Origin of the sequence: Lactobacillus kitasatonis DSM 16761 = JCM 1039, from assembly GCF_000615285.1 — a bacterium.
Lineage (GTDB): Bacteria > Bacillota > Bacilli > Lactobacillales > Lactobacillaceae > Lactobacillus > Lactobacillus kitasatonis.
In genome coordinates this window covers 115,343-228,445 of sequence record NZ_BALU01000001.1, presented here as the reverse complement: position 1 = coordinate 228,445, position 113,103 = coordinate 115,343, and the positions used below count along the sequence as shown (strand labels likewise).

93 protein-coding genes, 3 tRNA genes, 14 pseudogenes, 1 riboswitch and 3 other annotated features (1 of these 114 running past the window's edge) are annotated in these 113,103 nt (G+C 38.1%); of the genes and pseudogenes, 55 read left to right on the top strand and 55 right to left on the bottom strand.

What is annotated here, in order from left to right; translation table 11 throughout:
• A pseudogene (locus JCM1039_RS10185) lies at positions 1-536 on the top strand (transposase family protein); the annotation flags it as partial.
• A gap of 227 nt (positions 537-763) precedes the next feature.
• Here JCM1039_RS10185 and JCM1039_RS01210 read toward each other — a convergent pair.
• The 3 genes from JCM1039_RS01210 to JCM1039_RS01200 all read right to left on the bottom strand — a co-directional run bounded on the left by JCM1039_RS01210 (position 764) and on the right by JCM1039_RS01200 (position 2,131).
• Positions 764-1,117: an ArsR/SmtB family transcription factor gene (locus JCM1039_RS01210; RefSeq protein WP_025014313.1), complete on the bottom strand. Its 354-nt coding sequence runs from the start codon at positions 1,115-1,117 to the stop codon at positions 764-766.
• 16 nt (positions 1,118-1,133) lie between these two features.
• Entirely contained in the window at positions 1,134-1,751 is a 618-nt protein-coding gene (locus JCM1039_RS01205) for a CadD family cadmium resistance transporter (protein ID WP_008471408.1), read from the bottom strand.
• A 307-nt stretch (positions 1,752-2,058) separates the two neighbouring features.
• A tRNA-Thr gene (locus tag JCM1039_RS01200) sits at positions 2,059-2,131 on the bottom strand.
• A 181-nt stretch (positions 2,132-2,312) separates the two neighbouring features.
• On the opposite strand from JCM1039_RS01200, the pseudogene JCM1039_RS10180 reads away from it, so the two are divergent.
• Both JCM1039_RS10180 and JCM1039_RS01190 read left to right on the top strand, forming a co-directional pair.
• A pseudogene (locus JCM1039_RS10180) lies at positions 2,313-2,883 on the top strand (MgtC/SapB family protein).
• 60 nt (positions 2,884-2,943) lie between these two features.
• Positions 2,944-4,176, top strand: a complete 1,233-nt coding sequence (locus tag JCM1039_RS01190) for a DUF2974 domain-containing protein (protein WP_025014312.1) — start codon at positions 2,944-2,946, stop codon at positions 4,174-4,176.
• Between the two features lie 45 nt (positions 4,177-4,221).
• On the opposite strand, the gene JCM1039_RS01185 is transcribed toward JCM1039_RS01190, so the two are convergent.
• The 17 genes and pseudogenes from JCM1039_RS01185 to dnaA all read right to left on the bottom strand — a co-directional run bounded on the left by JCM1039_RS01185 (position 4,222) and on the right by dnaA (position 22,194).
• The gene (locus JCM1039_RS01185; protein WP_025014311.1) at positions 4,222-4,482 is read right to left on the bottom strand and encodes a GlsB/YeaQ/YmgE family stress response membrane protein; all 261 of its coding nucleotides are present in this window, start codon (positions 4,480-4,482) and stop codon (positions 4,222-4,224) included.
• Positions 4,483-4,530: 48 nt separating this feature from the next.
• Complete coding sequence (locus JCM1039_RS01180; protein WP_025014310.1) at positions 4,531-4,722, bottom strand: CsbD family protein; 192 nt, start codon at positions 4,720-4,722, stop codon at positions 4,531-4,533.
• Positions 4,723-4,868: 146 nt separating this feature from the next.
• A complete protein-coding gene (locus tag JCM1039_RS01175; protein ID WP_025014309.1) occupies positions 4,869-5,747 on the bottom strand; it encodes an ROK family protein in 879 nt (292 codons plus the stop codon).
• A gap of 118 nt (positions 5,748-5,865) precedes the next feature.
• A complete protein-coding gene (locus tag JCM1039_RS01170; protein WP_025014308.1) occupies positions 5,866-6,795 on the bottom strand; it encodes a DegV family protein in 930 nt (309 codons plus the stop codon).
• Between the two features lie 104 nt (positions 6,796-6,899).
• Positions 6,900-7,847, bottom strand: coding sequence for a phosphate/phosphite/phosphonate ABC transporter substrate-binding protein (locus tag JCM1039_RS01165; RefSeq protein WP_025014307.1), 948 nt, complete (start codon positions 7,845-7,847; stop codon positions 6,900-6,902).
• A gap of 225 nt (positions 7,848-8,072) precedes the next feature.
• Positions 8,073-9,467 (bottom strand): replicative DNA helicase, encoded by a 1,395-nt coding sequence (gene dnaB, locus JCM1039_RS01160; protein WP_025014306.1) that lies wholly within the window; start codon positions 9,465-9,467, stop codon positions 8,073-8,075.
• Between the two features lie 28 nt (positions 9,468-9,495).
• Positions 9,496-9,951: a 50S ribosomal protein L9 gene (gene rplI, locus JCM1039_RS01155; RefSeq protein WP_013436849.1), complete on the bottom strand. Its 456-nt coding sequence runs from the start codon at positions 9,949-9,951 to the stop codon at positions 9,496-9,498.
• Positions 9,952-9,965: 14 nt separating this feature from the next.
• Complete coding sequence (locus tag JCM1039_RS01150) at positions 9,966-11,987, bottom strand: DHH family phosphoesterase (protein WP_025014305.1); 2,022 nt, start codon at positions 11,985-11,987, stop codon at positions 9,966-9,968.
• Positions 11,988-12,155: 168 nt separating this feature from the next.
• Positions 12,156-12,392 carry a 30S ribosomal protein S18 gene (gene rpsR / locus JCM1039_RS01145; protein WP_003549366.1) on the bottom strand — a complete coding sequence of 79 codons (237 nt, stop codon included), beginning with the start codon at positions 12,390-12,392 and terminating at the stop codon, positions 12,156-12,158.
• Between the two features lie 28 nt (positions 12,393-12,420).
• A complete protein-coding gene (gene ssb, locus JCM1039_RS10175) occupies positions 12,421-12,942 on the bottom strand; it encodes a single-stranded DNA-binding protein (RefSeq protein ID WP_034532853.1) in 522 nt (173 codons plus the stop codon).
• A gap of 45 nt (positions 12,943-12,987) precedes the next feature.
• Positions 12,988-13,284 (bottom strand): 30S ribosomal protein S6, encoded by a 297-nt coding sequence (gene rpsF, locus JCM1039_RS01130; RefSeq protein WP_025014304.1) that lies wholly within the window; start codon positions 13,282-13,284, stop codon positions 12,988-12,990.
• A 215-nt stretch (positions 13,285-13,499) separates the two neighbouring features.
• Positions 13,500-15,968, bottom strand: coding sequence for a DNA gyrase subunit A (gene gyrA, locus JCM1039_RS01125; protein WP_025014303.1), 2,469 nt, complete (start codon positions 15,966-15,968; stop codon positions 13,500-13,502).
• Positions 15,969-15,978: 10 nt separating this feature from the next.
• A pseudogene (gyrB, locus tag JCM1039_RS10170) lies at positions 15,979-17,942 on the bottom strand (DNA topoisomerase (ATP-hydrolyzing) subunit B).
• A complete protein-coding gene (recF, locus tag JCM1039_RS01115; protein ID WP_025014302.1) occupies positions 17,943-19,070 on the bottom strand; it encodes a DNA replication/repair protein RecF in 1,128 nt (375 codons plus the stop codon). It lies immediately after the preceding pseudogene.
• A complete protein-coding gene (gene yaaA / locus JCM1039_RS01110) occupies positions 19,070-19,294 on the bottom strand; it encodes a S4 domain-containing protein YaaA (RefSeq protein ID WP_025014301.1) in 225 nt (74 codons plus the stop codon). Before yaaA ends, recF begins: the two co-directional genes overlap by 1 nt.
• Positions 19,295-19,519: 225 nt before the next feature.
• Complete coding sequence (gene dnaN / locus JCM1039_RS01105; protein WP_025014300.1) at positions 19,520-20,650, bottom strand: DNA polymerase III subunit beta; 1,131 nt, start codon at positions 20,648-20,650, stop codon at positions 19,520-19,522.
• Between the two features lie 176 nt (positions 20,651-20,826).
• Positions 20,827-22,194, bottom strand: a complete 1,368-nt coding sequence (dnaA, locus tag JCM1039_RS01100; protein WP_025014299.1) for a chromosomal replication initiator protein DnaA — start codon at positions 22,192-22,194, stop codon at positions 20,827-20,829.
• Between the two features lie 478 nt (positions 22,195-22,672).
• Between dnaA and rpmH the strand changes: the two genes are divergently transcribed.
• The 12 genes and pseudogenes from rpmH to JCM1039_RS01040 all read left to right on the top strand — a co-directional run bounded on the left by rpmH (position 22,673) and on the right by JCM1039_RS01040 (position 35,956).
• On the top strand, positions 22,673-22,813 hold the full coding sequence (rpmH, locus tag JCM1039_RS01095) for a 50S ribosomal protein L34 (RefSeq protein ID WP_003549412.1): 141 nt from the start codon (positions 22,673-22,675) through the stop codon (positions 22,811-22,813).
• A 51-nt stretch (positions 22,814-22,864) separates the two neighbouring features.
• The gene (rnpA, locus tag JCM1039_RS01090) at positions 22,865-23,233 is read left to right on the top strand and encodes a ribonuclease P protein component (RefSeq protein WP_025014298.1); all 369 of its coding nucleotides are present in this window, start codon (positions 22,865-22,867) and stop codon (positions 23,231-23,233) included.
• A complete protein-coding gene (locus JCM1039_RS01085) occupies positions 23,214-24,110 on the top strand; it encodes a YidC/Oxa1 family membrane protein insertase (protein WP_034532852.1) in 897 nt (298 codons plus the stop codon). Before rnpA ends, JCM1039_RS01085 begins: the two co-directional genes overlap by 20 nt.
• A gap of 112 nt (positions 24,111-24,222) precedes the next feature.
• Complete coding sequence (gene mnmE / locus JCM1039_RS01080) at positions 24,223-25,599, top strand: tRNA uridine-5-carboxymethylaminomethyl(34) synthesis GTPase MnmE (protein WP_025014296.1); 1,377 nt, start codon at positions 24,223-24,225, stop codon at positions 25,597-25,599.
• Between the two features lie 8 nt (positions 25,600-25,607).
• A complete protein-coding gene (gene mnmG / locus JCM1039_RS01075) occupies positions 25,608-27,506 on the top strand; it encodes a tRNA uridine-5-carboxymethylaminomethyl(34) synthesis enzyme MnmG (protein ID WP_025014295.1) in 1,899 nt (632 codons plus the stop codon).
• 376 nt (positions 27,507-27,882) lie between these two features.
• A pseudogene (gene spxB / locus JCM1039_RS10165) lies at positions 27,883-29,689 on the top strand (pyruvate oxidase).
• Positions 29,690-29,893: 204 nt separating this feature from the next.
• Positions 29,894-30,607 (top strand): hypothetical protein, encoded by a 714-nt coding sequence (locus tag JCM1039_RS01065; RefSeq protein ID WP_025014294.1) that lies wholly within the window; start codon positions 29,894-29,896, stop codon positions 30,605-30,607.
• Between the two features lie 171 nt (positions 30,608-30,778).
• A complete protein-coding gene (gene gnd, locus JCM1039_RS01060; RefSeq protein ID WP_025014293.1) occupies positions 30,779-32,182 on the top strand; it encodes an NADP-dependent phosphogluconate dehydrogenase in 1,404 nt (467 codons plus the stop codon).
• 104 nt (positions 32,183-32,286) lie between these two features.
• On the top strand, positions 32,287-33,846 hold the full coding sequence (locus JCM1039_RS01055; RefSeq protein ID WP_025014292.1) for a ClC family H(+)/Cl(-) exchange transporter: 1,560 nt from the start codon (positions 32,287-32,289) through the stop codon (positions 33,844-33,846).
• An 88-nt stretch (positions 33,847-33,934) separates the two neighbouring features.
• Positions 33,935-35,038, top strand: coding sequence for a hypothetical protein (locus tag JCM1039_RS01050; protein WP_025014291.1), 1,104 nt, complete (start codon positions 33,935-33,937; stop codon positions 35,036-35,038).
• Positions 35,039-35,098: 60 nt separating this feature from the next.
• Positions 35,099-35,251, top strand: coding sequence for an SPJ_0845 family protein (locus tag JCM1039_RS12360; RefSeq protein WP_013438808.1), 153 nt, complete (start codon positions 35,099-35,101; stop codon positions 35,249-35,251).
• A 51-nt stretch (positions 35,252-35,302) separates the two neighbouring features.
• Positions 35,303-35,956, top strand: a complete 654-nt coding sequence (locus JCM1039_RS01040; RefSeq protein WP_025014290.1) for a Crp/Fnr family transcriptional regulator — start codon at positions 35,303-35,305, stop codon at positions 35,954-35,956.
• On the opposite strand, the pseudogene JCM1039_RS10160 reads toward JCM1039_RS01040, so the two are convergent.
• The 8 genes and pseudogenes from JCM1039_RS10160 to JCM1039_RS01000 all read right to left on the bottom strand — a co-directional run bounded on the left by JCM1039_RS10160 (position 35,953) and on the right by JCM1039_RS01000 (position 45,080).
• Positions 35,953-36,862 (bottom strand): annotated as a pseudogene (locus JCM1039_RS10160) (YdcF family protein). The gene JCM1039_RS01040 and the pseudogene JCM1039_RS10160 sit on opposite strands and share 4 nt — an antisense overlap.
• Positions 36,863-36,970: 108 nt before the next feature.
• Positions 36,971-38,899 (bottom strand): copper-translocating P-type ATPase, encoded by a 1,929-nt coding sequence (locus tag JCM1039_RS01030; protein WP_025014289.1) that lies wholly within the window; start codon positions 38,897-38,899, stop codon positions 36,971-36,973.
• Positions 38,899-39,186, bottom strand: coding sequence for a cupredoxin domain-containing protein (locus JCM1039_RS01025; protein WP_025014288.1), 288 nt, complete (start codon positions 39,184-39,186; stop codon positions 38,899-38,901). The genes JCM1039_RS01030 and JCM1039_RS01025 overlap by 1 nt, the downstream gene beginning before the upstream one ends.
• Positions 39,186-39,563, bottom strand: coding sequence for a cupredoxin domain-containing protein (locus tag JCM1039_RS01020; RefSeq protein WP_025014287.1), 378 nt, complete (start codon positions 39,561-39,563; stop codon positions 39,186-39,188). Before JCM1039_RS01020 ends, JCM1039_RS01025 begins: the two co-directional genes overlap by 1 nt.
• A gap of 11 nt (positions 39,564-39,574) precedes the next feature.
• A complete protein-coding gene (locus tag JCM1039_RS01015) occupies positions 39,575-40,015 on the bottom strand; it encodes a CopY/TcrY family copper transport repressor (protein WP_025014286.1) in 441 nt (146 codons plus the stop codon).
• A 106-nt stretch (positions 40,016-40,121) separates the two neighbouring features.
• Positions 40,122-41,750, bottom strand: coding sequence for a peptide ABC transporter substrate-binding protein (locus JCM1039_RS01010; RefSeq protein ID WP_025014285.1), 1,629 nt, complete (start codon positions 41,748-41,750; stop codon positions 40,122-40,124).
• Positions 41,751-41,823: 73 nt separating this feature from the next.
• Positions 41,824-42,059 (bottom strand) — a binding site (T-box leader).
• A gap of 101 nt (positions 42,060-42,160) precedes the next feature.
• Positions 42,161-43,471 (bottom strand): NCS2 family permease, encoded by a 1,311-nt coding sequence (locus tag JCM1039_RS01005; protein ID WP_025014284.1) that lies wholly within the window; start codon positions 43,469-43,471, stop codon positions 42,161-42,163.
• Positions 43,472-43,543: 72 nt separating this feature from the next.
• Positions 43,544-43,641: riboswitch (purine riboswitch) on the bottom strand.
• A gap of 131 nt (positions 43,642-43,772) precedes the next feature.
• Positions 43,773-45,080, bottom strand: a complete 1,308-nt coding sequence (locus JCM1039_RS01000; protein WP_025014283.1) for an NCS2 family permease — start codon at positions 45,078-45,080, stop codon at positions 43,773-43,775.
• A 180-nt stretch (positions 45,081-45,260) separates the two neighbouring features.
• Between JCM1039_RS01000 and JCM1039_RS00995 the strand changes: the two genes are divergently transcribed.
• From JCM1039_RS00995 to JCM1039_RS00970, 6 genes are all read left to right on the top strand, one after another.
• Positions 45,261-45,989 (top strand): MerR family transcriptional regulator, encoded by a 729-nt coding sequence (locus tag JCM1039_RS00995; RefSeq protein WP_025014282.1) that lies wholly within the window; start codon positions 45,261-45,263, stop codon positions 45,987-45,989.
• 140 nt (positions 45,990-46,129) lie between these two features.
• A complete protein-coding gene (locus JCM1039_RS00990) occupies positions 46,130-46,621 on the top strand; it encodes a hypothetical protein (RefSeq protein WP_025014281.1) in 492 nt (163 codons plus the stop codon).
• A complete protein-coding gene (locus tag JCM1039_RS00985) occupies positions 46,618-46,812 on the top strand; it encodes a helix-turn-helix transcriptional regulator (protein WP_025014280.1) in 195 nt (64 codons plus the stop codon). The genes JCM1039_RS00990 and JCM1039_RS00985 overlap by 4 nt, the downstream gene beginning before the upstream one ends.
• A 153-nt stretch (positions 46,813-46,965) precedes the next feature.
• Complete coding sequence (locus JCM1039_RS00980; protein ID WP_025014279.1) at positions 46,966-48,561, top strand: ATP-binding cassette domain-containing protein; 1,596 nt, start codon at positions 46,966-46,968, stop codon at positions 48,559-48,561.
• The gene (locus JCM1039_RS00975) at positions 48,558-50,141 is read left to right on the top strand and encodes an ATP-binding cassette domain-containing protein (protein ID WP_025014278.1); all 1,584 of its coding nucleotides are present in this window, start codon (positions 48,558-48,560) and stop codon (positions 50,139-50,141) included. The genes JCM1039_RS00980 and JCM1039_RS00975 overlap by 4 nt, the downstream gene beginning before the upstream one ends.
• A 95-nt stretch (positions 50,142-50,236) precedes the next feature.
• Entirely contained in the window at positions 50,237-51,436 is a 1,200-nt protein-coding gene (locus JCM1039_RS00970; RefSeq protein ID WP_025014277.1) for an ATP-binding protein, read from the top strand.
• A gap of 71 nt (positions 51,437-51,507) precedes the next feature.
• On the opposite strand, the gene JCM1039_RS00965 is transcribed toward JCM1039_RS00970, so the two are convergent.
• The gene (locus JCM1039_RS00965) at positions 51,508-52,815 is read right to left on the bottom strand and encodes an NCS2 family permease (protein WP_025014276.1); all 1,308 of its coding nucleotides are present in this window, start codon (positions 52,813-52,815) and stop codon (positions 51,508-51,510) included.
• 222 nt (positions 52,816-53,037) lie between these two features.
• On the opposite strand from JCM1039_RS00965, the gene JCM1039_RS00960 reads away from it, so the two are divergent.
• Positions 53,038-53,838: a Cof-type HAD-IIB family hydrolase gene (locus JCM1039_RS00960; RefSeq protein ID WP_025014275.1), complete on the top strand. Its 801-nt coding sequence runs from the start codon at positions 53,038-53,040 to the stop codon at positions 53,836-53,838.
• A gap of 70 nt (positions 53,839-53,908) precedes the next feature.
• Here JCM1039_RS00960 and JCM1039_RS00955 read toward each other — a convergent pair whose 3' ends face one another.
• The 3 genes from JCM1039_RS00955 to nagB form a co-directional block, all read right to left on the bottom strand.
• The gene (locus tag JCM1039_RS00955) at positions 53,909-54,595 is read right to left on the bottom strand and encodes a deoxynucleoside kinase (RefSeq protein ID WP_025014274.1); all 687 of its coding nucleotides are present in this window, start codon (positions 54,593-54,595) and stop codon (positions 53,909-53,911) included.
• Positions 54,596-54,629: 34 nt separating this feature from the next.
• Positions 54,630-55,277: a deoxynucleoside kinase gene (locus JCM1039_RS00950; RefSeq protein WP_025014273.1), complete on the bottom strand. Its 648-nt coding sequence runs from the start codon at positions 55,275-55,277 to the stop codon at positions 54,630-54,632.
• A gap of 184 nt (positions 55,278-55,461) precedes the next feature.
• Positions 55,462-56,181 (bottom strand): glucosamine-6-phosphate deaminase, encoded by a 720-nt coding sequence (nagB, locus tag JCM1039_RS00945; protein ID WP_025014272.1) that lies wholly within the window; start codon positions 56,179-56,181, stop codon positions 55,462-55,464.
• A 120-nt stretch (positions 56,182-56,301) separates the two neighbouring features.
• Between nagB and JCM1039_RS00940 the strand changes: the two genes are divergently transcribed.
• Positions 56,302-57,129, top strand: coding sequence for an aldo/keto reductase (locus tag JCM1039_RS00940; protein ID WP_025014271.1), 828 nt, complete (start codon positions 56,302-56,304; stop codon positions 57,127-57,129).
• Between the two features lie 104 nt (positions 57,130-57,233).
• Here the strand turns inward: JCM1039_RS00940 and JCM1039_RS00935 are convergent, their stop codons facing one another.
• The 5 genes from JCM1039_RS00935 to JCM1039_RS00915 all read right to left on the bottom strand — a co-directional run bounded on the left by JCM1039_RS00935 (position 57,234) and on the right by JCM1039_RS00915 (position 63,260).
• A complete protein-coding gene (locus JCM1039_RS00935; protein ID WP_025014270.1) occupies positions 57,234-58,190 on the bottom strand; it encodes an ABC transporter permease in 957 nt (318 codons plus the stop codon).
• Positions 58,190-59,341 (bottom strand): ABC transporter permease, encoded by a 1,152-nt coding sequence (locus JCM1039_RS00930; RefSeq protein ID WP_025014269.1) that lies wholly within the window; start codon positions 59,339-59,341, stop codon positions 58,190-58,192. Before JCM1039_RS00930 ends, JCM1039_RS00935 begins: the two co-directional genes overlap by 1 nt.
• A complete protein-coding gene (locus JCM1039_RS00925) occupies positions 59,334-60,872 on the bottom strand; it encodes an ABC transporter ATP-binding protein (RefSeq protein WP_025014268.1) in 1,539 nt (512 codons plus the stop codon). Before JCM1039_RS00925 ends, JCM1039_RS00930 begins: the two co-directional genes overlap by 8 nt.
• A gap of 65 nt (positions 60,873-60,937) precedes the next feature.
• Complete coding sequence (locus tag JCM1039_RS00920) at positions 60,938-62,023, bottom strand: BMP family lipoprotein (RefSeq protein WP_025014267.1); 1,086 nt, start codon at positions 62,021-62,023, stop codon at positions 60,938-60,940.
• 214 nt (positions 62,024-62,237) lie between these two features.
• A complete protein-coding gene (locus JCM1039_RS00915; RefSeq protein WP_034532847.1) occupies positions 62,238-63,260 on the bottom strand; it encodes a BMP family lipoprotein in 1,023 nt (340 codons plus the stop codon).
• A gap of 129 nt (positions 63,261-63,389) precedes the next feature.
• Here JCM1039_RS00915 and JCM1039_RS10155 point away from each other — a divergent pair.
• Positions 63,390-63,994: pseudogene (locus JCM1039_RS10155) on the top strand (ECF transporter S component).
• A gap of 291 nt (positions 63,995-64,285) precedes the next feature.
• On the opposite strand, the pseudogene JCM1039_RS10150 reads toward JCM1039_RS10155, so the two are convergent.
• Positions 64,286-66,622, bottom strand: a pseudogene (locus JCM1039_RS10150) (ABC transporter ATP-binding protein/permease).
• Positions 66,623-66,645: 23 nt separating this feature from the next.
• Complete coding sequence (locus JCM1039_RS00895) at positions 66,646-67,749, bottom strand: YdcF family protein (RefSeq protein WP_025014264.1); 1,104 nt, start codon at positions 67,747-67,749, stop codon at positions 66,646-66,648.
• Positions 67,750-67,838: 89 nt separating this feature from the next.
• Here JCM1039_RS00895 and JCM1039_RS00890 point away from each other — a divergent pair, with 89 nt between their 5' ends.
• A complete protein-coding gene (locus JCM1039_RS00890) occupies positions 67,839-68,498 on the top strand; it encodes a CPBP family intramembrane glutamic endopeptidase (RefSeq protein ID WP_025014263.1) in 660 nt (219 codons plus the stop codon).
• 46 nt (positions 68,499-68,544) lie between these two features.
• Here the strand turns inward: JCM1039_RS00890 and JCM1039_RS00885 are convergent, their stop codons facing one another.
• The 3 genes from JCM1039_RS00885 to JCM1039_RS00875 all read right to left on the bottom strand — a co-directional run bounded on the left by JCM1039_RS00885 (position 68,545) and on the right by JCM1039_RS00875 (position 70,564).
• Complete coding sequence (locus JCM1039_RS00885) at positions 68,545-68,946, bottom strand: helix-turn-helix domain-containing protein (protein ID WP_025014262.1); 402 nt, start codon at positions 68,944-68,946, stop codon at positions 68,545-68,547.
• Between the two features lie 103 nt (positions 68,947-69,049).
• Positions 69,050-69,562: a CHAP domain-containing protein gene (locus JCM1039_RS00880; RefSeq protein WP_025014261.1), complete on the bottom strand. Its 513-nt coding sequence runs from the start codon at positions 69,560-69,562 to the stop codon at positions 69,050-69,052.
• A gap of 153 nt (positions 69,563-69,715) precedes the next feature.
• Positions 69,716-70,564: a helix-turn-helix domain-containing protein gene (locus JCM1039_RS00875; RefSeq protein WP_025014260.1), complete on the bottom strand. Its 849-nt coding sequence runs from the start codon at positions 70,562-70,564 to the stop codon at positions 69,716-69,718.
• 104 nt (positions 70,565-70,668) lie between these two features.
• Between JCM1039_RS00875 and JCM1039_RS00870 the strand changes: the two genes are divergently transcribed.
• Both JCM1039_RS00870 and JCM1039_RS00865 read left to right on the top strand, forming a co-directional pair.
• Complete coding sequence (locus JCM1039_RS00870) at positions 70,669-72,243, top strand: ATP-binding cassette domain-containing protein (protein ID WP_025014259.1); 1,575 nt, start codon at positions 70,669-70,671, stop codon at positions 72,241-72,243.
• Between the two features lie 59 nt (positions 72,244-72,302).
• Positions 72,303-72,896 carry a DUF4097 family beta strand repeat-containing protein gene (locus tag JCM1039_RS00865; RefSeq protein WP_244438029.1) on the top strand — a complete coding sequence of 198 codons (594 nt, stop codon included), beginning with the start codon at positions 72,303-72,305 and terminating at the stop codon, positions 72,894-72,896.
• A gap of 115 nt (positions 72,897-73,011) precedes the next feature.
• On the opposite strand, the gene JCM1039_RS12940 is transcribed toward JCM1039_RS00865, so the two are convergent.
• The 4 genes from JCM1039_RS12940 to cbpB all read right to left on the bottom strand — a co-directional run bounded on the left by JCM1039_RS12940 (position 73,012) and on the right by cbpB (position 77,119).
• On the bottom strand, positions 73,012-73,155 hold the full coding sequence (locus JCM1039_RS12940) for a putative holin-like toxin (RefSeq protein WP_081775126.1): 144 nt from the start codon (positions 73,153-73,155) through the stop codon (positions 73,012-73,014).
• A 169-nt stretch (positions 73,156-73,324) separates the two neighbouring features.
• A complete protein-coding gene (locus JCM1039_RS00860) occupies positions 73,325-74,494 on the bottom strand; it encodes a cation:proton antiporter (protein ID WP_025014257.1) in 1,170 nt (389 codons plus the stop codon).
• A 41-nt stretch (positions 74,495-74,535) separates the two neighbouring features.
• Positions 74,536-74,593: a sequence feature (sodium ion sensor (DUF1646 type); this cis-regulatory element may regulate processes involved in with the transportation of sodium ions), on the bottom strand.
• Between the two features lie 56 nt (positions 74,594-74,649).
• The gene (locus JCM1039_RS00855) at positions 74,650-76,506 is read right to left on the bottom strand and encodes a heavy metal translocating P-type ATPase (RefSeq protein WP_025014256.1); all 1,857 of its coding nucleotides are present in this window, start codon (positions 76,504-76,506) and stop codon (positions 74,650-74,652) included.
• Positions 76,507-76,648: 142 nt separating this feature from the next.
• The gene (gene cbpB, locus JCM1039_RS00850; RefSeq protein ID WP_025014255.1) at positions 76,649-77,119 is read right to left on the bottom strand and encodes a cyclic-di-AMP-binding protein CbpB; all 471 of its coding nucleotides are present in this window, start codon (positions 77,117-77,119) and stop codon (positions 76,649-76,651) included.
• A gap of 587 nt (positions 77,120-77,706) precedes the next feature.
• Here cbpB and JCM1039_RS00845 point away from each other — a divergent pair.
• The 10 genes from JCM1039_RS00845 (at position 77,707) to JCM1039_RS00800 (ending at position 86,159) form a co-directional block, all read left to right on the top strand.
• Positions 77,707-78,843: a YncE family protein gene (locus tag JCM1039_RS00845; protein ID WP_025014254.1), complete on the top strand. Its 1,137-nt coding sequence runs from the start codon at positions 77,707-77,709 to the stop codon at positions 78,841-78,843.
• An 18-nt stretch (positions 78,844-78,861) separates the two neighbouring features.
• Positions 78,862-79,158, top strand: coding sequence for a hypothetical protein (locus JCM1039_RS11815; protein ID WP_025014253.1), 297 nt, complete (start codon positions 78,862-78,864; stop codon positions 79,156-79,158).
• 151 nt (positions 79,159-79,309) lie between these two features.
• Positions 79,310-79,462: a teichoic acid D-Ala incorporation-associated protein DltX gene (locus JCM1039_RS00835; RefSeq protein WP_025014252.1), complete on the top strand. Its 153-nt coding sequence runs from the start codon at positions 79,310-79,312 to the stop codon at positions 79,460-79,462.
• Positions 79,463-79,477: 15 nt separating this feature from the next.
• Positions 79,478-80,992 (top strand): D-alanine--poly(phosphoribitol) ligase subunit DltA, encoded by a 1,515-nt coding sequence (gene dltA / locus JCM1039_RS00830; RefSeq protein WP_025014251.1) that lies wholly within the window; start codon positions 79,478-79,480, stop codon positions 80,990-80,992.
• On the top strand, positions 80,992-82,230 hold the full coding sequence (dltB, locus tag JCM1039_RS00825) for a D-alanyl-lipoteichoic acid biosynthesis protein DltB (RefSeq protein WP_025014250.1): 1,239 nt from the start codon (positions 80,992-80,994) through the stop codon (positions 82,228-82,230). The genes dltA and dltB overlap by 1 nt, the downstream gene beginning before the upstream one ends.
• A gap of 33 nt (positions 82,231-82,263) precedes the next feature.
• Positions 82,264-82,503, top strand: coding sequence for a D-alanine--poly(phosphoribitol) ligase subunit DltC (dltC, locus tag JCM1039_RS00820; protein WP_025014249.1), 240 nt, complete (start codon positions 82,264-82,266; stop codon positions 82,501-82,503).
• Positions 82,496-83,782 (top strand): D-alanyl-lipoteichoic acid biosynthesis protein DltD, encoded by a 1,287-nt coding sequence (gene dltD / locus JCM1039_RS00815; protein ID WP_025014248.1) that lies wholly within the window; start codon positions 82,496-82,498, stop codon positions 83,780-83,782. Before dltC ends, dltD begins: the two co-directional genes overlap by 8 nt.
• A complete protein-coding gene (locus JCM1039_RS00810; protein WP_025014247.1) occupies positions 83,782-84,723 on the top strand; it encodes a serine hydrolase domain-containing protein in 942 nt (313 codons plus the stop codon). Before dltD ends, JCM1039_RS00810 begins: the two co-directional genes overlap by 1 nt.
• Positions 84,724-84,816: 93 nt before the next feature.
• On the top strand, positions 84,817-85,215 hold the full coding sequence (locus JCM1039_RS00805) for a hypothetical protein (RefSeq protein WP_025014246.1): 399 nt from the start codon (positions 84,817-84,819) through the stop codon (positions 85,213-85,215).
• A 263-nt stretch (positions 85,216-85,478) separates the two neighbouring features.
• Positions 85,479-86,159, top strand: a complete 681-nt coding sequence (locus JCM1039_RS00800; RefSeq protein ID WP_025014245.1) for a DUF975 family protein — start codon at positions 85,479-85,481, stop codon at positions 86,157-86,159.
• A gap of 72 nt (positions 86,160-86,231) precedes the next feature.
• Here JCM1039_RS00800 and JCM1039_RS00795 read toward each other — a convergent pair whose 3' ends face one another.
• Positions 86,232-87,203, bottom strand: a complete 972-nt coding sequence (locus JCM1039_RS00795) for a GH25 family lysozyme (RefSeq protein ID WP_025014244.1) — start codon at positions 87,201-87,203, stop codon at positions 86,232-86,234.
• 290 nt (positions 87,204-87,493) lie between these two features.
• Here JCM1039_RS00795 and JCM1039_RS10145 point away from each other — a divergent pair.
• A pseudogene (locus JCM1039_RS10145) lies at positions 87,494-89,109 on the top strand (putative polysaccharide biosynthesis protein).
• Between the two features lie 62 nt (positions 89,110-89,171).
• On the opposite strand, the gene JCM1039_RS00785 reads toward JCM1039_RS10145, so the two are convergent.
• The 3 genes and pseudogenes from JCM1039_RS00785 to JCM1039_RS00765 all read right to left on the bottom strand — a co-directional run.
• Entirely contained in the window at positions 89,172-89,408 is a 237-nt protein-coding gene (locus tag JCM1039_RS00785) for a hypothetical protein (protein ID WP_025014243.1), read from the bottom strand.
• Positions 89,409-89,456: 48 nt separating this feature from the next.
• A pseudogene (locus JCM1039_RS12910) lies at positions 89,457-91,231 on the bottom strand (ABC transporter permease); the annotation flags it as partial.
• Positions 91,207-91,422, bottom strand: a pseudogene (locus tag JCM1039_RS00765) (ATP-binding cassette domain-containing protein); the annotation flags it as partial. The pseudogenes JCM1039_RS12910 and JCM1039_RS00765, both read right to left, overlap by 25 nt.
• Positions 91,423-91,507: 85 nt before the next feature.
• On the opposite strand from JCM1039_RS00765, the pseudogene JCM1039_RS10135 reads away from it, so the two are divergent.
• From JCM1039_RS10135 to JCM1039_RS00720, 9 genes and pseudogenes are all read left to right on the top strand, one after another.
• Positions 91,508-92,814: pseudogene (locus JCM1039_RS10135) on the top strand (PTS transporter subunit EIIC).
• On the top strand, positions 92,807-93,679 hold the full coding sequence (locus tag JCM1039_RS00755) for an alpha/beta hydrolase (RefSeq protein WP_034532844.1): 873 nt from the start codon (positions 92,807-92,809) through the stop codon (positions 93,677-93,679). Before JCM1039_RS10135 ends, JCM1039_RS00755 begins: the two are co-directional and overlap by 8 nt.
• A gap of 317 nt (positions 93,680-93,996) precedes the next feature.
• Positions 93,997-96,113, top strand: a pseudogene (locus JCM1039_RS10130) (ATP-dependent Clp protease ATP-binding subunit).
• A gap of 118 nt (positions 96,114-96,231) precedes the next feature.
• The gene (lepB, locus tag JCM1039_RS00745; RefSeq protein WP_025014237.1) at positions 96,232-96,864 is read left to right on the top strand and encodes a signal peptidase I; all 633 of its coding nucleotides are present in this window, start codon (positions 96,232-96,234) and stop codon (positions 96,862-96,864) included.
• Positions 96,865-96,940: 76 nt separating this feature from the next.
• A complete protein-coding gene (locus JCM1039_RS00740) occupies positions 96,941-97,687 on the top strand; it encodes a hypothetical protein (RefSeq protein ID WP_025014236.1) in 747 nt (248 codons plus the stop codon).
• Between the two features lie 200 nt (positions 97,688-97,887).
• A pseudogene (locus JCM1039_RS10125) lies at positions 97,888-98,709 on the top strand (amino acid permease).
• 36 nt (positions 98,710-98,745) lie between these two features.
• On the top strand, positions 98,746-100,122 hold the full coding sequence (locus tag JCM1039_RS00730) for an amino acid permease (protein WP_025014235.1): 1,377 nt from the start codon (positions 98,746-98,748) through the stop codon (positions 100,120-100,122).
• A 119-nt stretch (positions 100,123-100,241) separates the two neighbouring features.
• Complete coding sequence (locus tag JCM1039_RS00725; protein WP_025014234.1) at positions 100,242-100,970, top strand: gamma-glutamyl-gamma-aminobutyrate hydrolase family protein; 729 nt, start codon at positions 100,242-100,244, stop codon at positions 100,968-100,970.
• Between the two features lie 16 nt (positions 100,971-100,986).
• A complete protein-coding gene (locus JCM1039_RS00720) occupies positions 100,987-102,378 on the top strand; it encodes an APC family permease (protein WP_025014233.1) in 1,392 nt (463 codons plus the stop codon).
• A 52-nt stretch (positions 102,379-102,430) separates the two neighbouring features.
• Here JCM1039_RS00720 and asnA read toward each other — a convergent pair whose 3' ends face one another.
• The gene (gene asnA, locus JCM1039_RS00715) at positions 102,431-103,444 is read right to left on the bottom strand and encodes an aspartate--ammonia ligase (RefSeq protein ID WP_025014232.1); all 1,014 of its coding nucleotides are present in this window, start codon (positions 103,442-103,444) and stop codon (positions 102,431-102,433) included.
• A 71-nt stretch (positions 103,445-103,515) separates the two neighbouring features.
• Positions 103,516-103,760, bottom strand: a binding site (T-box leader).
• Positions 103,761-103,881: 121 nt separating this feature from the next.
• Between asnA and JCM1039_RS10120 the strand changes: the two are divergent.
• Positions 103,882-104,939 (top strand): annotated as a pseudogene (locus JCM1039_RS10120) (DUF871 domain-containing protein).
• Between the two features lie 58 nt (positions 104,940-104,997).
• On the opposite strand, the gene JCM1039_RS00705 reads toward JCM1039_RS10120, so the two are convergent.
• The 3 genes from JCM1039_RS00705 to JCM1039_RS00695 form a co-directional block, all read right to left on the bottom strand.
• A tRNA-Pro gene (locus JCM1039_RS00705) sits at positions 104,998-105,071 on the bottom strand.
• 8 nt (positions 105,072-105,079) lie between these two features.
• Positions 105,080-105,153: transfer RNA gene (locus JCM1039_RS00700), tRNA-Arg, on the bottom strand.
• 206 nt (positions 105,154-105,359) lie between these two features.
• Entirely contained in the window at positions 105,360-106,352 is a 993-nt protein-coding gene (locus tag JCM1039_RS00695) for a GMP reductase (protein ID WP_025014231.1), read from the bottom strand.
• Between the two features lie 201 nt (positions 106,353-106,553).
• On the opposite strand from JCM1039_RS00695, the gene JCM1039_RS00690 reads away from it, so the two are divergent.
• The 7 genes from JCM1039_RS00690 to JCM1039_RS00660 all read left to right on the top strand — a co-directional run bounded on the left by JCM1039_RS00690 (position 106,554) and on the right by JCM1039_RS00660 (position 113,002).
• Complete coding sequence (locus JCM1039_RS00690; protein WP_025014230.1) at positions 106,554-107,843, top strand: adenylosuccinate synthase; 1,290 nt, start codon at positions 106,554-106,556, stop codon at positions 107,841-107,843.
• Between the two features lie 6 nt (positions 107,844-107,849).
• On the top strand, positions 107,850-109,145 hold the full coding sequence (gene purB, locus JCM1039_RS00685) for an adenylosuccinate lyase (protein WP_025014229.1): 1,296 nt from the start codon (positions 107,850-107,852) through the stop codon (positions 109,143-109,145).
• A gap of 86 nt (positions 109,146-109,231) precedes the next feature.
• Complete coding sequence (locus tag JCM1039_RS00680; protein WP_025014228.1) at positions 109,232-109,591, top strand: hypothetical protein; 360 nt, start codon at positions 109,232-109,234, stop codon at positions 109,589-109,591.
• Positions 109,592-109,675: 84 nt separating this feature from the next.
• Positions 109,676-110,167, top strand: coding sequence for a hypothetical protein (locus JCM1039_RS00675; RefSeq protein ID WP_025014227.1), 492 nt, complete (start codon positions 109,676-109,678; stop codon positions 110,165-110,167).
• Between the two features lie 261 nt (positions 110,168-110,428).
• Positions 110,429-111,070, top strand: a complete 642-nt coding sequence (locus JCM1039_RS00670; RefSeq protein WP_025014226.1) for a hypothetical protein — start codon at positions 110,429-110,431, stop codon at positions 111,068-111,070.
• 98 nt (positions 111,071-111,168) lie between these two features.
• A complete protein-coding gene (locus JCM1039_RS00665; RefSeq protein WP_025014225.1) occupies positions 111,169-112,089 on the top strand; it encodes a DMT family transporter in 921 nt (306 codons plus the stop codon).
• Positions 112,082-113,002, top strand: a complete 921-nt coding sequence (locus tag JCM1039_RS00660; protein WP_025014224.1) for an EamA family transporter — start codon at positions 112,082-112,084, stop codon at positions 113,000-113,002. Before JCM1039_RS00665 ends, JCM1039_RS00660 begins: the two co-directional genes overlap by 8 nt.
• A 12-nt stretch (positions 113,003-113,014) precedes the next feature.
• Here JCM1039_RS00660 and JCM1039_RS12415 read toward each other — a convergent pair whose 3' ends face one another.
• Positions 113,015-113,103, bottom strand: partial view of a hypothetical protein gene (locus tag JCM1039_RS12415; protein ID WP_034532841.1) — the 3' portion only. The gene runs 268 nt beyond the window's last position; 89 of the gene's 357 nt are visible here — the last part of the coding sequence; its start codon lies off the right edge, out of view — the gene reads right to left on this strand; it ends in the stop codon at positions 113,015-113,017.

Sequence of the window (113,103 nt, the reverse complement as noted above, 5' to 3'; positions counted from 1 at the left end):
ATACAAACTTTATGTCCCAGATGCATTAAAGCAAAGACGGAATATCAATCGATGTAAAATATCTGACAGTTCTATTCTGGCCTTACTTATTTGGCAGGCTTCATTGGGCATTGAATCTCAAAGAAGATTTTGTGAAAAGCTTGTTAATTTATCTCACTCTCGCTTCAATCGCAGAGCACACATGCCTTTGCCATTGATCTATTTAATTCGACATGGCCTTAATGAGGAAGTAGATCTGTCAGGCGACATTTTGATTATTGATAGCTTTCCTGTGCCAGTCTGTCAGCCAATTCGCAATTGTCGAGCAAATGAGCTATATGCTTTGGACACCATATCGTAAAAATATGAAGAATGCTCAAAAGCACAATAAGCACTATTTAATAACACTCAGAAGGACCATCGAGAGTGATTTTTCGCTTTTGTCTTACTACAACGCTGAAAATAATCGAGCTAGAAGTTTAGCAGGTTTTCAAGAGAGACTCGGAGTTGCCATTTTAGCTTATAATATGGCATATTGTCTAGAACGATTTAACTAGCACCACGCGTAACCAAGTTGAAAATCAACTTGTTTTTTTGGCTTAATTATTAAGATTTTCTAGAGCTACTTATGAATTAATAGCTAAATTTACCAGCATACTGGTAAATGCTACATACAATGTAGTTCTATTACTAACCTCTTTAGTAAAGTTTATTAATATAAAATACGTTCTATCTCGATTTTTCGAACAAAACAACCCATTTTGTAAAAATATTAATTACAATCTTATTTATTAAGTTGAGCAAATAATTCTTTCAAATCATCATCCTTAATAAAGTAGTACGCCATTTTCCCTCTTTTTTCACGACCTAAAATATTCTCGTCGTAAAGCTTTCTTAAATGGTGTGAAGCAGTAGCAATACTACAATCCAAAATATATGCAATATCACAAACACAGAGTGATTCTTGTGCAATCAATGAAAAAACGATTTTTAATTTCTTTTCATCAGAAATCTTAGATAATGCATAAAAGTATTTCTTTATATTTGGTTTGCCAAGAAAGTCTGAAACTTTTATCACTTTATCTGTTTCTACTAATGTTTGGTCACAAGTGATATCAGCTTTATCTAAAACGCCCATAAGTTTACCTCACTCATTATTTGAATAAATTAATTATAAATTGAATTGATCCATTTTCAATTAAAACAGAACCGCCAATAAAAATATAGACGAATCCTATGAACCAACGACTATATTTTTCAAGAACCGCACCTATAGTAGGAACATTAGCCATCTTTTGAGCAACAAAAACTAACAAGAAAATCATTATCAAAAATACAATCAAGGTTATCACTAAATTCAATGGTGTCAAACTAATGAAGTAAGGTACAAATAGTCCAATATTATCAGCCCCACAACTTACGATAGTAATGAACATAAGAGTTCTTATTAAATTCATTTTATTATTACTATTCAGTTCCTTATTGGCCATCTTTTCACCATCGGAGTCACCAAAAATTAAAGCCTTTAATCCTAAAAATATAGGGATTATTCCAAGTAGTCCTAATAACCGCTTATCAGGAACATAGTGCAATATAAAAGCAAAGAATAAACTAACTAATATTAGAACATCAGATCCAAGGAATTGTCCTATATAAATGTCTCTAATACCTTTTTTGTCTTTAATTTTGGCAAAGAAGAGCATCAAAATTATTAATAAATCTATAGCGGTACTACTATATGTGATTGCACTGGTAATAATAGTTTTTAACATTTTATTTCGATTTCCTCCAAATAACATTCAAATCTACATTTGAATGTTATTTTGTAATATTTGAATCTAACTGTCAATACATCTTTATTTTTTTCTTTAAAAAGTAAAAAGATCATGGTCTACATGACCATGATCTTTATCATTACATTATTCCGCTCTTAACACCGTGTGCAAAAATTGCACTTTAAAAATTTAACTGCGTGCACTTAGTGTGCATCATTTTTCTTTACGCAAAAAAATTAACCTCAACTTACCTTCGTAAAACGTTGATAAATCAAGGTTAATCAATCTAAATGAATCTTTATAATGCTGACTAGAGGATTCGAACCTCCGACCTCATCATTACTAGTGACGTGCTCTGCCAACTGAGCTAAGTCAGCAACTCATTTGTTATCTCATCGACAACAGTATTTATTAAACCATATAGATGGGAGTTGTGCAACCCTTTTTTGAAAAAAATTCAAAAAAATCTTCAAAACTATCAAATAAGGCTATTTACGTTTGAATGGAACTAAAAGTGTTGGTCATTCAAGAGGTGATTTTATGTAGACATTCGCTTCCATTACAACTGAACTAGATTGGCTGCTCAGGATTCTCGTCGCCACCTTTTGTGGTGCCCTAATCGGCTATGAACGAGCTATCCAAAGAAAAAACTGCAGGTGTCAGAACGCACATTGTAGTTGCTATTGCTTCCGCCTTGTTCATAATCGTATCTAAATTCGGCTTCACCGATCTGCTCAACATGCACGATCTTTCACTCGACCCTTCAGGAATTGCCGCCCAAATTGTCACCGGTATTTCCTTCATCGGCATCTTATCAACAGCCCTGCTTTTCATCATTCAACTATTCTTTCATGATGACGAAATCGTTGATAAACTTACACCACACATTCGCTTCGACATTTTGATAGATGCTATCAATAAACCAGATGTTTTGCCACAAATAAAGCAAGAGCCAGAAAATAATAAAGTTGAAAATATTTCAATCAAGATTCTCGATGTCAGCGATAAAAAGATCGTTCTTTATGTCGATGGCGTTATCAACAATAAAATTGACGAAAATCAAATCATCATGACTTTACGCAAATATCCTGATATTCGAAAAATCAGTTACACACGCGGTGGCTTATAACATTTATTTTTAGAGTAATAATTAGTAAAATGTCATTATTAACCATGAAAGGATGACTTTATGGCAGGAACTCTTGACTATTTACGTTGGCGAGGAGATTTATCATTTAAAGAGAAGCCATTCAACAGTGTAGATGCATCACTCTTCGCCTCATTTATCTATCTCCCTGTAGATAAATCAGCTAAAGGACACACTCTAAGCGAAGTAGCGGAAAAATTTCGCGTTCTTCCTTCTTTTCAAGTACAAATGCATGATGAAACTGGCGCTCAAGTATTACTTCTTCCAAAAAGTCCACGTTTAGGTAATATTAAAATATTGAATTGGACTAATAGGCTGGAAAAAGACCCATATCCACTTCAATTTACCGCTGCAACTTTTCGGTTAGATGCAACAACTATTTTAATTGTCTATCGCGGCACCGACAGTTCAATTATCGGCTGGAATGAAGATATGAATATGAACTACATGCCTAAGGTTTATGGTCAAGATGTGGCGGCAAATTATCTTAAAGAAATTGCGGCCAAATATCCTGACGACAAGATCTACTTAGCTGGACACTCAAAAGGCGGCAATTACGCAGAATATGCTTTAAGTGTGGCAGAACCTTCCTTGCAAAAACGCATTATCAAAGCACTCAGTTTTGACGGCCCAGGATTTTTCCATCAAGTATGGCGTTCACCCGGCTTTGTTAGAGCACTTCCTAAGATGAAGACTTATCTACCAGAATCTTCAATTATTGGCACTATGTTAGACCACCCAGAACGAGTATTAATTGTTAAAAGTACTGCACCAATGATCCAACAACACGATCCTCGTCGCTGGAGTGTTGGACGAGATAGTTTTGTTTTAGCTGAAGGTCTTACATCAGGTGCAAGATCGCTGCGACATTCCCTTATTGATTTTAATCACACTATTCCCAATGAACAACGTGGTGAATTATGGGACGCATTGTTTCAAGCATTCGACGAATTAAATATTACCGATATGTTCCAAATTACTGCTAACAAATTGCTGGGAACTGTAAGATTCAGCCGCGTAATTATGGCCTTAACCCCAGAAACACGTAAATATGTTTTACACATGGTCGGAGAAATTCTTAATGCGATTCGCGGTAATATCAGCTTGCCATTCAACGAAACTGATTTTGCTTTATATCCTAAGAGTAACGACTCGAACAAGGCTCCTATCTTCTTTGAATTTTACGATAAAACTGTGCCAAGCATCTTACCAGAAGAAATTAAACAGCGCTTCAAAGATGATAAAGAACGTGAACAAAAGAATGAGAATAAATAGTTTCACATGAAACAAAAGCATGCTTACGCATGCTTTTATTATTTCTTATACATTTTTTCGATTGAAGAATCCCAAAACAAATGAGACCACTAATACCAAGATAACTGCCCCTAGTACCGATGGCACTATTGCCATCCCCGCCATTTGCGGTCCCCAGGCGCCAAAGAGTGCTTGACCTAGCGTTGAGCCAACAAGTCCTGCTAAGATATTTGCAAGAAAGCCCATTGAACCACCCCTACCGGTTATGACACCGGCAAGCAGTCCTATTATAGCTCCGACGATTAAAACCCCAAGCCAATATATCATAGGATCACCATGTTTCTAACTAAATTAATTTCTTCAAGGATAATCCTATTAGCAGTCTTCATCGATTTGGTGGTCTGCCTCTATATCATCTTTTACCTGTTTGGCCTTAGCCTTCACTTTACCTTTTGTCTTTTGCGCCTTGCCTTCTACTTCACGCGACTTGTCTCCGGTTAATTTACCTTCAACTTCTTTAGCCTTGCCAATTATTTTGTCTTTTAAGCCACTATCCATATTACTCATAAGCGGCTCCTTTCGTTAATAACGTGATACGTTCTATAGTTAATACTACGCTGATTTACCCCTAATTACGTCAAAAAAGACCCAGCTTACGTCTTTCTTAACGTGCTGAGTCTTTTTCATTGCTTTATTGATCAAAGCGTGTATTTTTATTTGAGTAAATTCTTAGCTAATTCAAAGTCACCAAGAGTTGCGGAACCGTTGTTGGCAACGGCTGGACGAACGATTAACTTGTCCAAATCTGGAGTTGCGATATAGTTGTTGTTAAATTCATTGAAGAACTTTCTAACCTTAACAAGGTCATCTTCATTTAATACAGAACCACCAACAACCATTACATCTGGACGAGCAGTCATGTAAACATTGAAGAGCATTTGTGCGATGTAGTATGCAGAATAAGTGAAGACCTTGTTATCACGTGAAAGCTTTTCACCAGGGATACCGGTTCTGCCTTCAAGACTTGGACCAGCTGCCATACCTTCAACACAGGCGTCGTTGTGAAATGGGCAGTGACCCTTGTAGTCATCACCAGGATAACGACGAACGAGCATGTGACCCATTTCTGGGTGGTTGTTCAAACCAAGAAGCTTACCTGCTTGAACAATACCTGCACCAACACCAGTACCAACAGTTGCGTAGAAGTAACTCTTTGAATCATCCCGGCCACGGGCAACGTACTCACCGTAACAAGATGCGTTAACGTCAGTCGTCATTGCAACTGGAATGCCAAGTTCTTTTTCAAAGAAGCCCTTAACGTTAGTGCCTGACCAGCCTGGCTTAGGAGTGTCCAAAATGTAACCATAAGTGCGTGACTTAGGGTTGATGTCGATTGGACCAAAAGTACCGATACCCAATGCATCAACTGGGTGCTTCTTAAAGAAATCAGCTGTCTTTTGTAAAGTTTCTTTATTAGTTGTAGTAGGAATTCTGTCGCGAGCAACTTCCTTGCCTGTTTCAACGTCTTGAACTGCTACGATAAATTTTGTACCACCGGCTTCGATACTGCCGACATATTTCTTTTCTGCCATTTTCTCATCCTTTTCTTGTATATTTTTATCTCCGAATAGTTTTTGTGCTGATAATATTATAAAGAAAAAAGCCTTTATGTGTAAAGGCTTTCATATGTATGTAATTAATTTTATTTACTTACGCTTTATCTACAACTTCTTCAGAATTGATTTCTTCAATTGGCTTACCATTTTTATCAAAGTAGTCATCAAGATCACGACACCAAATCATTGCCATTGTTCCCTGTCCTACATGGACACCAACTACCGGCCCAATAATACTTTCATCGAACTTATATCTAGGGAACTTAGCACGATAATCTTCAATCCATTCTTCTTTCTTATCAGGATCAAGTGAATCAAAAATTGTGCATTGAATATTGTATGGCATGTTCTTAGTTAGATTGTCAAAATCATTTTGCACATGCTTATATGCACGTTTAGTTTGTCTTTCCTTAGCAATTGCAGAGATCTTACCTTCATCTTGCACATCCATTGAAAGAATTGGCTTAATTTTGAACAATGTTCCCACAAAGCTGGCAGCGTTAGAAAGTCGACCTGTTCTCTTCAAATGGCTCAAATCGTCCACCATAAAGCGCACATCCATCGTTTTCTGCAAGTCAGATAAATCATGCATGATTAGATCTATGTCCGCTCCAGCCTCGACAAGGCGTCCTGCGAGCATCGCATAATCGGCCTCACCAGCACAGGTGATTTTGCTATCAAATGGATGAATCTTGATTCTATCTTCGTCTTTAGCAATACTTTGCACTGTAGAGTAATAACTGGAAATACCACTAGACAAGGTAATTACAATCACATCAGTGTAGCCTTGCTCTACATATTCATCTATTCTTCTTTGCAAGTCACCTGGGGAAGGCTGTGAAGTTGTAGGCAATTCTTTTTCATTAGCTAATTTTTGATAAAACTCTTCAAAGCCGATATCAACCATATCACGGTAAGTCTTATCACCCCAGATAATTGGAATAGGCAAAACATCGATATGATACTTTTCTTGTTGCTCTTTAGTTAAGTAAGCTGAGCTATCGGTTAAAACAGCAATTTTCATAATCTTTCTCCTTTGATTGTTACTTATATTTTAACCGATTTCAGATGGCTTTTAGCAAAAAAATAACCTGCTTTTAAAAAAGCAGGTCTTTTTAATAATCAACTTTAGTTATTATTACTACTGCCGCCAGTAGCTTTGTTAACAATCTTTTGGTATTGACGCAAGCCATCGAAGTCTGAGTCTTTGGCACTTACATAGCCATAATGGTTGTAAATACTTTCAATGATTTGCTTACCCTTCTTAGACTTTGCAATATTCTTGAATGCCTTAGAAAGTTTAGCTCTAAACTTCTTAGGCATGTCTTTTCTAACTGCGATGATGTCGTTAGGAATCCACTTAGTGAAGTAGATTGGCACAACGTCAGTCATGGCCTTCTTATCGTCTTGAGCTGCGATGTTACGTGCATCTGAGAAGACAAATGCGGCATCGACGTCGCCGTTCAATACTGAAAGAACTTCTTGGTCGTCACCCTTGATGTTAACAAGCTTACATTCCTTGGTAACGTTTAAGCCCTTCTTGTAAAGTTCTGCAACTGGGTAAACGTAACCGGATGAAGAACTTGGATCACCGATAGCAATCTTTTTACCTTTAAGGTCCTTCCATGACTTGATTTTAGAACCCTTCTTAACCACGATCATACCGCGGTATTTGTGCATCAAAGTGTGGTTCATCTTACCAGATGGTTCATCATAGCCGTAACGTTCAGCTTGTAAAAGTACGTCCGCAATTCCACGTTTATGAGCAAGAATGTAAGAATATGGTGGCATAAAACCAACGTCAACTTTCTTAGATGACATAGCTTCAACCAAACCACTGTAGTCTGTAGAAACTGTTACGTGAACTGGAATATGCAATTGCTTTTGTAAAAGCGTTCCAAGTGGCTTGGCCTTAGCTTCCATCTTGTTAGCTTGAGTACTTGGTACGAATTCGACATTCAATTCTTTTGGTTCATTTGATGAAGACGAACTACTCTTTTTATTGTTCGAACATGCCGCAAGTGAAACAGTAGCTAAAACTGCTAAAGCTCCAACTAATACTTTTTTAAACTTCATAAACCTGAAATTCCTCCAAAAAATTAATTAATAGGTTTCATCACATAAATAGGTATAACAGAATAAATGCTAGATTTCAATATAAAATGCGAATTATATTATTTATATTTATGACTATTGTTCTGATATTTATTTTATATTTACTGTAATATCAACGTTCATCACTTAATATTCGGATTTTGAATGCTCTTAATAAATAAAAAAGCACATGCTTTTAACATGTGCTTAATTGCCATCAGGATCATCATGAGCATAATCAAGGTTTGAGAAGCGGTTATATGGCTTCGAGAACATTAATTTAACAGTCCCACGACTACCTGAACGGTTCTTTTCAATAATTACTTCAACTTCACCATTATCGTCTTCTGCTCCGACTTCACTACTGCTACCGCTATTTTCACCATCTTCGGGTTCATCACGATAGTAGTCGTCACGATAAAGGAACGAAACAATATCGGCATCCTGTTCAATTGACCCAGATTCACGAATATCGGACAATACAGGTCGTTTATCTTGACGCTGCTCAACTGACCGTGACAACTGTGAAAGGGCAATGACAGGTACGTGAAGCTCCTTAGCAAGCTTCTTAAGTTGTCTAGAAATTGCGGAAACTTCTTGTTGCCGTGATTCACTACGTGGACCTTCAATCAGCTGCAAGTAGTCGACAACAACTAAACCTAAATTGCCTTTTTCTTTAGCCAGTCGCCGTGACTTGGCACGAATTTCACTCATTTTGATACCTGGCGTATCGTCAATGAAAATTTCGGTGCCAGCTAGTGATCCAGCCGCCATAACCAAATTGTGCCATTCTTCCTGATCTAATTGACCAGTTCTAAGATGCTGTGAATCAATCAGCCCTTCAGAAGCTAACATTCTTTGTACAAGCTGTTCACCACTCATTTCTAGTGAGAACATCGCCACAGATTTATCAGTGTGTAAACCGACATATTGAGCCACATTTAATGCAAAAGAAGTTTTACCAACACCAGGACGAGCGGCAATAATGATCAATTCGTCATCGTGAAAACCAGTAGTCATTTTATCTAGCTCATAGAAACCGGTTGGCAAACCCGTAACCATATTATTATCTTCAGGCAAGTTGTTAATATCATTAATCGTTGAGTTAACAACTTCCTTAATTGATCTAAAGCCACCGGTGTTGTTCTCAGACGAGACATTCATGATCTCGCTTTCCGCGTCATCAAGAATATCCGTTACATCGTCTGAACCATTGATGGCATTAGTAATAATATTTTGACTGGCTGAAATCAGTCTTCTGAGCAAGGCCTTTCTGTGCACAATTTGTGCATAAAAGTTAACGTGTGCCGCAGTTGGCGTGGACATTGCTAATTCTGAAACATAGCCAATGCCACCTATATCATCAAGCTGATTACGTTTATTCAGCTCATCCTGAAGAGTCAGTGGATCAATTGCATCCCCACGATCAGACAAGTCCAGCAATGCCTGGAAAATAATCTGATTTGCGCGTTCATAAAAATCTTCAGGCTGAACGACCGCACTAGCATCCGCAATCGCTTCTGGATCAATGAAAATCGCACCTAGAACGGCTTTTTCAGCGTCGGAGTCATGCGGAATTTGTTGAGAAACAATATTATCCATCAATCACAACCACTTTTTATAAAAATAATTAGTCTTGTTCAGTAACGTGAACGCGAATAGTTCCTTCAACGCCCTTGAATAACTTAACGTGAACGTTAGTGTAACCCAAAGTCTTGATTGGTTCTGGAAGGTTCAACTTACGCTTGTCAATCTTGATACCGTATTGCTTTTCAAGGCCTTCAACAATCTTCTTGCTTGAGATTGAACCGAACAAACGAGAATCGTTACCAGCCTTTGACTTGAAGTTAACAATAGTGCTGTCTTTTTCAAGTTCTGCCTTAATCTTTTCGGCTTCAGCCTTTTCTGCTTCATAAGCAGCCTTTTCGTTAGCTTCAACACGCTTCAAAGTGTTCATGTTACCCTTAGTAGCTGCCTTGGCAAGACCACGCTTGATTAAATAGTTTTGTGCATAGCCATCTGGAACTTCCTTAACTTGTCCACGCTTGCCTCGACCTCTAACGTCTTGTGTAAAAATAACTTTCATTCTTGAGTCCCCCTTTAATCATTTTCTTCTTCATATTCATCAATTGCTTTAAGCAATTTTTGTTTTGCCTCTTCAATAGTAACACCCTTGATCTGAGTTGCCGCATTTGAAAGGTGTCCACCACCGCCGAGTTTTTCCATAATAATTTGAACATTGATCTTGCCCATTGAACGAGCAGAAATACCAATCGTATCTGAGCTACGTCTAGTAATGGCAAAGCTTGCACCTACATTTTCCAAATCAAGCGCAGTATCGGCCGCTTGAGCGGTGATGATCGGATCAATAATCTTATCATCAGGACCACAAAGTACGGCCATATGTGGCTTAACCATCTTGAGCGTTGCGACCAAGTGAGTTCGTTCAAGGAAGCTATCAATGTCTTCTTTTAACAACATGCTTACTACGGCTGAATCGGCACCGATTGAACGCAAATAACTTGCGGCATCGAAGGTTCTCGTACCAGTTCTAAGTGAGAATTCCTTTGAGTCAACAACGATACCAGCAAGCATAGCTGTTGCTTCAAGATCAGTCAATACTCGCTTGCCATTAGCTGGCTGTTGATATTCAATCATTTCAGTAACCAATTCACAGGCAGACGATGCATATGGTTCAACATACGTAAGCATTGGATTCTCTGGGAATTCCTCGCCACGTCTGTGGTGGTCAATTACGATAATTCTGTTTTTCAACCGGTCATATAACGGTTGTGAATAAGTAATTGAATACTTAGAATGGTCCACCATTACCAACATTGACTTGTCAGTAACCTCGGACAAAGCCTCTTCAGGACTGATAAAGATATCTTTATCCTGATTCTTTTGTTGCATCCGAGTAACCAAACGACCAACGTCATAATTGGTCTTATTGGTATCAAGGACGAAATTGGCTTTAACGCCGTGAAGACGAGCCAATTTTACTACACCAATACCACTACCGACAGAGTCCATATCAGGACGTTGATGTCCTACTACGAAGACACGATCTGCATCTTTGAACAATTCACTAATTGCTTGAGAAACCATTCTCGCTCTAACACGAGTACGTTTCTCCATTGGGTTGGATTTACCACCGTAGAAACGGGCATCCTTACCTGGCTGACGCAAAACAACCTGATCCCCGCCTCGGCCCAGTGCTAAGTCTAGGTTGGATTGAGCCTGGTTAGCAATTTCGGATAATGAATCACTGCCAAAGGCAATCCCCATCGATAAGGTCAATGGAGTATTGTTACGGCTAGTTTCTTGGCGCACCTTATCCAAAACGGAGAACTTGTCCTTTTCCATTTCTGCCAAATCCTGCATATGAACCAGCAACAGGAAATGATCTTCATCAATCCGTTTTAAATAGGCCTTAAACTTCTTAGCATAATTGCTCAATGTGTTTTGCACATAGGAACTCATGCTGGTCAATTCCTGATCATGCATGGTTTCGCTCAATTCATCGTAGTTATCGATGAAGATTTGACCAATAGCTAGACGCTCAGCCTTATACTTATCTTCAATTTTTGCATAGCGCGTAATATCCAATAGATAAATTACGCCCAAGTTATCTTGAACCACCATCTCAAAGCGATGTCCATCCCAATCGACGATATGATTCTCTGAGGTTTTAGCTTCAATTGCTTCATTAAGCAGCCTATTTAAGTCCGGATCAACAGCCTCAATAGTATGTCCTACCAAATCCGTATCCTTCAAATACAATTGCAAGTATGGATTGACCCATTGAATTTGGTGATCAGAATCATACAGCAAAATACCCAAAGGCATCTTGATCATTGCTTCTTGCTCACTACGCTTTATGCGGTAAGACAAGTTGACTGCGAAGTTATTCGCATTGCCTGCCAAAATATAGGTTCCATAAATTGCAAAAGCAACGGTAAGGATAAAAATCAATACCATTGCCAACCCGAATAACGGATTCATAATCATTGCAATTACGCTTCCCAGTAAGGAAAGTGACAAAATGATTATCATGGAAGCTGTTAGTCTTGAATCCTTAATAAACTCAGGCAATTCAAGCTTATGTAAAAAATCTTTCATGAAGATCCTTCCTATAAGAGTAAACTATATCAGTGTCAATTATACCTTATTAAGTACCTGTATTGAAAAGGTTGAAACTAAAAAATCAAATCCAAGTATTCACTCAGATTTGATATGAAAAAAGGCTAGGAGAATATCTCCTAACCTCTGGTTTTTATTCGATCTAAATTAGTCTTCAGCAACGAATGGCAATAAGCCCATGATACGAGCTCTCTTAATTGCATTAGCTACTTTACGTTGGTTCTTAGCACTAGTGCCAGTAACACGACGTGGTAAAATCTTACCTCTTTCTGAGATAAAACGTTTCAACAGATCGACATCTTTGTAGTCAACGTAATCGATGTGGTTAGCTGCGATGTAGTCAACCTTACGACGACGACGGCCACCTCTTCTTTGTTGAGCCATGTTCTAGAATCCTTTCCTAAATTTATTTTTAGAATGGAAGATCATCATCAGAAATATCAATCGTATCACCTGATCCAGCGAATGGATCTTGTGCATTATTTTGATTGTTATTATTCTGTGGATTATTGTTTTGTGATCCGCCATTATTTTGGAAATCGTTAGTACTTGGTGTACTATTATTTCCATTATTTGGTGTATAACCACCATTTTGACCGCGGGCTTCACGATCCTTGCGTGATTCGAGTAATGCGAAGTTATCAACAACAACTTCAGTTACATATACTCTTTGCCCGTCTTTATTATCATAACTTCTGGTTTGAATTCGGCCATCTACACCAACTAATGAACCTTTAGAGGTAAAGTTGCAGAAGTTTTCTGCTGACTTTCTCCAGATTACACAGCTAATGAAGTCTGCGCCTCTCTCACCTTGACTATTCGTAAATTGACGGTCAACAGCAAGAGTAAACGTAGCAACCGAGATTCCGCTCCCAGTAGTACGCAATTCAGGATCACGTGTTAAACGGCCAACAAGTACAACTCTATTAATCATACTTATGTCCTTCCTTTCCTAAATCACATCGATAATAAATTAAAATTATTTGTCTAACTTAACGGTCATTGAACGTAAGATAGCGCTGTCAATCTTTGACAAACGGCTAAATTCGTTAACTGCGTCAGCGTTGTCAGCAGTGAAAGTCATAATGTGGTAAGTACCTTCACGATACTTATCAATTTCATATGCGAAACGACGCTTGCCCCAGTCTTTGGATTCTACCATAGTACCACCGTTATCAGCGATAACCTTGTCGTAGTTTTCTACGAGAGCCTTCTTGCTGTCTTCGTCAACATCTGGCTTAATGATGTAAGTTACTTCGTACTTTGTAGTTGCCATGACTATTGCACCTCCTTTTGGACTATATGGTTCTTGCTAAAATCAAGAACAAGGAGTAATTGGAATATTACTCGCAGTTTCTAATTCTAGCATATAAACAAAAAATTACCAAACAGTTTTTCACGTGATCCTTGCAGTTTTTACTGCTCACTATTTATTACGCAAAAAAGTTTGATAATTTTTTTAAAAGTTGAATTTTTTGTATTTTTAATTATTTATTCATCGTCGGCATCAGTTCGATTTTGGTCAGCTTCAGTTGAAACAATGGTCAAACTTGCTACCTTACTGTCGTCGTTAACCTTAATCAAACGAACACCCATTGTGCTACGTCCAGTTTGAGAAACGTCCTTAGTCTTGAAACGAATCATAATACCGTTCGTAGTAATTACCATGATGTCCTTGCCTTTATCCACAACAATTACACCGGCAAGAGGACCATTCTTTTCGGTAATGTTGGCAGTTTTAATACCTTTACCGCCACGGCCCTTAACTGGGTAATCAGCAGCAGGGGTACGTTTACCATAACCCTTTTCTGAAATTACTAAGACTTGATCATCCTTGCCCAAAACGCCGGAACCGACAACGTAATCATGGTCACGTAAGTTAATACCACGAACACCGGCAGCGGTTCTACCCATAGCACGAACGTCGCTTTCATTGAAGGTAACGGCGTAGCCCAAGTGAGTACCAATCAAAATATTTTGATTGCCATCAGTGGTCAAAACGTTGCTTAATTCATCCCCATCGCGAAGAGTAAGTGCAATCAAACCACTGTTTCTGATGTTAGAAAATTCGCTGACGTGTGTACGTTTTACGGTTCCCATCTTGGTGATAAAGAACAAGTAATTATCATCGGCATTTTCAGGAATGTTGATAACAGTTTGAACCTTCTCGCCCTTTTCTAGTTGAAGCAAGTTAACTATTGGCAACCCCTTGGCCATTCTACCGTATTCAGGAATTTCGTAGGCCTTCTTTGAGTAAACCTTACCTGCATTGGTAAAGAACAAAAGTATGTCATGCGTACTTGAGTAAATCAAGTGTTCAATAAAGTCGCCATCTTGAACACCCATACCTTTAATACCCTTACCACCACGGTTTTGGGTCTTAAATTCTTGGATAGGCATTCTCTTGATGTAGCCGTTATGCGTTACAGTCAAAAGAATATTTTGCTTTTCAATCAAATCTTCGTCTTCGATTGAAACGACTTCGCTAGCACCAATTTCAGTTCTACGCTTATCACCAAAACGCTTTTGAATATCGAGCAATTCATCGTAAATAATCTTGTCGATTCTTTCTGGCTTAGCAAGAATATCCTTGTAATCAGCGATCTTTGCTTGCAAGTCCTTATATTCAGCTTCAACCTTATCACGTTCCAAGCCGGTCAAACGAACCAAACGCATGTCCAAAATAGCTTGCGATTGCTTGTCATCAAGACCGAAACGGCTGATTAAAGTTGCTTTAGCGATATCACTTGAATGACTGCTACGGATAATGTGGACAATTTCATCGATATTATCTAGAGCAATCTTTAAACCTTCGAGGATGTGTGCTCTTGCTTCAGCTTTAGCTAATTCAAACTTAGTTCTACGAGTTACAACATCTTCTTGGTGATCCAAGTAGTATTGCAACATTTGCTTCAAAGTAAGGTAATGTGGAGCACCGTCAACGATGGCAACCATGTTCATACCAAAGTTAGCTTGCATTTGAGTTTGCTTGAACAAATTGTTCAAAACAACGCTGGCACTTGCATCCCTACGGATATCAATGGTGATCCGCATACCAGTCTGGTCAGATTCATCACGAACACCGGTAATTCCATCGATGATCTTTTCACGAGCCAAATCAGCAATCTTTTTAACCAATTCAGCCTTGTTAACCATAAATGGAATTTCGCTGACGATAATTCTTTCACGACCACTCTTTTCGGTTTCAATGTTGGTCTTAGCACGAACAACAATGTTACCTTTGCCGCTTTCGTAAGCACGGTAGATACCGCCACGGCCCATGATAATTCCGCCTGTTGGGAAGTCTGGACCTGGAATAGCCTTCATCAAGTCCTTAGTAGTTGCATCAGGATTCTTCATCAACATGTGCAAACCACTGATAACTTCACTCAAGTTATGAGGTGGAATGTTAGTAGTCATACCAACGGCGATACCGTTAGCACCGTTAACGAGCAAGTTAGGAATTCTAGCTGGCAAAACTACTGGTTCATTTTCGGTATCATCATAGTTTCTTTGCCAGTCAATTGTGTTCTTGTTGATATCGCGAAGCATTTCCACAGCAATCTTGCTCATTCTTGCTTCGGTATAACGCATTGCGGCTGGTTCATCACCGTCAACAGAACCAAAGTTACCGTGTCCATCAACCAACATGTAACGGTATGAGAAGTCTTGTGCCATGTGAGCCATAGCCAAGTAAATTGATGAGTCACCGTGTGGGTGGAACTTACCCATAACTTCACCAACAATTCTGGCACTCTTCTTGTAAGGCTTGTCAGGCGTTACACCCAATTCACTCATTCCGTAAAGAATACGACGCTGTACTGGTTTTAAACCATCACGAACATCAGGTAAAGCACGTGCCACAATAACTGACATAGCATAGTCCAAGAAGGAACTACGCATCATGCTAGTCAGATCAACATTTCTAATTCTATGATCTTGAGTTTGATTCTCGTCCATTTAAAACCTCCTACGCATCCAAGTTTTCTACGTACTTAGCGTTCTTTTCAATGAAGTTACGTCTAGGTGCAACTTCATTACCCATCAAAAGTTCAAAAACTGCATCAGCATCTCTAGCGTATTCAGGGCTTACACGATCTAATCGTCTGTTTTCAGGATTCATGGTAGTTTCCCAAAGTTGTTCTGGGTCCATTTCACCTAACCCCTTGTAACGTTGAACTACTGGCTTTGGACTTGGTTGCAAACTACCTAAGTAATCATGCAGTTCTTCGTCAGTATCAAGATATTTAACTACCTTACCTTGACGAACTTGGTACAGAGGTGGACGAGCGATATAAACATATCCCTTGTCGATCATTGGACGCATGTAGTTGTAGAACAAAGTCAAAAGAAGTGTTCTAATGTGGGCACCATCGACATCGGCATCAGTCATGATGATCAACTTGTGATAACGTGCCTTTGAAACATCAAAATCTGCACCGAAGCCTGTGCCTAAAGCTGTGAATAAAGATCTAATTTCTTGGTTAGCCAAGATTCGATCCATTGAAGCTTTTTCCACATTCAAAATCTTACCTCTGATTGGTAAGATGGCTTGTGTCAAACGTGATCTACCTTGCTTTGCTGAACCACCGGCTGAGTTACCCTCAACGATAAACAATTCTGAAATGTTAGGGTCATTACTTGTGTTGTCGGCAAGCTTACCTGGCAAGTTAGCAATTTCCAAACCAGATTTCTTACGTGTTACTTCACGAGCACGCTTAGCAGCAGTTCTAGCACGTTCTGCTAATTGACCTTTTTCCACAATCTTACGCCCAACCGATGGGTTTTCCATCAAGAAGCGGCTAAAGGTTTCGGAGAATGACTTATCGACAGCTGTTCTAGCATCTGAGTTACCAAGCTTAGTCTTAGTCTGACCTTCAAATTGTGGATTAGGGTGCTTAACTGAAACAACAGCAGTCATACCTTCACGAATATCTTCACCAGAAAGATTATCGTCCTTATCCTTTAAGATCTTTGCCTTGTGTGCATAATCGTTAACAACACGTGTTAAAGCAGTCTTAAATCCGGCTTCGTGCATCCCACCTTCATAAGTGTGAATGTTGTTAGCAAAGGTCATTAAGGTTGTTTTATAGCCATTTGTATATTGCAAAGCTACTTCAACATCAATACCGTTATAAGTACTTTCCACATAGATAGGTTCATCAAACAATACTTCTTGACCCTCGTTCAAAAAGGCAACGTATTCCTTGATACCGCCTCATACTTATACACATCAGTTTCCGCAGTATCTTTACGCTTATCAGTAAAAGTAAGAGTTAAGCCCTTGTTCAAAAAGGCTAATTCACGAATTCTGTTCTTTAAAATCTTGTCGTCAAAAACAGTAGTTTCAGTAAAGATGTCAGGATCTGGATAGAAATGAACAATAGTGCCGTGTTCGCTAAGTGGAACTGTACCGATTTGTTTCATTTCATCCTTTACGCGGCCGTGATCGAAATCAATGAAGTACTTCTTGCCATCACGCATAACAGTAACATCAAGCTTTGTGGATAAGGCGTTAACAACTGAAGCACCTACACCGTGCAAACCACCTGAAACCTTGTATCCGCCACCGCCGAATTTACCGCCCGCGTGAAGAACAGTGAATACTGTTTCAAGGGCTGGGCGACCAGTTTTTTCTTGGATATCCACAGGAATACCACGACCATCATCTTGAACAGTAACGCTGCCATCTTCGTTGATAGTAACTTCGATTTTGGTAGCAAAACCAGCAAGTCGTTCGTCAATACTGTTATCAATAATTTCCCACACTAAATGGTGCAATCCTTGAGAACTAGTCGAACCGATATACATACCAGGACGCTTGCGGACAGCCTCAAGACCACCTAAGACTTGGATTTGACTGGCATTATACTTGTCGGCCTCTTTTTCATACTTTTTGACCTTATCAAGATTTTCTTTTGATTTATCAGCCATTTAATTCTCCTTCTCCAAATTAATTTTGCCTGATTGAATGTGGTACACGCGTGGCTTCTTGATTATTTCCCAAGAAATCCCCTCTAGATCCGTTGTGGTAATAAATGTTTGGGTCTTTCCATGAATGTAATTAAGAAGTGCACTCTGACGACCATGATCCAATTCGCTCATGACATCATCTAACAGCAATAACGGATATTCATCGGTTAACTGGTGAACCAGCTGAATTTCCGCTAGTTTTACGCTAAGAGCAATGGAGCGCTGCTGCCCTTGCGAAGCATATAAATGAGCATTTTTACCATCAAGCTTAAACTCAATATCATCACGATGCGGACCAGATGTAGTAGTACCCTTGCGTATCTCTGTAGCTTTGTTGCGCTCAAAGCTTGCTAGAATCTTTTGATAGATTGTTTCGGTACTATCATCCGCTTTGATATCTGAAACAGACGGATGATATGCAATAGCTAGTTTTTCACCGCCTAAGCTAATATGTGCATAAGCGTCGCTAGCATAATGACTCAAATATCTAAGAAATTTAAAGCGGCGAGAAATTACTTCTGCCGCAATACCAGCCAACTGATCTGACAAGACATCTAAAAATACTTGATCTTTTGCCTTGCCCTTAGATAGCTGCTTTAAATAATTATTCTTTTGAATCAGCACCTGGCGATACTTGCTGGCAAAATATAAATATTCCGGATTAATTTGACCAAATTCTTGATCCATAAATCTACGTCGCAAAGCTGGTGCACCCTTTATCAACTCCAAATCCTCTGGTGAAAATAAAATTGCATTCAGTTGACCAACGTATTTGGATAACTTGCTTTGTTCAACCCGGTTTATCCACACTTTTTTACCTTTTTTTGTAATTAACACTCGCAAAGTCAGATCAACTTGACTCTTTTGCACATGACCTAATAAATTTGTGTATTCTCCACCAAAACCAATTAATTCTTTATCACTATTCGTTCTATGCGAACGAGTCAATGCCAAAAAATAAATTGCCTCTAGTAAATTGGTTTTACCTTGTGCATTTTTGCCAATAAAAATATTGACGTTAGGATCAAAATCCACATCCAACTTTTTTAAATTGCGAAAGTTTTGCACAGTAAAATGATCAAGATACATTAATTGTCCTGCCGAAACTCGTACTCTTGCCCATTAACGAGCAAACGATCATTTGCAAATATTTTTTTACCGCGTCGTTGTTCGAGTTCTCCATTTAAAGTTACAGGATTATCTTGAAGATAAAACTTTGCCTGTCCCCCGGATGAAATAAAGCTTTCCTCCTTTAGGAATTGTCCTAAAGTGATGTACTCACCTGTAATTGTAAAATACTTGATAATACTCACCTTCAATGCCCTTTATACCTATATAATTATATTAGTTTTCAGCAAAAATAACAAACTTAAAACGCTATTTAACGCGATATTAGCGGTTTTTTAGAAAATAAACTAATCACACTAGGCCGAATAAAAAATTATAGAGGCCGATTTTTGACGCTTTAAACAAAAAATACAAAAATAAAAGCCACCGCAAAGGGTGGCTTTTTAAGAAGCTTAATATTGTGTACTTGATTAATAAGTTCTTACTGGGGTAATCAATTGAACAAAATCCACATCTTCTTTATCAGGATTGATGATAAATGGACGAAGTGGTTTGGTAAAGTTCATAATTACTGAATCAGTAACAGAAGCTCTAAGTGCGTCGCGCATATAATCTGGGTTAAATGAAATTTCCAAATTATTGCCTTCAAGATTTCTGAAGCTAACATCTTCTTCAACATTACCAATTTCAGCTGATTTACCTGATAATTTAGCAGTTTGGTTTTCCACATCCAAAGTCAAGGTTACAACGTTGTTGCGTCCAGCGTGTGTTAACAAACTTGCACGTTCAAGCGCACTTGATAATTCAGGAATGTCGAACTCGATGCTGGTAGTCTTTTCAGTTGGGATCAAACGATCAGTGTCAGGATAATTACCGTCAAGCAAGCGTGAGTAGAATGCAAGGTTACCAATAATAAAGAGTGTTTGGTTATCCCCTGGGCAAACTTTTACTTCTGGATCTGTTTCAGCAATAATTCTTGCCAATTCTTGCAAACTCTTCCCTGGAATAATTAAGTCGGTTTCTGATTGAGGTCCGTTTTCTAAAGCAATAGTTCTTTGTGAAAGACGGTGTGAATCAGTAGCAACAGCTTTAATACTATCAGGATTAAAGAAGAAACGTACACCAGTTAAGATTGCTCTTGTTTGGTCATTTGAAGTAGCAAATTGTGTTTCATTGATAATTTCTCTGAAAGTCTTACCAGAAATTGTAAATGATGCAGCATCTGAAATTTCTGGTAAACGAGGATAATTATTAGCATCCAAACCGTTAATTGTAAATTCACTATTTTCAGATACGATTTGAGTTTGGAAACTTTCTTTTACTTCAAAAGAGAAATCCTTACCTGGCAACTTTTTAACAATTTCACTGAAAAATCTAGCAGGTAAAACAATTGAACCTGTTGATTCTACATTCAAGTCCTCATTTACAGGAATCTTGATTTCAATAGAAATGTCTGTATCGCTACCTGTTAAAGTCAATTCATCATCAGTCAAATCCAATTTAATCCCACTAAGAATTGGAATGGTAGCTCTTGATGAAATGGCACGCATAACATTGTTTAAGTTCTCGATAAACAGGTTGCGATTGATCGTAAATTTCATTTTAATCCTCCTAAACGAAAGTGACTTTTCTTTTTTATTTAATTATATAGTTAATTAGTAGTAGTAGGGCCTGTGAATTCTGTTGAAAACTCTTAAGAAGCCTGAAAATAACGGAATTGTAACGGTTAAAAAAGATGTGTAAAACTTGACGAGTTGTCCACAGTGGATAACTTTGATTAATGCTCAAGCATTTGCTTCAAATCGAAAACAGCCGTTTTGATGTCTGCATCAGTTTTCATTTGCTTATCGATTTTATCATAAGCGTGCATAACTGTCGTGTGATCTTTTCCGCCAAATTCTTGTCCTATCTTAGGTAAGCTTGCGTCAGTTAGTTCGCGAGAAAGATACATCGCAATTTGACGTGGTACTACAATCTGCCGTACACGCTTTTTACCTTTTAGTTCGGCAGTCGAAGTTTGGAAGTAGTTTGCGACGACTTCCTGTATTTTCGAAATTTGTAAACCACGATTCTTTTGTACAAGTTTGAGATCAACCAAGGCTTCTTTAGCTAAGTTCACATCAATGTCAGCCTTTTCGATAGTAGCATATGCCTGTACTTTTACTAAAGCACCTTCGAGTTCTCTAATATTAGTATCTACTTGAGAAGCAATGTAATCGAGTGTGTTGTCATCAATAGTTAGTCCTTCAGATTCAGCTTTGCTTCTCAAAATTGCAATTCGAGTTTCCAAATCTGGAGGAGTAATTTCAACTTGTAAGCCCCATGTAAATCGAGAAACTAAACGTTCTGACAAATCTGGAATTTCTGTCGGTAAACGATCACTTGTCATTACAATTTGCTTTTGGTCATTATAAAGGGTCTCAAAAGTATGGAAGAATTCTTCTTGAATTCCCTCTTTTTTAGCAAAGAATTGAATATCGTCAACTAGTAATAAGTCACAGGTTCGGTATTTTTCGCGAAATTGGTCCTGTGTTTTATTTTTTATTGAATTAATAAAGTCATTGACGAAGGTTTCACTCTGTATATAAACTACTTTAGCGTTGGGTCTTTCAAGCAGCATTTGATGACCAATTGCTTGCATCAAGTGCGTTTTTCCAAGGCCGACTCCCCCGAAGATAAATAAAGGATTATAAAAACTACCGGGACTGTCTGCGACAGCCAATGCGGCACCGGCAGCTAATTTGTTTCCTTCACCTTGAACGAAATTATCAAACGTATATTTTTCGTTTAATTTTAAATCCTTAGTAAATTCTTGTTGTTCCCTATTTCTAGTTTGAACTCGAATATCATGTTGCGGTTCAGGCGTAACAATTCTTTCAGGAGTATCACTGTCTTCAGATATCTTAAATACAGGTAGAATTTCAATTCCAGCATAACCATATGCGGACTGAATTAATTGTGATGAAAGATTTTTTTCCCAATAACCTTTTGCAACAGGATTTTGAACTAAGATTTTTAGTTCATGAATTTTTTTATCATAAGAAATAGGTTTAGTATTTTTAAACCATGCATTATAGGCAACTTCATTAAAACGAGCACGCATTTCATCGTTAAAATGTTGCCAAAATTTCTCAATGTCGAACAATTTGCATTCCTCCATGTTGATAAAAAGCACATTTATTTTAGCATGTTAATAAAAAGTTTTCCACAAATGAAATAAATATCAACAGTATAAACATCCTGTGGATATTTTATAATTCAATATGCACAATTTGACATGATAGAAGAGAAACAATTACTTTATGCACAGTCACAGTGTGGATAGCAAAAGCTATTGTACCAATAGTTTAGCTTAAAATCCATATGCGTTATCCACATGGTGTGAATTAAGTTTTTAACACGATGTGAGTTGTGGAAAAACATAGGGATTAATTTGTGAATTTTACTTTGTGGAAAAATAAAAATATTTTTTATCCACACAAAAATAGTCAAAAAAGTTAAAAATGTGGAGTAAAGAACGCAGTATTATTTTCAATAAATACTTGGTTTTTATTGCTATTCGTGCTATCCTTAATAATAAATTGTGCAGTTGGCACAAAGAATTTATGGAGGTGCAGTTTATAATGACAACTAAAAGAACTTACCAACCTAAGAAGCGTCACCGTTCACGTGTTCACGGTTTTATGAAGCGCATGAGCACATCAAATGGCCGTAAGGTTTTAGCAAGACGCCGTGCAAAAGGTAGAAAAGTCTTATCTGCTTAAACCACTGAATCCCAGTGGTTTTTTTAGTCTACTAGAGTGGAATGAAACGTTTTGAGAAAGTCTTATCGAGTAAAATCTGAAAAAGATTTCCAGCAAGTTTTCGAATCTGGCGACTCCGTCGCTAACCGTGCTTTTGTCATATATGTAGTAGAAAAACCTGAGAATAAACATTTTCGGGTAGGAATTTCTGTAGGCAAGAAGGTTGGTCATACCGCTGTCGCACGTAATCGACTCAAGCGTTATATTCGGGCCGTAATTGATGAAGAAAAATTGCAGATTAATCCAAATGTTGATTTTTTAATCATTACGCGGCCTTATGCTCGCGATTTTGATATGGTTAAAGTGCGCAAGAACTTGCTACATGCGTTAGCTTTGGCACATATTATTGAAGAAATGCCAGATGAAGTTGAGGAAAATTAGATTGAAGGACATTCTGACTAAAAGAAATGTCAAGCGTCTTCTTGCAGTCCTAGCTGTAATCACCTTGGCTGTTGTTTTGACAGGGTGTGCAGCTCAGGGTGCAAACGGTCAAGTGGCACCAATATCACATACAAGTGGTAACTGGTGGGACCGCTGGATTGTTTATTACATGTCAGCTTTCATTTTGTGGCTAGCTAAATTAATGGGCAATAGCTATGGTTGGGCAATTATTGTCTTTACCATTATTGTTCGTGTCATCTTGTTACCTTTGAATGCTATTTCTATTCGAAGCACAACTAAGATGCAAAGCATTCAACCACAAATTAATGAGCTACGTAAGAAGTATCCAGGACGTGACACGGAATCAAGAACGTTATTACAACAAGAAACTAACAAACTGTATAAAGAAGCAGGCGTAAATCCATATGCTGGATGCTTGCCATTAATTATTCAGTTGCCAGTTATGTATGCTTTGTATGGTGCGATTTTACGTACACCACAATTACAAACTGGACGCTTTTTATGGATGGATTTGAGTAAACCAGACCCATACTATATCATGCCTATTTTGGCGATGGCGTTTACTTTCTTGTCAACATACATTAGTCAATTATCAACACCTGCGTCATCTCAAAACGGAATGACTAAGATAATGACTTACGGAATGTCCATTATGGTTGGTGTAATGGCTTTGCAATTCCAATCAGCCATCACACTTTACTGGGTAATTTCTAACTTATTCCAGGCAGTTCAAACCTTTATTTTGCAAAATCCTATCAAGTATAAGAAGGAACAAGAAGCAAAAGCTGAGGCAGAACGCGAACGTAAACGTAAGCTAAGAAGAACCTACAAGCGTTTAGGGCGCAAACAAAAATAAAAGAATATTTAATCTAAAAAATGATTTTAGATAAAGTAGTCAAAGTGCTTTATCCATCATGTTTATTCGTGGTGGTGTAATGCACTTTTTTTATTGGAAAAAGGGGAAGATTATGGCTCAAACTCTAACAGAATTTGATACAATTGCAGCAATTTCCACTCCTATTGGTGAAGGTGGAATTTCCATAGTACGAATGTCCGGTGAAGATGCGATCAAAATTGCTAATGAAGTTTTTAAGGGCGCTGACTTAGCTAAAGTGCCAACTCATACGATCCACTACGGTCATATTATTGACCCTGATACTGGTGAAACCATTGATGAAGCAATGGTTACTGCGCCTAAGACTTTTACCCGTGAAGATATTGTAGAAATCAATTGTCACGGTGGTATTGTTGTTACTAACCATATCTTGCAGCTTCTTTTGAGCCACGGTGCACGAATGGCCGATCCTGGCGAATTTACCAAGCGTGCCTTTGTAAATGGTCGAATTGATTTGACTCAAGCTGAAAGTGTTATGGACATCGTCCGTGCTAAAACTGATAAGGCACGTCAAGTTGCCGAAAGACAACTTGAAGGTGGACTTATGCACAAGATACATGCAATGCGTCAAGAAATTTTGGATACGTTAGCTAACGTAGAAGTTAATATTGACTACCCAGAATATGATGCTGATACTGTAACTGCTAAGCAAATGGCTGACACAGCTAACTCAGTAATTAAGAAAATCGATCGCCTTTTGAGTACTGCCCAAGAAGGTAAAATCTTGCGTAATGGCCTTGTAACGGCGATTGTAGGACAACCAAACGTTGGTAAATCTTCATTGCTGAACTACTTAACTCAAAGTGATAAAGCCATCGTAACGGATGTAGCTGGTACTACGCGTGACACTCTTGAAGAATACGTATCTGTAAAAGGTGTACCTCTAGAATTAATTGATACTGCGGGTATCCACCATACTGATGATAAAGTGGAAAAAATCGGTGTGGAAAGATCTAAAAAAGCTCTTGAACGAGCAGACCTTGTCCTCTTATTGATAGATGCAAGTAAAGATTTAACAGATGAAGATAAAGCACTTATTGAAGAAACTAAAGACAAGAAGCGGATTATTATTTTAAACAAATCTGATTTGGGTCAAAAGCTTACAGTTGATCAAATGAAGAAATTGACTGGCAGTGAAGTCATTTCAACTTCAATCTTGAAGGAAAAGAATTTGGATGAACTTGAAGAATTAATCAACAAGTTGTTCTTCTCAGGTATTGAAAATTCTAACGATCAAGTTATGGTTACTAACCAACGTCAAACTTCACTTTTGAACAAGGCAAAAAGTGAATTACAAGATGTGGTTAAAGCTGTTAACGATGGTGTGCCTGTGGATATTGCACAGATTGATTTCACTGGTGCGTGGGATACACTTGGTGAAATTACTGGTGAAAGTGCACCGGATGAATTGATCACAACATTGTTTAGTCAATTCTGTTTAGGAAAGTAGGGGAAATAATGATTAAGACATATGATTCAAATGAATATGATGTAATCGTTGTAGGAGCAGGTCATGCAGGTTGTGAAGCTGCTCTTGCTAGTGCACATATGGGCCAAAAGACATTGCTTTTAACTATTGGGCTTGATATGGTAGCTTTCATGCCATGTAACCCATCTGTAGGTGGTCCAGCTAAGGGTACTGTTGTTAGAGAAATCGATGCTTTGGGTGGCCAAATGGGTAAAAACATTGATGCTACCTACATTCAAATGAGAATGCTTAACACAGGTAAAGGCCCTGCAGTGCGTGCACTTCGTGCTCAAGCTGATAAGTGGCAATATCATGAACACATGAAGGACACCATTGAAAACACACCTAACTTGACTTTGCGTCAAGCAATTGTGGATGAATTGGTTGTTGAAGATGGCGTCTGCAAAGGTGTAATTACCAACACTGGTGCTAAGTACCATGCTAAGAGTGTTGTATTAACTACTGGTACTGCTGCTCGCGGTAAAATTATTATTGGTGAACTTACTTATTCATCAGGTCCTAACAACACTACACCTTCAATTAAGTTGTCTGAAAACTTGGAAAAGCTTGGCTTCAAGCTTCGTCGTTTCAAGACTGGTACTCCTCCACGCGTTAACGGTAATACTATTGACTACTCAAAGACTGAAGAAGAACCTGGAGATAAGACTCCACGTCACTTCTCATTTGAAACTAAGGATGCTGATTATTTACAACACCAAATCTCTTGCTGGATGACATACACTAATCCAACTACTCATGAGATTATCCGTAATAACCTTGATCGTGCACCTATGTTTACTGGTGTAATTAAGGGTGTAGGACCTCGTTATTGCCCATCTATTGAAGATAAGGTTGTACGTTTTGCTGATAAGAATCGTCACCAAATCTTCCTTGAACCAGAAGGTAAGACTACTAAGGAAGTTTATGTAGGTGACTTCTCAACTTCAATGCCAGAAGAAGTTCAATTAAAGATGGTTCACTCTGTTGCTGGACTTGAACACGCTGAAATGATGCGTCCAGGTTACGCAATTGAATATGACGTTGTTGAACCTTGGCAATTGAAGCATACTTTGGAAACCAAGAATATAAAGCACTTGTTTACTGCTGGTCAAATGAACGGTACTTCTGGTTATGAGGAAGCTGCCGGTCAAGGTTTGATCGCCGGAATTAACGCTGCACTTTCTGCACAAGACAAGCCTGGCTTTACTTTAGGTAGAAACGATGCTTACATTGGCGTTTTGATTGATGACTTGGTAACCAAGGGTACTAACGAACCATATCGTTTGCTTACTAGTCGTGCAGAATACCGTTTGATTTTGCGTACTGATAACGCTGACTTGCGCTTGACTGAATATGGTCATGAATTAGGCCTTATCTCTGATGATCGTTACAAGAGATTCGAAGAAAAAAAGCAAGCTATCAAGGAAGCTAAGGAAAGATTGCATGAAATCACAGTTCACTTAACTGATGATGTACAAGACTTTTTGAAGAGCATTGGTCAAGAGACAATGAAGGCCGGCGTTAAGGCAGATGTCTTCTTGCGTCGTCCTAACGTAAAGATCGCTGATATCGAAAGATTAACTGGTGAAAAGATTCCTGGTGACCGTTACGTAAAGGAACAAGTAGAAATTGCTATTAAATATGCCGGTTACATCAAGAAAGAGGAAACTCGTATTGCTCGTTTGAAGCGTCAAGAAGCTAAGAAGATTCCAGCAAATATTGATTATGAAGCAATTGAAGGCTTGGCAACTGAAGCACGTCAAAAGTTTGAAAAGATTCGTCCAGAGACTTTGGCCCAAGCAGAGCGTATTTCCGGGGTAAACCCAGCTGATTTGGCTATTTTGAGTGTTTACATTCAAAACGGACGCTATTCAAGAGTTAAAAAATAATTTTTGCTAAAAGATAAAGAGGGGTATGATTCAAAAATAATCATGTCCCTCTTTTTTTACTGGAAATAAGATAACCCAGGAAATAATTAGGGCCAAGGAAAAAAATAATTGAAAAATTTTTCTTAAATTTTAGCTATAAATAAATAAAAAAATATATAAAATAAAAAAGTTTTAGTATAATAATGTTCATTGAATCACAATGTAAAACGCTATCATTTAGCAAGGCGTAAGTAATAATTTATCTGAGCTTGTGAAATGATTATTATCACAAAAGCGTTTTCATCCGCATAATAACAATACTTTTGGCGCCTTGCAAATGTGAAAAAATGTGTTTTAATACATTATGAAAGAAACGAAACTAAGGAGATGCACTTATATGACTAAAATTAATGGTTCTGATGCAATGCTTAAAGTTATTTATGACTGGGGAATTGATCATATCTATGGTTTCCCAGGTGGATCATTCGACTCCAGCATGAATGCTATTTATGACTTCAGAGATAAGATGAAATTTATCGAAGTTCGTCACGAAGAAGCTGGCGCACTTGCTGCTTCATCTGAATACAAAGTTACTGGTAAATTGGGTGTATGTTTTGGCTCAGCTGGTCCTGGTGCTGCCCACTTGTTCAACGGCTTGTACGACGCTAAGTTTGACAAGACTCCAATGCTTGCCATCGTAGCTAATGTTCCAACTAGCAGACAAGACATCGACTTCTTCCAAGCCTTTGATGAAGATAAATGGTTCTTAGACGCTAGCGTTTGGTGCGCTTCAGCTAAGACTCCAGAGCTTATTCCAGTATTGACTGACGAAGCTATCCGTCAAGCCTACGCAAGAAAAGGTCCTGCAGTTTTAATCATTCCTAAGGACTACGGTTGGCAAAAGATTGAGGATAACTTCCGTGTAAACAAGGATGCTCATCCAGAGCCAAACTACCCAGCACCAACTAAGACTTCAGTTGATGAAGCTGTTAAGCTTTTGAGGGAAGCAAAGAATCCAACAATGTACATTGGTTTAGGTGCTAAGGATGCTGGGGAAGAAGTTAAGGAATTCGCTGAAAAGTTCAAGACACCTATTATGTCATCATACTTAGGCAAGGGTATTGTTGAAGACAAGTTCCCAGCATACATAGGTACTATCGGCCGTATCGGACCTAAGGCTGCACAAGAAGTTCAAGGTGCAACCGACTTAGTTGTTTGGGTCGGCAATAACTCACCATTCTCAGTATTATGGTTCCCTAAGAACGCTAAGGTTATCCAAATTGATGTTGACCCTGCTAAGTTTGGTAAGCGTCACTCAACTGATGTATCAATGTTGGCTGATGCTAAGAAGGCTTTAAGAGCAATTATTGACGCTGGTGAAGAAAGAAGAGAATCTCCACTTTACAAGGCTGCTATTGCAGACCGTGAAAATTGGGATGCATGGCAAGCTAGCTTCAAAGACTCAGATGAAATGCCTGTACGTCCAGAGCCAATCTGGGATGTAATCAACAAGAAGGCTGACGACAACGCTGTCTTTGCAATTGATGTTGGTAACGTAAACGTTGACTCTTGCCGTCTTTTGAACTTGCATGATGATCAAAAGTGGACTACTTCTGGCTTACACGCAACGATGGGCTATGGTGCTCCAGCTGCTTTGATGGCTGCAACTGTTTACCCAGATCGTGAAGTATGGCAATTAGCTGGTGATGGTGGTTTTGCATGATGAACCAAGAACTCTTAACTATGGCACGCTACAACATGCATATTTTGAATGTTGTCTTCACTAACGAGACTTTAGGTTACATTCAAGCTGAACAAGAGGATGAATCTAACCAACCATTATCAGGTGTTATTATCCCTGACAACGACTGGGCTAAGGTTGCTGAAGGTATGAACGTCAAGGGCGTTGTAGTCCGCACTAAGAAAGAATTCGAAGAAGCAGTTGATGAATTCAAGAAGATGGATGGACCAATGTTAATTGACGTTAAGTACACTCACAACATGCCTTACTCAACTGAATTGAATTCACTGGATGATCCAGCATTCGTTAAGAAGTATGAAGCAGAAGACTTGAAGCCATTCAGCTACTTTGCTGAAAGTATGGCTTGGAAGCTGACGCTGCAACCGGTGCATCTCAACATGAAGAATCAGAACCTGAAGAAGATACTGCTCCTGATACAGTTTCAGGTGCTTCGCAACACTAATTTGGCTGAGTAATATGAAGAAGCGAGACGTTTGTCCCGCTTTTTTTGTTGGGATTGATATTTCTTGGGAAATATCCTTATTTTATATATGATTTTAAACATAGATAGCTAATAAATAAAGTACAGATGCTTATAATAGGCAGTGTTGGATATGAATTAATGCTTATTAGCCAATAAGCACTATGTGTAAAAAGAGGCTAAATTATGAAATCTAAAAAGGCTCTAATTAGTTTACTTGCTACTGCTTCACTTGCAGCATTATTTTCAGCATCATCTGTCACTGCCAACGCTGCAGACAACAGCAATTCAACTGTAGTAGCTAAGTTTGATAAAGCTATAACAATTAAAAATATTCCTCGACTTAGCAAGTGGGGCTACATTGTAACTGTAAACTCTGATTCTCAACCTATTTCAGTGGGCAAAGATAGTTATCAAAAAATGCTAAATGACTCTGAATTTAGAAGTGGAAATACTATCAGTCCTAAAAAGGTGAAGAATGTTAAATTCAAAGTGGTAAAAATTGCATATGCTAAACATCATAACGGTGCGTTGATGTATTTAATTACTTCTAAAGACAACAAATATAGCACCTGGACTACTAATCCTGGTATGCAATACTGTGCTTTTAATAGCAAAGCACTTCAAGGAGTAGTTAAACCACTTAACAGAATAAGCAAGAGAGCTACCGCTCAATTTCCAACTTATAAATGGCAAAAGATTTCTAAAAAAGCTAGAGCTACTAGAATTAGAAAAAATAAGCATGACTTTAATTTAGCTGTTAAAGCAGCCCAAAAACTAAAGGGTCAACAACGTAAATTCGTTCTAGCATCTTTAAAGCAGGCCAAAAAGGAAGGGTATATTACCAAGCTAACATTACCATTAGCCTTTAATATCTTGCTCTGGGGAATTGATCAATAGAAACAATATTTCCTAGGAAATAAGTCTAAAGCTAGTGTGAAACATTTTTGCCCAATAACAAAAAGATTATTAAGCGGAATTGAAAAGCGGAGCCTTTTGGCTTCGCTTTTTTGCGTGCATGAACGTATAATAATACTTGATGAATTTTGATTAATGGAGGAATTATTAAACATGCAACAATTCGGCGTTATTGGTTTGTCTGTTATGGGCAAAAACCTTGCTTTAAATGTTAGAAACCATGGCTTTTCCGTTTCAGGTTTCTCAATTGATAAGCCAGAAGTTGATGCTTTCGCAAAATACGAAGATGATAAATTAAAGCCTTGCTACACTTGGGAAGAATTTGTAAATTCACTTGAAAAGCCACGCAAGATTTTGATTCAAATTATGGCGGGCGATCCAGTGGATCAAACTTTGCAAAAATTGCTGCCACTTTTGGATAAAGGTGATATTTTAATTGATGGTGGTAATTCAAATTACCACGACACTAACCGTCGTTTCCACGAAATGGAAAAGCATAGCATCCACTTCATCGGTATGGGTGTTTCCGGTGGTGAAGAAGGTGCCTTAAACGGTCCAGCTCTTATGCCAGGTGGTGACGAAGAAGCTTACAAAGAAGTTTCTCCTATTCTTGAAGCTATTGCTGCTAAGAACAAGGAAGGCAAGCCTTGTGTAAGTTACATGGGACCTGAAGGTGCAGGTCACTACGTAAAGATGGTTCACAACGGTATTGAATATGCCATCATGCAAGAATTCTCAGAAGTTTACAGCTTGCTTCGTGATGTTGCTCATAAGAGTGATGATGAAATGTCAGAAATCTTTGACAAGTGGAACCACAGCGTAGTACAAGCATACTTAAGTGAAATCACTTCAAAGGTTTTGAAGCAAAAAGACGATCTTACTTCAGACAACATTATTGATCACATTTTGAACGTTGCTTCATACAAGGGTACTGGTAACTGGACTCTTGAAGATGGTGTAGCTCTTGGCGCACCTGTAACTGTTATTGCCGAAGCCGTTATGGCACGTTTCATGAGTAAACAAACTCACTTGGCACTTAAAAGCGGCATTAAGCCAACTGGATTTAAGTACGATGGTGAAATTCCTGATGACTTAGTTGATGAATTTGGTAAGACTTTGCAATTAGCTCAAGCTGTCGCATATGCTCAAGGTTTCCAAGAATTAACTATGGCTGCTAAGGCTTACAACTGGGATCTTAGATACAAGTCAATTGCCCAAGGCTGGGAAGCAGGCTGTATCATTCGTTCTGCAATGCTTAAGGATATTGAAGATGCTTACTCAGACAAGAAGGAACTTACTAACTTGTTTGAAGATGGCTACTTCAGAAAGTTGATGGAAGACAACCTTCCAGCTTTAAGAAAGTCAGTTGAATTTGCTACCAAGGCCGGCGTTCCAACTCCAACTTTGAGTGCAGCTCTTAACTACTTAGAATCAATCTTTAACCCTAAGTTGCCAGCTAACATGATCCAAGGTCAACGTGACTACTTCGGTGCGCATACTTACCTTAGAAATGACCGTAAGGGTACATTCCACACTGAATGGTATGAAGAAAAATAATTAGGTTTCATGTGAAACTAAAAAAGCCAGTTAGACGTATTCTAGCTGGCTTTTTAGTGTACAATAAATATCGGCATATTTTTACGATTTAAAGAGAGGATTCTATGAAAGACGAGGGAAATCAAACTAATATAAAGCTACTATTGCAGGCTTTAGTAGTTGGTATTTGTACGGGGATAGTAGTCGGGCTATTTAGATTTGGCATTGAACAAACATCCGCTTTTTGGTTGCATTTGTTCCAATTAGCTCACCAAAATCCAGTGTGGTTTATTGCAATTATTGTTGGCTTTATTGCAGTAGCGGTAATTGCTGGCTATTTTGTTAAGCAATATCCGCACGTAGGTGGATCTGGTATTCCAGAAGTAAAATTGCAGCTGCAAGGTAAATTAACTTTGCAATGGTTCCCAATTTTATGGCGTAAGCTAATCGGAGGAATTCTGGTCATCGGTACTGGGCTATTTTTAGGACCAGAGGGTCCATCCTTGCAATTGGGTTCTACAATTGGTCAAGGCGTAGGTGAAGGCTTTAAACAAAATAAGCTTAATACAAGAGTTTTATTAGCTACAGGTGCTTCTAGTGGTTTATCTGCCGCATTTGGTGCACCTTTGAGTGGCGCACTCTTTGTCTTAGAAGAAGTCTTTCATAATTTTGCTCCTCTTGTATGGATGAATGCTTTAGCTGGTGCACTTGCTTCAAACTTTGTGGTTTCCAACTTATTCGGTTTGCACCATGCATTGGCAATTCCATATAATTATTCTTTTCCAATTAATCTTTATTGGCATTTAATTATTTTAGGCGTTTTATTGGGACTATTGGGTCACCTCTACAAGGTGGGCTTATTTAGCCTAAAAAAGGTCTATGCTAAAATCACCTTTTTACCACGTTGGTTACATGGTCTTATTCCTTTAGCACTTTTGATTCCAATCGCTTATTTCTGGCCTTTAATTACTGGTCCAGGTAATCGCTTGATTTTGTCACTTCCTAACATGATTACCAAAACAGGTTGGGGCTTAGTGGGGCTTTTGGCCTTTTACTACGTAATGAGAATCGTCTTTTCAATTGTAGCTTATGATTCAGGTTTACCAAGTGGTATCTTCTTACCAATTCTGACGATGGGTGCCTTGATTGGTGCTACTTACGGTGTGTTTATGGTTCAACTTGGATTATTACCACAACGCTTGGTAGTTAACCTGGTCATCTTTTCAATGGCAGGCTATTTTGCTGCAATTATCCGGGCACCATTTACTGCAATTATTTTGATTACCGAAATGGTTGGTTCGTTGCTTCACTTAATGCCATTAGCAGTTGTTGCGTTTATTGCACTTTTGGTTGATGAACTACTTGGTGGCAAGCCAATTTACGGTCTTCTCGCAGCCGCTATGGACACTAGCAGCGATAGCAAGGCTAACTATACTGGCGAGGCCGATCAAATGGTTCTGCCGGTCTATGAGAGCAGTAAATTAGTTGATAAAAAGGTCGCAGATATTAAGTGGCCTGAAGACACAAGAGTTAGAACTATTCGCCGTGATGGGGATGAAATAATCCCGACTGGTCAAACAATAGTCCGTGGTGGCGATATGCTCATTCTGGAGTTTGATTCAAGTCAACGCGGGCGAGTTTACAGCAGTATGAAAAAGCTGCAGGGTGTCGAACTTGACGGTTAGCAAAAGCGGCAAATAAGATGCCGCTTTTTTCTTGCACAAAAATAAGGAATGGTAGATACTTAAGCTCATGTAGAAAAGAGGGATGAGATTGGATAATCTAGTACAGATTACGTTAAACGCAGATCAAGAAAAATATAATATCGACGGGGATGCCAGCATTACTTTTATCGATGCAACTTCTTACTACATAGGCAAAATTATTACCCGTAAACATGGTTGGATTACTCTGGAGTCTGTTGATCAAGATGGTAATCGCGGTGGCGTCGTCTTTATCAAAGAAGATCAAGTTGCCAAGATCGAAGATAATACGCCAACTTTGCACTATTATGCGTTAGCTAACATTCATGATCCGTTCCATATGAAACAATTGAATGCAAAAGTGCTTAATTGGGACTTTACCAATATTTATGATCTTTTACTGAATGCGGCCGATTCTCAGCTATTTATCACGTTTGAAACCAAGACAGGGATTAATTATACTGGCCTGATCACGCAGCTGGATAAAGACGAAATACGCATCCTTGAAAAGAATGAACAGACACTAGAACAATACGCTACTGTCATCCCATTAACTGATATTGTCTGTGTCGACATTAACAGCATAGATAATCGCCTGTTTATCCATTATTTGAAGCAACATAAAGATTATGGCAATGATCTAGAACTGGCAGAAATTTATTTTGATTATACTTTTGATGACCAATTTGGCAGTTTTGCAATTGGCAGAATCGTTAAGTATGATGATGAAAATATGATTCTTGAAAGCTTGAATGATTTGGGTCAAGTCGAATCCATCGCAGTAATTGCACGTAATCACATCGCCCATTTAACTGAGAAATCCGAGAGACTTAATTACTTTAACTACCTAGTTAATTGGCAAAAAGAAAATGGCAGTTTTGATCCGGATCATTTGGAGCATTCTGTTAATCTGCAGGGGGAGATTAGGTCAATACCTGAAGTAATTGAAGAATGGCCAGAAGACAAAATAATCAAGGTTAGCGATTCAATTTATCATTATCCTGACCGTTTGGGACTCATTTCATCTTATAACGATGATGGCTTTGATTTGAAAATTGCAACTGAATACGCTGTAGGTGATGTCAGTGATCATGATTATGAGGACGTGATCAGCGTTGATTTGGCCGGCTCAGAGATGATTAGAATGCAAAAATTCCTCGATAATCGTGGGTAAATAAGTTGGCAGTGAATAAAAGTTTTTTATATAATTAAACAAACGAAAGGAAGATGTTCTATGGGATTAACATTTGACAACCCTAACAATTTACAAAAGATGCTTGATCGCTTTGCGACAGTTCCAGATCCAAAGAAGACACCAAAGCACAAGGATCCAGAAGAATTGCTTAATAAAGATTCAAAAGACAAAAAGAAGAAAAAAGATAAGTAAATTAAAAGCAGGTTGCAAACGCAATCTGCTTTTTCTCTAGGAGTAAGAAATATGAAAAAACATTCGGCAGTAATTTGTATCAGTAGGGCAGATTTATTTTCATCCTTATCACCTGATGCCCTAAAGAAAATTGCAGCAATTTCAACCCATCAGGAGTATTTCCCGAGAAATACTATTATTCGTCAACCAGGTGATGGCAAAGAAGGCATGATCTTCATGGATGAGGGGAGTGCCAAGATCTATAGTTTGAATGAGGACGGCAAAGAAACAGTGCTAGGCGTGATTAATAAGGGTGATTATGCTGGGCAACAGAGTCTTTTTAAAGAACCAAATCATGAAAATTATATTCAAGCATTGCAAGATACTTATGTCTGCTCAATTAATCGCGATGACTTTCAGAATCTACTTAAAAAGACGCCGGATTTAGTAATTAGTTTGCTTAATAATTTTGGCGAAAAACTGGTTGCGGCAGAAACAAATTCAATTCGAAGAAATTCGATGAATGCCAAAGATCGTTTGATGGACTATTTAGTTGAACAGAGTCAAAAGCTGGGAACGGTAAGGTTTACTCTACCTTTGAAAAAGAAAGATCTGGCGAGTTATTTAGGAACTAGTCCTGAGACCTTGAGTAGACAATTGAAGTTGCTAGAAAAAGAAGGCAGGATAAAAGTTAATCGCCGGGAAATTACTATTGTCGAAAATTAGTAACTCATCATATTTGTAAAAATATAATACATTATTGCCAGGGCAGTATTTATGAAGGCAAAGAGTCCAATAATGCTGAGCTGCATCTTTTTAGTAATTACTAAGTAGGCAATAAATTCACGAATAAAGGCGTTTAAAGTGAAGTACCACTTAGTTTTGGCACCATAGCCGATACACTTTAAGCCTTGACGTTTAGCCAAAACGAGCGCTCTGTAGACGTGATATGAATTAGTGACGATACAAAGCGTGCTGTTAGGAGCCATCAGTTGATGTGAAAACTTGATGTTCTGATTAGTTGTCATGGATCTGTCTTCAATGATGATGTCAGACTTGGGTACGCCATGTTCTTCTGCATAGGCAGCCATAGCGTGGCTTTCAGGAATTTCTTCATCGGGGCCTTGGCCACCAGACATAATTAGTTTAGAGCCTGGATTCTTGTGGTAAATTTCAATTCCACGATCGATACGACTAGCTAGTAACGGTGTAACCTTTTTACCAATTAAACCAGCACCTAAAACGATCGAAAATTGGGTAAACAAAGATCAATAAAATGATGGCGACACCCATGCCTAAGGATAAGAAATTAGTCCATCTAGTGCCTTCTTTGATCAAAATTTTGATGCCGTTATAGAGAAAGATAGCGATTAAAAGAAATACGAAGGCAAAGATGAATAGGGCAATACCTATGGCTACTAAGAGTAAGAATCCAGAAATTAATTGATGCTGTTCGGGGTGCTCAGTGTCGACAGCGATTAGAAAATCGACAGCTAGAAGAGCCAGAAACATCAAAGTGGAGGTTAGTGTTAAACCGGCCCACATTGAACGGCGCTCATGTGTTAATACAAAGATGAAAATTCCGAGATTGATGAGGAAGATGGCTAATAGCCAATAGAAAAGAGACAACATTTTAATAAACTCCTTTAATTGTTAATTTGATTATACGGAGTTCACGGAATATCTAAAAGAAAAAGTAAAAATAAAAACGCATTCTCAAGGGATGCGTTTTTAGATATTTTATGCTGCTTCACCAGCAATTTTAGTCTTGTTTAAAAGAAGAGAGCTGGTCACAACTGATACGGAACTGAAGGCCATTGCTAAACCTGCAAGTTCAGGACTCAAGGTCAAACCTAAGCCCATGAAGAGGCCGGCGGCAATAGGGATGCCAATAGTGTTGTAAATAAGAGCCCAGAACAAGTTTAATTTGATTCTGTTGAAAGTCTTCTTAGAAATGTCCAAAGCTCTTACAACGCCCATTAAATCGTTCTGAACGAGGACGATACCACCGGATTCAATAGCGACATCTGTACCAGAACCCATCGCAATACCAACATCAGCAGTAGACAAGGCAGGAGCATCATTGATACCGTCACCTACGAAGGCAACCTTTCTACCTTCATCTTGCAACTTCTTAATTTCAGCAGCCTTTTCAGTTGGCAAAACGCCAGCGATAACTTGATCAATGCCAACTTCCTTACCGATAGCGTTAGCTACGTTAGGGTTATCACCAGTAAGCATGATAGTCTTTAAACCACGCTTCTTAAGCTCGGCAATAGCAGCCTTTGAACTTGGCTTAGGAACATCTTGAATAGCAATTAAACCGATGATTTCTTGACCTAAACCAACATAAACAACAGTCTTAGCTTCTTTTTGTAGTTTAATTGCTTGATCTTTCATTTCCTGGGAAATGGAAATATCTTCAAGCAATCTGTCGCTACCTACGAAAGCAGTTTGACCATCATAACTAGCTCTAACTCCCTTACCTTCGATTGCAGCAAACTTTTTAACTTGAGCTAAAGCAATTTTGTCTTCCTTAGCTTTCTTAACTACAGCTGTCGCAAGTGGGTGTTCAGAGTTTTCTTCCAAACTTGCGGCAATAGTCAAAACCTTGTTTTGATCACCAACAACATCGGTTACTTGAGGCTTACCAACGGTAATAGTACCGGTCTTGTCAAAGACAACAGTATCAAGGTCGCTAACTTCTTCAAGAACTTCACCGTTTTTGATTAAAACGCCCATCTTAGCGCTACGTGCAGTACCAACCATCAATGCAGTAGGAGTGGCAAGTCCAAGGGCACAAGGACAGGCAATAACTACAACAGAAACTGCAAATAGCAATGCAGTAACTAATGGAGCGTTCAAGAATACGTACCAAATAACGAATGTAATAATCGCAATAATTAAAACAGCAGGTACGAAGATGTTGGAGATTTTATCAGTCAAGTTTTGGATAGGGGCGTGACTAGTTTGCGCCTTCTTAACTAAATCGACGATTTGTGAAAGCATCGTGTCGCTACCAACTTTGGTTGCTTTAAAATTAAATGTACCGTTAATGTTGATAGTTGAACCTACAACGTCATCGCCTTTTTTCTTAGTTACTGGCATACTTTCACCGGTAACCATTGATTCATCAATAGTAGTTGAACCGTCGACGATAACACCATCAACTGGAACCTTTTCACCAGGCTTAACGCGGATAATATCGCCAACCTTAACTTGATCAAGTGGCACCTTAACGAATTCACCGTTACGTTCAACTTCGGCATCCTTAGCTTGCAAGTCAATCAACTTAGCTAAAGCGTTAGATGCGTTATTGTGCATCTGCTCTTCCATAGCGTCGCCCAAAAGAACGAAGACCGTTACAAATGCGGCACTTTCAAAGTAAACTTCATGTCCGGTGAACATAGCGAAGATACTGTAGAAATAGGCAACAGCAGTACCAACAGCAACCAGCGTATTCATATTAGCGCTATGATGCTTGAAAGCGGCCCAGGCACTACTCCAGTATGGAGCGGCTGAAATAGCCATAATAATCGTTGTCGTTATAAATGCGATCCAATTGTAGCCAGGCATCATCCAATGGAATGGCATGGCAAACATTTGGATAAGCATTGGAATTGATAAGATAAATGAAATCCAAAACCGTTTAATGTTTGAAAGTTTCATTACTTAACGACGACCTTCCCATGGAACATGTCCATTCCGCAAGCGTAGTTGTAAGTACCTGGTTTGTCGGTTGGAACATCAATAGTAACTTCTTTTTTACCGTCTAATTTTTCGTCAAAGTTTAAGTCCTTTGAAACGACTTCGTTCATACATCCCATATTGTCTGAAGAAATAAACTTCAATTGAGCAGGCTTGCCTTGCTTGAAAGTAACAATATCAGGCTTGTAACCATGATTTTTTGCGTTTACGACAACTTTTTTAGTTTGATTCTTTGAAAAAATACTCATTATTTAACAACAACCTTTCCATGAAACATATCCATACCACAAGCAAAGTTATAAGTGCCTTTCTTGTCAGTGGGAATATCAATAGTAGTAATTTTTTGCTTAGTTAAATCCTTATCAACACCAAGTTGTTCAAAAACAACGTGAGACAAACATGCTGTTGAATCATTCATATCGAAGTTTACTTTGGCAGGTACGCCTTGCTTAAGCACAACGGTTGAAGGGGAGTAGCCACCTTTAACGACGATGTTTGCTTCTTGCGTACCTTGGTCAACTGTGGCTGTGCCGACGGCTTCTTGGTGTTTACCGAAGAACCACCAAAGAATGAAGCCGATCAGCAAGATAGCCACGATCAAAGTGATAATTTGTGAAATACCCATATCTTTTCCTCCTAGCAGACGTGCTCTTTATCTGGCAAACAGTTGCAAGGAACCATGTCAGGGGCACTTTTTTCTTTTTCAGAAATTACTTGCTGCATTTTTGCTAAATCACTTTTTGAAATAGGAGAATCGGTTAACAGCTGCAAGAGAACTTCACCTTTATGCATATCACACATGCGGTCTAGCAGCTCTTGTGCGGCTTCTGTCATCACCTGCGTTTGATTAACCTTAGCTGTATAAACGAAGTGTCTACCTTCTTTTTTAGTGCTCAGCAGGTTCTTTTTAACCAAACGTCGCAATAAAGTTTTAATTGTCGATTCGGACCAATCTTTTTTGGCTTGCAGCTCTTCAATGATCTTGGTTGAGCTGACAGGCTCAAGGGTCCAAATGATACGCATGGCTTCCCACTCGCTGTTGGAAATCGTGCTTTCTTTTTCTTGAAGTTTAACCATTTCTTTCCCCCCTCTATCGTTTACAAATGTAATTATACAGCCAAAATCTACATTTGTAAACACTGAAACTATAAAAAAAGAAAGACGTGTGTCTTTCTTAAGATTATTAGCCTAAATAAACGTTCTTAAAGTCATATGGTACACCGGTCGGATTAAAGGATACATTCTTAACATCAGTTTTAAGAAGTTGAGGGTGGGCTACTTGAACTAATGGAATGGTACCTTGATCTTTCATTAAGATCTTTTCAGCGGCTACTAATCTGCTCCAACGTTTAACAGGATTATTACCGTAGACATTTTCAGATTGATCTAACAATTTGTTAAATTGATTGTTGTTCCAACCGTTGTTAAGGTAGCTTGATCCTTTTTGGAAAACATCTAAGAAGTTGATTGGATCGCCGAAAACAGCTTGCCAATTCTTTAAGGTGATTTCGTAGTTTCCTGCAGTTTGACGAGAAATCAATTGAGTAAATGGAATACTTTGCACTGAAATATTGACGTTAGGCAAACGATCTAATTGGCTTTGTAAGAATTCGGCAGTTTGCTTTGAAGTATCGTCATCACTAGCTAATAAGGTGACATTGATAGACTTGGTTCCAGTTTCTTTATAGCCTTGTTTCAATAATGATTTTGCCTTCTGTAAGTCATAACTTACATCGCTCTTTACGTAGGCATCATCTTCAAACTGAGCGCCAGTTTTTGGATTGGTACCCATGCCTGATGGAACAAAGCCCTTAGCTGGAATAGAACCGTCTTTCAAAATGTTGTTAGCCAATTGCTGACGGTTGATTGCATATGAGAATGCTTGTCTAATTTTCAAATTCTTAAATGCCTTAACCTTGTTTTGGTTTAATTCAAGACGGCGAATAGCTGAAGAAAGTCTAGCGTGATAGCCGGACTTATTCTTGTTGGAAGCTACTTGTTGACCGGTTAAGCCTGTTTCGTCAGCTTTTCCGGCTTGGAAAAGGTTGTAGCTAGTGGTAGTTGATTCACTAACTTGTTCGTTAACTTTACTTAATTTAACGTCTTTTGTATCCCAGTAATTCTTATTTTTGACTAAAGTCCAAGTCTTATTATTGCCGGTCCATTTAGTTAAAATGAAGGGACCAGAAGAAACGGTGTACTTAGCTTGTGTGCCGTAAAGTTTGCCGTACTTTTGAACTACTTTTTGGTTTTGTGGGAAGAATAGTGGCCAAGCAAGTAAATTCTTGAAGTAACTGAGTGGGCGAGTGAGCTCTATACGCAAATGATATTTAGAAGGTGCGGTTACCCCAAGAGTAGATGGCTGCTTCTTGCCACTGTTGATTGCTTGAGCATTCTTAATTTGGTAGAGGTAGAAAGCCATTTGCGATTTGGTAGCTGGGTTGACAGTTCTTTGGTAAGAATAAACGAAATCTTTAGCAGTAAGAGGATCGCCGTTTGACCACTTAGAATTTTTACGTAAAACGAAATCATAAACTCTGCCGCCTTTAGAGATCTTAACAGATTTGGCTAAAGATAGTTTAGGCTTGTTGTTTTTATCTAAACGGTAAAGGCCATCACCAGTGTTTAATAGGGCTTGAAAACTAGTAGTGTCAGTAGCTAAAGATGGATCCTGAGTTGATAACTGGGTGGTTTCTGACCAATTTAAAACTTGCTTTTTCTTTTGTGAAGCTGATTGATTACCACAAGCTGCAAGAGCTAATGCTGAAACGATAATTGTACCTGTTGCTAAAATCTTCTTTGATATTTTCATTGCTAAACTCCTTTACGATAGACGAAAATTAAGCAATGAAAAAGAAAAAACGCCTTACTAGATCATGTCGATCTAATAGGGCGTTTATCACGCGGTACCACCTATTCTTTATGGAAGTTCCACCTCGGTTCATGTACAGCCCAAAAGGCGATACACTACCGCGATAGAGGGCGGACCCTGAATCTGCTAAATATCGCAGGTTCATGCTCGAAGGCCATTTTCAAAAATAAAAACAGACATTTCTTCTCACCAAACTAGAAACTCTCTGTAGAAAGTTTTATTTTTTACTTTCCTTGTCATTGCTTAATTTGCTTTTAATGTTGCTATCATAATATAGTCTAGGAAATAATTTGTCAACAAAAAATTTAAAAAAGGCAAAATAAAAGAGACCCATACGGATCTCTTTTGTTTTATAAATTAGTAACCAGGAAGAAGATGATGAATACCACGAATAAGATGTACATCATCGGAGTAACTTCCTTAGCACGCTTAGAAGCGATCATAGTGATAGGGTAAGCGATCAATCCTAAAGCCAAACCATCTGAAATACTGTAAGTTAATGGCATCCCTACAACTGTCAAAAATGCTGGGAAAGCAATTTCGAACTTGTCCCAATCGATCTTTCTCAAGTTGCTTGCCATCAAGACACCAACAATGATCAAAGCCGGAGCTGTTACGGCAGTAGGAATAACGGAAAGAAGTGGACTGAAGATCATACTGATGATAAAGAAAATACCAACAAAGATCGCAGTTAAACCAGTTCTACCGCCCATTGCGATACCGGCACTAGATTCTACTGAAGTACCAAGTGGAGCAGTACCAAAGACAGCACCTTCAACCATGGCAGTTGAGTCAGCTAAAAAGGCACGACCGATTCGTGGAATCTTACCATCTTTATCAACCATACCGGCTTGTTCAGTCATACCGATCAAAGTACCAGCAGTATCAAAGAAAGTAACAAGTAAGAAGGTCAAAACAACCATCCAAAGTTGTGCGGTATTAATATCCTTCAAGTGGAAAACAGCTTGACCAAATGTTGGTGCAATACCTGGTGCACCTGAAACAATAGCATGTGGCAATGGAATTTGACCGATGATCATACCAAAGATAGCAGTAACAATCATACCGATAAAGATTGAACCAGGTACGTTTAAACACATTAAGACAACGGTTAAAACTAAACCGAATAAAGTAATCCAAACAGCAGGATTGCTGAATTTACCTAATGTAACTAAAGTTGAGTCACTGTTGACGATTAATTGACCATTTTTCAAACCGATAAAGGCAATGAATAAACCAATACCAGCTGAAATGGCATATTTCATATCTTGTGGAATTGCATTAACCACCATTTCACGTAATTTGAAAACAGTGATTAAGATGAACAAGATTGAAGCAACAAGTACAGCAGCTAAAGCTGTTTCCCAGGAAATATGCATTCCGACACATACGTTGTATGCAAAGAAGGCACCACTACCCAAGGTTGGGGCTAACGCAATAGGATAATTAGCAATAAAACCCATCAAGAAACAACCAATTGCAGTTGCTACTGCGGTAACAGTAAAGGCTGCACCTTTTGGAATACCAGCTGCGTGCAAAATGTTAGGGTTAACAAATAGGATGTAGGAGAGACTAACAAACGTAGTTAATGCAGCGATTAACTCGCGCTTAACAGTGGTATGAGCATCCTGTAAATGAAAGACTTTATCTAATGTCTGCATTTTTCCTCCAAAACAAATGAAAAAAGGACCCAGTTACCCACCAACTATGGGTAAAAGATGTCCTTTAAACGATTTGTGACGTCTAATACCTATAGTCCTGAATTTATGGTTCAGGGTAGACACTGTCGACCTTATCTCGACGATATATAGATATATTGATTGTTAAGTATTCTAGCAGAAATCTAGTAGATAAGCAAATTGGGGTTGGGAGGAGATGTATTATAGTTATTTCCTGAGAAATAAAAAACAAGTAGCTGTTAACTACTTGTTTTTGAAAGAGGTATTTTACTAGTGAAATTAGCTAGACATTTAAAACAATGTAATAGATAACGAATACTACAAATAGAATCCACATCATTGGCGTAATCTCTTTGAAACGCTTGGCTGCGATCATTGAAATTGGGTAAACGATAATTCCCCAACCTAAACCGTCTGAGATAGAGTATGTAAGAGGCATTCCGATGGCAATAAGGAAACATGGAATGGCGATTTCGAGGTTGGTCCAATGTACGTTAGCCAAGTTTTCGGCCATCAGTACACCAACAATGATTAAGGCAGGAGCAGTTACTTGAGTGGTAAAGACACTTAAGATTGGACTAAAGATTGTAGAAATGAGGAAGAAGATACCTACCCAAACTGCGGTTAAACCGGTTCTACCACCAACGGCAATACCAGAACTTGATTCCACAAATGCACCAACTGGTGAAGTACCAAGAACTGAACCAACAAGCATACCAGATGAGTCGGCAGCTAAAGCTTCACCGGCACGTGGCATCTTGTTGTCTTTCATCAAACCAGCTTGTTGAACCAAACCGATCAAGGTACCAGTGGTATCGAAGAAGGTAACAAGCAAGAAGGTGAAGACAACTACCCACATTTGAACGGTGTTGATGTCACCGATATGGAAGATTGCTTGACCAAAGGTTGGGGCGATACTTGGAACAGATGAAACGATACCTTTAGGCATTGGAATTTGACCAATAACGACACCGAAGACAGCAGATATAATCATACCGATGAAGATGGCACCCGGTACACGGGCAATCATCAAGAAGATAGTAATGAATAAACCGAAAATAGTGATCCAAACAGTTGGATTGTTAAGGCTACCGATAGTAACCAAAGTTGAGTCACTGTTTTGAATTAACTTACCACCTTGAAGACCGATGAAGGCGATGAATAAACCGATACCGGCAGAAATAGCATATTTAATGTCTGCCGGTATCGCATCAATAATCATCTCACGAACTTTAAAGACAGTTAGTAAAATGAAAAGAATTGATGCAACAAAAACGGCAGCTAAAGCTGTTTGCCATTTAACGTGCATGCCAAGACAAACTGTGTAAGTGAAGAATGCGTTCAAACCTAACGTTGGAGCTGAAGCGATTGGATAGTTGGCAACAAGTCCCATCACGATACAGGTGAATGCTGCAGATAATGCAGTAACGGTGAACAATGCACCTTTATCCATACCACTAGCGCCCAAAACGTTTGGGTTAACGAAAAGAATGTATGACATACTTACGAAAGTAGTCAAACCGGCTAAAAGCTCGGTCTTAAAGGAGGTATTGTTCTCCTTTAAATGAAAGAAATTACTGATTGCGTTCATTTAGTCCTCCGAAATTTGTATAAAGTGAACATTCACTTAAAATTATACAGTTAACGTTAATAATTTCAATAGGAAAAGAGTAAAATATTTGCTTTTTGAAGTTTTTTCAGGAAAATTTAGCTTATTCTTGACTCTGACGTAGCGTAAACCCGTATATTTAAGTTGTGAGGTGAGAAAGTAATGTCAGAATATACAATCGGAGATTTAGCAAAGAAGTTGAACATAACCACTAGAACCATTCGCTATTATGATCAAAAAGGTTTGGTAAAACCTAGCAGAGTAAGTGAAAGTGGCTATCGCTTATATTCTGCTAAGCAGGTAAAGCAATTAAAACTGATTATCTTTTTAAAAGAATTAGGCTTTTCATTAAAAGATATTCAAAAAATATTAGAGGATAAAAATGGTGATAAGTTGATCGATCTTTTGCTTGAAGATCAGCTAAAAAGAAATAAAGCAGAAACACAAAAACTGGAAGAACAAAATAAGAAAATTGTTCAACTTCAAAAAGTTTTAAGCAAACCAAATAATATTGCGGAAGTTACTGACATTACGAAGATTATGAATAATGAAACTAGATATAAAGAAGTAACACGGTCAGTGTGGAAGCTGTCAGCGGTAGAAATCGCTGTTGAATTAATGGGGATGGCATTTATCGCATACTTTATCATCAATAAAATGAACACTGCAGTCTATATTTCGGTGACTGTTTTAGTAGCAATTTTAATTGCAATGTCAGTTGTGCTACTTAAAATTTACTATCAAAAAGTGGCATATATTTGTCCTAATTGCGATTACAAATTTGTTCCAGAACTAAAGACGTTTATGTTTGCGGCACACACGCCACATACTAGAAGATTGCGCTGTCCAAACTGCCATAAAAAATCATATTGTTTAGAAACTGTCCGTTAATATTTCCTAGGCAATAAAGGCCGATACGAATAATGTATCGACCTGTTTTAGTTAAATTTATCTGCAATAATGTAAAATATAATTTACATTTGTAAAAATATGTATTATAATGTGATCAAATTTGAAAGGGAATGATAAAAATGGATACACTAAATATAATTATCTTTGTATTTTTCTTGGCATTGGGCTACATGTTAGTAACCTATAGAAAGAATCGAAAAAGCGAGAAGTATGATGAACGTCAAGCGGTAATTCGTGGTCGAGGCTACAAGTATGCCTTTATTGCAATAGCAGTTAGTGATTTTCTGTTATTATTTCTTGTAGATAATCTTAACGTGAAAATAACACCAGTCTTTTTGTTATTGGCTCCGCTTTTGATTGGATGTATGGTGTTTACTGGATATACGATTTTCAAAGGTGCGTATATTGCCATGCACGAAAAGAACTTACTATTGAGTTCCATAACTTTCATTTTATTGGGAGTATGCGAATTGGTTTTTGGTATTCTAGGTCTTATCGAAAATGCTGCTAAATGGGATCATAACGTATTATTGCTATTATTTGGTTTGTTTTTACTCCTGGTTGGTGTTAACTATGTATATCAGCTCTACATTAGTAAGGTGAGAAAATGAAAAATTTAAAAATGAAGGCGGCTCGTGCAGGTAAAGACCTGTCGCAACAGGAGTTAGCCGACATAGTAAATGTTTCTAGGCAAACAATTTCAGCAATTGAAAAAGGGGATTATAATCCGACGGTAAATCTGTGTATCCGAATTTGTGAAGCACTTGATAAGACATTAGATGATTTGTTTTGGCCAAAGTAAAAGCAGAATTCCACGTGGATTCTGCTTTTTTTGTGCTATCTTTAAAAATTAGCTAAAAATAAAAAATATTGAAAATGTTAGTACTATAAATTAATATGTTATTAACATATATTTAATATAAAAAGTAGCTGCAATTACTTTGGAGGTAGCACTATGGAAATCAAAGAATTGTTCAGACAAAATATTCCGCGAGCCATTCTAATCATCTTCCTATTTGTCTTATACACACTAGGAGGAACAGTTAATGAATATCTATTTAAATATGCGCTAAATGATATTACAGCTGGCAACTTGACAGGATATGTTCAGTGGCAAGCTATCGAATTAGCTCTAGAACTGCTAGTAGCCTTATTGCTGCCGGTTGCCACCCAAACAATGACCAGGCAAGTACAGAACTATATTCACCAGATCAGAAAAGACCTTACACATCACTATTATGCAGGTGGGGATGAAAAAGTCTCTAAAATGCAGAATGAACTAACAGCTAATTTAAAATTGCTTGATAATGATTATGCAACTCCGTGGATTGATATCCTAAGCGCAGTTTTACAGATCGTTTTTGGTGTTGCTCTTTTAATCAGTATGAATTGGCTACTTCTTTTGTTTACTGCTATTTTGGCTGTCGTTACGCTTTTATTACCCAAAATAATGGAGAAAAAAACTTCAGCTGCAGTGAAGGAAGTTAATGTCAAAAATGAGAAGCTGTTAAATACAATTGAGCATTGGCTGGGTGGTTTACAAGAATTGAGAAGATACACTGCTTATGCACGCTTAAGCCGCGAACTACATAAAGCTAGCCACTCATACGTTGATGCAAATAAGCAAAGCTACAAATATCGCAGTATTTCTTATATTATCAATACTTTTGGTAATGCAATTGCTCAAATAGGGATGAGCGCTTTAGCCGGCTTTCTATTTATTTTTCATCAGATTTCTTTCGGTGATTGGGCTGTAGCCGGATCATTTGCCTTCTTAATCTTTTCATCGATCTTTAATATGACTAGTGCTATTACTCGGGTCAAGTCAACTAAAGAATTACGTGAACAAACTTTTTTGCTTCGTAAAAAGATTAAGGACGAATCTGAAAATAAGCAGCTAGCCTATGGCATTACTGTTTCGAATTTATCTGCCAAATATGAAAATGGTGAACAAATCTCTTATCCAGACTTTAGTATTAAGCCAGGAGCAAAGGTTCTGCTTACAGGGGATTCAGGCACAGGTAAATCGACCTTGTTTAAATTACTTTTAGGCAAGATGAAACCTGAAAGTGGCGAAATAAAGTTTACTGATCAAGCCGGCAATTTAATTCCATTTGCTGAAGCCAAAGTTGGTTACTTACCACAAGATCCAATTGTTTTTCCAGCTTCAATTAGCGATAACATCACAATGTTTAATGAAAAGTTAGCTGATAAAGTTGAAACCGTAGTAAGTGGTATGCAGCTTGCTCCAGATCTAGCCAAGATGCCGAATGGTGTTCAAACCGTTATTGATGTCAAAAATGAGAACATTTCCGGTGGTCAAAGACAAAAAGTGGTCTTAGCCAGAAGTGTAATTCATGATCAGCCATTTGTTTTGATGGACGAAGTCACCAGCGCAATTGATCGTGCAGGATCAGAAAAGATCATCGACAATCTTTTGCATAGTAACCGAACCATTCTGATGATTGCTCATAATTTGTCACCAGAAGTTAAAGCTAAATTTGATCAAGAAATTAAGTTCACTAGAACAAGAAAAGAGGCAAACAGATGAATCTGAAAAAATTTATTCAAGTTAATCCTTTCCGCTTCTACCTATATCTTTTAGGCGCAATTCTTGTTCCTGCATTAAATGTTCTTAACACCTTTTTGGTGCAATTAGAGGCTGATATTGTCTTATCAAGGAACCTTAGAAACTTTATCTTGATCACAGTAATTACATTTGTGATTATTCTAGTTTCATATTTAATAAATAGCGGCATTATCTATTTGAATAAGTCGCAAGAACAAGATCTTAATGATCAAATAAGAACTAAGATTGTTAGTCATTATTATCATGATGGCAAAAATCATGAAGTCGGTGCAATGCAAAATCGCCTAACTAATGACCTATCAATGATTAATGACAACTACTATGAACCAATCTTTAATTTGATTTATGGGATTGTAACAATGATTGCGGTGTTAATTTATCTGATTTTGCTCAATTGGCAACTCCTTATTGTGATTGCGCTGATGGTTGCTGTCTCCCTTGTTTTGCCTAAGATAACTGAGAAGCCGCTTCAAAAGGCAACGCAATTAATTTCTGATCGAAATCAGGCTTACCTCGATAGTTTGAATGATTGGTTATCCGGTCTTGAACAGATTCGTCAATTCTTGGCAGGAGCTAAATTATTTGCCGTTACGGAAAATGCATCTAAGAAGCTAGAAGATGCTACTGTTAAGCAAACATATTACATCAAATTGCTTAATGCCTTTAATGGAATTGTTTCCGCATTATTTGGTTTTATTCTTTTTGTATTAACCGGTTATTTGGTTAAAAACGGTGCCGTTACGGTTGGTACACTGCTGATCGTTGGTAACTTTCGCTTCTATCTAAATGCATCTATTGAATATATTTCTAATTCTTGGGGCCAGATGAAGGGAACCAAGAAGTTAATTGAGGAAGTTAATGAAACTGCTGCTGCGGTACCTGCTCAATCTAATGAAGATGAAGCTACACCTAAGGGATTTGCTACACAGGACCTAGAGCTGCAGTTTCCCAATGGTGAAAAACTGACTTATCCAGATATTCAAGTTAAAAACGGTGAAAAAATTCTATTAACAGGTGATTCTGGCGCAGGTAAATCAACTTTATTTAAATTGATTTTTGGTGAGCTTAAGCCAACTAATGGTAAAGTAATTTTCCAAGACGAAGATGGACAAGCAATTAAACCAGATATGAGCCGAATCGACTATATTCCGCAAGATCCGGTTGTCTTTCCAGCTACAATTGCTGACAATATTACAATGTTCGATGATCAATTGAATAATCAGGTTGAACAAGTTGTTCAAGAAGTTAACTTTATTGCTGATATTAATAAATTTAAAGATGGGCTTAAGCAAGAACTTAATCTAGATAATTTGAATATTTCTGGTGGTCAACGGCAAAAGATCGTCCTTGCTCGTGCTAAAATTCATGATTCAGATATCATTCTGATTGATGAGGGTACGAGTGCAATTGATTCAAAGGAAACTAAAGAAATTTTGAATAATTTGCTGAAAAGTAAGGCGACGATTGTCTTTATTGCTCATAATTTCAGCTCAGAATTACAAAAGATCTTTGATCGTGAAATTCATTTAAGTAAGAATTAGTTTTATAAGAAAAAAGCCTTTATCGAGTATATTCGATAAAAGGCTCTTTTTTTGGCAATCTTATCGATTATAATCGATATAAATGAGGTGAGCGCATGATTAAACGAACCATATATTTAAATCGAATTAATCCATTTATTGATAAAGACATCATTAAGGTAATTACTGGCATTCGTCGTAGTGGGAAATCAGTTCTACTGCAACAAATTCAGGATGAATTAGTACAACGTGGTAAAAACAAAGCCAATTTCATTTATATTAATTTTGAAGATTTGCAATATGAATCATTACTTAACTACAGAGAGCTTAATCGGGAATTAGTTAAACGGATCAAGCAGATTGATGGAAAAGCCTATCTTTTTCTAGATGAAATTCAGAAAGTTAAATCCTGGGAAAAAACGATTAATTCTTTACGTGCCACTTATAATTGCGATATCTACATTACTGGTTCAAATTCTCAATTACTATCAGGTGAGTTAGCAACTGAAATTGCTGGTCGATATGTCGAAATTAAGGTTTATCCTTTTTCTTTCAGAGAATTTCTAGAAGTAATAAATTCCGATCAACAAAATATAGATCAAGATTTCACTACTTATGTGGAAGTAGGAGGAATGCCTTTCTTGTCGCTGATCTATTCTGATCAACAAGCATGTGATACCTACTTGCAGGATATTTATAGTTCTGTGGTTTTAAAAGATATTGTTGATCGACATGCGATTAGAAACGTGGATTTGCTTAGAAGAATAAACAGCTATCTAAGTAGTGAAATAGGGCATCCTATTTCAGCTACAGGTATAGCTAAATTTCTTAAGAGTAAGCACAGAGGTAGTTCTGCGGATACGATTCTTGACTATATTTCATACACTTGTGATGCATATTTATTTACGCGTGTTCCTAGAACCGATCTACGTGGTAAAGAGAACCTGAGAGTTAACGATAAATACTACATTACCGATCATGGCTTACGACAAACTATTGTTGGCAATAATCAGCAAAATATTGATCAAATTCTTGAAAATATTGTTTTTATTGAACTGTTACGTCGTGGATATCACGTTTCGGTTGGACTAAATGACAAAAAAGAGATTGATTTTGTAGCTCAAAAGGGTAATGATAAACGGTACTATCAAGTGACTTACATGCTGGGAAGTCAGACAACAATTGACCGCGAATTTGGCGCATATGATGATATTGTAGATAATTATCCTAAATATGTGCTTTCAATGGATAAATTTGATATGAGTCGTAATGGAATTATTCATCAAAATATTATTGATTTTTTGCTAGAAAAGTAAGAAAAGGTGTAAGCAAAAAGGATAAATTTCAAGTTCGAACTTTATCCTTTTCTTTATATATTCTTTTTTAGCTAAAAGTTCAGTACCCACAGGAAGATGATGAATACGAAGAACAGTACCCACATCATCGGGCTGATTTCTTTACCACGCTTAGCTGCAAGCATGCAGATGGGGTAAGTGATCATACCCCATGACAAACCATCAGAAATTGAGTAAGTAAGTGGCATACCCAAAATGATTAAGAATGATGGAACCGCAATTTCCAACTTGTTCCAGTGGATGTGAGCAGTATTTTGTGCCATCAAGACACCAACGATAATCAAAGCTGGTGCAGTAACTTGACTAGTAAACACGCCCAAAAGTGGACTGAAGATCATTGAAATCAAGAAGAAGATAGCAACGAACACTGCAGTCAAACCGGTTCTACCACCAACAGCAATACCGGCACTTGATTCAACGAACGCACCAACTGGTGAAGTACCAAGAACTGAACCAACAGCCATCGCACTTGAGTCGGCAGCTAAAGCTTTACCAACACGTGGCATCTTGTTGTTCTCCATGAAGCCAGCTTGTTGTGCCAAACCGATCAAAGTACCAGCAGTATCGAAGAAGGTAACAAGCAAGAAGGTTAAAACAACAACCCACATTTGAACAGTGTTAATGTCTTTAACGTGGAAGATAGCTTGACCAAAAGTTGGAGCCAAACTTGGAGCAGTTGAGATTACCTTATGTGGCAATGCAATTTGACCGGTACAAATACCGAAGATAGCTGCCAAAACCATACCGATGAAGATGGCACCAGGAACGTTTAAGATCATCAAGATAACAGTTACAAGCAAACCAAAAATGGTAATCCAAACAAGTGGATCGTGAAGTGAACCTAAACCAACCAAAGTTGATTTATTTGCAACGATTAACTTGCCGTTTTGTAAGCCTAAGAAAGCAATGAACAAACCAATACCTGATGAAATAGCGAACTTCAAGTCAGCTGGAATTGAATCAATAATCTTTTCACGTAACTTAAATAAAGTGATTAAAATAAAGATAATTGATGCAACGAAAACACTAGCCAAAGCTGTTTGCCATTTAACGTGCATGCCCACACAAACCGTGTAAGCAAAAAATGCGTTAATACCAAGGGCTGGAGCTTCACCAATTGGGTAGTTAGCAACAATACCCATGATGGCAGTACCAAGAGCACTGGCCAAAGCGGTAGCAGTAAAGACAGCGCCTGTATTCATGCCACTAGCACCCAAAACACTAGGGTTAACAAATAAAATGTATGACATACTAATGAAAGTAGTCAAACCAGCAATAAATTCGACTTTAATGCTGGTGTTGTATTTATCTAATTGAAAATATTTCCTAATAAAATCCATAAAACTCTCTCCAAAGAATTGTTCGTGTTTTTGCTTTTTAAAGCAACTCTTATACTTTAGCATTCATGATTAAATTTGTAAACACGAATTATTATTGAAAGATCATACGAATTTATTATAAATTGCTGTACAAAAATAGTTTTACAGGGCTAAATTACTTTCATTCTTAGTTTTTTAGCATTATTCTAAGTTACATAGATTAAACAGATTAAGGGTGAAAAAATGTCCGCAAAACTTATTTTTTCAGATATCGATGGCACGCTAATTAACAATGAATTAAAGGTAACGCCTAAAACGCGTGACGCAATCAGACATCAAATTATCAATGGTAATATTTTTATACCAGCTTCAGCTCGTCTTCCTAAAGGCATTATGACGGCAGTAGGACAGATTCTTAAGGTCCTTCCGATGATTGCCTATAATGGTGCCTTAGCGCTAGATGAGACCGGTAGAGCGCTAATTACGCGCTTTTTTAACGCAAAAGAAGCTGCAGAGATCTGTCGTTACGTTGAAGAGCAAAATAGCGGTGCAGCTTGGAATATTTATAGCGGCTATGTGTGGTATAGCTCAGAAAAAGAGAACGATTGGGTCAAAAAAGAAGAAAGCATCGTCGGTGTGAAATCTACCAAGACAAGTATCGATCAAATTGCAAAACTTCAAGGTGTACATAAAGGTTTAATCATGGGTAAACCCGAAGAAATTGACCGTATGCAAAAAGAATTGGCAAAGAAGTACACTGACCTTGATTTTGTAAAATCTTCGCCTACATTACTTGAAATTGTCTTAAAGGGTGTAAGCAAAAAGAGTGCACTTGAGATCGTAGCCCAAGAATATGGCGTAGATTTAAAAGATTGTATTGCCTTTGGTGACAACTACAACGATGAGGCAATGTTAAAAGCAGTAGGTCATCCATTCTTGATGGGTAATGCACCAGAAGATTTGAAGAAGCAATTTAAATCAGAAGATATTACCTTGGATAATAATCATGATGGTATTGCTAAGGCGCTAGAAAATATTAAGTAAACAAAATATAATGCATACGAAAAGAGCTAGGACGTTAAATCCTAGCTCTTTTCATTTATCACCTGGGAAATTAAGCTTCAATTTGAATATCAGTTGACTTATTCCAGTCCATTGGCAATTTGCCAACTTCTTTCAATTTATCAACGATCTGATCAAGCACGACTTCACGATCTTCTTCAGAAGACATGAAGTCATATTTGTCACCATCAATTTCCATCTTAGGTGAGTAATCGTATTTTTCGTACCATGGCTTGTAGTAACGAAGCAATCTCTTGTAGTAGTCTTCAAGAGTTGAATCGTAACTTAATTGTTCATATGGACGGCCACGTTTTTGAATTCGCTTGATCATCGTGTCATAAGAAACGTTGATGTGAACAAGCAAGTCTGGGTTCTTCTTAGGCATTCTGTCTAATTCGCCCATCATGTTGTGTAAAAGTTCATAGTAAGTATCAACTTCCTCAGGAGTAGCACGACCGATGTCGGCATTCATTTGGAAGAAGAGCGCATCTTCATAGATAGAACGGTCTAACACGTTATTATCTTCAGTCAATGCGTCTTTAATACTGTGAAAGCGTGTATTCAAGAAATATACTTGCAATAAGAATGCGTATTTTTTAGGATCAGCATAGAAAAGTGGCAAAACTGGATTGTCATCAACACTTTCGTAGAATGGCTTAGTTCCTAAATAGTTGGATAAAATACCTGTTAAACTGGATTTACCGGCTCCAATTGGCCCGCTTAAAACAATAACTGTCATCACGTTCCTTCTTTTTTTATTTCATTCACTAAGACTATAAGTTGCCGATTTGGTGCAACTTATCATCAATTTCAGACAATACTTCTCTTTGAGCATCCATGTTAGTAACGAAATCAAGCTTATTGCCATCGATTTCCATCTTAGGGGATGCATTGTAGTTTTCGTACCATGGTTCGTAGTATTTCAAAAGGCGAGCATAGTAATCCTTTAAACCTGGATCAGTGCTGATTTGTTCAAAGGATCTGCCGCGTTTCTTAATTCTAGCAAGCATAGTATCAAGGGAAACATGGATGTAGATAAGCAAATCTGGCTTCTTACTTGGATTGCCGGGGGTATCTTCCATCATGTTTTCAAGCAAATCGTCATAGATCTTGAATTCTGTAGGATCAGCGACCTTGCTGTCAGCGTTCATCTTAAAGAACAATGCATCTTCATAGATAGAACGGTCAGAAACACTGTTTTTCTCCTTAATAGCTTGGTTAATTTGTGCTAAACGGTGGTTAAGTAAGTATGTATTGAGCAAAAAGGTGTAACGCTTCATGTCCTTGTAGTACAAAGGAAGTACTGGGTTGCTGTCGACGCCTTCGTAAAAGGCTTGCGTACCTAAATGTTCAGCTAAAATACTGGTTAAACTGGATTTACCGGCTCCAATTGGCCCACTTAAAACAATAACTTGAATCACATTCTTTCTACCATATATTGGGTTGCTTTAATAGTTTAATCAATATCTGGTAGTGGTGCAAGGATTTTTTTAATTAGGTAAAAATCAGAATTGTCAATATGTTAGGGATAAAAAACGGATAGGATTGAAAAAAAGGCTAGGCAAATTTGCCTAACCGTTTTTCTATTGGTATTGTTTTTAGTTCTTAGTTCTTGTATTTGTCATCCAATTCTTGAGCAGCTGCTTCGTCAACGATAACAGTTACATCTGGGTGCTTTTGTAAAATTGATGCAGGAACTTCTTCAGTGATAGGTCCTTCGATCATTTCTTTGATAGCTTTAGCTTTCTTTTCACCAAAGGCCATCAAAACGACCTTCTTAGCATCCATGATGTTAGCAGTACCCATGCAGATAGCGCTCTTTGGTACTTCATCTTCATTGTCGAAGAAACGAGAGTTGGCCTTAATTGTGTTTTCAGTTAATTTAACTTCGTGAGTACCGGTGTCAAATGGAGTACCTGGTTCATTGAAGGCAATGTGACCATTACGGCCGATACCTAATAATTGAATGTCGATAGGATTTTCTTTAATGATTTGATCGTATTCTTTGCAAACTGCAGGAATATCTTTTGCCGTACCATTAGGAATGTAAGATTTCTTAAATGGCTTCTTATCAAATAAGTGTTTTTGCATGAAATAATGGTAACTTTGAGGATTGTCTGGTGTTAAGCCAACATATTCATCAAGGTTGATACTAGTAAGATTTTCACAGTTAAGGTCACTCTTTACCCAGTTTTGGTAAAGAGTTTCAGGGGTAGAACCAGTTGCCAAGCCTAATACCTTAGCACCGTTCTTAATACCTTTTTCAAAAATTTCGAATGCCTTTGCTCCGCCTTGAATTTTGTTTTCTGTAACGATAACTTTCATAATAAATCCTCCTCATTTATTGGTCTAGCCCATTATAAAATGGAATAGACCATTTTGTCAATTAATAAAAAGAAATAATCTTAACTATGGTAGAATTTGAGGTGAAGGAAGTGAATAAGGATGGATTTTGAAAAGTTAACGGGATTAGGTATAGGGACATGGAATATTGGTGAAGATCCCAAGAAGAAAAAGGATGAAATAGCCGCAATTCGCTATGGACTAGATAATGGGGTAAATATTATTGATACTGCTGAAATGTATGGTGAAGGCAAAAGTGAAAAGTTGGTAGGTGAAGCCATCAAAGGCTATGATAGAAGCAAACTATTTTTAATTTCAAAATTCTATCCCTATCATGCAACGCCAGAATTAGAGCGCCAAAGTTTGGAAGCTAGTTTAGACAGACTAGGTACAGATTATTTGGACTTATACTTACTTCACTGGCGTGGCAATCATCGTTTGTCGGATACGATTCGCGGTCTTGAAGCTTTGCAAAAAGAAGGTTTGATTCATCATTGGGGCGTTTCAAACTTTGACACTAGCGATATGGAGGAATTGTTCTCAGTACCTGGTGGAGATAAGTGCTTTGTTAATGAAGACTTATATAATTTAAATGAGCGCGGAACCGAGTTTGATTTGCAAGACTGGCAGGAAAAGCATGGTGTAAGTTTTATCGGTTACTCACCATTTAATTCAGGCAAAGGTGATACGATTCGTGTTACGCGTAACTTAAAGATTGTTGCGCGTGATCATGGCGTTACACCACATCAAATTATGCTGGCTTGGACAATGCGTAATGGCAATGTTTTGGCTATTCCTAAAGCTGCGAAAGTTAAGCATATGAAGGAAAACATTGAAGCGCAGGATATCAAATTAACTGAAGATGAACTTCGTTTAATTAACAGTGATTTTCCAGTTCCTACTGAGAAAACACCACTAGCAGTCATCTAATTACTAGATATAGTATTTAAAAATATGCTATTCACCATATCTTGTGGATAACTTTGTGCATATGTGTAAAAAAGATCTGTTTCATGTGAAACAGATCTTTTCTTTTACTTAGATTTGATGTAATTAACCCCATCAGCTGCAGGTGCAACAGATTTCCCTAAGAAGAGGACTAAAACGATGATTGTCAGCACGTAAGGTGCAATTTGCATGTAAACAGCAGGCACGTTTGAGATGACCGGCAATTGATTTCCGATGATACTTAAACTTTGAGCAAAACCAAAGAATAGTGAGGAAAGCATTGCGCCAATTGGATTCCATTTACCGAAAATCACAGCAGCTAAAGCCATGAACCCTTGACCAACAATGGTTGAGATTGAGAAGTTACCTGCGATAGCTTCCGCAAAGATGGCACCACCAAGTCCACCCATAAAACCAGATGTTAAAACGCCGATATAGCGCATCTTGTAAACATTGATCCCCATAGTGTCGGCTGCTTGAGGATTTTCACCACAAGAGCGAAGGCGTAAACCAAAGCGCGTCTTATATAAAAGCCACCACATAAAAATTGCAAGAATAATGGCGATCCAGGCAGGAGCTGAAGTGTTCTTGAAGAAAATAGGTCCAATTACAGGAATGCCGCTTAAACCAGGAAAACTGAAGTAACCGAAGTTAGCAGTAATATTTTCGGTTTGACCTTTATCATAAAGCGCTTTGATTAAGAATACTCCAAGAGGTGGTGCCATGATGTTTAGCACTGTTCCTGAAATGATGTGGTCGGCGTGAAAGTTAATAGTTGCTACAGCGTGAAGAATTGAAAAGATTAAACCGGCAATACCACCAATTAAAGCACCAACCCATGGGGTTAAGCTACCCATTGATGGAGCAAAGGTTAGATTAAATACTATAGCGGCAAAAGCTCCTATAGTCATAATTCCTTCAAGACCGATATTAACGATCCCAGAATTTTCACTATAGACACCGCCTAAGGAAGTAAGGATTAGTGGTGCAGAATAAACCAGTGTTGATGAAACAATTAAGGCCATTATGGTGATGAAGTTCATTAGTTGGTGCTCCCTTCAATTACTTTTTTACCAGGACCATCGACACCATTGTTTGGTCCCTTTTCTTTACGGGTAGGGATGTGGTATTTACTTTTATTTGTCTTGGTTTTAAAGATTTTACCGATAACGTAGTTGATTGCGATAAAGAAAATGATAGCGGCAATTACGATAGAAACGATTTCGTAAGGGATGCCGGCGATAGTTTGCATCCCCAAACCACCAATTTTTAAAACTGAGAATAAAATAGCAGCAATTAAAATGCCCCAAGCAGTTCCACCACCTAAAAGTGCAACTGAAAGGCCGTCCCAACCGATATCTACACTACTTGTTTGAGTGAAGTAGTTTTGGTATGTTCCCAAACCTTGTGCAACACCGCCAAGTCCTGCGAATGCTCCCGAAATTAACATTGAAATGATAATGTTTTTCTTAGATGACATACCTGCGTAGCGACTAGCAAATGAGTTAAGACCAACAGCTTTAATTTCAAATCCTGCGGTGGTCTTTTTCATGAAGTACCAGTACAAAACTAAACCGATAAGTGCTAAGAAAATACCACCATTAATTCTGGAATCACCAAACATGGTTGATAACCAGCCGATTTTTAAACTGCCATTTGGAGAAATAGTCTTGGTTGTATCAGTACCAATGCGCAAGCTTGCAGGCATTACTTGTTGCATCAAGTATTGGCAAACGTATAACACAATGTAGTTAAGCATGATAGTTGTAATAACTTCGTTGGTGCCAAATTGCGCTCTCAAGTATCCGGCAATTCCGGCAACGATAGCTCCGGCAATTGCACCGCTGATGATTGCAAATGGTAAAAGAATATAACCAGGTAATTTAGGAAAGGCAAGAACAATCCAAATTGATGTCAGCCAACCAGCTTGTGCTTGTCCTGGTAAACCAATGTTGAAAAAGCCTGCTTTAGAAGCAATTGCAAAACCAACCGCAATAAAGATTAGGGGAGTGGCTTCTCTGATTGTTTCACCAATTCCGTTCATGTTGCCAAGCGCACTTGAAAACATTGAACTATAAGCTTCTATTGGGTTGTAGCTCCATGCGAGCATGATCAACGCACCAACTAAAAATCCGGCAATAATTGAAACCGTTGGTACGAGTATATTTTTAACTTTAGGAGTGACTTTAATCATTCACTGCTCCTTCTTTCTTGATTCCAGTCATTAAGAGACCGAGCTCTGTATCGTTTGTGTCTTCAGGTTTAACTTCTCCTGAAATTTTTCCGTCGTGCAATACTGCGATTCGATCAGACAATTGCATGATTTCATCAAGCTCATATGACACAAGCAAGACGGCCTTTCCTGCATCTCGTTCTGCTAAAAGCTGCTTATGAATATATTCGATAGCGCCGACGTCTAATCCACGTGTTGGTTGGAAAGCGATAATTAAATCACTATTTCGATCTAATTCTCTAGCAATGATTGCTTTTTGTTGGTTACCACCTGAAAGATCACTTGCTGGCAGTTCAGCGCTGGTAGTTCGAATGTCGTATTTTTTAATTAACTCTTCGGCATGTTCATAGATTGCTTGATGGTTGATGATTCCGTGTTTTGAATATGGTTGCTTGTAGTAAGTTTGCAAAACCAGATTTTCAGCTAATGGAAGATTTAAGATCAGGCCGTATTTTTGACGGTCGGCAGGGATGTGAGCAACCCCAGCTTCAGTTATTTGGCGAACTTTTTTATTCGTCATGTTTTGATTATTGATAATAACTTTTCCGCTGTTAACGTGACGCAACCCTGTGATTGCTTCGACAAGCTCATCTTGACCGTTACCGTCGATTCCGGCTAAGCCTAAGATTTCACCACCATGAATGTTAAGCGAAAGCTTTTTGACGGCGAATGAGCCACGAGTATTTTTAACCTTCAGATTTTCAACTTTAAGGATTTCACGTCCTAGCTTCACGCTCTTTTTGTTAAGCTTCATGTTAACGTGGTGGCCAACCATTAATTCAGCCAAACGATTATCGTCAACGTTAGCTACTTCAAAAGTACCAACATCGCGTCCGCGGCGAATAATAGTTACTTGATCTGCCACTGCCTTGATTTCACTAAGCTTGTGCGTGATCAGAATGATTGATTTTCCTTCTTTAGCTAAGTTTTTGATAATTTGAATAAACTCAGTGATTTCTTGTGGAGTTAAAACCGCAGTAGGTTCGTCGAAGATAAGGATGTCAGCACCACGGTAGAGCACTTTAAGGATTTCTACTCGTTGTTGTTGAGCAACAGTAATATTTGAAATTTGAGCATCAGGATCAATTGCGAGGCCGTATTTTTCGGAGAGTTTTAAGATTTGTTCGCGTGCCTTTTTTATATCAAGGGCAACGCCATTAGTAGGTTCATGACCTAAAATAATGTTTTCTAATACTGTGAATGATTCCATCAGCATGAAGTGCTGGTGAACCATACCAATACCGAGTTCTTTTGCTTTAGTTGGGCTATTAATTTCTACTTTTTTACCTTTTACAAAAATTTCACCAGAAGTAGGTTCAAGCAGTCCTGATAAAATGCGCATCAAAGTAGATTTACCAGCACCGTTTTCACCAAGTAAGGCTAAAATTTCACCTTGATGAAGTGTGAGGTTGATATCGTCATTGGCTTTAAAATCACCGAATTTTTTAACGATATGTCTCATTTCAATTGCATTTGTTTTTTCTGTCGTCATATTTTATCTTTCTATGAATAAAAACTCTTCACTAAAAAGTGAAGAGTTCAATGGATACTAAGTTTTTACTTAGAAGGAGCGGTAGCAACCTTGATTTTGCCGTCAATAATTTGCGTACGTGCTTTTTGAACTGCTGCCCAAGTCTTAGCGTCTAAATTACCTTTGGTGATAGAAACACCATTGCCTTTTAAGCTGTAAACTAAGTGCTTGCCGCCAGGGAACTTGCCCTTGTAAGCATCGTTAGCAATGCTCTTAGTAGCGATGTTCAAACCTTTCAATACAGAAGTTAAAGTAAGGTTTTCTTTCTTGCCATCTTTTGAAGTGTAGTTACCCAAGTTGCTTTGGTCAACGTCAACACCGATTACCCAAGCCTTCTTTGAAGCTGGACGAGCTTGGTCGTAGTCTTTAGCTTCTTGGAACACACCGTTACCAGCGTTACCAGCTGCTTGGTAGATGATGTCTGCTTTGTTTGCGTACATTGATTGAGCAATTGATTTTGCTTTATCAGTTGAAGTGAAGTTACCAATGTATTGAGTTTGAACAGAGATCTTCTTGTGAAGAGCTTTGGCACCATCTGCGACACCTTGCTTAAAGCCTGCTTCGAATAAGTCGATTACGGCTGACTTAGCACCACCGATGAAACCAACTTTGTTAGTCTTAGTAGTGTATGCTGCAGCTAAACCACCTAAGTATGATGATTGGTTACTTTCAAAAGTAGCAGAAGCGACGTTCTTTTTACCAGATACGACACTATCTACGATAACGAAGTTCTTCTTAGGATTCTTTTGTGCAGCTTCTTTAACTGCGTCTGCTAATTGGAAACCTACACCGAAGATTGTTTGATAGCCTGCTTTTGCAGCTTGATCAAAGTTAGGTGTATAGTCAGCAGCACTACTTGATTGGAAATATTGGTAGCCGCCGCGGCCCTTTTGTAAGTTGTGTTCCTTACCGTAGGCCTTGAAACCTTCCCATGCAGCTTGGTTGAATGAGTGGTCGTCAACACCGTTTTCGTCAGTGATTAAAGCAATGCCGTGTTTAGTATCTTTATTTGCAGTTTCGTTGCTCTTCTTACCCGAACAAGCTGTAAGGAGTAAGCCAACTGAAGCTAAAACGATACCGAATGAAAAGACTTTTTTGAACTTTGAGTTCATTTTAAAATGTACCTCCAAAATATATACGAATGATTTAATAAAATAATACAGAATAATACGTATTACGTCAATGTAATACCAAAAAATAGTCCGTTTAAAATTAAATATTCGTATTATGCTAGTAATTCATTAAAATAAAAAGCGAACGTTAAGAACTGTGTACGTTTTCAAAATAAAAACCTATCTGAATATATAAATCCAGATAGGCTTAATTCTATATTTTGATTTTTCCAGCTAATATTTTGTTTCTAGCTATTTGAACATATTTCCAAGTGGCAGGATCTATTTGACCAGGTAGGATAGAAACTGCATTATTTTTTAAATCATAGGTAATCGTTTTTCCACCAGGAAATTTATCTTGATAGCTGCGACTGGCAATATCCTTGGTAGCCACATTAATTCCGGTAATGACAGACGTTAAAACAAAGTTGGCTTCTTGGCCGCCTTTAGCATCATATTTGCCCAAGTTAGATTGATCGGCATCAACACCAATTACCCAAACGCGATCTTTAGCGGGGCGAGCTTGATTAATAAATCTGGCTTCTTGGAATAGTCCGCTTCCGGCCTTACCGGCTGCGTGGAAAATAATATCTGCGTTTTTACCATACATGGTAGCCGCGATAGTTCTCGCCTTAAACGTATTAGTAAAAGTACCAATATTTTGGCTATAGATAATGACTTTCTTGTGCATCTTTTTAGCTTGATCGTTTACGCCCTTAGTAAATCCACGCTTAAATGAACGAATCACACTACTATTTTCGCCACCAATAAAACCAACTTTTCCAGTTTTAGTTTGACTTGCGGCCGCAACGCCAGCTAAGTATGCACCTTCGTCTTTTTTGAATCTTACAGAAGCAATATTAGGATAACCTTTGATAGTGTCATCCATGATTACAAAGTTCCTGTTAGGATGTTTTTTTGCGGCAGAAGTAATGGAATTTTTTGCTTCGCTGCCAAGACCAAAAATAGTTTGATATTTTTGCTTGATCGCTTTACTAATACCAGTTTTCAAGTTATCTTTATTTTTAACTTGAAAATATTGATAGCCATCCGCACCCTTATTTAATTTATATTCTGTGCCGTAAGCTTCTAGTCCTTCCCAAGCAGATTGATTAAAAGAATGATCGTTAATATTGCCATCCGTAATCAATGCGGCAGATTTAGAGGCATTATCGACCGCACTATTTGAAGTAGAGCATGCAGTTAACGTTAATGAAGCTAGAAATGCTATAAAAATATTTTTTGAATTTTCATAATTTGTCCTTTTCGTTCAATACGTTAATTGTACAAGAAAGTCTTTTTAGTGAAAAATTTTTCCATTCATGATTTAATTAAAAACGTATTTTTAATGAATTGGAGAATATGAATGAGACGAGAAGAAACGAAGAGAATGGCAATTACTGCCGTCTTTGCAGCGCTATTGATTATTCAAACTTTCGTGCCTAATATCGGCTACATTAGAATTGTTCCGGCGCTTCCTGCCATCACTACTATTCCACTAACAATTGCAGTTTATGGCACATTAATGGGGCCAAAAGCCGGCTTTATCTTTGGCCTTTTTTGGGGAATTACTCGATTGATTGTTGCTTACACCCAACCGGGAGACATGGTTAGTTTGATGCTATTCCAAAATCCGGTGATTTCACTTGTACCAAGTATTTTAGCTGGGTATTTCCCGGGAATTATTGGCAGATATTTGATCAAAATAAATATGACAAGGTAGGTTATATCGTGAGTGGTGCTGCAACCTCTCTGACCAACACGGTTATGGTTATCGTATTAACTAGCTTATTCTTTATGCATGATCCTGCTAGTTTGGTACAACATTTAGGTAACTATAATTCTAGCTCACCACTGATCTTGATTTTAATCTCAGCTCTGGGATTAAACGGATTGTTTGAAGCGGCATTCACAGCAATCGTTACGCCATTGATTGTAACGCCGCTTAAAATAGTAATGAAAAGACGCTAAAAAAGCTGATTATCTTCGTTTCTAAAACGTCGATATATCAGCTTTTTAATTTCTAATTCTTTTTGTTATTGGAGTTCTTTTTGGTTAATTTTATTTTCTCCCAGAAATATAAAACAGGGATCATAACCAAAAGGATTATGATATTAACAATTAATGCATGAAAATCAGGGTATTGGTAATAGAGAAATATTACTAACACAATTGTCTCAAGTATTTTCCAAAACATTGTTTTCCAGATTGATTTCATGATGTTTTACCTGTTATGTTAAATCCATAGAGGGTACATCCAATCTATTCACTTCTAAGTGCAATTGCGGCATCCTTCTTGGCTGCCATTCTTGCAGGAATATGACCACCAAGCAAAGTAAGTACTGTTGAAACGATGATCAAAATAATCGCTGCTTTTGGATCAAGCTGTGCCACATTTGATAAATCTGTAAGGTTGTAAATCACAGTGTTGATTGGGAAGGTGAGCAGGTAGGCAATAAAGATACCAAGTACACCAGAGAAGACGCCTAAAATAAAAGTCTCTGCGTCAAATACGCGAGTGATGTCTTTCTTACGAGCACCTAATGCCTTTAATACACCGATTTCTTTAGTTCTCTCAAGAACTGAAGTGTAAGTCAAAATACCGATCATGATCATTGAGGTAATCAATGAGATAGCAGCAAAGGCAACCAAGATAGTGGTGATACTATTCAGCAAGCCACCAGTCATCGTTGTAACGGCGCTAGACATATCGGTATAAACAATCTTGTCAGCTTTCTTCTTACCCTTGTTCCACTTGTCTAAGTAGTCGAGCACTTTGTCTTTGTCATCGAAGTTGTTAGGGTAGATCATGATGCCAGTAGGGATGCTGGAGCCACCCAAAGTTTGCATTGTCATCTTCTTTTCGTTGGCGTTAAGTTTTTGGTTGGTTAAAATGCTACGGCTACTCTTCTTTTGTGCTTTAACAACATCAGAATTCTTGTTGTCGTTGATAACTTTTTGAGAGAGCTTGTCGCTGTATGCAATACCAGTTGAAAGCAGAGCCATTGAATCTTCGTTCTTAGGTCTGATTACACCAACTAATTTCAACTTAGTCTTGGCATCGTTGTACATTGAACTATTAACTTTTTTAGGGATAAACATTCCGTTAGGTAGTTCTTGGTAGTAGTCGTTGTTAGAAACTACCTTGAAAGTTTTACCGACAAGCTTATCGAATTTAATTTGATCATTTTCAGAAACATCAAAGCCTAAGTTCTTCAAGGAGTTGATGTTAACAGTGTTCTTGTTGTCAGTTACCAAAACTAGATCCGTTGCCTTGCTTGGCCAAGTACCAGATAAAATTTGGTAGTTTTGCTTTAAGAATGCACCCTTGTTTTTATTCAAAGTTGTTGGGAAAACTGAAGAGCCGATACCCATTGAACTCATAGCTTGAGCACGTGCTTGCATGACTGATGAGCCTTGGCTAGGATCAGAATTTGAAAATTGTACCCACTCAGTTTTGCCTTTTACTTTAGATAAAAGGTTTAAATTAACGCCACGTTGGTAAGAAATATTATTAGCGTAGTTCGGGTTGATCTTTTTAACGTAGTAACATACTTTTGACTAATCTTGTTGGTATGTTGAGCTTGCTCGCTTTGATCTTTTTTAGCCGTTACATAACCACGATTTTTAACGTTCTTATCTGACTCGTTGCGCTCGTTCATTGATGTCATATCGGTGGCCGTTTGACTAATCGAGATAGGTATTTAGCTAAAGCTTTGCTCATCGTGGTGTTGATCTGCTTTTGGAAACCATTGGAGATGGCCAAAACAACCGCGATGGAAATGATACCGATACTGGAAGCAAAAGCGGTTAAAATCGTCCGACCTTTTTTGGTCATGATATTGGTAAAACTAAGCTTAATCGCGTTCCAGTAGGACATCTTAGTCCGTTTTAGATTGAAGGTGTCTTCTTCAGCTTCAGGTTTAAAAGGTTCAGAATCGTCTAAGATTTTACCGTCTTGGAAGTTAACAATTCTAGTTGCATATTCTTTAGCCAGCTCTGGGTTGTGCGTAACCATAATGACTAAACGATCCTTAGATAGCTTTTTGATTAGCTTCATGATTTGCACAGACGTCTCTGTATCAAGGGCTCCTGTCGGTTCGTCACAAAGCAAAATATCAGGATCGTTAGCAATGGCACGAGCGATCGCTACACGCTGCATTTGACCACCGGATAATTGGTTGGGACGCTTATTAATGTGATCTTTTAAACCAACCTCGGTTAAAGCAGCGACGGCCTTTTCATGGCGCTCCTTTTTAGGCACGCCTGAAAGGTTCATCCTAATTCCACATTATCCATAATGGACAAGTGCGGGATTAAATTATAGTTTTGAAAAATAAAACCAACGGTGTTGTTACGGTAAGCGTCCCAGTCAGTTTCTTTAAAGTTCTTGGTTGCTTTACCGTTGATGATCAAATCACCTTTATCATAGCGATCTAAACCACCAATAACGTTCAGCATTGTCGTTTTACCAGAACCACTTGGCCCTAAAATAGCCACGAATTCTTGGTCACGGAAAGAAATAGTAACGTCATCTAGAGCGTGTGTAACGGTGTCGCCCACATGGTATGACTTAAAAATGTGTTTTAGTTGTAGCATTTCTCGTCTTCTTTCTAATGAGATTAGACAACGTTAAATTTAACGATGCCTGCTGCAGCCAAAATAGCTTGCAGAATAAAGAATAAAATTATTACTCCCATGATAACGAAATAGCGGCGTTTATGCATGACAAATACACCGGCAAATTCACGAATAATTGCGTTAGGCAAGTAGTAAAAACGGGTAAAAGCACCAACGCCATTAGCTTTTAGACCCACTTCTTTGGCCAAAAGAGCAGCTCTGAAAATGTGGTAATTGTTGCTGAAGAAGGCAGCTTTGAATTTATCGCTACCAAAATCTTTAGTGGCAACTCGCTTTGAAAAAAGCATATTTTGATAAGTATTCTTAGATTGATCCTCAATTAAAATTTCACTAGGCGAAATACCGCGATGTTGTGCAAATCTGGCCATGGCTACAGCTTCGGGTATTTTTTCATCAGGCCCTTGGCCGCCAGACATAATAATGATGGGACGCTTTCTGCCTTTTTGATATTGGCGGTTAGAAAATTGAATCGCACGGTTGATTCTAGCAGCTAATAATTTGGAAACCTGATCACCATTGAGTAAACCTGCACCAAGAACGATTAAATAATCTTGCTTATAGTGGCGAGGGTAGATTTGATATAGTAGTAAGTTTATCAAGAAGTTATATAAAACTAAGCCAAGGTAGAGGGCAATTGCTGGAATTGATGCAAGCAGTGCACTTAACCAGTGTGGTAAATATCTTCCGGGACCGACTAGAACTAAAATACTGAAAATAAGAGCGATGAAGCCAATAATTAAAGTTAATAAGTTAGGCAAAGTGTGGCTTTCATATTTCCAGACGAAGTAGGCGTTCCAGAACAAAAAGATCCAGGCAAAGATTAAAAGAGCGGTGATGCCAAAAAGTGCGACTAGGAAAAGAAGATCGTAGGCTCGCTGCAGTCCGTGACTGGTACTTTTATGGATCATGACTGTTGTCCAAGATAATAATGAAACTAAGAAGATGGTGAAAAAGACGCCATTAATTAAACGACGCGGCTCAATTAGCCAAGAAATTAGGAAGACAAAGAAGATCACCAGCATAAAAACTGAGATGTAGAAAAATTCACCACGTCTTCCTAGAAAAGCAACAATTTCGTTTAGCACAGATACTCCTCCTTATGCTTTTTAGCTTATTAATATTATAATGAAAACATCGATTAAAAGAGGAAAGAATCAAGGTGTGAACGAGAAAAATGAAAAAAATAGGACATTACCTGGGAAATATTGCAGGGGCAATTTTAGCTTTTGCCCTATATATGTTGCTTGAAATAGCTTATTTTGCACCAAAAAGAATAAATTTGGGCAAGGGCAATTTACGAGTATTTGCTACATCTTTGATGACTGTGGTGATTTTATTCGTCATCTTTTATTTATATCGCCGACAGTTAAAAGAGGAGAATCTTTGGGGCTTTAATGAGAGTCCGCACTGGGATGCACGTAGATTAGGAATTGCGGTAATTGGCTTTATCTTGATCGTGGTTGGATCTGTTGTGATGCTTAACCTAGTTGGTGGCGGTGTATCTGAAAACCAACAAAGCTTGAATAAGATAGAACAAGGTAATGAAGGGCTATTTAGAATTTTGGTAGTTTTTATTGCACCATCTTGTGAGGAAACGATTTTTAGAGGGATGTTCTTTAACATCTTCTTTACTAAGCCAACGACATTAAATAAATGGTTGGGAATTATCACAAGTGGATTTCTATTCGGCTATATGCATGATCCGATGTTGAGCAAGTACATCTTGGTTTATTGGGTGTTAGGTATCATCTTGGCCTGGGTGTACACAACGACGAAGGACTTGCGTTACTCGATACTAGTACACATGTGTTATAACGCGATGGGATTTATTTAAATTGGATGCAAATTAAAACGCCGGAAATTTTCCGACGTTTTTGTGTTTAGTGTGCAAATAATCTGATAATGATAGTAAGTATCAATGTAATTGAAAATATAATCATACTAGAATCCCAATTATCAAAGGCAAATCCGCAGATAAAATAGATTGCTCCAGCAATTGCCCAAATAGCAGAATTAAGGCGCCCAAATTGAATCCATGAAAGGCTGAAGTGATGCTTATTAGTTGATTTATTACTCTTTTCTTCATTGTCATCTTTGAGTAAATAATCAGTTGAAACATCAAAAATATTAGATAAAGCAATGATTTTGTCTAGATCAGGTTTAGCTTGTCCGCTCTCCCATTTAGAAACGGATTGTCGACTAACATTTAATTTCTCGGCTAATTCTTCTTGTGACCAGTTATTATCATTTCGTAATTGTGATATTTTTTGATTTAAGTTCATACTCGTTACCTCGATTGGTTTAATTTTATCAAAATGATACTGCGAGGAATGGTTGCATTCTACCAATTTTGCGATAAATTTTGTCAACTTGAGGTTGCAATGCTTATTTAGTAGGACGAGCATAAGTGATACTTCCCTCTTTAAGAAGGCTTTGAAAAGATTGCGCAATTGTTGAACGATGGACCGCACCCATTGGATCGATTCCACCGATTTCGATAATTTGCGTTTTTCTGCCGTGATATGAACCATCAATAATTGCTGTGTGGCCATTTGGACCATAACCAGTTCCAACATTAACAATGACAATATCACCTGGTTTCACATTTTTAGCATGAATTTGTCTAAAGTATTGATGAGCATTTTTAGCATCATTTTCCATTTCAGGAGTAGAAAAGGCTGTTTGTCCAACATTATAACCGGCCTGCTTCATCACTAACCAAACGAGGCTTGAGCAATCAGCAAAACCATTTTTATTTGGATGTTGTAAATTGCCCAAATTCATTCTTCGCTCATCAGTACCGTAATTGAAATATCCGATCAAGCGGCGACTATATTTGATAATTGTGTTTTGATAATGTGAGTCATCAGTGAATTGAGTAGGAGAAGGAATGTTCATTGTTTTGCTCCCTATAAAAAATATGCTAAATAGAATTAAGAGACTGATTAAGACGAGAATAAATTTATTCTTTAATGTAGACTTATCTGCTGCGACGATCAACCTTTCATTATTGGGCTTAATTTGATTAGTATTCTATAACAAATTGCTTTTTTAATTTAATATTTTGACTTTTTCAAAGATATTTTTAAATGTATCTGCAGATTCGTTCATTCCCATAGCTTGAGCATTATTGATAAAACTTAGAATAGAATCTTCATCTTTAGTTTTTAAATATTGCAGTGTCTTTTCTAAGAATGTCAAAGTCACTTTAAAGAATTCTAGGTATTGTGGTAGTTCGATGCTTTTAAAAGTATTAATTAATTTATGTGCATGGATTATATCTTTGCGAAAAATTAGCGATATCGTTGCATCTGATAGAACCCCCATCATGGAAATTAAACCGATGGAACTAGAATTTTTTTGAATTAAATCTTGGTTGTTTAAAACGTTCATCGCAATAGCATAGACTTTGTCAGTTTTGATCATGAAAACACAGTTGCCAAAAAAGCCTAAATTATAGGTGCTCCACAAGGTGATCTTGGATAAATAAGTGTAAAGGTGCATTTGATCAGAAAATGGTAAGAGGTTTTCACCCTTGATTAGTAGGTATTGATTGCAAAGTATCACGGCAAGATATAGATCGTGTGCATTTCGCTTAGCATGGTACTTATCTAATTGTACGTAGATAAGTTCCTTTATTGCACTAGCATCTTCTTCTTCAATTGCTTTCAGTATTTCTGTTGGAAGATCATTTTCTTGCACAATATCTGCATAACCAATAAATTCAGTAGGGCTAATGTGAATCCGGCTTAAAAGAGCCAGTACTTTGTTGAACTCTAGCGTAATTTTACCGTTCTCCCAGCGAGATAAATTCGAAGTAGCACAAATACCTTTGGCTGCTTGTGCTAAGGTAATAGATTGTTCTTTTCGTAATTCTTTGTATTTTTCACCAATTGCCATTTCGGTTTTCTCCTATATTGATATTGCATATATGCAATTTATCATTTTTGAATAAAAAATGCATGCAATAATATCCCCAATAACAAACAGGGGAGTTGAATTTCATGCTTTACAAATACTCAAATCATTTTAAGTTCATTGCAATGATCATAACAGGATTTATTGCAAGTTGTTCCACTATCATCTCAGCATATATGGTGCAAACCTTGACCAATATTGCAACACAAAAGAAGTGGGATCAAGTAGGAAATTTTTTAATTATCATGATTACTGGCTTTCTTCTTACTTTTATAGCAAGCTTAATTTTCAATCGCTTAAAAACTGCCGCAATTCAAGAAACTAATGCATATTTGAGAACTAACATCTTCAAAGGGATGCTCAATACTGATAGGGATGAGAATTCTGATGGGCTTGGCTTTTTAACCAATGACTTTAAGTTGCTCGAAACTAATCGCTTTGATGCACAGATTGAAATTATTATGCAGGCTTGTGCATTAGTGCTGGCCTTAGGCTATGCATTATCAGTTAATTGGCTAGTTACTATTTTGTTTTTAGTTGGTTCATTTGTACCAATGCTCATTTCTAATTTCTTCCAAAAATCAATTCAAAATGCCTCAGAAAATTGGACTAAAGCCAATGGTCAGTATGTAAATCAAACTAAGAATTTTTTAGCTGGCAGCGAAACTTTGAGTTTATACAATGGGCGAGAAAATGCAGCGAAGAAAAACCAAGTAAAAGTATTCAATCTTGAGGCTGCATTAAGAAAAATGAATCTATTGAATTTAGATACTGGTTCTTGGATTAGTCTGATCGGTAATCTTGTTACATTCTTAGTTCCGTTTTTAACAGGTGTCTACATGGTAATCCATGGTATGACAACGTTAGGTTCGTTGTTTGCTATTGTGCAGTTGGCTAACTCTTTTGTAAATCCAATCTTAACTATCTTGAATGATCGTAATGAATTATCAACTACCAAAAAGATCGTTGAAAAGACAAATAAGTATTTAGCTTTGGCAAAAGGTGAAAAAGCCGATAACAATAAAGTGGCCTTTAAGGATCTTGTTTTAACAGACGTTTCACTTAATAGAAAAGGCCAACAGTTAATCCAAAATCTTGATTTAACAATTAAAAGAAAAACTAAGCAGGCAATTATTGGTCCATCAGGGACAGGTAAATCAACGTTGCTGCAGTTCTTGATGAAAGGTAAATATGGTGAAGCAAAAGAAATTTTGTTAAACGGGAAAATTGAAAAAGCAGGTAACTTTGAAAATATTTTTGCTTATGCAAGTCAGGCACCAGTTATTTTCGCAGATACTTTATGGTTCAATCTGACTTTAGGTAAAGATATTCCCCAGGAAATAGTTGAGCAAGTTTGTTCTAAGCTTCAACTTACTAATGTAATTAAAGAAAAAGGGTTTGATTATTCCCTGGGTGATAATGCAGATCAATTATCAGGCGGTCAGCTTGCAAGAATTGAGTTGGCTAGAGCGATTTTATCAAGACGCCCTGTGCTTTTGCTTGATGAAATTAATGCCTCTCTTGATAAAAAGACATCAGATAAGATTCATCAATATTTGTTAAATTCTGATTTAACCTTTGTAGAAGTGACCCACCATTATGAAGCAAATGAGTTAGGAAACTATGATAACGTAATTGACTTGAAAGGGTATATGGAGTGATGAGAAAAATGTTGATATTAATATTTATAGTTGTAATTGCCATTGGAGGAGTTTATTTCTTGTACAATTCAAATGATATAAAGACAGTTAATAAAAACTTTTCGGTAGAATCCTTTAATCAAATAAAAGTTGATAACTCGATCGACAACATTAGATTAGTGACTGGTGATCGCTATAGTGTAAGTTACACAGGACAAGAAAAATTAGAGCCATCTGTAAAGGTGAAAAATGGTATTTTGACTATTGATTCGCCAGAAAGGTCTATAACAATTAATGGCAGCATTTTTAATGCGAAAAAGTTAAAACAGGAGTTAACTATTAAAATGCCTAAGAAAGAATTGAAGTACCTTTCAATTGATACCTCAAATGGCAATATATCAGCTGATAATTTAGAAGTTCAAAAGGGAACAATTGATACTTCAAACGGTAAAGTTAATCTTAAAAATCTGATAACGAAAAACGGCTTCAAAATCGATACTTCAAACGGCACGGTAAAAGTTGGAAAGACTAATGTAGAAGGATATGATCTGTCTACTTCAAATGGTCATATTACTGTTGAAGGAGAAAATAAATCTGATGAGTTTGAGAAAAATACTGATGCTAAAAATGTGCTAAGTATCGATACTTCAAATGGTAATATTTCTGTTAATTGATTGTCTACATGCCATGTAGTTGATATAATGAGTATGAAAAAAGAGGCCGACTAAGTCAAACCTCTTTAGTGTAGAATCGCATTAGCGACGACTATTTGAAAATTATTACAATTTACTAAATAACTGCCAGCTTTGCAGAGCTAAAGCAGTTATTTTTTCGCTGATCATGTAGTTTGATCAGCTCAACAACCAATGAAATCAGTAAAACGACAAACGAGCCGAAACTGAACATTAGTTGCAACGCATCTGAAACAGACACGATGGCGTCTCCTTTCTAACAGGGTTGTGGTAGAGTCAAAAAATCTTCATAAGCACCATTTCCTTGGGATAGCCGCCGCTTCAACTTTTCTACGCATGAAATTATACTGATTCGTATTTGCGTCTACAAGCGAACACGAAAAAAGCCTAGCATCCACTAGGCTTTTAATTTACATAAATTCTGTATCTTGCTTACTCTTCTTAATGAAGTGATTCAAGATAAATGGTGAAAGCACAGTCGTTACAATGATTACCAAAATCAAACTGGAGTAAATATCTTCAGGGAATAAGTGATGTGTGATCCCGATCTGTGCCACAATTAACGCAACTTCACCACGTGATACCATTCCGGCACCTACGATATTACCTTCGTTATTAGTAAAGCCAAAGACTTCACTGGAGTATTTACCAGCCCAGAACTTGGATAGAACGGCTAAAACGGTCATCGCAATAATGAACCAGATGTCCTTGAAAAAGCTGGCAAAGGTCATTGAAAGACCGATATCAGCGAAGAATACTGGAATGAAGATGGAATAACCGATTGCTGAAACGGATGATTGAACTTCTTTATGTTGCGGCGTTTGACGAATTGCCAAACCACCAAAGAACGCACCTACAACGGCAGACAAGCCAACGAAGTCGGCAGCCCAAGCCATTGTTAATGCCAATACTAATGAACCAATGGCTACAGAGTAATCAACAGAAATTTTTTCTGAAACCTTCATAAAGTATGGCGCAACAAATTTGAAGATGATCCAAACAACGACGAAGTAGACGATTTCGATCAAGATGTTAAGGAAGAAATTGTTGGTTAAACCGCTCTTTCCGCCTTCGTGACTGAATGTAGTGAATAAACTTAAAACTACCACAGCCAAGATGTCATCGACTACAGCGGCCCCTAAAATTGCTGTACCGGCACGTGTATGAAGTTGGTTAGCTTCTTGCAATACCACAACCGAAATAGAAACACTGGTTGCCGCAAAAACGATCCCGATAAAGAGTGCTTCAAGTGGCTTCATGCCAAAGAAGTAACTGGCCAGTCCCATGAAAACAACTGGCAAAATGACACCGACACTAGCTACCGTAAAACTCAACTTGAAGTATTTCTTTAATAAGTCCAAATCACTTTCAAGACCGGCTAAGAACATTAATAAAATGACCCCAAATTCAGAGAATAAGCTGATTATTTCATTTGGATGAATCCAGTTTAAGATAGCTGGTCCTAATAAAATACCTGAAAGCAATTGTCCGATAACTGATGGCATGTTAAAGCGGGCAAATAATTGCCCGAGCAATACTGTTGTCAGCAGGATTAAAATTAATTCCCCTAAGAAATGCATATCGTCCTCTTTTCCTTAAAAAAACAAAAAAACTTTCAAGCGCTTCTTGACCCAAAGAAGCAAATCTTGAAAGTTTTTATTTTGTGTAAAAACCCAACCACTAAATAAATATTCAGTTGAGTTTAATTTTAATATTTTTTTAAGTCAGATGCAAATTACTCTTCAAGTCCAAATTGCTTTTTACTTGGAGTAGTCTTAGCAAGAAGTCCCAAACTGATAGTGATCATGTCGACAACTTCCTGCAAAATAGCACCCCAGAATGCTGGAATAACACCAGTGAAGGCAATCAATTCGATGATAATTACGACACCGATCGCAGTCAAAACGTCGATATTAGCAACCTTCATAGTGTGCTTAGAAATAGCAACAGCATCATTGATCTTAGACAAATCGTTAACCATGATAACTGCATCAGCACTTTCACTGGCAGCAGTAGCACCTTTGGCACCCATAGCGATACCAACATCAGCAGCAGTTAAACTTGGGGCGTCGTTAACACCGTCACCAGTCATAACAACAGGACGCAAGTCTTTAGGTACTTCCTTGATAGCCTTAATCTTTTCAGATGGTAAAAGATCAGCACGAATATCGGTAATACCGGCTTTGTTACCAACTTTTTCGGCAACAGCCTTGTGGTCACCAGTAAGCATCATAATATCTTGTGCACCTTGACGCTTCAATCTAGCAATTGTGTCAGGTGTTTCTGAACGCATTTCGTCCATCAAGGTAATGTAGCCAGCAAATTGATCATTGATTGAGACAAAGACAGCAGTTGAGTTAATATCGATCTTTTCATGATCAGGTGCAACGAACTTTAATTTACCGACTTTAACGTGCTTGCCGTCAACGTCGCCTTCAACACCTTGAGCAGTAGTTTCCTTTAAGTTGGTTACCGGCTTGATTAAGTCTTTGTTAGTGGCCTTTACAAGTGAGCTAGCGATAACGTGGCTTGATAGTTGTTCAACGCTGGCAGCTAAACCTTGTAATTCATCCTTACTTACAGAATCTTCTGCAGGTACAACTTGATCAACTACCAATTGGTTTTCAGTTAAAGTACCAGTTTTATCGAAAGCAAAAGTCTTGGCACGAGCTAATTTTTCAAGAGTTGGACCAGACTTCACAATGATGTGGTGAGCTGACATTGAACTCATACCACTGACCAAAGCAACTGGAGCTGCAATCAAAAGTGGACATGGAGAAGCAACAACCATAACCTCGGCGAATCTAGTTGCATCCCCTGAAGTAGCCCATGCAGCTGCACCAATAATCAATGAAATGATGGTAAATGGAACAGCATAACGGTCGGCCATTTTAACGAACTTAGCAGGTTGTGCTTGTGCTGACTTAACCAAAGCAACGATTGACTGATACTCAGAGTTTTTAGCTTCCTTGGTAACCTTCATTTGCACTGCGGCATCACCGTTAACGGAACCTGACATCAGGTTGTCGCCTGGCTTTTTAGTTACAGGAACAGATTCACCAGTCAATGATGATTGGTCAAAACTAGAAGTACCCTTAACAATTTCACCGTCGACAGGAACTTGTTGACCTGGTTTGATCAAAACGATGTCGCCAATGCGCAATTCATCAACTTTGACCTCAGTAATTTGACCATTAACCAACTTGTTGGCAATACGTGGCGTATTGTTCAAAAGGGAACGTAATTCCTTGCTGGCTTGTCCTGTAGCGTAGTCTTCCAGTGTTTCACCACCAGTGGACATTACCAAAATCATCCATTCAGCCCAGTAGTTGTTGATCAAAATAGTAGAAACAATCGCAATAACTGCTAGAATATCAACACCATAGCGTCCAGATTTCCAATCTTCAACGATCTCCATTAATAAGAGGACAGAAATCCAAATACCTAGGATGTCGATAATAATTGCTTGAGGATTCATCTGTAATTTAAGAAATGGTGTGGTAAATAACGTAGAAGCGTGCACGCCAAATTCAAAGAACAGACTTATTACCCCGGCAATTAAAACGACAATAAATTTCCATTGACGTTTCATGATTCAAACCTCCAAAAAAGTCTGTAATATTACTTTACTCACACCATTCTAACATTCTTTTTTGGTATAGACTGTATAAATGATTTATTATTGTTTTGTAATTAAAAAGTGGCTTGAAATCTTTATTCAAGCCACTTTTTGGTTATTTAATTTTTTCAGATTTATAGTGTTTATCATAAGTGTGAACGACATAGTTGAAAGCCTTGATCCATTCACGTCTGGTGAGAAGACCTTGAAAGACGCCGCGATCATCTACGACGGGCAGGAAGGCATTGTTAATCAGTAAATGTAGCTGCGTTTCAAGTGTAGTTTCAACAAAATTTATTTTATCGAAATCCGTTTGCATTACGTCTTTAACTTTTAAAGTATCAAGTGGCACGGTAGAAATTGTGTCATTGGTTAGCATTTTGTTCGTAATCATGGCCAAGCTAAGTAAACCAACTACTCTTTTATCTTTATCTAAAACTGGAATTTTGGAATATTTAACTTTAGTCAGAATTAAAAATGCATGATAAAGTGGGTTGTCTTCTTGAACAAAGGCAATACGACTAGCGGGAATTAAGAATGATCCCGATTTTTCTTCAATTAAATGTTGGATCGATGGTGAAAACATGATACGCCTCTTTTCTGACTAAAATTATACTAGAAAAAAGGAAAAGGCCCGCAAAATTTTGCGGACCTTATTAGTTTCATCTACTTTGGAGGAGTAAGAATGAATGAAATAAAAAAGTGGGAGTATTGTAGCAAGTTTCTACCGCCTTGCTACGATTTATATAGTACAGAGTAAATGTGAATTAAAAATGTTCAAATTCTTATGAAAAGGTAAAGATTTGCTTGAGAACTAGTTAAGAAGAAAATTTTTGCATAAGAAAAGCCCACGCAACGCACGTGAGCCGAAAGGGATAGATATGAAATTGACTAATTGGAGTAAGTCAATTCTTTTTATTTTCATTATTTACTTGGAGGAGTATGAATGAAAAACAAAAAAGTTGAGTTGTAATGGGAAGATGTTTTCCTCCTCACTACATTAAGTAGTATAACCTGAAATTGTGAAAAAAGTGTGACGAAATGCACTTTATTTTCAAAAAAAGCTATATTTTTGCTAAAAAGCCTGAGTTTATGCACTTATAAAGAAAAATAAATTTTTTTGGTTATAATGTAAGACATGATAAAAACGGAAAAATAGAAGGGTGTAATTTTTTGAAAAGAATAGGCAGATTTATCCTGCGTCTGTTTTTAGTACTCCTTTTATTAGCTGGAGTTGGAGCAGGCGGATATTTCGGTTATCAATGGTGGCAAAAACAGCAGATGCTGCGAGATAGGCCAAAGGTAGTCAAAGCAAAGGATGGTACTAACACGAGTGCTGCTTGGCACAATTTTTCTAGTTACCAAAGATCTTTGCGTAAAAATTATTCTTTCATTAATAAGGTTTCAAATTATGTTCCACCAAGAACGTGGGATGGTAAGGACTTTGTCGTTCCGGGCTTAGTTTCGACTAAGAGCTATGATTTTGCCACAAAAAAATACAATACGGCAACCGCAATGACGCCGCAGGGGATTACTGTAGCTGGTAAATATATTTTGCTCACGGCATATGATGGCGAGCACCGGCATGCTTCAGTCGTTTATGTGCTGGACAAAAAGACTGGAAAATACATTAAGACGATCCAGGTTCACGGCCGTCCTCACTTAGGCGGTATTGCTTATGATCCAGTTGCCAAAAATATTTGGGTAACCGGTAAAATGGGTAAGTCCTCAGCTCTTGCTTCATTTACATTAAAAGAAATGAAGGACTATAAAGATGGCAGTCGCATCCCGATCAAGTACAATCACCAGATTGCGATTCCTGCCGTTGAAAAAGCCTCTACTGTTACTTACTACGATGGTCAACTGTTCGTCGGCTTCTTTAACATGTATGGCCGGGGGAAAGTTGCCGCATATTCAATTGCCCGTAGCGGTAAAAACAAGGGCTCCATTACTAATAATGAAGTGAAATCCGTTACTGGTACTTTGCAGTGGTCAGATCCTACCGGTGAAACATCAATGGATAAGCAGATTCAGGGGATTGCGATTTATCAAGATAAAATCTTCTTGAGTCAGTCATACGGCAGCGGTAATTCTAAACTGTATGTGTTCCCAACTTCGGCATTGAACGCGCTTGACGAAAAGAATGCGGAGCTAGTTGTCGATATGCCGCCATATTTGGAACAAATTACTGCTTACAAGGGGCAGCTGCTTTGTGTATTTGAATCAGCTTCAAGTATTTATGCTAGACCAGACATCACGGTAATGGATAGAATACTATCGATGAATATCAATGCCTTGTTTGGCAGCTAGTTTGGAAAGGAAAAACAAATGAATGTAGATTATCGAAGAAGAGAGATCTTTCTTTTGCGTTTTTCTGGTTGGTTCTGTTTATTCCCAGCGTCAGTTTATCTCTACCTTTATCAAATGACTCATATGATGTTCTGCCTTGGCGAATTAGTTATTATTGTGCTTTTTGCTGTATATTTGCTGACTACCGCCAAGAGCGAGCGCTGGACTAAACCGCAAAATGTGATGCGACTATCGATTTTTGCCTTAATCTTTGTAGCAATCGTAATTTTCATCCCATTATATTTTGCATATTGCAACTGTAAGAAATTACAATAAAGAAATCGCTTTTTTGTATTTTTTCAAAAATAGATTGGATTTCAGAAAAAGTTTAGATTTGTTAAAATGTACAACGATAGTGCGTCTAGTGTTGCTATTTGTAGTAATATAAGGCAAAAGTAAAAGATATATGTTACTTGAGGGAGAAAAAATGGATAAAAAAACACAAATTGACTCTCGAAGCAAACGCATTGGAAAGTTTGTTTTAAAGACAATTGTTTATTTTGCAATCCTGATGGCCCTTATCTATTTGTATGAATATAGTGGACTTACGTCAGTCCATTTCATTTACAACGAATTTTAAGGTAGGTGCTGTTACGTGATTCAAGATGTTATTAAGAAGATCGATGAGATAGCAGAACAAGAACCAGATCGTATTGTTTACGACTATCTTGGCAAAACTAATACATATGGTGACCTTAAGAAGCGTTCTAACGCTTGGGCACACAAGATTGCTAGCTTAGATATTTCAGATGATGCTCCAATTATGATTTGGGGTGGTCAAACCTTTGAAATGATCGCTAGTTTTTTAGGCTGTGTTAAAACTGGTCACGCTTATATTCCAATTGCTAGTTACTCAAACGCTGAACGTTTGACCATGATTCAAGATGTTTCAAAGTCACCATTGGTTTTGGAAATTGACCCATTGCCAGACGTTAATTTAGACAACGTTAAGGTACTTAAGGCTAGTGAAGTTGAAGATGGCGACTTCACTGTTGACGAAAGCAAATTTGTTGAAGGCGATGAAAACTACTACATCATCTTCACTTCAGGTACTACTGGTAAGCCTAAGGGTGTACAAATCAGTCACGATAACTTACTCAGCTTTGTAAACTGGGAGTTATCAGACTTTAATTTGCCAGAACACCCAAGTTTCTTGGCCCAAGCTCCATACTCATTCGACTTGTCAGTAATGAGTCTTTACCCTGCACTTGTTTCAGCAGGTAAGCTTGTTGTATTGCCACACGATGTAACGCAAAACTTTGGTCAATTGTTCCAAACTTTGCCAAAGATGCAATTTAATGTTTGGGTATCAACCCCGTCATTTGCACAAATGTGTTTCTTGGATAAGACTTTTGATTCTGAACATCACCCAGACCTTAGTCACTTCTTATTCTGTGGTGAAGAATTACCACACAGTGAAGCAGACATGCTTAAGAAGAGATTCCCAGAAAGCCATATCTTCAACACTTACGGTCCAACTGAAACTACAGTTGCCGTAACGCAAGTTGAAATTACTGACGACGTTCTTAAGAAGTACGACCGTTTACCAATTGGTAAGGTTAAGGAAGACACTAAGATCACTATTGATACTTCAAAGGGTGATAAGCCTGGCGAAGGTGAAATTATCATTAGCGGTCCTAGCGTTTCAAAGGGTTACATGAACAACCCTGAAAAAACTGAAGCAGCCTTCTTCCAAAAGGATGGCGACAAGTACCGTAGCTACCGCAGTGGGGATGCCGGATTCTTTGACGGCGACATGCTCTTCTATCGTGGTAGAATTGACTTCCAAATCAAGTTCAACGGTTACAGAATCGAACTTGAAGAAATCAACTTCTACTTGAGCAAGAACAAATACGTCCGTTATGGCGTTGCAGCACCAAAATACAATAAAGATCACACCGTTAAGCAAATTGTTGCGGAGATCGAATTGAAGCACGGCGTAGCGCGTCAATACTCAGAGGCCGCTTTAACTAAGGCTATTCGTGAAGATTTGGCTAAGAACATCATGCCATACATGCTTCCACAACGTTTTATCTACCAAGACAAGTTGCCTATTTCTCAAAACGGCAAGGTTGATATCAAGGCGGTTATTAAGGAGGTTAATAAGTAGTGAATTTTAATTTCATTAACTTACAACCTTACTCAAATCCGCAATACTTCGTTTACTTGATGATCGCTTTAATTCCAATCATTATTGGTCTTTATAACGGTCGTCGTCTCAAGATATATGAAGCAATTTTCTCAATTGTCTTCTTGTTCTTGATCTTTGATGGTAGTCACTGGCAACAAGGTGTGAACTTGATCGTTTGGTTGATTTACGAATTTGCTTTGACCTTTGCTTATCAGTATTATCGTCATCACGGTAAAAATAAGACTTGGGTTTTCAGTTTAACTGTAATTTTGGCAATCATACCATTAGCCGTAGTTAAATATTTGACCGCCTTTCCTGATAATTCAATTAACTTCGTGATCGGTTTCTTGGGTATTTCATATGTAACATTCAAGACTGTCCAAGTTATTATGGAAATGCGTGATGGGACAATCAAGAAGGTAGATCCTGTAACTTATGCAAGGTTCTTACTCTTCTTCCCAACCATTTCATCAGGTCCTATTGATAGATATCGCAGATTTAAGAAAGATTACGATAAAGTTCCTACAAGAGACGCATATATTACAGACTTACAATATGCTGTAAGATATTTGTTCCAAGGATTCTTATATAAATTCGTTATTGGTTGGTTCTTTGGTACTTACTGGCTTCCAAAAATCAGCACTGCTGCTTTAGCAGTAGGTAACGCAAACGGTGGTTTGAAGTTATCCTGGTGGTTGCTTGCTTATATGTACTGCTACAGTATGTATTTGTTCTTTGACTTCGCAGGTTACTCACTATTTGCGGTATCAATTTCATACTTCATGGGTATTCATACCCCAATGAACTTCAACAAGCCATTTATTTCCAAGAACATCAAAGACTTCTGGAACCGTTGGCACATGACGCTTTCATTCTGGTTCCGTGACTATATCTACATGCGATTCACTTTCTTTGCAATGAAGAATAAGTTGTTCAAGAATCGTATTAGATTGTCACAGGTATCATACTTCCTGTTATTCCTAATAATGGGATTCTGGCATGGTTTAACATGGTATTATATTGTGTATGGCTTATTCCATGCCACTGCTATCTGTGTCAACGATATGTGGCTAAGATTTAAGAGAAAACACAAGAAGCAAATTCCACATAACAAGTTCACTGAATGGTTCGCCATTTTCTTAACTTTCAACGTGGTATGTTTCAGTTTCTTGATTTTCTCAGGATTCCTTAGCCAATTATGGTTTGGCTGGAAGTAAAAAATAGAGTAGATTTTTTGAGAGGTATTAATTATGGACACTAAACAAGGCGTATTAGATATTTTGAATGATTTAACTGGTGAAGATTTATCAGACTCAATGGATGAAAACATCTTTGACAATGGTTTGATGGACTCAATGGCAAGTGTACAAATGCTTTTGAGCTTACAAGAAAAATTTGATATCGATGTTCCTGTATCAGAATTCAACCGTGCTGAATGGGACACTCCTAACAAAATTGTTGCAAAGGTGGAAAGCTTAGAAAATGAGTAATAAACGCCGGCTGTGGCAAATTTTTGGCCCAGTCCTTTGCGCTTTTATCCTTTTATTAGTTGTATTCCTTATTCCCTGGGAAAGAACTTTTTCTAAGCAAACTATCTACGAAGCTGCTGCTTCACAAAACACTACTGTCTTTAAGGGCAGCACAATGAAGCAAGAAGCATATGAAGATGGTTATGTACCTTTCTATGGTTCAAGTGAATTGTCTAGATTCGATCCACTTCACCCCAGTGTTATTGCAGAAAAGTACCACAGAAATTATCGTCCATTCTTACTTGGTGGACCAGGTAGTCAATCTTTGGCTCAATTCTTGGGGATGCAAGGTACAACTAAACAGCTTAAAAACAAGAAGGCTGTAGTGATCATTTCACCACAATGGTTCACTAAGAAGGGCCAAGATCCTAATGCCTTTGCTTTGTATTATTCACCACTTCAAGCATGTAACTTCTTGTTAAGTGCTAAGAATAATAAGACTGACCGTTATGCTGCACAACGTCTGCTTGATATGCCAGACGTAAAGGGTGAAATCAGAATTAGTCTTAAACAAATTGCTGCAGGTAAGAAGTTAACTGGCTTCGAAAGATTTTACTTAGAAAATCGCCGCAGAATGTTGGTTAACGAAGACAACTTCTTTAGTTCATTCCAATTGCGTGACCGTGTAAACAAGATCCGTAACAGAGCTAAGGTTTTGCCTAGTGCTTATTCTGTTGCTGCCTTGAACAAGGTTGCTGAAGAACAAGCTGCAGCACATACTACTTCAAACAACTTGGGAATCGACAATACTTTCTTTAGAACTCGTTTGCCTAAGAAGATATTGAAGAACCTCAAGGGCAGTCAACGTCACTTTAACTACGTAAAATCAGTTGAATACGCTGACTTCCAATTGATGCTTGAACAATTTGCTAAGCAACATACCAATGTGTTGTTCATCATTCCACCTATCAACGGTAAGTGGATGAAGTACACTGGTTTGTCCAGCAAGATGTACCAAGAATCAGTTGCTAAGATGGAACAACAATTAACCAGCCAAGGCTTTGAAAACATTGCTGATCTTTCAAGACGTGGTAATGAAAAGTACTTCATGCAAGATACTATTCACCTTGGTTGGAAAGGTTGGGTAGCTGTTGATCAAGCCGTTAGACCATTTATGAAATTGCCTAACGAGCGTTACAACTACGATATGTCTAACTACTATTACTCAAAGAAGTGGCAGAACAAGGACAATGTTAAGCGAGTAAATTTAACTAGCAAAGATCGTTTAAAAGTGAAGTAGTGCGACGGGCTATTAATAGATTAGGTATTAAGGGTTCCGTATTGGTAACAAGCAATATGAAGCCTGTGCTGAACTATGCAACAGACAATAGTACTGACACTAGCTACTTGATAAATTCAGTTCAAAAGTCAATGACCGCTGCGATGGTAATGCGTGAGGTGCAGAAAGGTAAGCTTAGCTTAAAAGATAAGCTTTCTAAGTATTATCCAAACGTATCTGGAGCACAGAAGGTTAGAATCAGCAATCTGCTGGATATGACTTCAGGACTTGATTTAGAGAAGGGCCAAGAGTTAGGCACAAAGAAGTTTATTTCTGACAAGGCTAATATTGACCATGATCAGAAATACACCGTGTTTGATGCTAAGGAGCTTGGCCAATGGCACTATACTTCAGTTAACTACATTTATCTCTGTGGTATTTTATCCAAGCTTGAACATAAGACTTACGAGCAATTGTTCCGTGAGACTTATATCGAGCCGCTTCACCTTAAGAGAACTGAGTTCTTATGGTCTAACATGTCCAAATTACGCGCCGTTAATTGGGTGCCTGGATATGAGATGAAAAAGGGCCGGTACGTAAAGGTAAAGCGTAAGACCGCAGTAAAGGATGTACATAATGAGTTAGGTGCTGGATCGATTGTAATGTCAAATGGCGATTTAGCTAAAACGATTGAATACATTCTACATGGCAAAATGTTAACCAAACGTAGCAAGCAGATCCTGTTTAAAGGAAAGGCTCCTACCTTCTATAATGGCGGCTTCTATAACTTAAAGAAGTATAAGGCAGCTAATGGTGCCGGCGAAGGTTATTACACCTTTATGCGTAGTACCAAGGATGGTAAGAACATGATTATCATTCAAGATAATCACACTACTACTGGTGAGTTTGGTAAGATTAAGAAAAAAGTAAATCGCATCATGTCAATCATGATGGAATTATAAAAAGAGGTCTGATTCCGATTTAATTCGGAGTCAGGCCTTTTTTGGTGGCATATAATTAAGTCAGATAATCAACTTTAGAAAGTGTAAAGTATCATGGAAAAGTTCATGCCTACAATCATAGGAATAGTATTAATTTTATGTGGTGTGTTGGAACTTTATCTGACTTATCGGCATTCTCAAAATATTAAAAAATTGAAGAATCAACCACCAACGGCTCCTTTTGCCATTTGGAGTGGATTAATATTTGGCCTATTTTTCATTGTAGGGCCTATCATTGCTATGGCTGGCGGTCTTAAAAATATGAATCAAATGGCGTCAATTGTTGGCGGTATTCTGTTCTGGATAGCAGCAATTTTCTCCTTAGCTAGGGCAGAAAAAATTAGAAAGAAACTTAAGGCGGAAAATAAACCATTATCCAGTTCACCCCAAGCGGTTGCGACGTATGTAATTGTAATTGCTGCCGCTATATCGGGCTTGATTGCAATTTTTTAGCAAAAAAAATTACAATATTTGCGATTAACGCCATATCGCTTGTTTTTTATTTTTTTGAATGCTAAAATCTTCATGTACCGCCGCTGATAGTAGTCATTTTCTCCGGTAGCGAAAATGTTATCTTCTATATGTGGTCAGAGGTGGCGGTCAACACTGTGTGAGCCTAGTTCCGTTGTTGGTGGAATTAGGCTTTTTTGATGCTATTTTTTCTGATAATTGTATATAATTGAAGAGTATATTTATAAAAAAGTTAGGAGAAATTTATGTCTACTACACGAAAGAAACTAAAGGATAGCGCTAAGCAAGTTCTTCGCGGTAATTGGCCTTGGGCTGTTGTAATCGCTTTGATTAATAGGTTAGTTGTATGGATTTTGACTTCAGGTGGTCACAAGCTTGATGGTTTTTATATGAATTACGATGGAAATAATGTATTTTTCCAATTCCTTAGCCCAATGGGTGGCATCTTAGCTTGGATTGCTGATTTTATTGCATTGAGTTTGGCAATTTCATTTTTGAACTTAAGAGATAACGCAGATACAAGTGAAGAGAAGCCATACATTGCTGCCTTCTCGGTTTTCACTGAAAACCGCTTTGGTCCAGAATGTATTAACTATGTTATGACCAGTATCTTCACTTTCTTGTGGAGCTTATTATTGATCATCCCAGGTATTATTAAGAGCTATTCATACGCAATGACGACATACATCGTTAGTGACATGGTAGCTAGTGGCAAGTCCGTTGGCGCTACCGATGGTATTAACGCCAGCAAGGAATTGATGAATGGCCACAAGATGGATTTATTTATCTTTGACTTAAGTTTCCTTGGCTGGTTTATTATTGGTAGTATTCCAGCCGGTATTGGTCTTTTATGGGTTATCCCATACTACCAAACTGCTAAGGCTAATTTCTACCGCAACTTAGCTGGTGACAGATACTTAAAATAAAAAATAAATTAAGCATGAAAAAACACCAGGTAAATTTCTTACCTGGTGTTTTTTGATTAGTCTTTATTAGTATTAGTAGAGGTTAGCTGCCTTAACGTAAGCATTCTTACCGATACGGTAGTACTTAACACCATTGATGGTCTTCTTCTTACCGTGGGTAGTAACAGTAGTGTTCTTCTTCAATGACTTACGGTTTAACTTGTGGTTACCGTTCTTGTCGTAAACGCGAGCAGTGTGCTTTACTACACGAGCCTTAGTTGACCTCTTAGTAGGAGCTTGAGAAACGGCGCTACCTGATGCAGTAAGTGGTAAAACGTTGATGTTACCATCTACATTAAGACCACGCCAGTTATCAGTAAATTGCCAAATTGAAACACCCTTCATTGATGGAAAGTAGCTGAAGTTTGGCTTGTCGATACGGCCAGCAACTGCGTATGAAGCAACCCATAAACTGTTAGGGAATTGGTTAACAACAGCGTTAGTATTGATATTGTTTCTCAAAACTGATGAACTTGCGTATAAAAGTGGCTTGTAGCCAGCTGCTTTAACTTGTTGCATGAAGGCAATGATTGCGTTAGCAGTAACGCCCTTACCCATGTTAATGTTGTTACCATCGCCAGATTCATAGTCACAAGCAAGGTATGAACCTGGTGCAAGACCTACGGCCTTAGCTGAAGCGACTGCGTAGTTTGCTTCGCGCTTAGCAGCAGCGCTGTTAGCACTGAAAGTAGCGAAGTGGTAGCCCATTGGCATCATGTTTTGTGCACGTGCACTAGCAACTTGTGCGCTTGCCTTTGTGTTTCTGTAGCTGGTACCTTCACTTACCTTAACTATGGCAAACTTAGCACCTGATCTTGCATGAGCTGAAAGATCAGCACTTTGGTAACTTGCAACGTCGATACCAAGTGAACGAGCAGCAACTGAAGTAGTTGAAGCTTGAACAGTCTTGGTTTGAGTATGTAAGGTGTTAACTGCGGCAACTGAAGTAGTTGATAATGCAGCAACAAGTGCTAATTTTGTAATAAATCTCTTCTTTAATGACAACTTTATTCCCCCGAATATTATTCTTTAATTGTTAGTCTAAATTTTATCTTCATAGAAACATTACAAGGATAATAAGAATAACGTACTGGGTCAAGAGAACTAACGGTAAAATAAACTAGAAGTAACATTATAGTAAATAATGTAATCAAATTGTATTATTTGAAGAAGAAAATAAGCTAAATTTTTTCTAAAAAAGTTCGGCTTTTATCCACTTTATTCCCAAAAAATCGAATTTCCACGTATAATTAAGAAGGCAATATTGAAACTAACGTAGATTTGAGGCTTTTCTGTTGAATAAAAAAATTTTATCCGGCTCTTTCTGGCTATCATTTGGTAGTATCGTATCTAGAATACTGGGAGTCGTTTATTTAATTCCGTGGTTAATCATGCTTGGCAGTTACCACAACCAATTAAACGCACAGGCTCTGTTCAATTCTTCATACACCCCATATGCGCTTTTTTTGTCTATTGGTACTGCAGGGCTTCCTTCAGTTATTGCCCGGGAAGTATCACAGTTAAATTCGCAAAATAGATACAAGGATAGTTTATATATTACTAAACTGGGACTGATCATCATGTTCGTCATGGGACTAGCCTGTGGTGTTTTGCTTTATGTAACGGCACCAATTATTGCTAAAAACAGTCCGGTAGATTCCGTTGCCAGTGCGACTATTTCCATTCGTGTATTGGTTCCAGCCGTAGTAATTTTGCCATCAATGAGTATGGTGAGAGGCTGGTTCCAGGGAAATAACGATATGAAGCCGTACGGAATTTCCCAATTATGGGAACAGTTCGCCAGAATCCTCTTTATCCTTTTATCTACGTTCTTAGTTATCGAAGTCTTTCACCATGATTATGTGACTGCCGTTTACTTTAGTGTATTCGGTGCCTGTGTCGGCGCTATTGCCAGTTATTTGTACCTCTTTGCGTATATGCGCAAGCAGTGGGGGCATTACAAGGGCCTAATCGATAAAAGCACTCCACGTGCCTTAAACAACGTCTCACGGAGTTTGCTTAATTTATGGTATGCCTCAATTCCATTTGTTTTGCTTGGCTCATTTATTACCGTTACGCAATTGGTCGATCAGCTTTTGTTCAAACAAATCTTAATTAGCTTCAACCATATGAGCACTAGCTACGTTAGTTACCTCTACACGATTTTCTCAGCTAACCCAAGTAAGATTACTACGGTAATTATTTCACTCGCTACAGCCGTTTCTGAGACGAGTCTGCCGCTTTTAGCTGGGCTTAGGTATAAATCCAAGGATAGCATCGAAAGCATCAGAAAACTGCTCTTAGAGAACTATAGACTACTTCTGTTTGTCCTTCTTCCGGTAGTCGCACTTGGAGCATTTGCATCATCGCCAGTTTATACAGTGCTATTTTCACATGATAGTCTTGGTGCATATTACCTTGTAGAAAATATCGTGCAGAGTCTACTTGCAGGATTGGTCATGAACTCACTGACTTTGCTCCTTGCTTTAAATATGAATAAATTAGCTGTGATTTACATGATGTGGGGCATCTTGGCAAAAATCATTTTGCAGGTGCCAATGACCTTCATGATGAGTGCAGACGGTGCGATCCTTTCAACTGATATTTCATTCTTGATCGTAATTTTGCTCAGCTACCACAAGTTAAATAAGACTTATGGCGTAAAGCTGAGAAGCTTAGTCCAATTATCGTTTCTAACGAAATTTATATTGTTTTGTTATTCGTTTACCAATTTCTTTTTGGCTATCGTTTCAATAATTTGGGCCGCATGGGCAGTTTTATCTACCTCGCAATTTTCGGTTTGGCATTCTTAGGCATTTATATTTTGATTGCCAACTGGATGGGAACGTCCGAAACAATCTTTGGCAAAAAGATTGGGTATCGCTATTACAGATACAAGCATTACCAATAAAATGAAAATTTAGCCACAAAAAAACCAACAAGAAATTGTTCTTGTCGGCTTTTTGTTTTGCTCTAGAAATTACGGTTGATGTCACCCATGCTGGAACGCATCGCTTCATCAATATATTTCGATGCTTCAATATCAGCTTCATTTAAAGCATCTTTAACATCCTTATAGTTCATTTGGTTAACAAGGTAGAATTTCAAAGCCTTGTTGATTAAGTCGCTAAATTCAACATCATGATTCTCGCTATATTTATCGATTAATTTACGAACATCACTGTTCATTTCAAAGTGTTTTCTTGCCATTTTTTTACTCCACCTTTTCTTATGGAAATAATTATAGCATAGTAGCCATTAATCGATAGATGACAAAGCATCTAGCATGTTGATGCGTTTGATCTTTTGGTGAACGACGATGGCCAATGCGGCCGTGATCATGGCAGGGATGAGGGCCGAGAAGACGAAGTTCATTGGATACATATTCGGATCAAACATTGCTACATCTGGCGGCAGACTCGTGATGATAAAGTGGTGCAGCCACCAACCAAAGCCGAAGCCTACGATGATGCCAAGACCAGACAAAATGATCGTTTCACGGTAGATGTACATAGTCGTTTCATTATCGTAGAAGCCTAGCACTTTAATCGTGGAGAGCTCACGGATTCTTTCAGCTACGTTAATGTTAGTCAAGTTGTAGATAACCACAACGGCTAGCATTCCTGAAATCAAAATGAAGATAACTTCGTTCAAACTACCTGTGAAGCTACCTAGCAATCTTCTGCTGGCGGAACTGGAAATCACTGTTTCAATTGCAGCAGACTTAACCAGCTTACGACCGACGCGATTGATGAAAGTAGAAGAGTGTTTTCTCATGGTGACCAAATATGCATTAGTAGCATATTTTTTGCCAGTAGCTTTTTCATATTCTTGTTGATTCATGAAAATGTAGTGCCCTAGGTACATTTCACAAATGCCGTTGACTTTGAAGTGGCATGTTTTTAAGAGAAATGGTCGAACCGCTGCTGGCAATGTGCTTGGTTAATTGTTGGTACTGGATTGCATTAGACTGCTTAATATTTTTTTCTTTTAGCAGATTATCTAATTTATTTTGTTCTTTCTTTGTGACATTACTGCTTTTTAACGCAATTATGTCATTTTTTTGAATATCAGAATACTGAATGCCGCCAATGCCTTGCAGCGAATCGCGGATACCGAAGCCCATTACTAAAAGTCCGGTACAACCGGCAACACCAATGATGGTCATAAGCATTCTGCTCTTATAGCGGAAAATGTTGCACGCAGTAACTTTAGCCGAAAAGCTCATGTGGTTCCATAGCCAACTCCAATATTCCAGCAAGATTCTTGAACCATTTTTTAGTGGTTTTGGTAAAAGCAAAGCAGATGGTTGCTCACGTAGCGTCTGGTGCAAGGTAAAAATTGAAATCACGGTGGTAGAAATCAATGCAACCAATAGGGAAATGAGTAGTGGACCCCAGGCAAAATTAATCTCATAACCGGTACCTAGCGTAGAAGGGGCTAAATAGGCCTTGATGATGAGATCGGGTAGGAACGTGTAACCCCAAAGCTGGCACCCAAAATAACGCCTAAGATTGCAGCTGAGGTGCTATAGAGCAAAAATTTAATAGCAATGGCACCATTGCTGTAGCCAAGTGCTTTTAGCGTCCCAATATTTGTCCGTTCTTCTTTGACAAAGCGCATCATGGTAGTCCAACTGACAAAGGCTGCTACGGCGAAGAGAAAGCCAGGGAAGACATTAGCGAGGACTTCGACACGTTCTGAATCAGCACGGTTCTTGTTTAAAGCAGTTTGCAGCTTGCCTTGATCGTGGTAGACGCGGTTACGGTAAGTTACGCTAAATGGGCTCAAATTCCGGGTATTTTTAAACGTTACACGTGAAACTTGGTACACAGGAGAAGCAAATGCACTTGGAGTAGTAACTGCAATCCAATTAAACTACCGTTGCCAATGTTAGTTTGTCCAATTTGATTCTTGTCCAAAAACTCGCTTGCTTTGACAAAGTCAACAATTTTAAAAGTTTTATTCTTTAAAATACCAGGCTTAGTAAAAGTGATTTTTTGTCCGATGCGATATTTTTGCCCGCAACGATAACATCACCACTGCTATTAGGCTCCATGCCGCCTAAAATGTTAAGCAAAGTAGATTTGCCGGCACCAGATGAGCCAAGGATGATGACTAATTCTCCTTTGGCGACAGAGAAGGTGATATCTTTGTTGGCATGGATTTGCGTATCGCCGGATTGATAAATTTGGGTATTATTTTTAAGTTCAATGTAAGCCATGATTATCATCTTTCTAGCATAATTGTATAATGTCGTTATAACTTTATTTAAACATAATTGTAAGCGCTATATAAAGGGAAATACTATGGTAGATAAGTTAGCAAATTTGCTATTAACAATAAGAAGATTATCGATCTTCAGAGTCTTTCAGCGAACGCTGGTTATACTGATGCCGATCGCAATTATTGGTGCATACTTTCAACTTATGCGAAATGCTGTTTTTTCACCAGATAGCTTTATTTATAATATTTTGAATTTTGATGAAACTATGCCAGACGATATTTGGTATACTGGTGCTTTTATCAGCAGCGGAATGGTGCGAGCTGCTTTTGGGCTATTTGGCTTATATGCAGCATATTTTTCGGCAAGATATACGGCGCGTTTATATAAGAAAGATTCCACTTCGGCCGGTATGACCGCCGTTATTGTAATTATGTTCTGTGCCTATGCTAATAATTTGGGCGACACAACCGGTAATCGCTCGCCGTTTTCTGCCAGTATTTTAAAAGTAAATGCTATGTTGCTGGCTTTGCTGATAGGGTATGTTGTTGGCCAGATTTTTCACTGGTTAGGTAAAGATCATGAGCTGATTGAGTTTGAACATACTAGCCGCATTCGAAAAAGGGCGTGGGATGCGCTATTACCAGCGTCAGTATCGATCTTCGGCGGTCTGATTTTAGGTGTTTCAATTTATGAACTGCAAATCAGAATTATGAGTTCGGATACTTTTAAGACCTTGGTAGCGCAGGTGGAAAATTCAAATAATTTATTTAAAATTATCCTACTATTGATAGTAGTAATGTTCCTAAGCTGGATTGGTATTGGCTATCCACTGAATGCTTTGTCTAATTCAGCCGTTAATACTGCCGCAATGGCAAATTTGAATTATGCTTTAAAACATGGCAGCGCTGGGACGTTCCCCACAAATTCCTGGGTAGTTCGTTAGTTTATCCATATGCTTGGATGGGCGGAGCCAGTGTTGGTCTTGCTTTGATAGTAATTATTCTGCTTGTACGTGAAAATAAGCAAAATGAGAATATTGCCAAAATTAACTTATTGCCGGTAGTCTTTAACTCTAATTGGGGCTTCATGGTAGGGATGCCGATTATTTTGAATCCAGTTTTGTTTTTACCATTTATTATTATTCCCGTGGTCAATGTTTTATTAGCTTCAGCGGCAATTGCACTGCATATTATTGCTCCATGCGTGTATCCAGTGCTAAGAGGGACGCCAGGTATCTTAATTTCATTTTTTGGCTCTAACGGGAACTGGGTTAATTTAGTATTTTCAATCTTGCTATTTATATTGGATATCGTGATGCTTATCCCAATTGGCTCATTGGGCCAAAGAATCGAGAAAGGTCTGAGAGAACGTGAACAAAAGAATGAGTAAAAATCCCAACCTAAAATGGTTAATCCTAACTTTATTGCTGGTTATTCTTTTAGCTATTCCGGGCTACTCTTGGATGAAAAAAGATAACTGGGCTCGAGCACAAAGGCAAAAGTCCGTGTTATCACCAGTTATTATGGTGCCAGGCTCAAGTGCTACCACGGAACGATTCAATCAATTAGTTAGGCAACTGAATAGCAAAACAGCAACTAAGCATAGTGTGTTAAAGATTAAGGTTTCAACAAAAGGCACATTGTCTTATTCCGGTGCCATTGATAAAGATGATAATGAACCAATTATTGTAGTAGGTTTTCAAAATAATCATGACGGCTATAGCAACATCAAAAAGCAAGCAGGATGGCTTGATCAGGCTTTTTACACATTGACGCAAAATTATCATTTCAATAATTTCAAGGCATTTGGTCACTCAAATGGCGGTCTGATTTGGACATATTGGCTGGAGCATTACTATTCTAGTTATGCTAATGAAATCAAAATGAAGCGCCTGATGACGTTGGGGACGCCATATAATTTTAGTGAAAGCAATTTGAAGTACAGAACGCAAATGCTTGAAGACTTTATCAAGAATAAAAATAAGTTGCCAAAGAATTTGGTTGTTTATTCTTTATCCGGTGGTAAAAGCTATGAATCCGACGGAATTGTGCCGGAAGCAAGTGTTGCAGCCGGAAAGTATATTTTCCAAAATCAGGTAAAGAGCTACACGGCCATGACAGTTACCGGTTCGGAAGCCGATCACTCGGACCTGCCACAGAATGAACAGGTTGTGCGCTTGATCAAACAATATTTACTAGAAAAGAAGAATAAAAACTTGCGGCCCCCTAGACAAGCTAATAAGAAAAGACAATAATGTAGGTGTCATGAAATAAGAGCTTTTTTCTTATTATCCTGTGGATAAGTCTCTTTGGAAGTCCAACAAAAATTAGTGATAAACTGATTATCTTAAGAAAATCTTTATAATTTGTGAAGTGCAATAAACGCTGGTATAACAACGCTTATTGCACTTTTTATTTTATAAATCACAAAAAATAAATAAACTGTGGAAAACTCACTAAAAAAACTTGCATTCTGTGGATAACCTGCTATACTAATAAATGTAACAAGTTAGCACTCAAAGACGTCGAGTGCTAAAAGACTTAAATTTATTTATAGGGAGTGTTTGCATATATGGCATACTTTGACAATGATTTTGACAACTTATTTAACGAATTGAACAGCTCATTCTTTAATGACGACTTCGGCAAGAAAAGTGGCAACTCAGGTTCAATTCCAATTAACTACTCAAGCAACATGGGAGCAACCCCACAAACTATTCAACAAAATCCTCAAAAGCAAAATGAAAAAACAATTGGTGAAGATTTAGTTGAAAAAGCAAAGAACAACAAATTCGACCCAGTTATCGGTCGTGATGAACAAATCGATAACGTAATCGAAATTTTATCAAGACGTAAGAAGAACAATCCAGTTTTAATTGGACCTGCTGGTGTTGGTAAAACCTCTATCGTAGAAGGCTTGGCTGAAAGAATTGCTTCTGGCAACATTCCAGCTAAGATGGCAAACATGCACATTATTTCAGTAAATATTAACGACATGGTTGCTGGTTCAAGCCTTCGTGGTAGCTTTGAAGAGAGACTTAAGAAAGTTATCGACAAAGCTAAGAGTGATCCTAACATTGTTTTATTCATCGACGAATTACACAACATTGTAGGTGCAGGTTCTACTGATTCAGAAAACAACAACGGTGACGCTGCTAACATCTTGAAGCCAGCTCTTGCAAGCGGTGACTTGAAGTTAATCGGTGCTACTACTACAAGCGAATTCCAAAGAATTGAAAAAGACCCAGCATTATCACGTAGATTCCAAGCTGTACAAGTTCCAGAACCTACTACTGATGTAGCTGTTAAGATTTTGGAAGGCTTGAAGAAGAAATACGAGGACTACCACCACGTAAAATACACTGACGACAGCCTTAAATTAGCCGTTGAATTATCAGAAAGATACATTCAAGGTCGTTACTTACCAGACAAGGCCATCGACTTGATGGATGAAGCTGGTGCTAAGAAAGCTTTGCTTGTACAACCAACTGATGAAAAGAGCTTGAAGAATCAAATCAATGCTCTTGAAGCTAGGAAGGTGGAAGCTGCTAAGGCTGAAGACTACGACAAGGCTTCAGAAATTAAGAACAAGATTGCTGACCTTGAAAAGCAACTTAAGAACGTAGACACTAAGAATACTCCAGAAGTAACTGAGAAAGACATCTACGAAATTATTGAGCAAAAGACTAAGATTCCTATGAGCGAACTCCACGCTGACGAAGCTCAAAAGAACTTAGACCTTGCTAAGAAGTTAAAGCAAAACGTTATTGACCAAGACAGAGCAATCGATGTAATTACTGACGCTATTGCTCGTAAGCAAATCTTTAAAGACAGCGATCGTCCTACTGGTTCATTCTTACTTACTGGTCCTACTGGTGTTGGTAAGACTGAACTTGCTAAGCAATTAGCTATCCAATTATTTGGTAACAAAGACCACTTAATCCGTTTGGATATGAGTGAATACCAAGACGAGATGGCTGTTAACAAGTTAATCGGTTCAGCTCCTGGTTACGTTGCTACGGTGAAGGTGGTCAATTAACTGAAAAAGTTCGTCACCAACCATACTCATTGATCTTGTTCGATGAAATTGAAAAGGCCAACCCACAAGTCTTCAACGCACTTCTCCAAATTATGGACGATGGTCGTTTGACTGACGCACAAGGCAGAACCGTTTCATTCAAAGACACTATCTTGATTATGACTTCAAACGCAGGCTTCTCAGACAAGCTTCTTGAAGACGGCAAGGTTGACCAAGACAAGTTAATCTCAGCTCTTGAAAACTACTTCAGACCTGAATTCTTGAACCGTTTGGACGCAATCGTTCCATTCAACTCACTTACTGAACAAGACATGGGCAAGATCATCAACATTTACTTGAAGAAGATGTCCCACGTACTTGCTAAGAAGGGTGTAACTGTTGAAGTTTCAGACAAAGCTAAGGCATTCTTGGCAGAAAAGGGTTACGACAAGAAGTTCGGTGCTCGTCCACTTAGAAGAGTTGTTGAACAAAACCTTGAAACTTCAGCTGCTAAGTTGATCTTAAGAGAACCTGACACTAAGAAGGTTGAATTTACTGCTGACGACAAGCACTTGTACTTGAACGGCAAAGCAATCTTCGACATTTCTCCAAAGATTGAAGAAAAGGTTAAGGAAGACGAAGCTAAGGCTGACGACAAAAAAGAAGACTAATTAGTAGTTAATTATTAAAAGGATATTTCCCCGGGAATATCCTTTTTTTGTATCACGGCTTTTTTGCTAAATTTTGTGTTTAGCTGTATTCTAAGTAAAAAAACTATTGGAGATTTATATGGCTAAACAAAAAGAAGAAAATGAATCATGGGGCAGATTTGTCCTTGATGTAGTAATTATTTGGGCCGTGTTAATGGGAATCTTTTTCTTGCTCTTCCGCTTTGTCTTGAGCAACGATACAGTTTCCGGCCCATCAATGGAACCGAGTTTTGAAAACGGACAACGTTTAATTTCTGTGCGTCATGCCGCAATTAAACGTGGTGAAGTAGTAATCGTTAAGGCACCGGATGAACCAGGTGCTTTGTATATTAAGCGTGTGATCGGTCTTCCTGGCGAAAAGATCGTCAGCAAGAACAATCAAATTTATATCAATGGCAAGAAGTTGGCTCAACCATGGCTGACTCAAGGCCGGAAGATGGAAGACACTGCAACTGATACTAGCTTTGCAGCTACGCAAAACTTCACAATGAAGTCACTTGCTAGATCACGCCAATTTGCGCAATACTACACCAAGTCGCAATTAACGTATATTAATCAACAAAACCGTATTCCTAAAGGAACCTACTTCGTAATGGGTGACCACCGAAGTGTTTCAAAGGATAGTCGTTATATCGGTACGATCAAGCGTAAGAACATTGTGGGTGTCGTTAAGCTAAGATACTGGCCATTCAATCAATTCAAAGTATATTAAACTGAAAGGATATTTCTTCGGAAATATCCTTTTTGTTATAATGAAAGTAATACAATTCGAGTAAAGAGATAGGAATATGAATAAGAAAACATTTGATTTAATTATCAAAATAATATTGTCAGTTTTGGCCATTGCATCAGGAATCCTAGCTTTCATTTTGCGCTGGCCAAGTTATTCAGCTGTTGAAGCAGCCATTTTTGGAATTGCATATTTTATTGCGGCTATTTCGTTTTGGTTTGCGGATAAAAAATATTGGGTTCGAGTAGTGATGATTGTAGCTTTGATGGTTACGATTTTCTTTACGCTTGCCCAAGCTCTATCAGGAATGCCACTGGGTATAGGACAAATTAATAGCGCACTTTATTCACTATTTATGGTTCTACTTGCTTCGCCTGCGATTCTGGGCCTAATCTACTTTAACTTAGAGATGGATCACAACAACATGGAACTGTTACTAGTGTTTATGCGTATCGTGCTCAGCCTGGAAGTAGGACTTATTGCATTTATGTTGATCATTATGCTAGAAACAAGTGGCGCATCAATTTGGGCTTTGCCACTTTGGAGACAATATGTCTTTGTTTATGGAATCTTGCTTCTGGTAGTTTTAGACATCGTTTACGCGGTGATCAATTGGTTGAAGTTTTATCGCGGTAAAGTGGCCTGGATTACTACCGCTTTGATGGTGCTTGAGATCATTGTTTGCTTCCCAATGATGGGAGTACTAGATGTAAGTGCAATCGTCTTTGGCTTGGTAGCGATCGCAATTCTGATTTTTACTGCTTACTTGAACAATCATGCCAAAAAAGAATTGCGCAAAAAGTAAGATGGCTTTATAATTCAAAACAAAAAGAATTTTGATGGAGCGTCCGTTTCATTGTCGGTCGCTCCTTTTTTCTACTTAGGTAAGGTGACACTGTGAATGAGAGTAAAAAGTTAAAACGGGGACTGAAAAGCCGTCATGTAACAATGATCGCAATAGGGGGCGTCATTGGTACAGGCTTATTCTAAGGGGCAGGTTCGGCCATTCACAGTGCCGGATCCTCGATTATTTTGTCGTATTTGATCGTCGGGATTATCACGTTCTTTATGATGCGTGCGTTAGGCGAATTGATTTTAGCCGATCCCAACAGCCACTCATTTTTGGAATCGATTAAAAAGTATTTAGGTAAGCGTGCCGAATTTTTAGCAGGCTGAACCTATTGGGCCTGCTGGCTTAGTTTGGCCATGGCCGATTTGACCGCTACAGGGATCTATCTGCGTTACTGGTTTCCATGGCTGCCGCAATGGGTCGGATCACTGGTCATCGTCGTTTTATTAATGCTAATTAACATGGTTAATGTCGGTCTATTTGGGGAGCTTGAAAGCTGGTTCTCCATGATCAAAGTGATCGCTATCGTTGCACTAATCGTTACGGGTGCTGTGATGATCGTGCTGCAAACCAAGGTTAAGGGCGGCACCGCAGCTGATCCGCATAAAGATATTCCAATGAATGCTTTAATGACTTCATCAACGATTTTATTTGTAGTGGTAATATTGAACTATGTCATGCCAGCTAAGATCTTCGATGTGGTCTCGACAGTTTCTACCATCTGTTTCGTTATCGTTTGGATCATGATCATGGCTGCGCATGTTGTGTACCGTAGACAAAATAAGGACAACCTCGGTGAATTTAGAATGCCTGGTTATCCTTTGACTAGCTGGGTCACAATTGTATTTTATGTTGCAATTTTAATTTTGCTGTTCTTTATTGAATCAACAAAATTGGCTTTAATTATTTCGATTATTTTTATCGTAATTTTGGCGATTAGTTATAGTTTTATCAAGAAGAATGAAAGTATTTCCTAGGTGATTTTTTGCAGATGCTAAGAAGGGGAGTTGTGTATGGCGAAGAAAGCACCTGAATTAAAGCGGTCGATGACGGCCGGACAAATGGAAATGATCTCGCTCGGGGGAGCGATCGGAGTGGGTCTATTTATGGGATCAGCTTCAACTATTAAGTGGACTGGCCCATCAGTACTGCTTGCTTACATGTTTGTAGGATTGATTTTATATATCGTAATGCGAGCTCTGGGAGAAATGCTCTATGTTGATCCTGGTACCGGATCTTTTGCGGATTATGCATCAGCACACGTGCATCCAATTGCTGGATATTTGGCAGAATGGGCAAATGTCTTTCAATATATCGTCGTAGGTATTTCAGAAGTTGTTGCGACTACGGAATACTTACGTTTCTGGTGGCCAGGAACAAGTGACTGGATCGCTGGTGTGGTTATAATTTTGTTCTTGTTATTAGCTAATTTGGCTAGTGCTAGGGCTTATGCAACGCTGGAATTCTGGTTTGCGATGATTAAAGTAGTTACGATCATTTTGATGATTGTATTGGGCTTTATGGTCATCTTATTTGGCTTCGGTAATGGCGGTCATCCAGTTGGCTTTTCAAACTTATGGAGTCACGGCGGCTTTTTCACTGGCGGAGTTAAAGGCTTTATTTTCTCAATGGCCATTATCGTTGGCTCTTACCAAGGAATCGAATTAGTTGGGATTTCTGCTGGTGAAGTAGCCAATCCTCAAGAAGCAATCGTGAAAAGTGTTAAGTCTGTTTTATGGCGTATTTTAATCTTCTATGTGGGTGCTATTTTTGTCATTGTGACAATTTATCCATGGAATGAACTTGGAAGCATTGGTTCACCATTTGTTAATACGTTTGCCAAAGTAGGAATTACGGCTGCGGCTTCAGTAATTAACTTTGTTGTATTAACTGCAGCCTTATCAGGTGCCAACTCAGGTATTTATTCTTCAAGTCGAATGCTTTATAAACTAGCTCATGAAGGTGAAGCACCTAAGACATTTAAGTATGTTTCAAAGAGAATTGTTCCAAGTCATGCCATTATTGGGATTACGTCAGGAATTTTCATCGGCTTTATGTTGAATGTGATTATTCAATTCTTTAATAAATCCTTGGCAAATGTCTTCGTCGTTGTATATAGTTCCTCAGTTTTACCAGGAATGGTGGCATGGTTCGTTATCTTGCTTGCAGAATTAAGATTTAGACGTAAGAATCCGCATTTAATGGAAAAGCATCCATTTAAATTGCCACTATATCCATATTCGAATTACTTTGCTTTGCTCATATTAACTTTAATCGTAATCTTCATGTTCATTAATCCGGAGACACGTGTTTCAGTTACAGTTGGTGCCATTGTTTTGATCGTGGCAGCTGTAGTTTATGTAATTAAGCATCGTAAAAAGGCTAAATAGACATCAAAATTTAGAATAAGTCAAACTTATAAGTCCAATTACAAATAGTGATTGGACTTTTTTGTTAGATTAATTATAATATTAATCACATATAAAAAGTAAGTGAGGAGGAGTACAGTATGAACAAACCAATTATTGGAATCTCTGGTTCCGTAATTATAGACAATGGAGGTATTTTCCCAGGCTATCATCGTAGCTATGTCAACGAGGACTACGTTGATTCAGTAGTGCAAAATGGTGGTGTACCTTATATCATTCCATTCACTGAAGACGAAGAGGTAATTAGGGAACAACTTAACCATGTACAAGGTTTAATCCTTTCTGGTGGCCACGACGTTGATCCACATGGTTACGGTGAAGAACCTTTACAAAAAATTGGCGCAACTTGGCCAGAGCGTGATCACTTTGATATGCGCTTGCTTAAATTGGCCGAAGAAAATGGAATTCCGGTTCTTGGTATTTGTCGTGGCGTTCAAATCATTAACGTTGCGCACGGCGGCACGCTTTATCAAGATCTTTCTTACCGCAAGGAATTAACTTTGAAGCATATGCAAGGCCATACGCCAGATTTACCAACTCACGGAATGAAAGTTAAGCCAGATAGTAAACTTGCTGAAATTTTAGGTAAGACTGAATTTCAAGTTAATTCTTTCCACCATCAATTGATTAAGGATATTGCACCAGATTTAATTGCTTCTGCTGTAGCTCCAGATGGTGTTGTTGAAGGATTAGAAAACAAAAAAGGTAACGTAATTGCGGTTCAATGGCATCCGGAAATGCTGCACCGTAATCCTAAAGTTGCCTTCATGAATAATTTATTCAAATTTGTAATTGAGAATGCAAAATAGGGAGAGAAAACATTAAATGAATGAGAAAACAGGAGATAAATTAGGCTTCTGGTCAATCGTCTTGTTAGCCATTAACGCCATCATCGGTTCAGGTATTTTCTTGACACCAGGTAGCGTGGTTCAACAAGCCGGTTCTAAAGCACTAATTGTTTACTTTATTGCTGCAATCTTTGCCGCAATTTTGGCAGTTTCTTTTGCGGCTGCATCAAAATATGTATCTAAGTCAGGTGCCGCTTATGCCTATTCTAAGGCCGCTTTTGGTGACAAGGTAGGCTTTTACATGGGTGTACTCCGTTACTTTTCAGCCAGCGTTGCATGGGGCGTAATGGCTGTCGGAGTTATCAAGTCAACCATTTCCATCTTTGGTGGCGATCCAAATAAGGCATTGAACGTAACGATTGGATTCTTGATCTTGATGGCAATCATTACAATCATCAACTTGTTTGGTCAACGTGTATTAAAGTGGGTTATGAACTTAGCCACTATTGGTAAGCTTGCAGCCTTAGTTTTGATCATTATTGCCGGGGTAATATTGTTAATTACCACTGGTGCTTCAAGCAACTTGTCAGAAGTTGATCAAATTACTCAAAACGGTCAAAAGATCGTATCTACTTTAACCACTACTACTTTCGTTATGGCTATCGTTTCAGCCTTTTATGCCTTTACCGGTTTTGAATCAGTAGCTTCAGGTTCTGAAGATATGAAGGATCCAGAAAAGAACTTGCCACGTGCCATTCCTTTGGCAATTTTAATTATTGCGGCGGTTTACATCGGCGTTGTAGCGGTAGCTATGGTGCTTAATCCAAAGGCTCTTATGACTACAAAGCAAGTAGTTGCTATTGCTGCAATTTTCAATAATGAGATTTTGCGTGACGTGATCTTAGTTGGTGCACTTGTTTCTATGTTTGGTATCAACGTAGCATCCAGTTTTAACGCACCACGTATTTTGGAAGCAATGGCTCGTGAAGGTCAAATGTCAAAGGCTCTTACTAAGAGAACTAAAAATAACTTTCCAATTAGAACCTTCTTTATCTCAGTTGGTTTGGCAATTTTAATTCCAATGGCCTTTGAATACAACATGGTTAACTTGATCACTTTAAGTGCGATGGTTAGATTCTTGGGCTTCATCGTTGTGCCAATTGCGGTTATCCAATTCTACCGTGGCAAGACCAAGGAAGAAATTTTAAAGGCTAACAAGAATATCTGGACTGACGTTGTTGTGCCAATTTTATCAATTGTGATTGTTGCCTTCTTGCTTGTCGAATACAACTGGAAAGCCCAATTCGGTGTAGCTAATGCGGCAGGTCAAATTGTTGGCGTTAACTGGTATGCCATCGCAATGATGGTCTTCGGCTTCGTAATTTTGCCATTGATCATGTCTTGGATTTCAAGAAGCGAACGGAAATAATTGAGTAAAAAATAAAAGTGCATCAGCTGATGCACTTTTTTTATTGCGTTTTTTAAAGTACATGAATGTGGTCTGCTTCACACTTTTCAACCATGTCTTTTGGCCAGATGCTTGCTTGTACTTCGCCGATGTGGGCTTTACCAAGTAAAAGCATGCAGAGACGTGATTGACCAATACCACCACCGATAGTGTATGGTAATTCACCCTTTAGAAGCATTTGGTGGAATGGCAACTTAGCACGTTCTTCGCAGTGTGCCTTCTTGAGTTGTTCGCGTAAGCTTTCTTCACTAACACGAATACCCATTGAAGAAATTTCAAGTTTCTTTTGTAAAGGTTCATACCAGAAGATTAAGTCACCATTTAATTGCCAATCATCGTAGTCAGGTGCACGGCCGTCATGTGGCTTACCGCTACGCTTTAATTTATCACCGATCTTCATGATGAAGACTGCCTTTTCTTCCTTAGCAATCTTGTCTTCACGTTCTTCTGGTGAAAGTTCAGGCCAGCGGTCTTCCAATTCTTGAGTAGTAATGAATGAAACGTGATCGCCTAAACGGTAAGTAGAACCAGGGTAACGAGCTGAAACTAATTTTTCAGTTTCTTTGATTGCCTTGAAGACCTTGTTAACAGTAATTTCCAAAGTATCAGTGTTACGTTCTTCCTTGCGGATGATCTTTTCCCAATCCCACTGGTCAACGTAGATTGAGTGGAAGTTGTCAAGGTCTTCATCACGACGAATGGCGTTCATGTTAGTGTAGAGACCTTCATGCGTACCGAAGCCGTATCTCTTAAGAGCTAATCTCTTCCATTTAGCAAGAGAGTGAACAACTTCGATTGTATCGTCTTTTGGCATAGCCTTCATGTCAAAAGCTACAGGACGTTCAACACCGTTTAAGTTGTCGTTTAAACCAGTGTTTTTCTCAACGAACATTGGTGCAGACATTCTTTGTACGCCTAAAATAGAAGCAAGCTTGTCTTGGAAAGTTTCACGAATGTAAACAATTGCGGCTTCGGTATCACGAACAGTTAAGGTTGGATGATAATCTTTAGGTAAAATAAGTTCCATAAAAATCCTCTTTCTGAAAATAACTTCTTTATTTAGTTGAGAGTAAAGAAAAAGCCCTTCGCTCCCCAGTTGTTAGGGACGAAAGGCTTTTTCCGCGGTACCACCCATGTTGTCTATAAATAGACCTCCTCATGAAGCACTATCATGCTCCACCGGCGTGGTAACGTACCGGAGACGTCTCAACCTACTATAAGAATTGTTAGTTCGGTGAGCTGCTAAAAGTGTTTTTCAATAATCCAGGGTCTATTAGTTTCGCACTAGCACTAATTCACTGGAAAGAATTAGATTATTTACTCGTCTTTTTCATAGCTTTTTAATTTATTTATATGTATTTAACAATATTTCAAACAAAAAAGCAAGAAAAATTTGTGCTATGATAGTTGAGAAAACGTTTTACTTATAGATATAAAAGATATTCATAAATTTAGAGGATAAGAATGTTAGGTTTTTCAGTTTATCTCGCACATGATTTAACTTCCGAGGATTACAATTATTTATTAGCGATGCGAAATAGTGGCTTCAAGTGTGTATTTACGCAGCTTGAAGCGGCAGATACCGATAGTGAAACTATTTTAAAGAGATTAGCTAATTTAACTGATTGGTGTCAAAAATTAGATTTAAAAATTATAGCAGATGTTTCAGAACCAATTCTGCAGAATTTAGATATTAATGTTAATAGTGTTCAACAAATTGAAAGCTTGAATTTGACAGGCATTCGGGTAGATGAGGCTTTTCAATCGAAATGATCGCCAAGCTTTCTAAAGAGATTCCGGTAGTACTTAATGCTAGCACTATTACGCAGGACGATATTGATAATTTAAAATACAGCAATGCTAATTTTGAAAAGCTGACTGCAGGCCATAACTTCTACCCACGGCCTGAAACTGGGCTTGAAGCACACTGGATGCATGAGAAAAATAAGTGGCTGCACAAATACGATTTAAAGACCGCGGCCTTTATTGCAGGGAATGGCAAGTTGCGTGGTCCAATCTTTGCTGGATTGCCAACGCTTGAAAAGCAAAGATATGAGAATCCATTGGCTGCAATTTTGGAATTAAAGCGATATGATTGTGACTACATTTTTGTAGGGGATCCGCAATTAACTAGGGATGCAATCGAGACAATCACTAATTACGAAAAAGAAGACGCAATTACGCTTCATTTGGATACTGAAATTCCAGAATTATTTGAAAATGAATGGCATAATAGATCTGATGTAGCTCGTGATGTTGTTAGATTAAAAGAGAGTAGGGAAAAGAGAATTTTGCCTACTGAGCCTCAAGACAATATTTATGCACGACCAAAGGGTAGCGTGACTATCGATAATAACTTATATCAGCGCTATGAAGGCGAGATTCAGATTACTAAGCGTGATTTACCATGTGACCAAAAAGTTAACGTCTTAGGGCAAGTTAAGACGTACGATTTAGCTCTGCTTGATTATATCGGCTCGAATACACGCGTAATCTTTAGAAAATCAGCCAAGCAGGATTAAAACAGAAGAATAAAAACAAAAAAGAAGTATTTCCTAGGAAATACTTCTTTTAATATTATCGGGAAAACAGGATTCGAACCTGCGACCCCCTGGTCCCAAACCAGGTGCTCTACCAAACTGAGCCATTTCCCGTTTTTAAGTGCGCCCTGAAGGATTTGAACCTTCAACCTTCTGATTCGTAGTCAGACACTCTATCCAGTTGCGCTAAGGGCGCGTCTTTTCTTTCAACTCAATTAGTATAACACAAATACGATTGATGTCCAATTATTTTGGAAAAAATATAAAAAAAGCCTAGTTACTGTCTACCCTCCAGTAACTAGACCTATACTATTCTATCGAAAAAATGGCAATAAAACTATACTATCTCAAAATTATTAACAAGAAAATAATGAAATTGTAAAGAAAGCGATTAGTATTCGCTTATCTATCACCATCAAAAATATTGTCTTTAACAATAACGTAGTCGACTAATTTAATAGAATTAAGATCGCGACCACCTGCGTAAGAAATTGATGATTGTAAATCTTCTTGCATTTCACGCAGAGTATCTTTAATTGAGCCGCGGAATGGTACTAACATTTGTTTACCTTCCACGTTTTTGTAAGCACCTTTTTGTACTTCTGAAGCTGAACCCCAGTATTGCTTATAAGTCTTGCCGTCAATCTTAATGACGTTACCTGGAGATTCTTGGTGTCCTGCAAGCATTGAACCAATCATTACCATTGTAGCGCCGAAACGAACTGACTTCGCAATATCACCGTTATGACGAATACCACCGTCTGCGATAAGTGGCTTAGAAGCAACCTTACTACACATACGAAGTGCAGCAAGTTGCCAACCACCAGTACCAAAACCAGTCTTAAGTTTAGTGATACATGCACGACCTGGGCCAACACCAACTTTAGTGGCATCTGCACCAGCATTTTCGAGTTCACGAACAGCTTCTGGTGTAGCAATGTTACCAGCAGTTAAAAATGAATCAGGCAATTTTTCTTTAATGTACTTGATCATTTTGATTACATAAACTGAATGACCATGTGCCACATCAATAGTGATGTATTCAGGCTTAAGGTTTTGCTTAACTAATTCATCGATAAAATCATATTCGCTGTCTTTAATACCAACTGAAATAGAAGCAAAGAGGCCTTTCTTGTGCATCATCTTAATGAAAGGAATTCTCTTTTCTGGTTGGAAACGGTGCATAACGTAGTAATAGCCGTTTTCTGCTAGCCAAACGGCTAAATCATCATTAATGACGCTTTCCATGTTAGCTGGGACAACCGGTATTTTAAATGTTCGGTTTCCGAACTTAACGCTGGTATCCGCGTCACGACGGCTTTTGATGATTCCCTTATTAGGAATAAGTTGGATATCATCATAATCAAAGGCTTCCATACTAAAATAATTACTCAATTTAATTTGCTCCCTTAATGATAGTGCTTTACCAAACGAGAACTACTATATGGGATGAAATTCGATTTGTCAATATAGAAATCGAACTATGAAAGAAAATGAAAATAAAATAATTCGGGTTTCGCATTGACTAATAATTCACAAATTGCTAGACTAGCTTACGTAATATTTATAGAGATTTTTTTATGAGGTGAATTTCAAATGACAGCAGTTGCAGTCGTAGGTAGTCAATGGGGCGATGAAGGGAAAGGAAAGATTACTGACTTTTTGAGTAAAGATGCCACAATGGCAGTTCGCTCAAATGGTGGTAACAACGCAGGCCACACAATTGATATTGATGGTAAAGAATTCAAGATGCGTTTGATTCCTTCCGGTATTTTTGCCGCATCTAAGGGTGCAGTAATCGGTAACGGTGTAGTTATCAATCCAGAAGTTATGTTTGGTGAAATTGATAACTTGGAAAAGAACGGAATCGACACCAGCAAGTTAAGAATTTCTAACCGTGCTCACATCATTATGCCTTACGACGTTAAGCAAGATGAATACCAAGAAGAATCTAAGGGTGCTAACAAGATTGGTACTACAAAGAATGGTATTGGACCAACTTACATGGACAAGGCTTCAAGAATTGGTATCCGCGTTTGTGATTTACTTGAAAAAGATACTTTTGAAGAAAAATTACGTCTTAACTTAAAGCTTAAGAATGAATTATTTACTAAGGTTTACGGTAAGCCAGCTCTTAAGTTTGAAGACATCTTTGACAAGTACTATGAATACGGCCAAAGAATGAAGAAATACGTTACCGATACTTCAGTTTTAGTTAACGATGCACTTGATAATGGCGAAAAGGTCCTCTTTGAAGGTGCACAAGGTACCATGCTTGATATTGACGAAGGTACTTATCCATACGTAACTTCATCAAACACTATTTCAGGTGGTATTGCTTCAGGTATTGGTATGGGTGCTAACCGTTTGAACACTGTAATTGGTGTATGTAAGGCTTACACCACTCGTGTTGGTGAAGGTCCATTCCCAACTGAACTTCTTGATGAAGTTGGTGACAGAATTCGTGACACTGCTCATGAATACGGTACTGTTACTGGTCGTCCACGTCGTGTTGGTTGGTTTGACTCAGTTGCTCTTCGTCACGCTAAGCGTGTATCAGGTATTAATGGCTTAAGCTTGAACTTACTTGATGTCTTCTCAGGTTTTGACAAGATTAAGATTGCTACTGCTTACGAACTTGATGGTAAGAAGATTGATTACTACCCAGCAAGTTTGAAAGAACTCTACCGCTGCAAACCTGTTTATGAAGAACTTCCAGCATGGGATGAAGATATTACTCAAGTTAAGACTTGGGATGCACTTCCAGAAAATGCTAAGAAGTTCTTGAACCGCGTTTCAGAATTGGTTGGTGTACCACTTGTTACTGTTTCAGTTGGTCCTGACCGTGAACAAACTATCGTTTTAAAGAATCCATGGGAAATGTAAAGACTTATGATTGATCGTTATACTCGTCCCGAAATGGGCAAAATTTGGACTGATGAAAATAAATACGCAGCTTGGCTTGAAGTAGAAATTGCTGCTACTAGAGCTTGGGCTGAACAAGGCGAAGTGCCAAAAGAAGATGCAGAAAAGATTGCTAAGAATGCTAAATTTACTGCAGAACGTGTGGCAGAACTTGAACAAGTTACTCATCATGACGTTGTAGCCTTCACCCGTACGGTTTCTGAAAGCCTTGGTCCTGAAAAGAAGTGGGTTCACTTCGGCCTTACTTCTACTGATGTAGTAGATACTGCACAAGGACTTTTGCTTAAGCAAGCCGATGAAATCATTAGAAAAGATTTGCATGAATTAAAGGAAACCATTGCGGAAAAGGCTAGAAAGTACAAGTACACTGTTGAAATGGGTCGTACCCACGGTGTGCAAGCTGAACCTACTACTTTTGGTTTGAAGCTTGCTCGTTGGTATGCCGAAATTAACCGTGATATTAAACGTTTTGAACACGCGGCCAAAGGGGTAGAATCAGGCAAGATTTCAGGTGCTGTTGGTACTTTTGCTAACGTTCCACCTGAGATTGAAACGAGCGTTATGAAGCAACTTGGTTTAACGCAACAACCAATTACTAGCCAAGTATTGCCACGTGATTTGCACGCAGAATACATTGCAATGCTTGCTTTGATTGCAACCAGTATTGAAAACTGGGCTACTGAAATTCGTGGACTTCAAAGAAGTGAAATTCATGAAGTTGAAGAACACTTCCGTGCAGGTCAAAAGGGTTCTTCCGCAATGCCTCACAAGCGTAACCCAATTGGTTCAGAAAACCTTTGTGGTATGGCCCGGGTATTGCGTGGTCATGTCGTTACAGCTTATGAAGATGTTGCCCTTTGGCACGAACGTGATATTTCTCACTCAAGTGCTGAACGTGTAATTTTGCCTGATACCACAATCGGTATCGACTACATGTTGCACCGCTTCAACCGTATTTTGAGCAACTTGGATGTCTTCCCAGAAACTATGCTCAAGAACATGGATCGTACCTACGGTTTGATTTACTCACAACGTGTGCTTCTTAAGTTGATTGATGAAGCAGGACTTTCTCGCGAAAAGGCCTACGATATGGTTCAAAAGTTGACTGCTAAGTCATGGAACGAGCAAAAACAATTTAAACCTCTAGTAGAAAATAGCGAAATTATGAACTACCTTTCTAAAAAAGACGTTGATGATGCCTTTGATTATCACTATCACTTACGTCATGTTGATGAAATCTTCAAGAAATGTGGTTTGGACTAATTAATAAATACCTATCAAAATAAGCGTTTGGAGAAATTCCAAGCGCTTTTTTGGTACAATGGGAACATATTAGAGGGGACATATTTATGAAAAAATTTGGTTCATTTTTTGTTAGATTAATCGTATTGCTTGCAGGTATTGCCTTAGCTTGCTTTCTTGTTTGGCAATTATTCACCGATGCAACTTTACTTGACGTTGACGTGCAAACTAAGGGACCGGTCATTGTTGTAATTTATAGTTTGATCGCATTGATTTCATTAGGCGCCGGCGCTAGCTTTTTTACCGATAAAAATTTAGGTTCAACGATCTTTTTAGGAGCAGTCTTAGCAGTAATTGCTTTAGTTCTGTGGGTTCAAAACCAAGATTTAGCTAATATCTATCGCTGGTACTTCATTTACGGCTTATTAGTCTCACTATTAAGTCCATTTTTCAGAAAAGAAGACTAAATTTCAAAAAAATTTTACGCCTTTTTTGCGTAATAAATAGTAGAGGGTAAAAACTTTACTATTTTTTTGGAATGAGGTTTTATTATGTTAAACAACGAACTGTCGGCAGAGATGGTGGACCATTTAACCGCTGGAATTTTGAAGAAGTATAATGATAAATTACTTTCTGCGGTGCAGCGAATGTTTCCAGAGCTTGATATCAAAGAAGTGCAATCGCTTGATGACGTGAACAGAAATGCTTTGGGAGAACGAGCAGTGGTTCACGTAATCGCACGGGATGCAAAACGCGGCAAGTATGGTTTGATCATCCAAGTAGGTTCACAACGAGCAGGTGAAAACATTCTTGAAGTGGCTAATGGCTATCAGGAAGAAATTATCTTCGGTAGATTGGGTTGCCCTGAAGAAGAATTTAAGGCAGCTTATGTTGTGTTTTTATGCCGTGAAGATCCATTTGGTAAAGGAAAATTTCGTTATGAATATTTTGGCGGTAAGTATGATAAACGAACTGGAAAGACTACACCGGCACCTAATGTAATTTTCTTCAATTTAGATAATGAAGATGAAGAAATTTTTTAGAAAATATAGCTATGTATTTGTTTAAGAAACACAATTAGAACAAAATGATAATAAATATCGAGCTATCAGATGTATATATCTGAATTTAAATACTTAAATCAAGTCATTAAAAATGTATATATAGTTGAAAATAACACGTAGAAAAGGCAAAAATATAGGGATTTTACGCCTTTTTATTTTTTAGAAAAAATGATGGACAAATCGAAAAGAGGGAATATAATTCTAGTTAAATTAGACAAAGGATTAGAAAAGAGTGAGAATATGAATGGACAAATGGACGACCACATGAACAAGCAAGAGCTTAATCATTGGTTACATAGTCGTAAATGGAAGAGAGTATTGTTGATCTCAGAATTCGTTTATGTAGTAATTCTGATGTTGACACTAGTTTTCAACTTTTCTGTTTTCATGCATTTAGTAGTATTTCAAGGGATAGCAATTTTCATTTATTTATTAGTCGGTTGGATCTTCGATAAAGGTGATACAGCTGTTAGCTTTAAAAAGCGTGATACATTATGGGAAACGATCACTAGCATTCGTCTCAATCGTTTATTCTTTATCAGATTTTTCGAAATAGTTACTTTCTGGGTAAACGTAGCAGCAGACAGTGCATTTGGACGTAAACTCTGGGACGATATTTTGAATGCACCATTAAAAATCCAACACGCGACTGCGCTTGAGAATGCGTCACTTTACGGCGATTTTGCTTGTGTAATCTTGCTAGCAATAGTCTTTATTGCTATTATTGTTGCAAATAAAAAGACGATGCGTGTTTCTGCGATTTTAGCAATAGTATTTTTACTCGCAGTTTTACTTATCCAGCATGAGATGTTGGTTCCTGTTATTATAGGAATTATTGGTAGTGTTAGTGCAATCGTGCTTTCCTTACAAGCTAAACTGTAAAAATTTAAAATGAATAAAAAATTAACGGACTAGTTCAAGCTAGTCCGTTTTTGTTATGATATAGGTTGCTAGTTTAGTATAGTTGAGGGTTAAGAAGAATGGTTACACAAAAACAACGTCGTCTTTGGGCATTCTTGGCTGCCCTAGCCTGTGTTATGTGGGGAATCTCAGGTTTATTTGCCAAGAGCTTATTTAATACGAGTCCGTCCATCACGCCAATGTGGCTTTCACAAATCAGAATGGTCACATCTGGTATTATCTTGTTGATCGTAGCTGGATTTTTAAAGCAAAAGCCAATCGCCACGATGAAGAATAAACATGATGCTTGGGTAATTATTGCTTACGGTATTTTTGGTTTATTACCCGTGCAATTATTTTACTTTATCGTTGTGCAACAAGCTAACGCTTCAATTGCCACAATTTTACAGTTCATCGGTCCATTTTTCGTAATGGCATATTTAGCCTTTACGCATAAACAAGTAATGCGCCGGATTGATGTGATTGCAGCGATCTGTGCCTTTATTGGGGTTGTTTTGCTTGCAACACACGGTCGTTTTAATCACTTTGCCATTACGCCAAGCGTTTTATTCTGGGGCTTGCTCTCAGCCGTTGGTGTAGCAACTAATACCTTGATTCCGATCGGCGTTTTAAAACGCGTTTCAAGCTTAGTCGTTACAGGTTGGGGCCTTTTATCTGCAGGAATCTGCTTGATGATTGTTCACCCACAGATGCCACATATTCCTAATACGCCACACGTTTGGCTTTATGTGGCTGCCGTAATTGTAATTGGTACCCTGATTCCATTCCAGCTAATGACTAATTCACTTAGATTCATCAAAGCTTCTACGGCAAGTTTGCTTGATGCGTTTGAACCATTCTCTGCAACGGTTGGTTCAGTTATCTGCTTTGGCTTAGTAATGACGCCAATGGACTGGATTGGCTCAATCTTAGTTGTTGTAGCTGCAATGGCTTTGAATATTTCTCCAAGAAAGAAAAAGGGAAAATTGAATAATGGTTGATCCAAAAACACGTAGACTGTGGATCTTTCTGGCAGCACTAGCCGCTGTCATGTGGGGAATCTCTGGTCTTTTTGCTAAAGGTTTATTCAATATTAGTGCTAAAATCACGCCGATGTGGTTGACCCAAATTCGGTTGATTATTTCAGGAATCGTACTTCTGCTTTTGGCAGGAGCTTTAAAGCAAAAGCCACTTGCTACATTGAAGAATAAGCATGATGCCTTAGTAATTTTTGCTTACGGAATCTTCGGACTATTGCCCGTGCAATTATTCTATTTCATGTGTATTCAGGTAGCTAACGCTTCGATCGCTACTATCTTACAATTCATCGGCCCATTTTTCGTATTAGGATATTTAGCTTTTACTCATAAGCAAGTTATGCGTAGGTTGGATATCTTGGCTGCGATTGCGGCTTTCATCGGTGTCTTTTTGCTGTCAACGCACGGGCAATTTGATCATTTGGCCATTACGCCGGTCGCATTATTCTGGGGTCTGCTTTCAGCAGTAGGTGAAGCAACATATACTTTGATCCCAGTCAATATTGTTAAAAGAGTGTCTAGTATGGTTGTAACAGGCTGGGGGATGCTGTTTGCAGGAATCAGTTTGGTGATTATCTATCCGCAATTCCAAGCTATTCCTAATAAGCCAGCTGTTTGGTTATATACCAGTGCCGTAATTATCATTGGAACGATTATCCCATTTCAAATTATGGCGAATGCTTTGCGTTACGTTATTCCATCCACAGCCAGCTTGCTTGATGCATTTGAACCGTTCTCCGCAACGGTAGGCTCAGTTCTCTGTTTTGGTTTAGTTATGATGCCAATGGACTGGGTAGGTTCAATTCTGGTTGTGCTAGCAGCTATGGCTTTGAACTTAACGCCAAAACAGCCAAAGAAACATAAAGTACATGAATAAAAAAGAGAGGTTTTAATCGACCTCTTTTTTTTTGAAATAAACTAAATTAGTTAAACAGACAAGTAATGTAATAATACCGTAAATAATAAAAATTACGATGA

What these genes read in the sequence shown, in the direction of transcription:
- JCM1039_RS01210 (WP_025014313.1), bottom strand. Translation starts at nt 1,117, where the DNA reads ATGGGCGTTTTAGATAAAGCTGATATCACTTGTGACCAAACATTAGTA.
- JCM1039_RS01205 (WP_008471408.1), bottom strand. Translation starts at nt 1,751, where the DNA reads ATGTTAAAAACTATTATTACCAGTGCAATCACATATAGTAGTACCGCT.
- JCM1039_RS01190 (WP_025014312.1), top strand. Translation starts at nt 2,944, where the DNA reads ATGGCAGGAACTCTTGACTATTTACGTTGGCGAGGAGATTTATCATTT.
- JCM1039_RS01185 (WP_025014311.1), bottom strand. Translation starts at nt 4,482, where the DNA reads ATGATATATTGGCTTGGGGTTTTAATCGTCGGAGCTATAATAGGACTG.
- JCM1039_RS01180 (WP_025014310.1), bottom strand. Translation starts at nt 4,722, where the DNA reads ATGAGTAATATGGATAGTGGCTTAAAAGACAAAATAATTGGCAAGGCT.
- JCM1039_RS01175 (WP_025014309.1), bottom strand. Translation starts at nt 5,747, where the DNA reads ATGGCAGAAAAGAAATATGTCGGCAGTATCGAAGCCGGTGGTACAAAA.
- JCM1039_RS01170 (WP_025014308.1), bottom strand. Translation starts at nt 6,795, where the DNA reads ATGAAAATTGCTGTTTTAACCGATAGCTCAGCTTACTTAACTAAAGAG.
- JCM1039_RS01165 (WP_025014307.1), bottom strand. Translation starts at nt 7,847, where the DNA reads ATGAAGTTTAAAAAAGTATTAGTTGGAGCTTTAGCAGTTTTAGCTACT.
- dnaB (WP_025014306.1), bottom strand. Translation starts at nt 9,467, where the DNA reads ATGGATAATATTGTTTCTCAACAAATTCCGCATGACTCCGACGCTGAA.
- rplI (WP_013436849.1), bottom strand. Translation starts at nt 9,951, where the DNA reads ATGAAAGTTATTTTTACACAAGACGTTAGAGGTCGAGGCAAGCGTGGA.
- JCM1039_RS01150 (WP_025014305.1), bottom strand. Translation starts at nt 11,987, where the DNA reads ATGAAAGATTTTTTACATAAGCTTGAATTGCCTGAGTTTATTAAGGAT.
- rpsR (WP_003549366.1), bottom strand. Translation starts at nt 12,392, where the DNA reads ATGGCTCAACAAAGAAGAGGTGGCCGTCGTCGTCGTAAGGTTGACTAC.
- ssb (WP_034532853.1), bottom strand. Translation starts at nt 12,942, where the DNA reads ATGATTAATAGAGTTGTACTTGTTGGCCGTTTAACACGTGATCCTGAA.
- rpsF (WP_025014304.1), bottom strand. Translation starts at nt 13,284, where the DNA reads ATGGCAACTACAAAGTACGAAGTAACTTACATCATTAAGCCAGATGTT.
- gyrA (WP_025014303.1), bottom strand. Translation starts at nt 15,968, where the DNA reads ATGGACGAGAATCAAACTCAAGATCATAGAATTAGAAATGTTGATCTG.
- recF (WP_025014302.1), bottom strand. Translation starts at nt 19,070, where the DNA reads ATGTATCTTGATCATTTTACTGTGCAAAACTTTCGCAATTTAAAAAAG.
- dnaN (WP_025014300.1), bottom strand. Translation starts at nt 20,650, where the DNA reads ATGAAATTTACGATCAATCGCAACCTGTTTATCGAGAACTTAAACAAT.
- rpmH (WP_003549412.1), top strand. Translation starts at nt 22,673, where the DNA reads ATGACAACTAAAAGAACTTACCAACCTAAGAAGCGTCACCGTTCACGT.
- JCM1039_RS01085 (WP_034532852.1), top strand. Translation starts at nt 23,214, where the DNA reads ATGAAGTTGAGGAAAATTAGATTGAAGGACATTCTGACTAAAAGAAAT.
- mnmE (WP_025014296.1), top strand. Translation starts at nt 24,223, where the DNA reads ATGGCTCAAACTCTAACAGAATTTGATACAATTGCAGCAATTTCCACT.
- mnmG (WP_025014295.1), top strand. Translation starts at nt 25,608, where the DNA reads ATGATTAAGACATATGATTCAAATGAATATGATGTAATCGTTGTAGGA.
- JCM1039_RS01065 (WP_025014294.1), top strand. Translation starts at nt 29,894, where the DNA reads ATGAAATCTAAAAAGGCTCTAATTAGTTTACTTGCTACTGCTTCACTT.
- gnd (WP_025014293.1), top strand. Translation starts at nt 30,779, where the DNA reads ATGCAACAATTCGGCGTTATTGGTTTGTCTGTTATGGGCAAAAACCTT.
- JCM1039_RS01055 (WP_025014292.1), top strand. Translation starts at nt 32,287, where the DNA reads ATGAAAGACGAGGGAAATCAAACTAATATAAAGCTACTATTGCAGGCT.
- JCM1039_RS12360 (WP_013438808.1), top strand. Translation starts at nt 35,099, where the DNA reads ATGGGATTAACATTTGACAACCCTAACAATTTACAAAAGATGCTTGAT.
- JCM1039_RS01040 (WP_025014290.1), top strand. Translation starts at nt 35,303, where the DNA reads ATGAAAAAACATTCGGCAGTAATTTGTATCAGTAGGGCAGATTTATTT.
- JCM1039_RS01030 (WP_025014289.1), bottom strand. Translation starts at nt 38,899, where the DNA reads ATGAAACTTTCAAACATTAAACGGTTTTGGATTTCATTTATCTTATCA.
- JCM1039_RS01025 (WP_025014288.1), bottom strand. Translation starts at nt 39,186, where the DNA reads ATGAGTATTTTTTCAAAGAATCAAACTAAAAAAGTTGTCGTAAACGCA.
- JCM1039_RS01020 (WP_025014287.1), bottom strand. Translation starts at nt 39,563, where the DNA reads ATGGGTATTTCACAAATTATCACTTTGATCGTGGCTATCTTGCTGATC.
- JCM1039_RS01015 (WP_025014286.1), bottom strand. Translation starts at nt 40,015, where the DNA reads ATGGTTAAACTTCAAGAAAAAGAAAGCACGATTTCCAACAGCGAGTGG.
- JCM1039_RS01010 (WP_025014285.1), bottom strand. Translation starts at nt 41,750, where the DNA reads ATGAAAATATCAAAGAAGATTTTAGCAACAGGTACAATTATCGTTTCA.
- JCM1039_RS01005 (WP_025014284.1), bottom strand. Translation starts at nt 43,471, where the DNA reads ATGCAGACATTAGATAAAGTCTTTCATTTACAGGATGCTCATACCACT.
- JCM1039_RS01000 (WP_025014283.1), bottom strand. Translation starts at nt 45,080, where the DNA reads ATGAACGCAATCAGTAATTTCTTTCATTTAAAGGAGAACAATACCTCC.
- JCM1039_RS00995 (WP_025014282.1), top strand. Translation starts at nt 45,261, where the DNA reads ATGTCAGAATATACAATCGGAGATTTAGCAAAGAAGTTGAACATAACC.
- JCM1039_RS00990 (WP_025014281.1), top strand. Translation starts at nt 46,130, where the DNA reads ATGGATACACTAAATATAATTATCTTTGTATTTTTCTTGGCATTGGGC.
- JCM1039_RS00985 (WP_025014280.1), top strand. Translation starts at nt 46,618, where the DNA reads ATGAAAAATTTAAAAATGAAGGCGGCTCGTGCAGGTAAAGACCTGTCG.
- JCM1039_RS00980 (WP_025014279.1), top strand. Translation starts at nt 46,966, where the DNA reads ATGGAAATCAAAGAATTGTTCAGACAAAATATTCCGCGAGCCATTCTA.
- JCM1039_RS00975 (WP_025014278.1), top strand. Translation starts at nt 48,558, where the DNA reads ATGAATCTGAAAAAATTTATTCAAGTTAATCCTTTCCGCTTCTACCTA.
- JCM1039_RS00970 (WP_025014277.1), top strand. Translation starts at nt 50,237, where the DNA reads ATGATTAAACGAACCATATATTTAAATCGAATTAATCCATTTATTGAT.
- JCM1039_RS00965 (WP_025014276.1), bottom strand. Translation starts at nt 52,815, where the DNA reads ATGGATTTTATTAGGAAATATTTTCAATTAGATAAATACAACACCAGC.
- JCM1039_RS00960 (WP_025014275.1), top strand. Translation starts at nt 53,038, where the DNA reads ATGTCCGCAAAACTTATTTTTTCAGATATCGATGGCACGCTAATTAAC.
- JCM1039_RS00955 (WP_025014274.1), bottom strand. Translation starts at nt 54,595, where the DNA reads ATGACAGTTATTGTTTTAAGCGGGCCAATTGGAGCCGGTAAATCCAGT.
- nagB (WP_025014272.1), bottom strand. Translation starts at nt 56,181, where the DNA reads ATGAAAGTTATCGTTACAGAAAACAAAATTCAAGGCGGAGCAAAGGCA.
- JCM1039_RS00940 (WP_025014271.1), top strand. Translation starts at nt 56,302, where the DNA reads ATGGATTTTGAAAAGTTAACGGGATTAGGTATAGGGACATGGAATATT.
- JCM1039_RS00935 (WP_025014270.1), bottom strand. Translation starts at nt 58,190, where the DNA reads ATGAACTTCATCACCATAATGGCCTTAATTGTTTCATCAACACTGGTT.
- JCM1039_RS00930 (WP_025014269.1), bottom strand. Translation starts at nt 59,341, where the DNA reads ATGATTAAAGTCACTCCTAAAGTTAAAAATATACTCGTACCAACGGTT.
- JCM1039_RS00925 (WP_025014268.1), bottom strand. Translation starts at nt 60,872, where the DNA reads ATGACGACAGAAAAAACAAATGCAATTGAAATGAGACATATCGTTAAA.
- JCM1039_RS00920 (WP_025014267.1), bottom strand. Translation starts at nt 62,023, where the DNA reads ATGAACTCAAAGTTCAAAAAAGTCTTTTCATTCGGTATCGTTTTAGCT.
- JCM1039_RS00890 (WP_025014263.1), top strand. Translation starts at nt 67,839, where the DNA reads ATGAAAAAAATAGGACATTACCTGGGAAATATTGCAGGGGCAATTTTA.
- JCM1039_RS00885 (WP_025014262.1), bottom strand. Translation starts at nt 68,946, where the DNA reads ATGAACTTAAATCAAAAAATATCACAATTACGAAATGATAATAACTGG.
- JCM1039_RS00880 (WP_025014261.1), bottom strand. Translation starts at nt 69,562, where the DNA reads ATGAACATTCCTTCTCCTACTCAATTCACTGATGACTCACATTATCAA.
- JCM1039_RS00875 (WP_025014260.1), bottom strand. Translation starts at nt 70,564, where the DNA reads ATGGCAATTGGTGAAAAATACAAAGAATTACGAAAAGAACAATCTATT.
- JCM1039_RS00870 (WP_025014259.1), top strand. Translation starts at nt 70,669, where the DNA reads ATGCTTTACAAATACTCAAATCATTTTAAGTTCATTGCAATGATCATA.
- JCM1039_RS00860 (WP_025014257.1), bottom strand. Translation starts at nt 74,494, where the DNA reads ATGCATTTCTTAGGGGAATTAATTTTAATCCTGCTGACAACAGTATTG.
- JCM1039_RS00855 (WP_025014256.1), bottom strand. Translation starts at nt 76,506, where the DNA reads ATGAAACGTCAATGGAAATTTATTGTCGTTTTAATTGCCGGGGTAATA.
- cbpB (WP_025014255.1), bottom strand. Translation starts at nt 77,119, where the DNA reads ATGTTTTCACCATCGATCCAACATTTAATTGAAGAAAAATCGGGATCA.
- JCM1039_RS11815 (WP_025014253.1), top strand. Translation starts at nt 78,862, where the DNA reads ATGAATGTAGATTATCGAAGAAGAGAGATCTTTCTTTTGCGTTTTTCT.
- JCM1039_RS00835 (WP_025014252.1), top strand. Translation starts at nt 79,310, where the DNA reads ATGGATAAAAAAACACAAATTGACTCTCGAAGCAAACGCATTGGAAAG.
- dltC (WP_025014249.1), top strand. Translation starts at nt 82,264, where the DNA reads ATGGACACTAAACAAGGCGTATTAGATATTTTGAATGATTTAACTGGT.
- dltD (WP_025014248.1), top strand. Translation starts at nt 82,496, where the DNA reads ATGAGTAATAAACGCCGGCTGTGGCAAATTTTTGGCCCAGTCCTTTGC.
- JCM1039_RS00805 (WP_025014246.1), top strand. Translation starts at nt 84,817, where the DNA reads ATGGAAAAGTTCATGCCTACAATCATAGGAATAGTATTAATTTTATGT.
- JCM1039_RS00800 (WP_025014245.1), top strand. Translation starts at nt 85,479, where the DNA reads ATGTCTACTACACGAAAGAAACTAAAGGATAGCGCTAAGCAAGTTCTT.
- JCM1039_RS00785 (WP_025014243.1), bottom strand. Translation starts at nt 89,408, where the DNA reads ATGGCAAGAAAACACTTTGAAATGAACAGTGATGTTCGTAAATTAATC.
- JCM1039_RS00755 (WP_034532844.1), top strand. Translation starts at nt 92,807, where the DNA reads ATGAGTAAAAATCCCAACCTAAAATGGTTAATCCTAACTTTATTGCTG.
- lepB (WP_025014237.1), top strand. Translation starts at nt 96,232, where the DNA reads ATGGCTAAACAAAAAGAAGAAAATGAATCATGGGGCAGATTTGTCCTT.
- JCM1039_RS00740 (WP_025014236.1), top strand. Translation starts at nt 96,941, where the DNA reads ATGAATAAGAAAACATTTGATTTAATTATCAAAATAATATTGTCAGTT.
- JCM1039_RS00730 (WP_025014235.1), top strand. Translation starts at nt 98,746, where the DNA reads ATGGCGAAGAAAGCACCTGAATTAAAGCGGTCGATGACGGCCGGACAA.
- JCM1039_RS00725 (WP_025014234.1), top strand. Translation starts at nt 100,242, where the DNA reads ATGAACAAACCAATTATTGGAATCTCTGGTTCCGTAATTATAGACAAT.
- JCM1039_RS00720 (WP_025014233.1), top strand. Translation starts at nt 100,987, where the DNA reads ATGAATGAGAAAACAGGAGATAAATTAGGCTTCTGGTCAATCGTCTTG.
- asnA (WP_025014232.1), bottom strand. Translation starts at nt 103,444, where the DNA reads ATGGAACTTATTTTACCTAAAGATTATCATCCAACCTTAACTGTTCGT.
- JCM1039_RS00690 (WP_025014230.1), top strand. Translation starts at nt 106,554, where the DNA reads ATGACAGCAGTTGCAGTCGTAGGTAGTCAATGGGGCGATGAAGGGAAA.
- purB (WP_025014229.1), top strand. Translation starts at nt 107,850, where the DNA reads ATGATTGATCGTTATACTCGTCCCGAAATGGGCAAAATTTGGACTGAT.
- JCM1039_RS00680 (WP_025014228.1), top strand. Translation starts at nt 109,232, where the DNA reads ATGAAAAAATTTGGTTCATTTTTTGTTAGATTAATCGTATTGCTTGCA.
- JCM1039_RS00675 (WP_025014227.1), top strand. Translation starts at nt 109,676, where the DNA reads ATGTTAAACAACGAACTGTCGGCAGAGATGGTGGACCATTTAACCGCT.
- JCM1039_RS00670 (WP_025014226.1), top strand. Translation starts at nt 110,429, where the DNA reads ATGAATGGACAAATGGACGACCACATGAACAAGCAAGAGCTTAATCAT.
- JCM1039_RS00665 (WP_025014225.1), top strand. Translation starts at nt 111,169, where the DNA reads ATGGTTACACAAAAACAACGTCGTCTTTGGGCATTCTTGGCTGCCCTA.
- JCM1039_RS00660 (WP_025014224.1), top strand. Translation starts at nt 112,082, where the DNA reads ATGGTTGATCCAAAAACACGTAGACTGTGGATCTTTCTGGCAGCACTA.